The sequence below is a fragment of the Chryseobacterium taklimakanense genome, assembly GCF_900187185.1.
Lineage (GTDB): Bacteria > Bacteroidota > Bacteroidia > Flavobacteriales > Weeksellaceae > Planobacterium > Planobacterium taklimakanense.
This window is the reverse complement of sequence record NZ_LT906465.1, coordinates 747,477-862,819: the sequence shown is the minus strand read 5'-3', so window position 1 is coordinate 862,819 and position 115,343 is coordinate 747,477. Positions and strand designations below refer to the sequence as shown.

Here is a 115,343-nt window from a genome sequence, read left to right as displayed (position 1 = left end):
TCCAGGATTTTGGAAAGTTTGCTGTCCTGGTATTCGGTACTTATTTTTACGTGTGAAACCGAGTTCAGGTTGATCATTCCAGCCAAAACAATATCGCCTTTCTTCTTCGTGTCGGGTTTGCTTTCGCCGGTCAGCGCTGCAGTGTTAAAAGAGGCACTTTCTGAAAGCAGTTCACCGTCCAGAGCCAGCTTTTCGCCGGGTTTGAGCTGGATGATTTCTCCGATTTTTGCCTTTTCGGCTTTTATGGTTTTCGGAATTTGATTTTCAAGAACTGTCACTTCGTCCGGCCTTTGGTCAAGTAAGGTTTTTATATTGCCTTTTGCGCGGTTTACAGCCATTGACTGAAACACTTCGCCCACCGAATAAAACAGCATCACCGCCACAGCTTCCGGATATTCCCCAATTGCAAACGCTCCCACCGTCGCAATCGTCATCAAAAAAAATTCTGAAAAAAAATCGCTGTACCGGATGCTGTGTATTGCCTCTTTAATCACCGGAAGACCTACCGGAAGGTAAGCCAGCAAATAAAGCGCAATCCTGAACCACCCCGCAAACCAATCCGGTTTCAGCCAATAATCCAGCGCCAAGCCTGTCATCAGCAATACAAATGAAATGACCGACGGCAGAAATAGTTGGAACGCCGTTTTGCCATCCGTATCGTGTGAGTGGTCGTGATCGTGCCCGTGGTCCGGGTCGTGGTCATGGTTTTCGTTCCCGTGTTCCGCCACTGGTGAATTCTGTTTTATTTTCGATGGATTATCATCGGTGCTGCAGCATTCTTTCGACATAAAATTCTTTTATTTGGAAACTTAAAATTAATCATTTAAATCCAAATACTCCCCAGAGTTGAGATTTTGAATATCTTGAAAAAAATTATGTAAGGCGCCCGGTCCGCAATACAGATACTTTTGTAGGGTATGATAGAGCTCCCAACACAGTTTGCATATCTCTTCCTTTTAGCGATTCCTGTAGCCTGTGTTGCGTGGACAGTGACGCACGAGGAAATCTTCCGTGAACCGCGGGAATATTGTGTAAAGAAATCCAAAGACAGCAAGGAACTCTGGCAGCGAAAATTCTTTTACCTTTTTACCTGCGAATACTGTTTCAGCCATTACGTTACCCTGTTTTTTCTGATAATTACCAGGTTCAAACTTGGATTTGATGATTGGCGCGGTTACCTTATTTCATTTTTTGCCGTGGTGTGGATCGCCAATGTCTATATGAGCCTTTTCGGCTACCTGAGGCAGTCGCTGAAAGTTGAAAAACTAGAAGGCAACCTGAAAGACAACGAATGGCGCGAAGTGAAAGAAGACATCAACGAAGAATACCAAATCACAAAATAATAATATTATGGATAAGGACAGACTGCAGGAATATGCGTACGACGACTACAAAGTGGTAACCAATTTCGAAACTTATGACGATGCCGAGCAATATGCCCGCGAAACTGGCGGAGAGATGATCGAAGTAGGCTTCACCGACGGTTCCGATAACCCAATGCCGAATGATACTGCAAAACTTATGGAGACCAGAAAACCCTTCAGGGTTGGCCTGGATCCTATGTATGAGGTGATCTACTCCGAAGATGAGCGCTTCCAGGAAATGGCGCAGAACATCGTGGAAGACATGAAAGAGAAAGAAAATGACGTGGCTCCCGAAGACTGGATTGCAGACCAGAACATCGCAACCGGAGACAGGATTATTGTGTTGCGCGACGGCGAGGTAAACACGGTGACTACACGCGAAAGAATTAAGTTTCTGATGCGTGGCAACCTCTATGAAATCGGCGTAAAAGTACCCAACTAAATATTTTCAGAAAAGGGCGGTTTATTTTTAAAACTCCTAATTTTTTTAAAAATAATTGATTGCCGCCCTGTTTTTTTATGAAGGCTGCTCATATTTTATGAACGGCCTTTTTTAATTTTTTTTTCAGGAGCCGGGAACCTGCTTTCCACTGCAATCTTTTGCTTTTTTACAGATTCACAATCTTGAGAAAGGAGCTTCCTTTGGTCGCGCTTTCGCGGCGTTGTTCATTGCTGCAAAAAAGCAAAAGGATTTTCGTTGTAATCAGGGCTACAAGAAACTAAACTATTTATCTCATTCCTTTCTAGTTTCCATTAATCCTTTTGGTTTGTAATGCTCACAGTAAACATCTAAGCCAAATCTAATAACAATTGCTGCTGCTGTAACTATTAATGCTTTAATTCCAATACTAGCATTGTTAAGTGCCAAAGTAATAGCGCCGATTAAATATTTGATATCAAAAACTGCACCTACAATTTTTTCATTCCACATTTTATAAACTTGACTTTTTTGGTCGCATATTGAATTATAAATAGTTCGTTTAAAAGATTTGAAAACTGTTTTTCCTGCTTCTTCATCTTTCATTAATTCATCTGAGGTTTGCAGCAATTTTCTTTCTGTATATGGCAATTGATTTTTTGCAAAACTATCAACTTCATATAATAGGTTTTTCGTATTTAAAGGAACGCTTTTGCCGAGCATTCCGAAAAGTTCGCTTTCTGTTTTCGTGGCTACTAAAAATCCGATGTCTGTTTCAATCTCTTCTACACCAAACTGCTTCGCATTTTTTTCTTTTAGACTAAACAAAGCAATCTCTTCATCAAATCTTTGAATGATTTCTTTATTAAAAATTTTGCGAGTTCTTTCTGTTTTAATTACCTCCGAATTGTTTAAAACTTCCTTTATTAATGGTTTAGCATTTTCTACTTTTAATATTCTTAAGTAACAAATCGCTAATAAGGCAGTTGCTTCTAAATATAATCTGGTATTAAATTTTACATCTTTTCTCACTCCAATTAATCCTCGCTCTGCAAAAGAATACTCTTCAACATCTAGTGCCAATTCATAAATCCAATTTTTATATCTAGCAAGTAAAGTTTTATTATTATTTTGCAGTAGTAATTCTTGAATATCTTTAAAAATTACTAAAGCATTTGTGAAATTTTTTTCTCTAATTGCGTTTTCAAATTGCGGTTTTAACTTTTTTAATCTGTTTTTTTGTGTATCGTTTAATTTCATCTATAAGTGTTATTATTTTTTGTTACCAATCAAATCCAAAAACTGCTGCTCATCCAGAATCGTAATCGTTCCGATGTCCTGGGCTTTTTTTAGTTTACTGCCGGCTTTTTCACCAACCACCAGGTAATTCAGGTTCTTGGAAACTGCTGAGATATTTTTGCCGCCGTGTTTTTCTACCATTTCCTCAGCAGCATCCCGCGTGAAAAGCGACAGTTTCCCGGTGAAGAGGAAAGTTTTGCCTTCCAGGACATGGCTTAGGACTTCGTTGGCAGATTCACCTTTTTCTAATTGTACACCATAAGATTTCAGTCTTTCAACCATGAGGTTGTTTTCCTGATTTTTGAAGAAATCAACAATCGAATAAGCGATTTTTTCTCCAATATCCTCTACCTGACAAAGTTCTTCCAGCGTCGCATTTTTCAAGTCGTCAATTGTAGTAAAATTTTTTACCAATTTTTTGGCAACGGTTTCCCCTACGTGTTTGATGCCGATCCCGAACAGCACTTTTTCAAAAGGAATTTCTTTCGATTTTTCAATGCCGTCAATAATATTTTGTGCGGATTTGTCAGCCATTCGCTCTAATGGCAGAAGTTGTTCCTTCGTCAAAACATAAAAATCAGCAGGATTTTCAATCAGTTTTTCGCGGTAGAGTTGGGCAATGGTTTCCTGGCCCAGACTTTCGATGTTCAGGGCTTTCCGGGAGACGTAATGAATCATTTTGCCCATAACCTGTGGCGGACAGTGCATTTCGTTCGGGCAAAAATGAATGGCCTGGTCTTCGGGTTTTACCAGTTCTGTTCCGCATTCCGGACAGTTTTTGATATATTGTATTTCAGGATTGGCAGGGTTTCTTTTTTCCGTGTTTACCCCAACGATTTTCGGGATGATCTCGCCGCCTTTTTCTACGAATACAAAATCATTTTCGTGCAGATCGAGTTTTTTGATGATGTCTTCATTGTGCAGGGAAGCGCGTTTCACCACGGTTCCGGCTAAAAGTACGGGTTTCAGATTGGCAACCGGAGTAATGGCGCCGGTTCTGCCGACCTGGTAAGTCACCGCCTGCAGTTCGGTTTCCACTTTTTCAGCCTTGAATTTATAGGCCATCGCCCAGCGCGGTGCCTTCGCCGTGTAACCAAGCTGCTGCTGCTGTTTCAGGGAATTCACTTTTAGGACAATCCCGTCAATTTCAAAAGGCAAATTATGCCTTTCAGTATCCCAATATTCAATAAATGCTTTTACGTCATCCATAGTGCGGCAAAGTTTCGATTGGGCCGAAGTGCGGAACCCCCACGATTTTGCATTTTCAAGAAGTTCCCAGTGGGTTTCCGCCGGAAGATTTTCTGCCACAAACTGATAAAGAACCGCGGAAAGTCCCCGTTTTCGAACTTCCGCACTGTCCTGGATTTTCAAACTTCCGGAAGCGGTGTTTCTTGGATTCATAAACGGATCCAGGCCTTCTTCTTCTCGCGCTGCATTGATTTTGTCGAAGTTTTTCCGCGTAAGGTAAATTTCACCACGCATAAAGAACCGTTCGGGAAAATCGCCTTTCAAAGTCAACGGTATATCAGAGATGGTGCGGACATTTGCGGTAATTTCATCCCCTTGAAACCCATCGCCACGCGTTACCGCTTCTTTAAGTTTTCCGTTTTCATACAGAATCGAGATGGAAGCGCCGTCGTACTTTAGTTCAGCAACAAATTCTACGGGTTCAGCAATAGCTTTTTGTATGCGCTTTTCCCAATCCGCCAGATCATTAAAATCATAAGAATTATCAAGGGAATACATCCGGAACTGATGATGAACTGTTGGGAAATTCTTGGTAATGCCTCCGCCAACACGCAAAGTAGGAGAGTTGCTGTCGTAAAATTCAGGGTGATTTTGTTCAAGTTCCTGAAGTTCTTTCAGCTTCGCATCAAATTCAAAATCTGAAATGTCAGGATCATCCAGAACATAGTAACTGTAATTATGCTGATGCAGCTCCTCGCGCAGTTGCTCTATTTTTTGCTGAATGTTTTCGGGCATATTGGTGTAGTCTTTTCACAAAAGTACTTAATCTGGCTTTAATATATAAGAATATTTAAGCTGGTAATAAGTTTTTTTATTAAGAATATTTAACATAATATATGATTTGATTACGAGCGTATTATGGTGGTGTTTAATATTTAATTCATTTACAGTTCATCTATTTGTTAAAATAAGTTAACCCCCGTTTAATAACATCTTGATTCGGTCACGGTAATTTTGCGCGAAAATTATAAAAGAAAAAGTGAAAAGGAAATTACAGACCATTATTACATTGGTATTGACGGGCACTGTTGCGGTGGAAATGGCAGCGCAAAGCAGACTTGATACCATAAAGGAAAGAAAAATCGATGAAGTGGTGGTAACTGCTTTGGGGATTAAGAGGGAGCAAAAAGCGCTGGGCTTCTCCGCCAAAAAAGTAGATGAAGAAACCTTCGAAAAAGCTCAGTACAACAACTGGGCGACGGCTATGGAAGGCAAAGTTGCCGGCTTGAAAGTGCTTACGGCTTCTGCCGGGCCTCTGGAAACTGCAAGGATAAAACTTAGGGGGGAAACCTCAATGAGTGCCAGCGACAATTTTGCCCTAATCGTAATCGACGGTATCCCTGTAGACCAAACGCTTACCAAAGGTACGGGTTCTGCAGCTTATGGTGCGGGCGCAGGCGGAGATTTACCGGTGGATTACGGCAATATTCTGAACGCTATAAATCCAGAAGACATAGAATCTGTAACCGTGCTGAAAGGCGCTTCCGCAGCAGCTTTATATGGTGAAAGAGGTGCAAATGGCGCCATCATGATCACCACGAAATCGGGAAAAGGTAAAAACGGTAAGCTGATCGTTGGTTATAATTCCAATTCAAGTTTTGAAAGTGTTTTAAAATGGCCGGACTGGCAGTACGAATACGGACAGGGAACGCAGACACGCGACAAAAGCGGCAGATATTATTATTCTTACGGTGCCTCTGAAGATGGTGTAAATACCGGAAGTACGAGTAGTGCGTTCGGGCCGAGATTCGAAGGGCAGTATTATTTTCAGTACGATCCGGAAGTGGAAGGACAAAGCCCCGAAAGAAGGCTCTGGAAGCCATATAAAGATAATGTGAAGGGATTCTTCAACGTGGGAACTACTTTCAGCAACTCCATTTCATTGGAAGCTGGCTGGCGGAAATTCAATTTTAGAACCAACCTGAATTATACGGATAATGACTGGATCGTTCCCAATACAGGCTTTGAAAGGTTTACGGCAAATAATTCCTTCGGCTTTAATTTCAATAAACTTAAGGCTACTGCCAAATTCATCTTCTCCAATACCCACAGTGATAATTTACCGGCAACAGGTTACAACAACCAGTCGCTCAATTATTTTATGATTTTCCAGAATCCGAATATTGATCTGGCGTGGTACCGCCCGATCTGGAAAAAAGGAAAATATCAGGAAGATCAGATACACCCTTTCAGTTCATTCATCGATAATCCGTACATGATTGCCTATGAAATGACCAATGCCATCAACAAAAACAACATGTTAGGCGGCATTACCCTGAATTATCAGTTCAATAATAATTTCGAGATTATGCTTCGTTCCGGTGCAGAATATACGGTAGAAGACCGCGCACAGAAAAGACCCTGGAGCAGCGCCAACTACCGGGAAGGTTACTACTCTGAGCAGCACATCAACGACAGGGTTTTTAATAATGATTTACTGCTTTCATACAATAGAGAATTTAAAGATCTGAATTTTAAAATTTCTGCCGGAGGAAGTATGAGAGATACCAGATCTGAAACTGAACGTACAAACGCTGTGGGACTTATAGAGCCAGGAATCTATACTTTCGAAAATGCAAAAGCCCTGCAGGTAAAGCCGACCAAGCCGTATAATTATAAAGTGAACAGTATGTACGGGCTTATCAATTTAGAATATCTTAAAGCCATATTTTTAGATATAACTGCAAGAAACGACTGGACCAGTACTTTGCCGAGAAAAAACTGGTCGTTCTTTTATCCTTCTGTGAGTACAAGCGTCATTCTCTCAGATTTGATGGATCTGAATAAGGGGGATTTGCTGAAGCTGAGGGCGTCTTATGCAAGATCAGGATTCGGAACTTCGCCTTACCGTTTGACAAAATATTATAGTCCGTCAGATTACGAGGATTCCTATACGATGGATGCCTTACTTTTCAATGCTGATCTAAAACCGAAAATCAACACGAATCTCGAAGCAGGTTTAGATGTGGCGGTATTGAAAAACAGGTTGAATTTCAATTTCACGTTCTATAATAATTATACTGAAAACGAAGTTTTTGGAATCCCGGTTTTGGTAGAGTCTGGTTACTCCAGGAAGCTGATCAACAGTGGAAAAGTTAGAAACAGAGGGGTAGAGCTGGAACTGGCAGGCTTCCCCTTCAAATCAAAAGCGTTCACATGGCGTATCGCGGCAAACTGGTCTGCCAACAAAAATAAAGTGATATCAATCCCGGATGAATTTAAAGATGAGCCTCTTGGCTATAACTACAGCAGCGTAGGCGGCGCGGTGTATTTTAATGCCGTAGTTGGCGGTTCACTTGGGGATATGTATGGCTATAATCTGGTGCGTGATCCTCTGGGAAATGTGGTTTGGGGTTCTGACGGGCTTACCGCAAAATCTACTCAGATGGCGAAGATCGGTAATGCCTTTCCGCTTTGGAAAGCCGGTATCGAAAACAGTTTCCAGATCAAAAATGTAAGAATCCAGTTTTCCTTTGACGGGCAGTACAAAGGCATCGTATACTCCCAAACTCACCACAAGATGACCGAACAGGGGAAACTCGCCCATACCCTGAAATACCGTGACAGTGAAGACGGAATGATGGTCGGCGAAGGGGTGGTACAGAATGCAGATGGCTCTTACTCGCCGAATACGACCAGAATTCTGGTAAGTAAATATTACTCAGATTACTACAGGAGAGCCAATGTGGAGACCAATTCCTTCGATGCTTCCTATATCAAACTTAGGGACGCACGAATAGGATATGTATTCCCGAAAACCATCACCGAGTCTATGAAACTGAGGGAGATGAGTATTTCTCTTTACGGAAAAAACCTTTGGATGTGGACCAAGTTCCCAATTTTTGACCCAGAAGCAGCAACTCTTGATGATTCCGACATTACACCGGGTGTGGATATTGGCGCGCTTCCTTCTACCAGAACTGTAGGCTTAAATTTCAATGTAAAATTCTAATAAAAAAATGAAAAAAAATATAGTTAAAATTCTTCTTGCGGCTGCGCTGCTTAATGCCGCCTACTCCTGCACCAGAGATTTCGAGGAGCTGAACCTTGATACATCAAAAGTTCTGGAGGTACAATCAGGGCAGCTTTTGAATCCTGCGCTATTTGAAATGGCAAGTCAGGCGTACTTGCGTGCAAATGATTTTACTTTCGATGTGATGCAGTATTCCCTTGATTTTCCGAATGAGGGAAATACTTACAGCAGATATTACCTTACTGAAAATTCCGGAGTTGGTTACTGGAATCATTCTTACAAATGGCTGAAGCAAATTCGTGAAATGCTGATTCTTGCAGAAAAGGAAGGCGACAACAATAATAAAGCGGTTGCGTTGGTGCTGCAGTCTTGGGGGTATGCCAACCTTACGGACAGTTTTGGCGATATTCCTTTCACTGAGGCCAATGCTCTTGATGAGGAAATTAGAAAGCCAAAATTCGACAAACAGAAGGATGTTTATTTAAAATTATTAAATGATCTGGATGCGGCGAATAAACTTTTCAATACTGCAGAAAAGCTGAAAGGGCACGACCAGCTTTACAGCGCAGAAACAGATGCTGCCGGGATCCTGAAATGGAAGAAATTCTGCAACACTTTATCATTAAGGCTTTTGTTAAGAATTTTGGACAGAGACGGTGAAATTGATGTAAAAAACAGAATAAAAAGAATTGTAAACAATCCTGCCGAATACCCGATTTTCCAAAACAATACAGAGAGCGCTTTTGTGAAGGCAAGCGGTACAGCGCCATTTGACGCACCCATTGCAAGGCCGCAGGATTTCACAACGGGAAGGGCTGCAGCAGATTTTTTTGTGAGATACCTCAATGATACCAAGGATCCGCGTCTTTCAAAATTCTTCTCCAAAGCAAGAGATTTAAATAACAAAGACATAGGTTACAAAGGAATTCCGTCCGGTTACAAAGCTGGAACTGTTTTCGATTATACACCTTCCAACTTAAATCAGAATTTGGCCAAAACTCCTTTAACGATCAAGATTCTTGGTTATTCGGAGCTGCAGTTTATCCTTGCAGAGCTTGCTTTGAAAGGAATTGTTTCCGGCGATCCCAAAACTTTTTATGAAAACGGCGTGAAAGCCTCTGTGGAGCAATGGGAGTCTACAATGCCGGCGACATATTTAGCACAGCCTTTAGTAGCATATGACGGGACATTAGAGCGTATCATGATGCAGAAATATATCGCTTTGTTCTTTGTGGATCAGCAGGCGTGGTATGAGTACCGCAGAACCGGTTTCCCAAAACTGCAGAATAACGGCGGCCTTCTGAATAATGCTCAAATGCCTTCCAGGTTTATGTACACTCCTAACAGCAAACTTCTCAACTCAGAGAACTATAATGCAGCAGTGCAAAGTATGGGTGGTGATGACATTAATACTAAAGTTTGGTGGGATAAATAGAAGCTATGAAAACACTTTTGGTAACACTGATTTTCAGCTCAGTATTTTATAATGCCCAAACCAGGATCATTGCGCACCGCGGATACTGGAAGACTGAAAATTCTGCGCAGAATTCTGTTTCCTCACTCAGGAACGCCCAGCAGCAGCAATTTTACGGGTCAGAATTTGATGTCAGGATGTCTAAAGACGGCAAGTTGGTTGTGAATCATGATGAGCATATCAACGGCTTGGAAATTTCTGAAACCAGTTTTTCAAAACTCAGAACTCAAAAACTGAAAAACGGTGAAAAAATTCCAACTTTTGCTAAATATTTGAAAGCCGGAAGAAAAGTACCGGCTGTGAAGCTGATTGTAGAATTAAAGCCTGCAAAATCTGTAGAACTGGAAAATAAACTGGTTCAAAAAGCTTTGAAAGAAGTCGAAAAATACGGAGTTGGGGCGCAGTGCGAATTCATTTCTTTCAGCTTGAATATTTGCAAAGAACTTAAAAAGCTTCAGCCCAGTGCAACGGTGCAGTATCTTAACGGAGACCTGACGCCGCAACAGCTTAAAGATTTGGGAATTGACGGTTTTGATTATAATTTTAAAATTCTTCAGAAAAATCCAGCCTGGATTTCAGAAGCAAAAAATCTCGGATTGATTACCAATTCCTGGACCGTCAATGATGAGACTGTTTACCTTGAACTGAAAAATGCGGGAATTGATTTTATTACGACAGATATTCCCACTCAATTAAAAAATAAATAAAATGAAATTTAAATTAATCTTTCCGGCTGTCTTAATTTCAGCTTTTGCCATAGCGCAGTCTTCCGTTTCGGGATATGTTTACCACGACCGTAACAACAATTCGATAAAAGACCGAAACGAAAAAGGTATCGCCAATGTGGCGGTATCAAACGGTGTTGAGGTGACAAAAACAGATGAAAACGGGCGTTATTCGCTGCCGCTTTCTGGTGATAATCTCGTATTTGTGATAAAACCAAGCGGTTATCAAACCAAAATTGGAAGCCATAACCTGCCTGAGTTTTATTATAATTTTAAACCTCAGGGTTCACCGGATAATTTCAAGTATAAAGGTGTATCGCCTACCGGCGCATTGCCAAAAGAGGTGAATTTTCCGCTGTATGCAAAACAGGAGCAAAAAGATTTCCAGATTCTGGTTTTTGGCGATCCGCAACCTTACAGTGAAAAGGAAATTGATTATTTCAAAAGAGGAATTGTCAATGAAGTAAAAAACAATAAGAAAAATGCGGTTTTCGGAATCAGTTTGGGTGACCTAGTTGGTGATGACCTTAGCCTCCACCAATCCTATAAAAATGCGGTGAAGGAAATCGGTATTCCTTGGTACAATGTCATGGGCAACCACGACATGAATTACGAAGCGAAGGAAGATAAATATTCGGATGAAACATTCGAGGCTAATTTTGGACCCAACAATTATGCATTCAATTATGGGAACGTGCATTTCCTGATCCTGGATGATATTCTGTATCCGGACCCGCGCGATGGCAAAGGTTATTGGGGCGGTTTCCGCGAAGATCAGCTTAAATTTATAGAAAATGACCTCAAACTGGTTGATAAAAACAAGCTTATTGTACTGTCATTCCACATCCAGATGAAACCGGAGCGTGAAGGCGATGACCATTTCAGAATGGAGGACAGGCAAAAACTGTTCGATATTTTAAAACCGTTTGAAAATGTACTGATGATGTCGGCTCACACCCACAAGCAAACCCAGATTTTCTATGGCAAGGGCGATGGCTGGGAAGGTGTGAAAAACCTGCACGAACTCAATATGGGTACCACTTCCGGCGACTGGTATTCCGGTACGGTGGATGAATTGGGCGTTCCGGTGTCGGTCATGCGGGACGGTACCTACAGGGGTTATTCTTTCGTGAATTTTAAAGACAACAAATACAGCATTGATTACAAAGTAGCCGGTAAGCCTGAAGATTTCATGATTCAGCTTCACGTGCCGCAGGTCATCTCACAGACCAGAAGTTCAGCGCGTATATTTGCAAACTTTTTTACCGGTGCTGAAAATGACGTGGTGGAATACAGAATCGACGGTGGCGACTGGAAAAAAATGGAGTTCATGAAAACCATTGATCCGGCTTATATGCTTTCTGTGTTTAAATGGGATACAGCCACTGAGCTGTACCAGGGCAGAAGGCCTTCAAACCCGGAACCTTCAAATCATATCTGGAGTGCCGGTTTCCCAAAAAATCTGAAAATTGGCAAACATAAGGTGGAAGTAAGAGCCACCGATATGTACGGTAAAACTTTTTATGCAGGCAAGGAATTTGCTGTTCAGAATCTCAATTTTATTCCATAAACTTTTTCACTTACTTAATGATAAACCGGCTTTCGTTCTGAAGGCCGGTTTTCTTTATTATTATGTTTTTAGGCATATGTCGCCTTTCCACAGCGCAGCACCGTATTGCTTTAATCAATTCTAGGGTCAATTTTTTTAGTTGCTAAAAGTGGGATACATCTTGACGGTGAATTTTAACAAAATTCTAAATCTGAAATGAAACCTCCTCTTTCCACAACTCTGTCAAATACAAAAAAGGCTAGAAATTAATATAAGGTATCAAAGAACTCAAAAAAATAGACGACACTTTGGATGTTTTTGCCTGTCATGGCGTAGGAGGGATTATGGGAATGATTCTTACCGCAATTTTTGCGCATGGTGAAAATGCAAGTTTGCTGCATGGCGGCTGGTCGGTTTTTGGGCATCACATGCTGGTTTTGGTTCTGGTGTCGGTTTTTACGTTTTTTGGAGCAATTTTGCTTTACAAAATCACCGATTTCATCATTCCGCTAAGGGTTTCCGAAGAATCAGAGCACCTCGGACTGGACCTTTCTCAGCACGATGAATCCATTGGTTTTTAATTTTAATGAAAAAAAAGCACCGTTTCAATCTCGGTGCTTTTAATTTTTTAATGACTTAGCATTTCCTTTATTTTCTCAGAAACCTTGTCCGCGTTGGGAAGCATTTCCTTTTCTAAAATTAAGTTGATCGGTACTGCCGGTAAATCTAGCGAACCCATAGTTTCAACCGGTAAATCCAGATATTTGAAGCAGTTTTTGGAAATACGGTGTGCAAAAGCTTCTGCAAAGGAATTGTTAAGTTGTTCTTCGGTGAGAACTAAGCATTTCCCGTGAAGTTTTACCCTTTCAAAAACAAGTTTTTCATCAAGTGGAACTAATGTTCTTAGATCAATGATTTCAACTCTGCCTTCAAATGATTTTGCAGCTTCTTTCGCCCAGTAAACGCCCATTCCGTAAGTAACAATGACCAAAGTTCTGCCTTTTTCCGTTTCCGTTTTATCGGCTTCTTTGATGATGTTAGCTTTTCCGAACGGTAAAATATAATCTTCCGCCGGTTCTACTGTTTTAGCGTTTTCGGTGCCGGGTACTTTGCTCCAGTACAGACCTTTATGCTCCAGCATTACTACAGGATTCGGGTCGTAGTACGCAGCTTTCAGCAAACCTTTGAAGTCTGCCGCGTTGCTCGGGTATGCGACTTTTATTCCTTTTATATTTGAAATGATGCTTTCTACACTGCCGCTGTGGTACGGGCCGCCACCTCCGTAAGCTCCCGTTGGAACTCGGATGATGTTGCTTACCGGATATTTTCCGTTGCTTAAATAGCAGGATTTGGATATTTCTGTAATCAGTTGGTTGATTCCGGGATAAATATAGTCCGCAAACTGTACCTCCACAATCGGTTTCAGTCCAACGGCGCTCATACCGACCGTAGACCCAATGATATAAGCTTCCTGAATGGCCGTGTTGAAAACTCTCTTAGCGCCAAATTTGTTTCCCAAAGTAACCGTCTCGCGGAACACACCGCCGATTCTGGCGCCCACATCCTGGCCGTACAAAACGGCTTCCGGATGCTTGTACATCAGTTCCTGTATGGCGTGTATCGCGGCATCCACCATCACGATTTTTTCTTTTGCATTGGCATCTGCAGGAACCCTGCTTCCGGTTTCTTCGGTTACTGGTGTTGGAGCAAAAACGTGTTCAGTTACACTTTCGGGAGACGGATCTGGTGCGCTTTGAGCTTTTTGAAAAGCTTCCTCAGCCTCGATGCGTGCTTTTTTTGTGATCTGTTTCAGGAGTTCTTCGTCAAAACCTTCGTCGAGCAAGATGTTTCTCAGGATATCTCCTGGATCTTTTGCCCTGTGTTTGGCCAAATCCTCTTCATCTCGGTAGAATTCGCGCCTAACGCCGGAAGTGTGATGCCCGATGAGTACGGTTTTTGCACACACCACCATCGGTTTTTGTTCGTTTCTTACAAAATCGAAAGCTTTTTCCATACCTTCAAAGGCTTCGGCGAAATTGGTGCCGTCAATCCTCATTCTTTCCAGACCGGTAAATCCGGCTACAAATTCATAGGCATCTGCGGTTCGTGCTTCCTCTTTGGTTACCGAAATCCCCCATTCGTTATCCTGAACCAGGAAAATAATCGGCAGCTGATGAAGTGCAGCAAACTGGAACGCCTCAGAAACTTCACCTTCTGTCACGGAATTGTCCCCCAGCGAACAAACCACAACGGGATTTTCACTGAATGTTTTAAGATTAAATTCCTGAAGATATTTTAAACCCTGTGCCACACCGGTTGTAGGAATCGCCTGCATTCCGGTCGCTGAACTCTGATGGATTATTTTTGGTAAATTCCCGTCCTTGCTCGAAGGATGAGAATAATACGAACGTCCCCCGGAAAACGGGTCGTCTGCTTTCGCCAGAAGCTGGAGCATCAGCTGGTATGGTTGAAATCCGATGCCAAGCAGCAAGCTTTCGTCGCGGTAGTATGGCGAAACCCAGTCATCTTTTTTTAGATGGTAAGCTGTAGCCAGCTGAATGGCTTCGTGGCCGCGTGAGGTGCTGTGAACATATTTGCACACACTGCGGTTTTCCTCGTAGATGTCTGCCATCGCTTTGGCAAGCATCATATGGTTGTAGGCTTTTAGTAAAATGTCCTGTGATACAGTCTCTTTAATCTTCGTATTCATACCTCCCAAAGATAAACAATTTAAGTAACTTTAAGTTTATAGGATGAATCTTGCAGCAACCAAAACAAACTCCTTACAGAAGGTTTAGCTGAACTTTGAAATATGGCTTGGCTAATGTCCGGTATTGTGCGCTTTGAAGAGAAGTTATGTAAAATGCCCGGCAGCCGCACTTCATGAATTTGGAATAAAAACAACTTTTTTTTGCGGTATTTTTCTGCTACTTTTACAAAAAATTAGGACAGATTTTTCTTCTGTCTTTTTACTGTTAACTTGCTTCTTTTTAAATAATGTACTTAGTTTTTGATACCGAAACCACGGGTTTACCGAATAATTTTAACGCCCCAGTTTCCGACAGCGGCAACTGGCCGAGGATGGTGCAGATTGCGTGGCAACTGCACGATGACGAAGGAAATTTGATTGAAAATCAGGATTATATCATTAAGCCGGAAGGTTATGATATTCCGTTCAACGCGTCGAGGATTCACGGGATTACGACGAAATTGGCGAATGAAGAAGGCCGGGATCTGGCTGAAGTGCTGCAGGAATTTAATGAAGTTTTGAAAAAAGCAAAATTCGGCGTCGGGCAGAATGTTGAATTCGATTATAAAATTATCGGAGCCGAGTTTTTCAGGAAAGAAATTGAAAACTCACTGCAGGATCTTCCTAAAGCCGATACGATGATTTTCGGGACAGAGTACTGCGCGATCCCGTCCGGAAAAGAAGGCAAATTTAAGTCGCCGAAACTGGAAGAGATTTACGAAAAACTTTACGGTCATAAATTCGATGAAGCGCACAACGCTGCCGCAGACGTGAATGCCACGGCACAGGTTTTCTTCGAAATGCTCAGGATCGGTGTCATTAATGCATCATACTTAAAAATTTCTGAAGATCTGATCCGGAATTTCCGGGCCGCGAATCCGAATCCGATTAAACCTTTCGGAATTGTCATCAGAAGGCAGGTTGCGGCTTCCAAAACCAAGAAGAGAACGGTTGATTTTGGCGACACTCCGGAAGTGGAACTGGGAAGCTATTTCAATTTCCACAACCACAGTATTTACTCGTCCCTGCAGGCTTCTACGGATATTTCGGATTTAATAAAAAAAGCTTTGTACAACAATTTTCCGGCGGTTGGAATGGTGGATTTGGGCAATATGATGGGCGCTTTCAAATTTGTTTCCGAAGTGGAAAAAGCCAACGGTGCAATAAAAAATTCAGCCAAAGAATATTTTGCCAAAAAAGATGAAGCTGAACAAAATGGAGAAGAATTTTCCGAGCCTGAACCGCGTAAAGAGCTGATTCCGGTTTTGGGCTGCGAATTTTACATTTCCGACCGTCCTGAGCAGAAAACATTTACCAAGGACGATCCCGACAGAAGGACGAATGTAGTTTTGTTGGCCAAAAATTTCAACGGCTATAAAAATCTCGCAAAACTGTCGAGTCTGGGTTATGTGAACGGATTTTATTTCGGGGTACCAAGGATTTCCCGAAAAATGATTGCGGAATATAAGGAAGATGTTATTGCTTTAACAGCCGGAACTTTCGGGGATATTCCAAATACGATTCTGGAATTTGGTGAACAGAAGGGTGAGGAATTGTTCAGATGGTGGAAGGATACTTTCGGAGAAGATTTTTATGTCCAGATCCAGAACCACGAAGTGGTGGAAGAGGAGCACGTGAACGACGTACTGCTCGGGTTTGCGGATAAATATGATGTGAAAATTCTGGCCCAGAACGAAACGTTTTACACCGAAAAATCTGATGCCAATATTCAGGATATTTTATACTGTATCAAGGACGGTGAAAAACTTTCAACGCCGGTTGGTAAAGGCTTTGGAAAACGCCGCGGCCTTCCTTCCAGTGAATATTATATTAAGGACGAAGCTGAACTGAAACAGACGTTTCGCAATTATCCCGATGCCTTCGAAGCGTACGGAGAATTTCTGCAGAAATTTGAACCCTATACTTTAAAAAGAGATGTTCTCCTTCCGAAATTTGATATTCCTGCTGAATTTTTCAGCGAAGAAGACGAAAAAGACGGTGGAAAACGTGGTGAAAATGCCTATTTACGCCATTTAACTTACGAAGGAGCCAAAGCAAAGTATGGTGAAATTACGCCGGAAATTGCCGACCGTCTCGATTTTGAACTCGAAGTTATTGAAAACACCGGTTATCCCGGTTACTTTTTGATTGTGCAGGATTTCTGCAACGAGGCAAGGAAAATGGGTGTTTCCGTAGGGCCGGGACGAGGTTCTGCAGCCGGTTCTGCGGTAGCATACTGCATCGGGATTACTAATGTGGACCCTATTAAATACGACCTGCTTTTTGAGAGATTTTTGAATCCGGAGAGGATTTCGATGCCGGATATTGACATTGATTTTGATGATGAAGGCCGCGACCGTGTCATCAAATGGGTGGTGGAAAAATACGGTAAAACCAATGTAGCGCAGATCATTACCTATTCCGTACTGGGTGGAAAATCTGCAATTAAAGATGCGGGAAGAGTGCTGGATGTTCCGATTCCCGATACCAACAATATCGCGAAACTCGTTCCCCCAAGTCCGGGGATGAACATTGCCAAGGCTTTTTCAAAATATGAAAAACTGCCGCCGGAAGACAAAATCCTCGTGGATGAAATGAAGAAAATTCTTGAAGATAAAGGGGATTACCGTCACAGTGTGCTCGCTTCTGCCCAAAAAATGGAAGGGGCCATCCGGAACACCGGAATTCACGCCTGTGGGGTAATTATCACGCCGGAAGATATTTCTAATTTGGTTCCAATTACGATTGCTGCGAAAGATGCTGATATTATCGTGTCGCAGTTCGACAACTCGGTGGCGGAAAGCGCGGGGCTTTTAAAAATGGATTTCCTGGGGTTAAGAACTTTAACCATCATTAAAGACGCCATCAAACTCGTAAAAGCCAACCACGGAATTGAGATTGATACTGATGAAATTCCTCTGGATGACGAGAAAACCTATCAGCTGTTTCAGGAAGGAAGAACGGTTGGCATTTTCCAGTACGAATCGCCCGGAATGCAGAAATATATGCGCGAACTGAAACCGACGGTTTTTGCGGACTTGATTGCGATGAACGCGCTGTACCGTCCGGGACCGATTAAATACATTCCTAACTTCATCAACAGGAAACACGGCGTAGAAGAAATTGTATATGACCTTCCGGAAAACGAAGAATATCTTGCTGAAACCTACGGAATTACCGTCTATCAGGAGCAGGTGATGCTGCTTTCGCAGAAACTGGCCAATTTTACCAAAGGTGAAGCCGATACTTTGAGGAAAGCAATGGGTAAAAAACAAAAAGATGTTTTGGACAAGATGTACCCGAAATTTCTGGAGGGAGGCAAATCCAACAATCTCGACGAAGCTAAACTCAATAAAATCTGGAAAGACTGGGAAGCGTTTGCGGAGTATGCCTTCAACAAATCGCACTCTACCTGTTACGCCTTAATTGCTTATCACACAGCGTATTTAAAAGCCAATTATCCGGCGGAATATATGGCGAGTGTGATGACGCACAACCTGAACAATACCAAGCAAATCACCATGTTTATGGAAGATTGCAAAAATATGGGCGTGGATGTTCTGGGACCGGATGTGAACGAATCACAGTACGAATTTGCGGTGAATGACAAAGGGCAGATTCGTTTCGGTTTGGGAGCGATAAAAGGCATCGGTGAAGGGCCGAGTGAAGCGATTGTGGAAAGCCGAAAAGCCGGAAGATACAATACGGTTCTTGAATTTTTTGAGCGGATTCCTTCAAGCCAAATCAATAAAAGGGTGGTAGAATCGCTTGTAATGGCGGGTGCTTTCGATGAAATTGACAAATACCACCGTGCGCAGTATTTTGACATCGACAATGCCGGAAGAACCAATATTGAAAGGCTTCTGCGCTATGGACAGAGTTTTCAGGACAATAAAAACGAGGTGGAAAATTCTCTTTTTGCAGATTTTGCAGATGAGGTGAAAATAGAGCCTCCAAAAATCAGTCCTGCTCCGGAATGGCCCAATATGTACAAACTCAATAAAGAAAAGGAAATTATCGGGTTCTACCTATCGGCCCATCCTTTGGATGAATTTAAATATCAGTACCAGTTTATTACGGGTGCGCTTTCCCGGAAAGAAATTCTGGAAGGGAAAAAGGATGAGGAAATCACAGTGGAGAAAGTCATTGCTCCGGTAGAGAATGATGAGGATGACATACCGGAAGAAGTTATTGATCTGGAACTGGCTGAAGACGGCGAAATCATCGAAGAAGAACCGGTGAAAAATGTAGAAGCCAGAGGAAACTTTAATTTTCTGAATTTAGATGAAATTGATGCCTTCCGGGATAAGAATTTTGGTGCAGAACAGATCAAACTTTTTGAAGAAATAAAAGATTTTAAAGAAAAGCAGAAATTCAACTCGAATGCGAAAGAGTTTATGGTTGCAGGGTTGATCACCGAATACACCGTTCGCGACGGCTACAACAGCGGTGAAAAAGTTGCCTTCATGACTTTGGAAGATTACACCGGCAGTTACAGTTTCCGGTTGGGTGACCGGGATTACCTCAAATTACGCGATAAACTCGATGTACAGCGGTTTGTAATTCTTAAAATTAAATTTTCGCTAACGGCGGGCAAAAAGGACAAACAGGGCAAAGTGCTGAGCGAAGGCCGTGCTTTTGTGAACATAACAGATGTCATAGACCTGAAAGAAGCCTTCGAGAAATATGCTAAAAGTATCTCTGTGGTGATGGATGTGAATGATTTGCGGAAAGATGATCTGGATTTTCTGGTTAAAACGTTTGAAGAACATAGAGGCGAAAAGAAACTACATTTTTTTATAAAAAACCCTGAGGAAAACAGCCATCTTGAGCTGGTGTCTCTCCGCACGAAGATCGATGTGAACGGAGATCTGCTTGAAATCTTCGGCAAGGAAAATAAATATGAATTTTTCCTTAATTAAATGATGTCACTTTCACAAAAATGCATCCTTAGAAAATTTATTCTTTTGAATCGTTTTTATGCATAGCGTAATAATTTCGGATACTTAGTTGAGAAAATGGTGCAACAAAAACAGCAAAAAACCTTCTTATTTGAATTAAATTTTAGGATAATATAAATTTTTCCTTAAATATTTATCACAGATAATCAGGATGTTAGCCTTATCTAGCGCTAAAATCATGATAAAAAATCATAAAAATTTTGTTTAAGTTTTATAAAAAAATATATTAGCAAAACTTAATTTTTAAATTTTTATGAAGAAAACTTTATTAACGTTAATGATTTCATCGTGCTTTGCAAATTTCTATTCTCAAATCACAATTGGGAGTGGAACAACGACGGGCTCTTTACCTGCAGACAATAATTACAATTTTACATTTAGCGAGCAAATTTTTACCAAAACTGAGATAAACGCCGAAGGACCTGGGCAAATAACTGGAGTTAAATTTCAGTTGTCACCCTCTGCTGCGATCGACAAATCAGATCTTTTGGATGTTTGGATAGGACATACTACGAAAAGCTCGTTTGCTGTTTCGAATGATTGGGTGCCAGTCTCCAACTTGACAAATGTATTTAGTGGAAAGGTTGTCAATAATAATGGTTCGGTAGAAATTACTTTTACAGCGCCTTTCGATTATAATAATACAGATAATCTAGTAATCGCAGTAAACGAAAAGCAACCCAGTTATAACTATAGCAGCAGCAAGTATTACAATTTCGCAAGTTCAGTTACCAATTCTGCGATTTATAAAACTGATTTGTTAGGGACGGCTCCTATAAACCCAGCCAGTCCTGGGTCATACTCACGCACGTCGTTCAAATCAATAATTACTCTACTTGGTCTTACGAAAAGCTCGGCGGTTCTTGTACCTGCCTGTCCAACGATATCAACTCCCGCGAGCTACTCCTCAAATATCAGCATAAATCCAGATTTCACGTGGAATCCGTCCCAGGATGCAACTTCATATAAACTAACGGTTTCCACAACAGCGACTGGCAGTGATATACTAAATGCACAGCCTGTGACTGGGACATCGTACAAACTCTCTACTCCTCTGGAATATAACAAAAAATATTACGTAAAAATTACAGCGCTAAATTCCGCCGGTGAATCTACCGGTTGCAGTTATACATCTTTTACCACAAAACCAGCTCCTCCTGCAAATGATAATTGCAGCACGGCTACATTAATCAATACATTTCCATATAAATTCACCCAAAATGATGGCGGTGGTGCAACGCAGACAGATTTCGTGAAAGTTTGTAAACCTGCAGGGGATATGAATGACGGCGTATGGTATACCTTCCAAGGTACCGGAGATGAAATGACGATTGTGGTTACGCCTGTATCCTGGAACGCAAAATTAGGTCTTTATAGCGGTACGTGTGGGCAATTGGTGTGTGAAACTAACGTAGATGCAGCAGGATTAGGCGAGGCGGAAACCCTTAATATAAAATCTGAAGCTAATAAAACTTATTATCTAAATGTTGGACAGTGGTCTACATCGACTGATTCGCCTGAAGGAAATTTCGATATATCTCTTACAGTTTCTGGAACATTAGGGGTTGGTACAGCAAACAAAACTAAAATTATTTTAGTCACAAACTCTGTAAAAGATGAAATTCAATTCTTTAACCCATACGAAATTTCTAATGTTGAAATTTTTGATTTATCGGGTAAAAAGGTGAAATCATTTACTAAAGTTCAGGAAAGACATTCTGTTTCGGATTTAACTAAAGGTATTTATCTTGTTAAAATGATATTGCAGAGTGGCGTTGTGGTTACAGAAAAAATAATTAAAAACTAAATCATGAAAAAAATAAAATTCCAATTATTGGTACTGGCACTTGCTGGTACCGCTCTTCCTCTTGCGGCACAATCAACAAAAGAAATTATTAAAACTTATCTTCAAAAATCAGCAAGAACTGCTAATGAAATCGATTTTGAAGTAATTAATGAAGATTTTTCGAAAAGCTTGGGAGGTAACATTGTTAAAATCCAACAGTCAGTAAACGGAATTCCTGTTTTCAATTCTGTTTCGACTGCAATACTTAAAAATAATGAAGTTAAGACTTACATTGATGCATTCTCAAGGTCCAGAGTTGGTCAGACTTCAAGACTGAATAAAGTCTCAAAGCCTGTAACATTCGATAAAATTGCTACTGATTTCGGAATTAAATCATATGTTTTTGTAGAAAGAATTACGCTTGAGAATCACGCGGCTGAAGCAAGACCGATAATTTATCATAAAATTTACTTTGAAAAAGACGGCAACTTGGTGCTAGCTGATCAGTATGAATTTGAGGACAATGCAGGGATGCTTTGGCTCGTGATTGTAACGGATGACAATGGTGCAGTACTTTTAAAAGAAATGAAAACCAACAGTTGTAGTTTTCATCACGAGGCTTACAGTTATGATGGCAAGCAGATTTTCCCGCAATTGGAGGCTTCAAATCATCAAGAGTCGAGCATTTTGCTTGCACCAGCTGCTTCTGCTTCTTACAATGTGTTTCCGCTTCCATTTGAAAATCCATATTCTGGCAGTAGGCGTACAGTAACAAATCCCTGGATTTTGAATGCGTCACCGGAAGGCTGGCAATATGTTAAAACCACATCTTCGGAACTTTATTCCAACTATACAAGGGGAAATAACGTTTATGCTACCGAAGATCTGGACGGGGACAATTTAACTATAGGCAATCCGGCAATTGCAGGCTCCTCAAACAATTTTGATTTTCCTTTAGACTTTAAAAAACAACCTTTGGAGAACCTTGATGCGGCAATAACAAACCTTTTTTATGTAAATAACATCGTTCACGATATTTTATACGAATTTGGATTTACAGAAACCGCCAGAAATTTCCAGTGGCACAACTTTGAAAAAGGAGGAAAGGAGACTGATTTTGTTATCGCACAAGCTCAAGATGCATCAGGAACCAATAATGCGAATTTCTCAAGTCCTGCTGACGGAAGCTTACCAAGGATGCAAATGTTTTTATGGGAAGCACCGATTATAAACAGACTTTTTTATAACAGTCCGGCAGAAGCCGTAACTGTAAGACCGGAAACAAAAGACGCCAGTTTCGGACCGAAGTTAGATGCGACAGGTATTTCAGCACTTGTTGCTTTAGGGAATCCTGTTGACGGATGTACTGCATATCCGACTGATTTTTTCAAAGATAAGATTGCCCTCATCGAACGTGGTACATGTAATTTTACTGTTAAAGTTATTAACGCGCAGAAGGCGGGAGCTAAGGCTGCAATCGTCTATAATCAGAATGAAACTGTGACTTTTGGAACGATGGGAGGGACTCCTGCAGAAACAGTGAATATTCCATCGATCCTTATCAAAAATCAGGATGGAAATTACATGAAATCTTTGCTAAGCAAAGGCGATGTAAATGTGACTCTTCGATTCAATCCTGACGAAAATATCTCATTGGATGGTAGTTTTGATAACGGAATTATCGTTCATGAATATGGACACGGACTTTCAAACCGTTTAACCGGCACCGGAACAAGCTGCTTATTAAAAACTCAAAGTGCTGAGCAAATGGGTGAGGGTTGGTCAGATTTCCTCGCTTTAATGCTAACCAACAGGCCTGGCGATAATGCAAATGTTGCTAGAGGAGTGGGTAATTATGCTTTGGGTGAAAGCACAAGCGGTGTTGGTTTAAGGCCTGCAAAATATTCGCCTAATTTTAGCATCAACAATTTTACTTATGCTAAAACAAATGGAATGCAGGTTACAGATTCATCAACAGGTGGTATGACACCAGACCAGCACTCTATTGGATTCATCTGGGCTACAATGCTTTGGGATCTTCACTGGAATTTTGTGTCAAAATATGGTTATTCCAGCGACGTGCTTGCTAACCGAAATAGCGGAAGCGGACGTGTATTACAGCTGGTGATCGACGGAATGAAACTGCAGGCCTGCAACCCAACATTTATTGACGGTAGAGAAGCTATTCTAGCGGCGGATAAAGCAGCCACTGATGGCGAAAACAAATGTTTGATATGGAATACTTTCGCGAAAAGAGGCTTGGGTGTAAAAGCCAGTGCAGGAGATAAGAAAAACATTAACGACCAGGTGGAAGATTTTACAGTTCCTGAAGAATGTATTAGTGGTACATTGGCGACAGTTGATATTAAAATTAACCAAATGCAGATATTCCCGAATCCAGCGCAAAACTTCTTTAAAGTTCAATTACCAACTAATGCCAAAGGTAGATTTGTAGTGAGCGTTTATGATATTTCTGGAAAATTACTATTAACCAAAAATATTGGCCTTACGGAAAACGAAATCTCCACAGCTTCTTTACCAAACGGAATGTATGTTGTAAAAGCAGTAGGTCAGGATTCAAGTTATACAACAAAACTATTGATCAAAAAATAAACAGTTAAATAATTTTTAAAGAACCGTCTGATTTTCAGACGGTTTTTTTAATGGTTTAAGGTAAATTTAATTACGAAACATCTTAATTAAAAAAAAATTAACAAAAAATTAGGAAACTTTTTTGGTTTATAAGTTTCCTATACTGTATCTTTGCAGCCAAATTTATTATGGAAGACAAAAAACAATTCTTACAGAAAGCCACGGACCTGTTTATTGAACACGGTTCCAAGACGCTTACTATGGATGATATCGCCAGGGAATTCGGGATGTCAAAAAAAACGCTGTATCAACTTTACAGAAATAAAGAAGCATTAATAGAAGAAGTTCTCGATTTTAAACTGAATGATATCGTCGAAAAAATGCAGAAACTGGATGTTGAAGTAGAAAATGCAGTTGAACGAATGTTTTGCAGGGATGAACAGATGGAAAGGGCCGTAAGGTCCAACAAATCGATGATGATTAAGCAGCTGATTAAATACTATCCCGCGATATTTAACAAGCATATGATTAATTTTTCGGAAAAATTTTCCGAAGTATTGCTTCTTAATATTGCAAAAGGCCGTGAGCAGGGCTATTACCGAGAAGACTTTAACGCGGAAATTTATTCTAAACTGTTCGTTCAGCTGATGATGTCCTACGACAGTTCGCCCATCGTGGAGCACGAGAAAGTGGAACGCGAAGCGTTTAATCATGAAGTGATGATGCTCTACATGAACGCCATTACCACAGAGAAAGGCAAATCAGAATTAAAAAAGTATAATTTAAAATAATGAAGAAATTATTAATCGGTCTTGTTCTTTGCGGAGGCCTCTTTCAGGCTCAGGAAGCAAAGGTGCTCACTTTGCCCGAAGCCATTGAACATGCCTTGCAACACAAAGCAGAAGCAGAAAAAGCAAGGCTCAACATTAAAAAAGGAGATGCCCAGATTGCGGAGGTGAAGGCCAACGCCTATCCCAACATTTCTTTCAACAGTAATACGACTTACAACCCGCTCCTGCAGGAAACAGTTTTGCCGGGCGAAATGTTCGGTGCGCCGGGTCAGCAGGTGAAAGTGTCGTTCGGACAAAGATGGACCTCCAGCAATATGATTCAATTGCAGCAGCAGCTCTTCAACCAGTCGGTTTTTACAGGTTTGAAAGCGGCGAAATCTACCAAAGAATTTTATCTGATTAATGCACAACTTACCGAAGAGCAGATTATCGAAAAAGTGGCAAACGCTTATTTTCAGGTATACCAGGCAGAACAGATGAACGAAAATGCAAAATCGAATCTGAAAATCACCGATCAAACCATTAAAATTATCAAAGGTTTGTATGATGCAGGACTTGCCCGAAAAATCGATTACGACAGGGTAGTGGTTGCTCGAAACAACGTGAATTCGGCGGTTCAGCAAACGTCAAATGCTGTGGATCTTTCAGAAAATGCATTGAAATTCATGATTGGAATGGATATGAATCAAGAAATCCAACTTCCTCAGCAAACATTTGATCCATCGGTTTTGGGCTACGATGCCAATATCGACGACCGCACTGAAATAAAATTGATGAATAAACAGCTTGAACTGTTGGAATGGCAGAAAAAAGCGTCCGAAGCCGAATATTACCCGGTAGTTGCATTAAGCGCGAATTACGGATTCCTTGGCCAGGGAGCAAAATTTCCTTGGTGGCATGGTGAAAAGGATGGCGTGTATTGGTCAGATTTAGCAAGTATTGGGTTGAATATTAACGTGCCGATTTTCAATGGTTTTGCAACAAAATCAAGAATAGAACTCAACAAAATTGAAATCTTAAAAGCAGAAGCTGATTTGCGCGAAACCAAACTCGGACTGGATTTAGCACACAAAAACGCTATAACCCTTCTTGAGAACAATATGACGATGATCCGCACTCAGGAAGAAAACGTGAATCTGGCGGAAGAAGTGCTTAAAAATACAAGAAGCAATTACCAATACGGTTTGGCAACTTTAAATGATATTCTGGATGCCGAGCGCGACCTTACCGAAGCCAAAAACAACCTTACAAAGGCCAAGTTAGATTATAAACTTGCTGAAATAGAACTATTAAAATCTCAGGGAAAACTCAGAACATTAAACGAATTAAACTAAAATGAAAAAGAATACAATCATCAGTATATTAGCTGTTTTAGCGATCGCCGCGATTTTTTTCTTCATCCTTCAAAACAACAAAAAGAAAAACGAAGCACAGGTAGCCGTAGTTGCCGAAACCAATAAAGATGTACAGGTAAGAACCGCAACAGTTGCAGCCGAAGAAATTAGCGGTGAGTTTTCCGTAAACGGAACTTTTCTGCCAAACCGACAGGCGATGATTTCCCCTGAAATGGGCGGTCAGCTAATTGCACTTTACGTAAAAGAAGGCAGTTATGTACGTGCCGGACAAAGCATCGGAAAACTTGCCGGCGACAAAGTAAACGTAAACGTAACCAGCGCAAGAGCGAATTTGGATAATGCCGTGGCAGCGCTTAACCGTTACGAAATGGCATATAAAACCGGTGGAGTTACAGCATTGCAACTCGATCAGGCAAGACTTCAGGTAAAAAACGCAAGAGCACAACTGCAATCTGCAAATTTGGTTTCAGGCGATACCAATATCATTTCTAAAGTGAGCGGAATCGTGAACCAGAAGTTGGTAGAAGTTGGTAGCGTTGTTGGTGCAGGTTCGCCAATTGTGGAAGTGGTAGATATCTCTTCAGTAAAACTGAAAGTGGATGTAGATCAGTCATTAGTGAGTCAACTTTCCCTCGGAAATACCGTAAAAGTAAAGCCTGATGTAATTGATGGTGATCTGGACGGAAGAATCACTTTCATCGCACCTACAGCTTCCGGAGCATTAAAATTCCCGGTAGAAATTACAGTACCGAACAGTTTTAATAAACTGAAAGCAGGAATGTACGGAACCGCAGTGTTCAACAGAAGTGGTGCAACCAACGTACTTACCATTCCACGTGATGCTTTTGTGGGAAGTGTAAGTGATAATCAGGTGTTTGTTGTAAGAAACAATATCGCCTATCTCACAAAGATTAAAGGAGGTGTAAACTACGGCGACCGTGTAGAAGTTATCAGTGGTTTGAAGGCTGGTGACGAAGTTGTAACCAGCGGCCAGATTAACCTGACAGATAAAACTCCTATCCGTAAACTTAAGTAATAATCGGTAAAAATAAATAAATGAAATTAGCAGAAGTATCGATTAAGAGACCCAGTTTGGTCATTGTAATGCTCGCATTACTGATCATCGGTGGGCTCTTCAGTTATACCCAGCTCAATTACGAGCTTATTCCAAAATTCGAAGTAAAGGTAGTAACCGTAGCCACAGTATATCCCGGTGCATCGCCGGCGGAGGTTGAAAATACAGTTTCCCGAAAAATAGAAGACGCGGTTTCGGCGTTGGAAGGTGTAAAGAAAATTCAGTCCAAATCATACGAAAGTCTTTCGGTGGTTATTATTCAGTTTAATAATGATGCCGATGTGGATTTTGCTTTGAATGAAGCCCAGCGAAAAATTAACGCAATCCGTTCCGATCTTCCAGAAGACATCGATGAACCTTCGCTCACCCAGTTCTCGCTTTCGGATATGCCGATCGTAAGAATGGGGGTAACCGGTAATTTGACTGAAAATGAACTCTACGAACTCATTGACCAAAGAATTCAGCCTGAATTTTCTAGGATTCCCGGCGTATCAAAAGTAGACATCATCGGTGGACAGGAACGCGAAATCCGCATCAACCTTAATCAGGAAAAACTTGAAGGTTACGGACTTACCATCCCCGAAGTTCAGCAGATGATCACCATGTCAAACCTCGATTTCCCTACGGGAAGTTTGAAGACCCGTGAAAACAGCACACTCATCCGTCTGGCAGGGAAAATTACATCAGTTGAAGAACTCAGAAATCTTACTATTTCTTCAAAAAATGGTCAGAACATCCGCCTTTCCGACATTGCTGAAGTTCAGGACACGCAGAAGGTAGCAGATAAAATTGCCCGTATCAATCAGGAAAATACCATGATGCTTCAGGTACAGAAGCAGACTGATGCCAATGCGGTAGAGGTAAGTGAACTGGTGCAGATGAAAATCGCTCAGATTCAAGAACAGTACAAAGACCGTAACATCAAAATTGCAATAGCCAGTGATACTTCCATATTTACCCTTGAAGCGGCGAATGCTGTAATCAAAGATTTATTGATTGCTATTGGGCTTGTGGCGTTTGTAATGATGTTCTTCTTACACAGTTTCAGAAACGCGCTTATTGTAATGGTGGCGATTCCAACATCGCTTATTGCGACATTTATTGGGATGTATATTCTGGGTTACAGTTTGAACCTTATGAGTTTGCTTGGGCTTTCCCTTGTGGTAGGTATTCTTGTGGATGACGCGATTGTAGTTATCGAGAATATTCACCGCCACATGGAGATGGGCAAGAATAAAGTGCGTGCATCTTATGACGGAGCAAAAGAAATTGGTTTTACCGTTACTGCCATTACCTTGGTAATTGTAGTGGTATTTCTTCCGATCGCGATGAGTTCCGGTTTGGTTTCTGATATTATTTCCCAGTTCTGTGTTACGGTGATTATCGCAACATTGCTTTCATTGTTAGTGTCTTTTACCGTTGTGCCTTGGCTTTTCTCACGTTATGGAAAGCTGGAAGTTATTGACAATAAATCTTTCTTTGGTAAAATACTTGAAAAATTCGAGAACGGACTTACCTGGTTTACCCACAAAATAGAAGGAATCCTGAAATGGAGTTTAGTAAACAAATTGAAAACTTTCGGGATTACCATTATTTTATTTGTTAGTGCAATTGCATTGGCAGTAATGGGTTACATCGGCTCAGATTTCTTCCCGGGAACTGATAAAGGAGAATTCCTCGTACAGATTGAAATGCCCAAAGACACTTCTCTTGAAGAAACCAATTTTATCACGCAGGATGCAGAAAAATATCTTGCGCAAAAACCTGAAATCGTAAAGATGATTACCTCGGTAGGTCAGGTGAGTGGAGGTATGGGCGCAATGCAGTCTACCAACTATAAATCTGAAATCAGTCTTGAATTGGTGCCGAAATCTGAAAGAGAAGATGATACCAAAGTATATGCTGCCAAGCTGAAACGTGAACTTGAAAAAGTATTGGTGGGTGCCAAAGTAACCACCGTACCGGTTGGATTTATGGGAGCTGAACAGGCTCCGCTCCAAATGACGGTAACCGGAACCACCCTAGAAGACGCAATGTCTTATGCAAAAACTGCCGAAGCGCAACTGCATAAAATTGACGGTGCCTCTGAAATAAAACTGAGTGTAGAAGAAGGAAATCCGGAAATTTCAGTTACGGTAGACCGTGATAAAATGACCTCTCTCGGGTTGAATGTTGCTACAGTAGGACAAACGCTGCGAACGGCTTTCAGTGGAAATACCGACAATAAATTCCGTACCGGAAACAATGAATATGATATCAATATCATTCTGGATGAAGCCAACCGTACAAGTATTGATGACGTGCGGAATATCAACTTTGTTAACAGAGATGGTTTCAGAATTCAGTTATCGCAGTTTGCAGACATCAATTTTACTTCAGGTCCGGCGTTGCTTGAGCGTTATGACCGTTCACCTTCCGTTACCATTCAGGCACAGACTGTAGGAAAAACAACCGGAGCCGTAGCTGCCGAATGGGAAGCAAAAATGGCTGAAGTTAAAAAACCTGCTGGTGTAAACTGGGTTTGGGGCGGTAATATGGAGAACCAAAGCGAAGGTTTCGGAACGTTGGGAGTAGCTTTACTTGCTGCGATTATGCTTGTTTACATGATTATGGTGGTACTTTACGATGACTTCCTGAAGCCGTTTATCGTATTGTTCTCCATCCCACTTTCCTTTATCGGGGCGCTTTGGGCGTTGGCATTAACGAACCAGAGTTTGAACATATTTACGATTTTAGGAATCATCATGCTAATCGGTCTTGTAGCGAAGAACGCGATCTTACTCGTAGACTTTGCCAACCACAGACTCGATAAAGGCGAAACCATTGAGAACGCACTGATTCAGGCGAACCATGCAAGGTTAAGACCGATTTTGATGACAACCATTGCGATGGTTTTCGGTATGCTTCCAATTGCGTTGGCTTCCGGTGCTGCTGCGGAAATGAATAATGGTCTGGCGATTGTTATTATCGGTGGTCTAATTTCATCGCTTTTCCTTACGCTGATCATTGTACCAGTGGTGTACCTAATCGTTGTAAAACTGGAATACCGTTTTTCTAAAAAGGAAAAAACAAACTACGAAGAAGAAATGGTGGCTGATTACGAGCACATGCATCCGGAAAACGAACTGGAATTTTAAATCAATTCAATTAAATACCTTTATGAAAACGCTTCGGGTTACTCGAAGCGTTTTTTTTGATTGACAGAGAATTAATTAAGAATACCGCGAATCTTGAATCTTGAATCTCAGTTCGTATAACTCTGGAACGCCTCCTCCAAACTTCCAAACTTACCTTTGAACTCCTCAACAGGCGAATCTTGGATGATATTTCCTTGGTGAATCAGGATTACTCGGCTGCAGAGCGCTTCCACTTCCTGCATGATGTGCGTGGAGAGAATCACAGTTTTTTCCCTGCCGATTTCCTTGATGACGTTTCTGATTTCGATGATTTGGTTCGGGTCGAGCCCGTTGGTGGGTTCATCGAGGATCAGGAGATCAGGCTGATGAAGGATCGCCTGCGCAAGTCCGACACGTTGTTTATAACCCTTCGACAGTTGCCCGATTTTCTTTGATTTTTCAGGGGAAATTCCCACGAGTTCTGTCACTTCTTCCACCCGTGATTTTGGAAGTTTATGGATCTCCGCCACGAAACTCAGATATTCCTTGACATACATTTCGTTGTATAGCGGATTGTTTTCCGGCAGAAAGCCGATATTTTTTTTGCTTTCAGTTTTGGCTTTAGTGATGTCTTTTCCGTGGAAAATGATCTGGCCTTCGTCGATTTTCAGGGCACCGACAATAGATTTCATCAGGGTGGATTTTCCGGCACCGTTAGGACCGAGAAGTCCGATGATTTCATTTTTATCAATGTTTAAATTAATATCGTTCAGGGCAGTTTGCTCCCCGAATCTTTTAGTAAGATTTGTGATCTGCAGTGACATTCCACCTTAAAATTTATGTAAAAGTAAAAATAAAAAAGGGAAACTTCATTTTGAAATTTCCCTTTTGTGAGCGCGGAAGGAGTCGAACCCTCAACCTTCAGAGCCGTAATCTGACGCTCTATCCAATTGAGCTACGCACCCGGCTTTCCGTTTTTTACGGTTTGCAAATATAGCACTTTTTTGTTTTCTTTGAAAGATGAAAGCTAAAATATTCTCTTTACTCCTCATTTTTCTTTTATTTTCCTGTAAAAAAGAAACTTACACTTTTAATACCGACTGGCAAAAAATCTCTGAAAGGGTGCAGTTCAGGGAAAGCGGAGAGTCTCTGGAGCTGAAATCAGGAAAATTCAGTTACAAAATCCCCCACAGTAAACTTCCGATGAAGAAAATCGTCCTGCTGAATGCAAGTTTGGTTGGCTATTTTACGGAACTTGGCCGTGAAGACAGGATTGCAGGAGTTTCCAGCCCCGAATATATTTATTCAGATAAAGTTTTAGATCTTATTAAAGAAGGAAAGATCGCTGATGTAGGCAGTGAGCAGAAATATAATGTCGAAAAAATTGTGGCTTTGAAGCCTGATGCGGTCATTACCAATCACATTGCCAGTTTTGAAAACACTTATGATTTGTTGAAAAAAAACGGCATCGAGGTGTTTTTCCTGGATGAATATCTGGAACAGAATCCGCTGGTAAAATCTAAATATTTGTTGCTGTTTGGGAAACTTTTCGGGATGGATAAGGCTTCTGTTGTAAGGTTTAACGAGATTAAGAGCAGCTATGATTCCTTAAAGGCTTTAACCTCGAAGATAAATGAAAAACCGCTTGTTTTGGCTAATGAAATCTATGGCAGCCAATGGTATATGCCTGGCGGAAAAACCCAGTTGGCCAGGCTTTTAAAAGATGCCGGCGGTGAATATATTTTAAAGGATAATACCGAAGACAAAGCCGTTCCGATGAGTTTTGAGGAGGTTTATGTAAAAGCGAAAAATGCTCGGTTTTGGGTAAATGCCGGCAACCATTCCACTAAAAAAAGCCTGCTGATGATGAATCCCGGATACCAGAAGCTTGATGTCTTTAATGGGGGAAAAATCTATTCAATCAGCGGCCGCGAAAAAGGAAGTGCCAACGATTTTTTTGAGAGCGGCGTGGTGCGTTCTGATCTTGTGCTGAAAGATTATATCAGGATTTTTCATCCGCAATTACTTCCAGATTACCAGCTTAGATATTTAAAGGAACTTAAATAAAGGTTTTAATCTGTAATTCTTATTTTTGTGCCCAGGCAATTTTGCTTACGGTATGTGGAAATTTATTAAGAAACTTGTTTTTACGCTCATCATCCTCAGCATTCTCGGTGTTGTTGCGGGGCGTTTCATCAATCCACCCATTACACTCACCCAAATTGGCGGAATTGTGGAGTACGGCAAGCTTCAGCGCGATTATATTTCTTACGGTGAGATGGGAAACAATGTGAAAAAAGCTGTTATCGCTGCTGAAGACCAGAAATTTTTCGTTCACAACGGCTTCGATTATGACGCGATTCAGAAAGCTTATGAGAAAAATAATCAGGGGAAAAAGCTGCGCGGAGGAAGCACCATTTCACAGCAAACAGCCAAAAATGTCTTTCTTTGGCAAGGCAGAAGCTGGATACGGAAGGGTCTGGAAGCAGTTTTTACTTTTATGATAGAAAAAACCTGGGGCAAAGAGGTCATCTTGGAGCGCTATCTGAATTCCATCGAGATGGGGCAGGGTGTCTTCGGGATTGAGGCTGCTGCTGAATATTATTTTGGTAAAAGCTCTAAGAACCTCACTAAAAGTGAAGCCGCTTGGATTGCAGCAATATTGCCAAATCCCAAAAAATACGATCCCAAAAATCCGTCTTCATACTTGAAAAGAAAACATAACTGGATTATGAGGCAGATGAATAATGTGGTACTAAAATAACTGAAATGATTTTTAACTCAAATAAAGAAAAATTCGAAGATGTTCTGACGAAATATTTCAGTTTCGAGAACAAGACCAAATCTTTGGACCCTTTGTTTGATGTATTCCACAGTATAAAAAGGCAGGACCTGAAAACCGTCAACCAGTTTTTTAAAGAAAATGATGAGGTTAGGAAGAATTTCAGTCTTTATTTGAAAGACCTTTTTGCAGATAAGCCCTTCAATCTGTCTTTGACTGAAGCCAATATTTTATCTGAAAATGCTTTTTTTCCTGAGCTTAAAAAAAGAACGCTTGATAAAATTCTGCCGCCGGTTGGTAACGAAGATTCGGTTTGGTACCTTGTAGATTATATTTCGGTAAGGCCTGAAAGAGATTTAAAGTATTTTCAGAATAACAGTGCGGAGGATATTGATGAGCTCTTCCGGTTGCTTGAGATTTCCGATTTCATTGCCCGCGAATCTGTTAAAAAGGAGCTTCTTTTTGCTGCAAATATTTTGGCCTGGCGCGCGATTGGGGTTGCTCTGGATGCGGAAGTTCTTAATATGGTTCCGGAGTACAAGAATTATCACAATCCTTTTTTGGCCCTTCAGGACGAAATGGATTTGCTTATCGCAGAATATCGGGAAGATTCTGCTTATCAGCTCACTTCAAAGAACCAGCATTTCAAGCAGATCAGGATTTACCTCACCCAGTGTCTTGAGTTTGTGGACAAGGCATTCCGAAACTCTGGTAAATACGGTATTACGGGCAAGATTAACCAGTCTCTCCTTAAAATCCGTCAGCAGATCAACAGGATTTCTGATATCATTGACCTTTTGGTTATTGATAATGATTCTGACTATCTGCAGAAATCTAAAAAATTGGTTTTCAATATTTTATACTATAAATCGCACAAGAATAATATTTCCGAACTGTTTAATGACAGTACGCGCCAGATGTCGCACCTGATTACCAACCACACTGCGGAAACGGGGACCCATTACATCACTTCCACAATAAAGGAATATATGAAAATGTTCTGGAAAGCCAGTGGCGGCGGGGTGATTGTTGGTGCGCTTTGTATCCTGAAAATGCTTTACGGGTATGCGGACGGCAGTGAATTTTCACATGCGTTTATGTATGCCTTCAATTATGCCATGGGCTTCATCATGATTTACCTGATGGGATTTACGCTGGCAACCAAACAGCCTGCGATGACGGCTTCAACGATGGCGAAAGTACTTTCAGACGAAAAAAATACAAGCAAAAATTACCGTGAATTTGCGCATTTGATTTCTAAACTTTTCCGGTCACAATTTGTGGCGTTCGTAGGAAATGTCCTGTTAGCCTTTCCGGTGGCGTTGGCGGTTATCTATGGCCTGGATGTTCTTTTTAACCAAAATTTTGCAGCCGATAAATCTACAGTCTTACTTCGGGATTTGGATCCGTTCAATTCCAAAGCGCTGTTGCATGCGAGCATTGCCGGATTTTTCCTCTTCATTTCAGGAATTATTTCGGGGAATGTGGGTAACAATTCCGTGTATTACCAGATTCCTGCGAGAATTGAAAAAAATCCATTAATTAAAGGTATTTTAGGGCAAAAAGCAGCCCGCGGAATTTCAAGGTATTATTCGAAAAACTGGGCTGGGATCGTGTCTAATTTTTGGTTTGGTGTCTTCCTGGGAGTTACGGGTCCCATTGGTAAATTTTTAGGCCTCGATTTGGATATCAGGCACATTACTTTTGCGGCAGGCAATTTTGCGATTGGGTTGTACGGTAAAGAATTTAATGTGGATTCCTATACATTCTGGATTTCACTGATAACGGTTTTTCTGATTGGTTTTTTCAATTTCCTGGTAAGTTTTGGCCTTTCCATGGCATTGGCTTTCCGTTCAAGGAAAATTACTTTTGGTGGCGTAAGAGAGATTCTGAAGGAAATTCGGCGCTATTTTTTCCAGAACCCGCTTCGGTTCTTTTTCCCGATCCGTTCCAGCGAGCTCGATTTGCGGGCTAAGGAAATGGTGGAAAAAGTTTCTACAAAATCTGAAGGTCACTGATTTTCTCCTCCCCGAATTTCTCCTGGAATTTTTTCAGGAAAAAACTTTTTTTCAGGCGGAAATCATTTTTCAGAAGTGGTGAAAATATCCTGATTTTCAAAACTTTATTCTCAAGATTCACCGATTCTATTTCTTCAAACATCGTGGCATCCAGATAATCTTCCAAAAAATCTTTCACTTCCAATGCCAGTAATTTGTGTTCAAAACCATAAATCTTCGCAAAAGCTTTAACAAGTTCTGATGACCGATATTCTCTTTTTTTCTTTTTCATAGATACGAGTTTCGAGATACGAGTTACGTGATACGACTTGTTGGTTAAAAATTTTACTTTTAGTTTTCGTCTTTTCCTTTATTCCAGTTTTCACGAACCCATTTTAAATAATTATTTATTTTTCCACCCAGTAAATTGTAATCGTTATGTAATTCTTCAAACTCAGGTTTTAAATTTGGATATAATATCATGATTTTTTCTAGATGACCAATGGTTTCATCACAGCTGGAATGACAAAAAACTAAAAAACGTTCATATTCCTTTTTGTAAACACTTCTTCCATACCCTTCAATAATATTAGAAACTACAGAATCAGATGACCTTCTTAATTGGCTGCCCAATTCATACAATTCATATTTAGGTAATTTTAAAGAGGCAGGATGAGTTTTAATAAACAGATTAAGACTGATTTTATAAATATCCAAATTTCTATAACTCATAACAATATGATTTTCTTTAACTCAAACCTCGTACCCCAAACCTCGTATCTCGTATCAAATTTCAAAAACTCTCGACTCCTCATTAATCCTCTTCACCACCGCCTCAGTACGGTCCTTATGTGTATCCGTAATGAACATCTGTCCGAAGTTTTCCTGATTGATCAGCGAAATCAATTGCGAAACCCGGTGATCATCCAACTTATCAAAAATATCATCCAGCAAAAGAATTGGATTTTTTCCGGTGAGTTCTTTTATTTTTTTGATCTGAGCGAGTTTCAGCGAAATCAAAAAAGACTTTTGCTGACCTTGCGAACCTGTTTTTTTAATGAGGTTTCCGTTCATTTCAAACAACAGATCATCCTTGTGAATTCCTGAGGAAGTGTAAGTCAGTAAACGGTCTTTTTCCAGATTTTCCTTCAGAAGAATCTCCATCGAGATCTCTGCTAAATCTGATGAATAAGCCAGTGCGACGGTTTCCTTTCCACCTGAAATAATTTTATAAAATTGTTGCACAACAGGATTTAATTCAGAAACAAACTGATTTCTTTTTTCAAAAATTTTACTTCCGAATTTAATGAGCGGTTCGTTATAAATCTCCAGTGAATCGGGATCAAAAGTCCGGTTTTTCTGAAAATATTTTAAAAGGGCATTCCTTTGTTTCAGTGTTTTTTGGTACTGAATAATGTTGAAAAGATATTCAGAATCGGTTTGCGAAATCATGCCGTCCAGAAATTTCCGGCGGCTCTCTCCTGAATCGGAAATGAGGTTAGAATCGTATGGAGAAATCATCACGCTTGGCAAAAAACCGATATGATCGGCCATTCTTTCGTAGGTTTTATCATTTTTTTTGATGATTTTCTTACTGTCTTTCGGTTGTTGAATTTTAATGATAGTGTCTTTTTCGCCATCAAAAATTTCAGCTTCTATCGCAAAGAAATCTTCGTTGAACAGAATATTACTCAAATCTGTATTTCCCAAAAAACTTTTGCCGACAGAAATATAATGCAGCGCATCCAGCACGTTCGTTTTCCCCACGCCGTTATTTCCCACAAAACAGTTGATTTGTGGTGAAAAATCAAATGATTTCGAGGGGTGATTTTTAAAATTGATTAGTAAAAGTTTGCGGATAATCATACTCCTAAAATTTGTTGAAGTTTTTCAGGATTTTGTCTGTTGTCCCAAAATGAAACGATTTGTATCTGTGTTTCAGTAAATTTATAAACCAGACTATAATTTCCAAATATTAAAATTCGGCATGAGCTTTCACCGATTTCTTTTCCTGAAAATGGCTGTATTTTAAGCTGTTCTGTTTTCGATTTGATTTTTAATCTCAGTTTTTTTAAAAATAATTGCTCTTGTTTCTATGCTTCCAGTACTTAAAGATCTCATCTCGCTGCGATTTTGCAAAGTGTGACCAAACTACTTCTAATTCAGCCATTCTTCATCCATTTTGTCAATTTCTTCTTCGGTATAAACCCGTCCTTGTTGTATATCTTCCAAACCACGCGTGATCATTTTCATATAAACCGGGTGCAGCTCAACTTTTTCCTCCTTAAAATACTCATCCACTTCCGCATCCGTCATTGGTTTTTCAGTTTCGTAAAAGGATGGCAGTTCGTTTACAGCTGGAATTTCATTGTTCATCAAATCCCAGATTTTAAACAGGAGATTTCTGTCCGCACTTGTCTGTATTGCGAGTATGAGCTTGTTTTTAATGCTTTCCAGATTTTCCATCGGCAGATAATTTTAAGTAAAGATAAAGTTTAAAAACTTTGTATCAAAACCAGAAAAATAAACGGCAGCCCCGAACAAAGTTCCACCCCAAAAGAAAAATACGAATCACGGTGCGTAGGTTCCGCAAAATAAATCAGAGTGAAAGTTGCGGCGCATGTTAGAAAAAAAGCAATTTTGAAATCTGTTTTTAAGACATGAATGGCTAAAAATGCTGCAAGAAAACAAAGTATATGAGCCACAAATTTTGTGTTTTGCACCCCGATTAATTTTGGAAAAGTTACTACGTCATCATCGTGCATATCGCGGATGTCGAAAGGTAAAACCAAAGCGGTGATGAACAGAAAACTGATCAGAAAAATTTCAATATTAAATTCCGGCAGGAAGAGCCACGCATTCACGAGACCCCAAACCAATCCTACATAAAAAATCTTTAGCAAAGGAATTTTCCTCACAAAATTTTCCAGAAAAAAAGAGTTATAGAACAATCCCAAAATCACAATCACGAGCCATTTCAATAGCCGGATTTCATGATGATGAACAAAAATTAACATCACCGAAATGATTCCGCATAAAAAATTGATTATTAGAATTTTATAGAACAATCTGTGATTCTGATATTTGGTGTAAATGTATCCGCTAAAATAGGTGATGAAGATGAGAAAGACCGTTGGCCAGCGGAATGCGCGCTCCTCAAACATAAAAAATACCCCAAACAGCGTTCCCATTAAAGACACAAAAAACTGGCTGTCGATTAAGTATTTTTTTACTAATTTTAGTGATGGCATTGCGCAAATTTAACCATTAAATCGTTTTGCCATCTATAAAAGACCATACTTCGATCATATGAGGAATATTAGCAAAATCTTTACGTTTCTGTTTTTCCTGCTGCTGATGATGACGCCACTTTTTGGGCAGAATTATTATGATTCGCAATGGAAAAAAATTCAAAACAACTCTAATCAGGGGCTTTACAAATCGAATCTGCCCATCATTCTCGAAATCCAAAATCAGGCTATGAAAGACAACAATGCGGTCCAGCTCATCCGCTCACTGAAAGCTGAATTCAGTATTGTGAACCGAACCCGGGATGATGCTAAAAACGATGCGGCGTCCCAGTTTTTCAAAAAACTTGAAGGTTTGGAGCAGAATCTGAATGGCGAGGAGAAACTGGTTTATCAGGTGCTCTTGGGCGAATTTTTTAATGATTACTACCGCAGCAATCAGTGGAAAATTAACCAAAGAACTAATATCAGTTCGCAGGATTTTTCGCAGATTGAAACATGGTCGAAACTTGATTTTAAGAATTACCTGAACTTACATTTTTTAAAGCTCGAAAAGGAATCTCAGGCATTGAAGAACATTCCGATGTCCAAATACAAATCCATCTTTGAAGAAACTCAGGATCTGGAATATTTTCCGTCTTTATTCGAGTGGAATTCAGTTCAGTATATCAATTTTCTGAAGCATACCGGATTGTTTACACCTAATGAAATTAAAATCAACCATTCTAAAATTATTTCCGTTTATGATGAACTGATTGCCAAAAACAGCGGCAATTCCAAACTGTATTTCCAGCATCAAAAATTGCTTTACGATTGCGATTTTAACAACTGCAAGGATAAGTTGAAGCAGCTTCAGGCATTGGAAAGTTCATCACACGAAGGCGATTACAAATTGATGATTGTCGAGGATATCATCGATGAACTTACTCGCGAAGGGAAGCAGAAAGAAGCGATGATTTGGGTAGAAAATGCCAAAAAACAATACCCCAAATCACCGTTTTTAGCAAATATTAAAAACAAGGAGAGTCAGATTACGGTTCCCACTTTGGTCATTAAATACGAAACCCACACTCAGCCGGAGAAACCAATTCATCTCGCGGCGGAACACAAAAACGTGGATGAATTTTCGCTGAATATTTATGAGGTTAAAAATAATGAAGAGGGCTTTTTAAAATATGTCCAAAACCAATATCAGAAAAATAATTTCACGGAACTGAAGAAAACCTTGGTCCGGAGAGAAAATTTTACTTTACAGAATTTAAAAGATTTTAAATCATACAAAACTGCACTGGAAATAAAACCTTTACCTTCCGGAATTTATGTTGCAGAATATATTGTGGAGAATGCTGTGCAGGAAAACTTCTGGTTCATCGTCACCAATTCAAGAATTGTTTTTGAAAATAAAGACGTGCGAAACAGCGCGAAAAACTTGCTGAAACTCGTCGACCGTGAAAATGGAAAAGCCATCGCGGACGAAAGCTTGGTCTTCAATGAATATGTGAACGGGAAAAAACTGACAGCGACCACTGCGAAAACTGATGGAAAGGGTGTTTTCAACTATCCGAGTTCTGCAAATCAGAATTATTACAGATACTATTTGGTGAAATCCGGAAGTAACGGTTATAACCTCACCAACAGCTACGGGCGGGAATATTATTACGCAAACCAGCCTAAAATCGCCACTTACCAAGCGCAGATTTTCCTGGACCGGGCGATCTACAGACCGGGCCAAACTGTTTATTTCAAGGTGATTACGACGAAACTTTTAAACGAGAAAGAAGCCGTGGTTCCCAACCAAAAACAGGAAATCACCCTCATTGATGCCAATGGCGAAGAAGTTTCAAAACAAACATTTACAACGAATGAATTTGGCTCTTACTTTGGCAGTTTCACCCTTCCGAAGGGAAAACTGAACGGTGCGTTTGAGCTTGAAGTAAACAGCAGCGGTTTTGAGGACAGCTTTTCAAAACAGTTTCAGGTGGAAGAGTACAAACGTCCAAAATTCGAAGTAACTTTTGAGCCGGTAAAAGGCGAATATAAATACGGACAAACGCTCGAAATTAAAGGAAAAGCAATGACTTTTTCCGGCATTCCGCTGAGCAATGCCACCGTAAATTATGAGATTAAAAAACGAAATATCCGATGGATGTATTTCTGGTGGTATCCGCGCGGAAACGATAATGAAAACTCGGTTTTAGGTTCTGCGAAAACCAATGAAAAAGGGGAGTTCACCATAAAAGCTGACCTGAAGAAAGATGAAACTTTGGACGGAATTCAGGTGGACAACTACCAGTTCAGCGCTTCAGTGACCGACATCAATGGTGAAACGCAGTCTGCTGAAACCAATGTCAAGGTGGCCTCGGTTTCCCATTATATCAAAACGGATGAGGTGAAAGACCGCTTCACGGATGAAAATGTAAAAATAAAGGTTGAAACTAAAAATTATAATGATCAGAATCTGGCAAAATCTTACAGCGTAAAACTTTCAAAACTGGAAGCACCGAAAAGGATTTTCAGGGATAATTTTAAAGATGAAATTCAGAATCTGCCGCAGTTTTCTGAAAGTGAATTCGTTCAAAAATTTCCGCAAGACCGTTTTGATAAAAATGATTTGCAGGAAAACCGGAAAGTAGAAAAAGTGGTGGTGAACCGGGTTGAAAATCAAACAGCTTCAAACAACATCGAACAAGGTCAAACTTTAGATCTCGGAAAACTCACCGCCGGGACTTATCGCCTCGAGCTTTACAACATCGAGGGCAGAGACACCATCAAGACCGAAAGAGATTTTGAAGTTTTTGATAAAAGATTCCTCACCGACTCCCAAAAACCTTTCCTGAAAGTTCTGCAGGACAAAACGGAAATCAACCGCGGTGAAAAAGCGTCTGTTTATGCATATTCCGCAGTTCCCGATGCGGTGGCGAATATTTTTGTGCAGAATGGCAACGGCGAAACTTTAACCCTTCAAAAGCCTTTTAAAAATGGTGTTTTGGAATATGAAGTTACCGCACCGAAAGACGAGGGCATCAATGTTGTGAATGTTCAGGTGCAGGTGGTGGCTTTCAACGATGTACAAACGCAAAGTGTTAATTTCCGGATCAATTCCGCTAACAAACCTTTGAGGATTGAAACGGTGACATTCCGCGATAAAATTCAGCCAAATTCTGAAGAAAAATGGACGGTAAAAATCCTCGGTGATGATAAGGAGAGAATTCAGGCAGAAGTTTTGGCGAATATGTATGATATGTCGCTGGATCAGTTTGCCGCGAACAGTTATTCCTGGGGAAAACTTTTCAACAGGCCTTTTATTCAGAATGAATATGGCATAAATGAAAATTTGGCGCAGGAGCATTACAGCAGGCGTTACAGATATTTGAACGGAAAATACGTTCAGGTGCCGCAGTTTAACTGGTTTGATGGTAGTATTTATGGAGCTCCAAGAATCATGAAACAATCGGCAGTTTACGCTGAATCAGTTGCAATGCCGAGTGCGCCTGTTGCAAATCAAGCACGTGATGCTGATGGAGCTGTGGTTACTGCCATGGGAGCAAAACGCGAAAATGCATCATTATCTTATGCTGCAGATTCAATGAAAACAACTGAAATTGAGAAAACAGCGTTGGAAAATGTTCCAGTCCGTCAAAATCTTAACGAAACCGCGTTTTTCTATCCTAATCTGATGACCGATAAAGACGGCAATGTGAATTTTGAATTTACTTCGCCGGAGGCCCTCACCAAATGGAAAATGATGTTTCTGGCTCACACCAAAGACGCGAGAGCTGCCACTTTGGAAAAAGAAGTGATGACGCAGAAAGACTTCTCCGTAACTCCTAATTATCCAAGATTTTTACGGGAAGGCGACGAACTGAATTTGCAGTCGAAGTTGAGCAATTTAACTTCTGCAAAATTAAATGGAACCGCCGCTTTACAGATTTTGGATGCCTTCACTAATGAAGATATTTCGGATAAATTCGGAATCAATCGGTTGACAGCGGTTTCAGGATATAATAAAGAACAATCTTTTTCTTTGGATGCAAATGGAAATTCGTCTGCAACCTGGAAATTGAAAGTGCCGAATAATGTTTCTTCAATCATTATTAAAATTGTTGCTCAGGCAGGTAATTTTTCTGATGGAGAACAAAAAGCAATCGCAGTTCTTCCGAACAGAATGCTGGTGACTGATGCCGTTCCGATTTTCGTGAAAGAAGGTCAAACGAAGACTTTCATTTTAGAAAATTTGGCTAAAAATACTTCCACTACAGCGACCAGCGTTTCAAATTCTCTGGAACTCACCACAAATCCAATTTGGGAAATCCTATTCGCATTGCCAAGCCTGAAGGACGACCAAAATCTTTCTGCGGATGTGGTGTTTAATAAATGGTTTGCGGATGTGCTTGCTTCGGAAATTTTCAAAGCCAACCCAAGGATGAAAACCGTTTTTGATGAATATCAGGACAAAGGTTTGCTCACTTCAAATCTTGAGAAAAATCAGGAACTGAAACAGTTGCTCCTCGAGGAAACACCGTGGGTTCTGGAAAGTAAAAATGAGACCGAACAAATGCAGAAATTAGCGCGCCTTTTCGATGCGAACACGATGCGGAATTCAATCAACAGCGACTGGGAAGAGCTGAAAAAAATGCAGAATCCGGACGGTGGTTTCAGTTGGTATCCCGGTTATCCGAGTTCGTACTACACGTCGCTTTACATCCTGAAAAATTTAGGCAGAATTAATGAGTGGCTGAAAGGAAACCTGGACGGTTATCAAAGTGGTGAACAGAAGGCAATGGTAGAGAAACTCGTGAGTTTTGTAGATTCGGAAGTACATAAATATTGGGACGTGAAAAAAGAGTATGTTTGGAACAATTATGTTCTGGATTTCCTCGACACGCGCCATTACTGGGAAAATGATTATCCGTTGAAAGGGAAAGGTGCGCAACTGAAAGCTTTGGTCATTAAAAAAGCTCCGACCGCGAAAATCACGGATTTCACATTCTTTGGTCTGCACAGGGCAGCGTTGTTATTCGACGCTTATAAACTGACGGCGCTTTCAAAAAAATTGATGACGTACTTAAAGGAGACTTCTACAAATACCGAAACACAGGGCGTTTACTGGAAACAAAACCTGAACGAGTGGGGTTGGTATTCGTCAAAAACAGTGAACCACGCCGGAGCATTGGAAGCCTTTAACAAGCTTACTCCTGGCGATTTTAATTACATTGAAGAAATGAAAATCTGGCTCATTACGCAGAAGGAAGTTTCAAATTGGGACACGTCGAGAAGCACGGCCGAAGTCATTTATACAATTCTGAATTCCGGAAAATCATGGACTGGAACAGAAAGTGATAAGGCAACGATTGTTTGGGGCGGCAAAACTTTGGAAAATCCTGATACGAAAGCCACAGGTTATGTGAAGAAAACCCTGAAGCCTGAAAACACTGATAAAAATTTAGGAACAGTGACCATCACAAAACCGGGAGCAGGAATTGTGCAGGGAGGCTTGTTCTGGCAGTATTATGAGGATTTGGATAAAATTAAATCTTCTGAAACCTACATTTCCATCACGAAAGAACTGTACCGTAAAATAAAAACGGAAAACGGCGAAGAACTTCAGAAAATCACAGCAACAACTCCGCTGAAAGTCGGCGATAAAGTGACGGTAAGAATGATCCTGAACACCGACAGAAATATGGAATTCATCCATCTGAAAGATATGCGTGCTGCCGGTTTTGAACCTTTGGACGTGATTTCCGGTTATCAGTGGAAAAACAGTCTGGGTTATTACCAGTCTACCAAAGATGCGTCAACCAATTTCTACATCGAATACATGCCGAAAGGAAAATATGTCTTTGAATACGATTTGGTGTGCAACGCTTCAGGAACCTTCAGCAACGGTATTTCCACTTTGCAGAATTATTACGCACCGCAGATGAATGCGCATACGAAAGGATCGAAGGTTTCCATAAGCCAATAAAATCAAATAATCACAAGAATCCCGTTTGAAATTTTTAGAGCGGGATTTTTTTTAACAACCCGAGGATTCAATTTCAATAACTGCGAATGTATTTCATGGAAAATAATTTATTTCAGTTTGTAGGTTGAAAATCTCAGGATTTTTTATGGGCCATTCCGGGAAAGCCGGCCCACATGCCACTACCATTTCCCGGAACCGCGCTTTCCGCTGTATCTTTTTCGGCGGCTTCGGAAGTTTCCTCAGCCACCAAAAAAGGATGCCGCTGCAATCGCTTGTCCGGTGATAAAGTAACCGTAAGAATGATTTTGAATTCCGCCAGAAATATGGAATTCATCCACCTGAAAGATGTGCGTGGATTCTCAAAAAGAGAGGTTAATTTTTAAAACACAACCGGACTATTGCTTATGAAAATGCTCTGGAAATGCTTCCTCCGGCTTCATCCTGAAAATATTAAGCAAAAACCAGGATTTCAGAAATCCGTAACCGTAAGAAAACATCTGTATATAAGTCGCAATCACCGCCATTCCCGCAATGCTGATATTCCTGGTTTTCCAAAGCGCGTGGAAAAACACCAAAAACGTGTACACACCGTACATCGCAAGGATAAACCCGTTGCCTAAAAAGAAATACTCAATAAATCCAAGCACATAGCCAATCAGAAAAAGGGACGGAAAGGCAAATGTAATCTTCACATAATTGGGGTGACGCTGATTCAGGATTGGCCTTGCAATACCAAACTGGCTCACCTGTTTCGAAAATTTCCCAAAATCGGTTCTACGCTTGTGGTAAGCACCAATATCGTCGAAAAAAGCAGTTTTATAGCCTTTTTCCCAAAGTGTCATCGATAAATCAGGATCTTCGCCAATCCGCATTTCCGAGAATCCGCCAACATCTTCAAAAGCCGATTTTCTCACCCCCATATTGAAACTTCGAGGTTGAAATTTCGTCACCGCACTTTTATTTCCGCGAATTCCGCCGGTCGTAAAAACGGAAGTCATAGAGTAGGAAATCGCTTTCTGCATCAGGTTGAAACCTTTATGAGCTTTGTCTGCACCGCCAAATGCATCACACGGAATTTCGACGATATTTTTCCTGATGTTTTTGATATAATCTTTTTCCACGATAACGTCGCTGTCCACAAAGACCAGCCATTCGCCTTTAGCGCGCCTTGCACCGTAGTTTCTGGAAAGTCCCGGCCCGGAATTGTCCTTTCTGAAAAACTGGATATTCAGCCGATTCTCAAAAAGCTCAACCGTGGGCAAAAGTGCAATCAGCGAACCGTCATCCACCACGATCACCTCAAAATCCTTGTCCGTCTGAAAGGCAAGGGAATTCAGCAGCTCGAAAAGCTCATCTTTCCGGTTGAAAATAGCGATGATGATGGAAATGCTTGGGTTCAAATTCAATTTTAAAATATATTAGTTCATCAGTGCAGCAATAGCAGCTGGTAGATTGCTGCATCTTTAGCTTGGTTCGTTGTTTTTAGACTTTTTGCTTCCTTCGTACATCTCATACTGCAGAAATCTGGTTTCCAGTTTCCCGTTGTAGAGTTTTACTTTCCTCGAAGGGCGCAAACCTATTTTTTTTACAGCTTGAAGATCAGAGGAAATCAGCCAAGCCAAAGTGTTCGGATAACCGGTTTTAAAAGTATCGCCGATTTTCTTGTAGAATTCATCAAATTTAATCGAAATTCTTTCGTCATACGGCGGATTGAAGACCATCAGCAAAGGGAAAAGTTCTTTTGTGGATTCGAAGAAATTCTTTTTTTGCACTTCGATGACGTCTTCCATTTCTGCGGCTTGTATGTTGATTCGTGCCGCGTTCAGCATTCGTGCGTCGATGTCGTAGCCAACGATTTTTCCTTCAAATTCCTTTATCCTGTTGATCCGGAATTCCTTTATTTTTTGGAACAGTTCCTCATCATAATTTTTCCAGTTCTGGAACGCAAATTTTTTCCTGAAAATCTGAGCCGGAAGATCCATAGCAATCATGGCTGCTTCTATCAGGATGGTGCCGCTGCCGCACATCGGATCCAGGAAATTTCCTTTGCCGTCCCAACCCCCAATCTGCAGCATTCCGGAGGCTAAAACTTCATTGATGGGAGCTTCGCCCTGTTCCTTACGGTAGCCGCGCTTAAACAGCGGCTCGCCCGATGAATCCAAAGAAACCGTCACAAAATCTCGGTCAATATGCAGGTTGAATTTTATGTCCGGGTTTTTGGGATCCACATTCGGGCGCTGTTTGTATTTTGTCCTGAAAAAATCTACGATGGCGTCCTTCATTTTCAAGGTCATAAACTGGGAGTGCGTAAATCTTTCGGAATGAACCGTCGCGTCAATCGCAAAACTCTGATTGACATACATAAACTCGTCCCAGTTGAACTTCAGCAGTTTATCATAGAATTTATGCTCATTAAAGGCTTTAAATTCATAAATGGGAACTAAAATTTTTACCGCTGTGCGAGCCGAATAGTTGATTTTATAAAGAAAGCCAAGGTCACCTTCGCAGTTGACGGCGCGGGTTTTTATCTCGACGTTTTTGCCGCCGAGTTTTTTAATTTCTTCTGCTAAAATTGGCTCCAGCCCGTAGAATGTTTTTATCTGGATATGTAAATTATCGGTGTTCATGGATTTGCTGCTGAAATCGGATATCCCGCAAATTTAACTATTTTTGCACTATGGCGTGGTTCAAAACCTGGTTTAATACACCTTACTATCATATTCTTTACAAAAACCGTGATCTTACAGAGGCTGAAGCCTTTATTTCTTTATTGGTAATGGATTTGGAGCTTCCGGAGTATGCGGAAATTATTGATCTGGCGTGCGGCAAAGGCCGGCATTCAGTTTACCTGAATAATCTCGGATACAGGGTTTTGGGACTTGATTTGTCTGATGAAAGCATTGCCCACAACAGACAGTTTGAAAATGAAGACCTGAAATTTGAAGTTCATGATATGCGCGATAAGATCGACGGTGGAAAAGCGGATGCTGTTTTCAATCTTTTTACAAGTTTTGGCTATTTCGATGATCCTCAGGATGATAAAAAGGTTTTTTCTTCTGTTTTTGATATTCTGAAACAGGACGGTTACTTTGTCCTGGATTTTTTAAATGAAAAATATGTGAAAAACACCCTTGTTGAGGAAACTGTGGTTGAAAGGAATGGTATCGATTTTAAAATTAAAAAGAAAATCGAAGGTCAGCACGTGATCAAGGATATTTACTTTAATGATAAAGGCGAAGATTTTCATTTCTTTGAAAAAGTGAAACTCCATACTTTGGAGGAAATTGATGCCCTGGCGACGGAATGCGGTTTCCAGCGCGAAAAGCTGTATGGGAACTACAGTCTGGGAGTTTTTGAGCTCGAGACTTCGCCACGCTGTATCAATATTTTTAAAAAGGTTGGTGTATGATTTTAACCTTACTCATATTAAGTGTCCTGGTGGGTGTTGTATTGGGCAAATTCTTTGGTTCAAAGCAAAAACTTGCAAAATATCTGCTTATTCTCAGTGCCGGATTTTTGATTACGATCTGCCTGAATGAAGTTTTTCCACAGGTTTATCATTCTGAAAATCATAATATTGGCGCCTGGGTTATCGGTGGTGTCATTCTTCAGATGCTGCTCGAAAATTTTACCAAAGGGTTTGAGCACGGTCACTTTCATCACCACAATAATGATGCGGTGCTGCCGGCTGGCCTGATCGTGGGGTTGTTTATTCATGCATTTATCGAAGGCATTCCTTTAGCCGGCGAAACGGAAGTTTTTTCCCCGTACTTGCAGGGTATCATTTTTCACAACCTCCCGATTTCTTTTGTGCTGGGTGCTTTTTTGTTCAGAAATAAAAAACTTTCAGCTTATTCCTGGTTGATTATCATCTTATTTGCAGGCGCCTCACCGCTGGGGCTTTTGCTCGGAAAATATTTTAATCCTGATTGGCAGCCTTATTTTCTGGCGATCGTTGGAGGTATCTTCCTGCATATTTCTTCTGTTATTATTTTTGAAAGCAACAAAAACCATAATACGGACTGGACTAAAATCGCTTTGGTGATTCTCGGTGTACTGCTGGCGATGACAGGGCATTTATTTCATCACCATCATTAATAAAAAAAACTCCGAACTGAAACAGTCCGGAGCCTTCATTAAATTTTCACACTATTTAAAACTTCCAACCCAATGTTAAAGTGACATTGTTTTGGCTGTTTTTTGTTTCTGAAACCACTGCAGCTTCGTTTGCAAAAAAAGCAGAGTTTGAGTAATATTCAGTTCCGGCTGTAGAAAAACCTTGTAAAAACGGCATATGGTAATTTGTCCATATATTGTTGTAGGCAGCATCTACATAGAAGGTCTTGAAATCATAACCAAGGCCAAGACCAAACATTTCTTTTTTACCAGAATACAAGTTACCGTATGAGGAATTAGTATTCACCTGACCTAAATTATCAATAGAGGCCATAGCGATCATGTCACTGTATGGGCCGGTTGTAAGACCGTACCCGCCTCTTAACCTGAACTGCTGGATACGGTATTCTGCACCAACTTTCACTTCAGAAACGTTTTTATAGTTGGCATCTAGGAAATTATCCATTTCCGTCTGTGCTGCAGAACCCATTTTACCGAATTTAGGTTTCGTAATTCCTAATGAATAATCTACGTTCACTGCTAAATTCTTGCTTGGAACGAAAGCCGCACTCAAAGTAGCTTTCATTGGCGAAGCAAAACTTATGTTCTCGGAATACTCGCCATCGTCCGCAGAATCGTAACCGTAGAAAGTGTAAGTTCTGTCGATGTTCCACCATGTGGGCGTTTCTACCGCTGCACCCAATCTGAACTGGTTGTTTACTTTGCCGATAACGCCAACTGTTGCAGAAAAACCGGTGGCATCTTCAAGATATGGCGTGTACTGCTTATAAAAAGTTTCAGAGCCGCCATCGCTTGCAAATTTCATTGATGCATAATCATACTGCTGAAAATTGGAACCGTGTAAGTTCAAACCTGCACCAACATAAAACCTGTTGTTATAATTTCCGCCCAGGCCGAGGCTCATTTTAGTTAAATCTCCAATTCTGTCATATGCGTGGGCATTGAGCGAGATTCTGTCGCCGTCATCTAAAGTAAAGGCAACATTACTATTGCCTGCTGTTTCCGCATATTCATCCAGCGATTTTGTGGAAAAATTAACACCAAGGTTTACGAATTTCCACGGCGAGGTAGAACGCGTCTCGAAAACCACAATTCCGCCAACCTGTCCTACATCTGCTTTATTGGCCGTGTTCTCGACAGCATTGCCAAACAGACCTGTTGAAATTTTAGAATTATTGATGCTCAGCGTTCCGGAAAGGTCGCTTGCAATAGCAACGCCAATTCCCGCCGGGTTTGAATTTAAAACCGAAGCATCCGCTCCCAAAGCTCCCATAGCACCTGCCATGGCATTGTATTTTGATGAGCCGTTCAACCCTGAGTTTGAATATACATCAACTGAATTTTTTAGGACAGATGCGTCCTGTGCCTGCGCATAAAAAGCAGCTGAGATTGATAAAATCGCTAAAGACTTTTTAATCATTTATTTTATATATTTTTAATTTTTTAAATTAGAATCTGCCACCGCCGGTTCTCATGCCGCCACCTCGTGATGAGCTTCCGCTTGAAGATGAACCGGAGCTGAATCCACCTGATCTGGAACCGCTGTCATAGCTTCTGTTCTCAAAACTTCTGTTTTCAAAAGTCCTGTTTTCAAAGGTTCTGTTTTCAAACCTTGGCGCAGATCTTTGCTGTGGTATCTGTCTCTGTGTAGGCGCAGTTCTTTGCGTATTGCCGGTTCTCATTGTTTCACCGGTTCTCATTCTTGGCTGTGCGGTACCGTCCTGAATGATTACTGGCCTTTGCATGGTGTTGCCGTTTCGGATTGTAGCGCCGCTGGGCTGTGTCATTCTTCCGGTATTGCCGTTGTAGAAGCCATCTGCACCTCTTTTTCTTTGTGGTGCTCTGTAATAACTTCCATAATACGGGCTTCCGTAGAAATAGGGATCATAGCCATAATAGCCGTAAGGATTGTAATATCCATAGTAAGGGCTGTATCCATAGAATCTTGAATAACCCCACGGATAATAGCCAAAGTAAGAATTATAACCCCAAGGACCGAAATCGAAGAACGGATCATAATAACCATATCCCCATGGGCTTCCCCAACCGAAGCTCATTCCGTAGTAGCCGCCCCATCCGTATCTTGGATAGAATCCGTAACCGTAGCCGAACGGATAACCCCAGCTGTTATAATGGGTTTCAGAACCTGAATAAGTTCCCCAGTCTGAAGATTTTACGTTATCACTGGCCCAGTTGTCGTTCTGGTAACGGTTTCTTTTATTCAGCTGGTTTTGTCTGCTTTTTTCGATCGTACTTGTTGAATCTTTGTAATCATAAGTTTCACCTACCCGGTTACCGCTTTCGTATTCGGTTGCCACAGGCAAAGTGTCAGTATTCGGATCGTAGTAAACACCGTCTGTTTCGGAGTAGCCGCCGGTATATGCCCCACAGGAGACCATCAGCATCCCTGCAGAAACGCCTAAAACTGCTTTAGATTTTAGCAGTCCCCATAGATTTGGATGTATATTTTTTTTCATAATAAATGTGAAAAATTTTAATTTAAATTATATTTGCACTTTATACTGTACGTGTACCTTTCATGAGGTTTCGTTACCGTAAAAATACACTTTTTAAATTAGATATAGAGTTCAGGAAAAAGTTAAATCAAGACTTAAAAAAGTTAAAACAAATTAAAAAATATAATGGCAAAGCTAACTTCAAGAAGCGAGGATTACAGCAAATGGTATAATGAGCTGGTGGTAAAGGCAGATCTTGCTGAAAATTCAGGAGTAAGAGGATGTATGGTGATCAAACCGTACGGTTACGCGATCTGGGAAAAAATGCGGGACGAGCTGGACAGGATGTTTAAGGAAACGGGTCACCAAAATGCGTATTTCCCCATCTTTATCCCGAAGAGTTACTTTGAAGCGGAAGAAAAAAATGCAGAAGGTTTTGCCAAAGAATGTGCTGTAGTCACGCATTACAGATTAAAAAATGATCCGGAAAATCCCGGAAAACTCATCGTGGATCCGGAAGCAAAGCTTGAAGAGGAACTCATCGTGCGCCCAACTTCTGAAGCAATTATCTGGAGTACTTATAAAAACTGGATTCAGTCATACAGGGATTTACCGATTTTGATTAACCAGTGGGCGAATGTCGTGCGTTGGGAAATGAGGACCAGGCTCTTCCTGAGGACCGCTGAATTTCTGTGGCAAGAAGGACATACCGCTCATGCCACAAAACAGGAAGCGGTTGAAGAAACCGAAAAAATGCTTGAAGTGTATGCGGATTTCGCAGAAAGATTTATGGCTGTTCCTGTAATTAAGGGTATTAAAACACCTTCTGAAAGATTCGCCGGCGCAGAAGAAACGTACTGTATCGAAGCGATGATGCAGGACGGAAAGGCGCTGCAGGCGGGAACTTCCCACTTCCTGGGCCAGAATTTTGCGGAAGCTTTCGATGTGAAATTTACCAATAAAGAAGGGAAAATGGAGCACGCGTGGGCCACTTCGTGGGGGGTTTCAACAAGGCTTATGGGAGCGCTGATTATGGCCCATTCCGATGATCATGGTTTGGTATTGCCGCCGACCTTAGCACCGATTCAGGTGGTCATTGTTCCGATCTTCAAAGGGGAAGAGCAGCTTAACCAAATTAACGAAGTGGCTTTTGAGCTTCAGGGCAAATTAAAGGCTAAAGGAATTTCTGTAAAATACGATAATGACGACCAGAACAAACCAGGCTGGAAATTTGCCGAGTACGAACTGAAGGGTGTTCCGGTGCGTATCGCAATGGGAGCCAGAGACCTGGAAAACAAGACGGTTGAAATCGCCAGAAGAGATAATTTAACCAAAGAAGTTCGCCCTCTGGAAAACATCGAAAATTACATTGAAGAATTATTAAAAACCATTCAGAACGATATTTATAACAAAGCACTCAGTTTCAGAGCTGAAAATATCACTGAGGTCAATTCATACGAAGAATTCAAAAAGGTGCTTGAAGAAAAAGGCGGATTCATTTCTGCCCACTGGGACGGCACAGCGGAGGAGGAAGAACAGATCAAGAACGAAACCAAAGCGACGATCCGCTGCATACCGTTAGATGCAAAAGCAGAAGAAGGAGTGTCGCTCATTTCAGGCAGGCCTTCGAACCGCAGAGCCATCTTCGCAAAAGCGTACTGATGCATTATAAACGCACGTTTAAGCTTTAGATAAAATATTGTTAAAATTGGACAAACGATAGTTTATTGGATTGAAATTTGCTATATTTGGTTAGTTAACATTTAAAATAAACTATTATGTCATTAAACGTTATTGATCTTATCAAAGGTCAGTTAGGTCCTGCATTAGTTTCGCAGGCAGCTTCCCAGTACGGTGAAAGCGAATCAGGAATTTCAAAAGCTATCAGCGGTCTGCTTCCTGCTGTAGTTGGTGGTTTGGCAAACAATTCCAGCAACTCTACAGTTTTGGATGCGATCACCGGAGCATCATCAAGCGGATTATTAGGAAACCTTCTGGGTGGATCTTCTAACAATTCATTGATTTCATCAGTTTTATCAGCAATTTTCGGTGATAAAGTTGGAGGGCTTGTAAACGCGGTTTCCAACTTTGCAGGGATTGGCAGCTCATCTACAAACTCTTTGTTAAACCTTGTTACAGGTGCAGCTTTAGGTTCTGTAGGTAAATATGCAGCAGATAACAACCTTGACAGATCAGGTTTGACATCTTTGTTGAATGATCAGAAAGGTATTGTATCTTCACTTCTTCCAGCAGGTCTTTCTTTAGCTTCTCTGGGATTAGGTAACTGGTTCGGCGGTGATAAAACAGTAAATGTGGATACCGATAAAGTAAGAGTGTCTTCTTATGACGAACCAAAAGTTGAGGTGAACAGAGGCGGTGCTACGCACGTAAACGTTGACCGTAATGACAACAATGATGGTGGTTCGATCTGGAGATGGTTATTGCCGTTATTGCTTCTTTTATTAGCGGGTTGGTTCCTGTGGAAACAGTGTGGCAACAAGGAAACAACTGCGGTAACTGATACGACTGATTCTACAGCTGTAGTTTCTGATACCGATACAGCAACTGTGGTAACAGGCGATTCTGCAGCGGTTACCAGAACGACTACTGATATCGACCTTAACGGTACCAAGCTTAAAGGTTATGCAAACGGTATGGAACAGCAGATGATCAACTTCCTGAAAGGTGACGGTTACAAAAATGCTGCGGATGATGCTGCCTTGAAAGATACTTGGTATAACTTCGATAATGTAAACTTCGTTTTCGGAAAATCTGACCAGATTACGCCTGAATCGGTAGGCCAGCTTGAAAACCTTGCTGCAATTTTGAAAGCTTACCCAGATTCAAAAATCAAAATCGGCGGTTATACTGATAAAAAAGGTGACGACAAGGCAAACCTTGATCTATCTCAGAAGAGAGCAGATTACATCAAGAAAAGATTGACTGATCTCGGTGTAGGTGCACAGGTAATCGGAGCGGAAGGTTACGGTGAAAAGTTCGCAACTGTTGCTGAAACTGCTTCAGATAAAGAAAGAGAAGCTGACAGAAAAATGTCTGTAAGATTCGCAAAATAATTAAAGATTCTATATAAAACTGAATCCCGTCTTTCAAAGGCGGGATTTTTGTTATCATATTAAAAATAAATTTAAAGCTTATTTTTTTTCGTTATGCTCAAAACCGATCTGCCTTCTCGGAGCTTCCACGACTTTAAAGGTGTTGAGTTCCGTTTTCAGGTCTTCGATACGTTTTGAGAAGACATCATAATCATTGGCAGAAACTTCATAAATAAACTGCTGCACAGAGTCCAGGTAATCATCCGTCAGTTTGCTGGCTGCTTCACGGTAACTGCCTTCCAAAAGCACTTTTTCCATTTTAAACTGATGGGTTTTCACTTTAAGGTAATGGTTGCGCAGCCGTTTCTTCACACTTTGGGTAAAATCAATGACCATCGTATTGCTGAAGAGTTTCATTTTTGCTGAAATGTCTTTCCAGTATGGCTTTTTATCCGCACCATTGAACTTTAAAATTTTCATTAAAACCGAATCGCTTTCCAGATTTTGCGTGAGATAACGGAGAATCATTTCTGAGCGCTCATCCTGGTTTGGCGGAAAAACAGGGATTTTTACGTCAAATCTTCCCGGTGCAAAAACATCACTGTCCATTCCGTGCATGTTATCGGCTGCAACTACCATCAGCAAATCTTCATTCACGAATCGGTGGATGCTGTGCAGAATAATGTCTTTAGTTTCCTCAAAATCTGAATATTGATTTTCGTCCGCTGCGCGGTCGCGCGCGATAACATCGAAATCCTCTAAAAATACAACCACTTTATCTTCCTTCATCATCGCGGTGAGATAATCATTGAAATCAGTCTTCTCACCGTTGATGAACGACGTTCCTAAGTACGAATTTTTCACTTCCCTAAAGTCATAACCAATGATCTCTGCAATTTTTCTTGCCCAAAAAATCTTTCCGCTGCCTTTCGGTCCGTATAGGATAATTCCGGCGGGTTTGTAAATGCCCCAGTCTTTGGCTTGCTGCTCGTCGATAAATGGATTCAGCATTTCGGTGATATAAAAAAATAAATCGCGGTAACCGATAAAATCACGCTGCGCCAAAGGTGTTTTTTTGCCAAAATAATCGTAAACAAAATTATAATTGCCACCCAATTCGTTGTCAATCCCATAGCTTGAAACCGAAGATTTGTATATTCCGCTTTCGAAGAGATTGGGTTTTTGTTTCTTGATGACGGCCTCCACTTTTTCCACCGGCTGATTGATTTCTGTAGCAATCTGTTCCGTGGTTTTAGCTTCTACAAGGTCTTTTTCGTAATTCAGGAGAAATTTTTTGTTTTCGCGGGCAAACTTCAGAAAATCGTCTTTCACCTCCATATTTGGGTAAAGGCATTCTGAAAGTTCTAGGTCAAAATCATCGATAAACTGCTTGATGCTGTATGTGGAAACGCCCAGTTCGAGCGCTAGGTCTGTGATTTTCATTGTTAAAAAATGATTTGAAGATTAAAGATAACTCTTTTTAATTTAACGTAAATGGTACAAACCGTAAGCCAGCTTCTGAAACATAGAGACTGTATGAAATCTGTATGTTTTCGCGGTTAAATTTTCAGCTAAAATTCATTAAATTTGCATCTTATCAAAACGCTGAAAGCCAAGTGTAGACGGCAAACCAAAAACCAACAAATAGAATGACCTCACAACAGATACGCCAGCAATTTTTAGATTTTTTTAAAAGCAAACAGCATTTGATCGTACCGTCCGCGCCGATCGTGCTGAAAGACGACCCAACTTTGATGTTTTCCAACTCGGGGATGACCCAGTTTAAGGATTATTTCCTCGGATACAAGGCGCCGAAAGCGCCGCGGATTGCCGATACACAGAAATGTCTTCGTGTTTCGGGGAAGCATAACGATCTGGATGATGTGGGCCGCGACACCTACCACCACACGATGTTTGAGATGCTCGGGAACTGGTCTTTCGGCGATTACTTCAAGAAAGAAGCGATTGAATGGGCGTGGCAACTGCTGACAGAAGTGTATAAAATTCCAAAGGAAAATCTGTATGTGACGGTGTTTGAAGGGGATGCTTCTGAAAATTTGGAACGCGATACCGATGCCTATAATTTTTGGAAAGAATATATCGCGGAAGACCGAATTCTGAACGGAAATAAAAAAGATAATTTCTGGGAAATGGGCGAAAGCGGGCCGTGCGGTCCGTGCTCAGAAATCCATGTGGATTTGCGTTCTGAGGAGGAAAAGGCGAAAATTCCGGGGAAAGATTTGGTGAACAACGACCATCCGCAGGTGGTGGAAATCTGGAACCTGGTTTTTATGCAGTACAACCGCAAAGCCGACGGTTCGTTGGAAAATCTTCCGGCAAAACATATCGACACCGGAATGGGCTTCGAGCGTCTTTGTATGGCGCTTCAGGGGAAATCTTCCAACTACGATACCGATGTTTTCACGCCGCTGATTTCAAAAGTTGAGGAACTTTCCGGCAAAAATTATGAGGGAATTTTGGAGAATGAAAAGGATATCGCGATTCGTGTCGTGGTGGATCATATCCGTGCGGTTTCCTTTACGATTGCCGATGGGCAGCTGCCTTCCAACGGTGGAGCCGGTTATGTGATCCGCAGGATTTTACGACGTGCGATCTCGTATTCTTACCGGTTTTTATGGATGAAGGAGCCTTTCCTTTATCAACTGGTTGAAGTTTTAAAAAACCAGATGGGCGAATTTTTCCCGGAAATGGTGAAGCAAAGTCACTTGGTTTCTGAGGTCATTAAAGAAGAAGAGCAGTCGTTCCTCAGAACGATCGAAAACGGTTTGGTGAGACTCGACAACATTATTAATGACACGATTAAAAAAGGTGAAAAAACGCTTCCTGGCGAACAGGTGTTTGAACTTTACGATACTTTTGGTTTCCCGGCGGACTTGTCGAGGATTATTGCTGAAGAGAAGCAGTTGACGGTTGATGAACAGGGCTTTGAAGCCGAAATGGAAAAGCAGAAACAGCGTTCCAAGAAAGATTCTGCCGCAAAAGTTTATGACTGGGTGGTTTTGGAGGAAAAACCTGAAACTTTCGTGGGTTACGATCAGACGAAAAGTGAAACCTACATCACGAGATACCGCAAAATTGAAAATAAAGACGGCGAGTTTTATCAAATTGTACTGAATAAAACGCCTTTTTATCCGGAAGGGGGCGGACAGGTCGGTGACAAGGGAATTTTGATTCCGAGTTATGCGCCGCATTTCGATATTTCTCAACCGGATTTGTATAATGTGAAAGACAATCCTGAGGTGATTGAAGTTCTGGATACGAAGAAAGAAAATAATTTGATTATTTCCTTGATCAAAGAACTGCCGAAAGATGCGGGTGCTGTTTTTTATGCAAAAGTTGACGCCAGGAACCGTAGAAATACTCAGGCCAATCACTCGGTAACGCATTTGCTGCACGAAGCGCTTCGCGAAGTTTTGGGAACTCATGTGGAACAGAAAGGTTCCTACGTTGGTCCGGAATATCTGCGTTTCGACTTCTCGCATTTCTCCAAAATGAATGAAGAGGAACTGGCTGCGGTGGAAGAAAAAGTGAATGCTAAGATTAAAGAAAATGTAGCGTTACAGGAGTTCCGCGACCTTCCGATTGCAGAAGCAACGGAGAAAGGCGCGATGATGCTTTTTGGTGAAAAATATGGCGATAAAGTCCGCATGATACAGTTTGGAACCTCCAAGGAACTGTGTGGCGGAACGCACGTGAAATCCACTGGAGAAATCGGGCATTTCAAAATCACCTCTGAAAGTTCTACAGCAGCTGGAATTCGTAGGATTGAAGCAATTTCCGGGGATAAATCTGCAGAATATTTCCAAAATTTGGAGAGACAGCTTGCAGAACTTTCTCAATTGTTAAAATCAAAAGATTTAAGCAAAACCGTTGAGAAGTTACTTGCTGAAAATACGTCCATGAAATCCGAAATCGAGACTTTGAAAAAAGAAAAAGCCCAGGGCGAAACTGCAAGCTGGAAAAATGATTTTGTGCAAAGCGGCGACAAAAATCTCCTTGTGAAAAAAGTTTCCATGGATGCCGGAAGCGTGAAGGACATCGTGTTCCAACTGAAGAAAGAAATTCCGAAATCTGTAATCGTCATCATTTCCTATGCGGGTGATAAACCGATGATTACCGTTGGTGTTTCCGCAGATTTGGAAGCAAAATACCACGCCGGAAATATCGTGAAGGAACTCGCCAAAGAAATCCAGGGCGGCGGCGGCGGAAATCCCGGCTTTGCAACTGCCGGCGGTAAAAACCTTGCGGGGATTGATGCAGCGGTGGAGAAAGCGAAAGCTTTATAATTATTACGAACTGGAAATTTATAGATTACTGACCTCTCATTATGGGAGGTTTTTTTGTTTTAATGAATGTTTTATATTTGAAAAGAAAGAAATAAAATGGCAGATAAAAAGCAAGCAGAATTTACAAAATGGTTTGGTCCTTTACTAAATGCTCTTAGAGAACTTGGAGGTTCAGCAAGACCAAAAGAAGTAGTGGAAGCGATTGCAAAATCAGAGAATGTACCGGATATTCAACGTGAAGAAATAATGAAATCAGGAATTTTGAGATTTGATAATCAAGTTGCATGGGCGCGTCAGTATTTGGTCTGGGAAGGGTTACTGGATAATGTTAAAAAAGGTGTCTGGACGTTAAGTTCAAAAGGTCAAGACACCCATTTAAGTTTAGAAGATTCCAGAAAACTATTTTTAAAATGGGTAGAAATTCATCAAAAGGCACGAAAGGATAAAAATTCTAAAAAGAACATTGAAAAATTACAGGATGAACAAGGCCCGGAGGAGGTTGAGCATGAAATAGCTCCATCTTTATTGGAGGTACTTCAGACTGTCTCACCTATAGGGTTTGAGCATATCTGCAAACGTTTGCTAAGGGAACATGGTTTTGAAAATGTATTTGTAACTCAAGCATCAAGAGATGGTGGGATTGATGGTTATGGAACATTAGAACTAAATCCATTTGTTAGTATGAAAGTGCTCTTTCAATGCAAACGGTATCAAGGAACAGTATCACGGTCTCAAGTTGGTGATTTTAGAAATGCAATGATCGGGCGTGCGGACAAAGGTATTATCTTAACAACCGGTACTTTTTCGGAAGATGCAAAACGAGAAGCCTCCAGAGAAGGGGCACCACCTATTGAATTAATTGATGGTAAAAAATTAGTTGAATTATTTGAAAAAGTTGAATTAGGAGTAAAGCCAAAGATTGTTTATGAAGTTGATTACAATTTTTTCGAAAAATTTATAAAAAAGTAAGTTGTTTTTTTAGCCAAGGTAAGTTATCAAAACCTTAACATACCTGCCAATTTCTTAATCCATATTTAAAAGATTCATCTCATTTCGGTAAACTTCAGTTCACAAACGAACAATAGTTTTGCCAGAAATAAATCTTTTAAAAATTATGAAAATCACGAAAACTCTTGGGATGATGGCGGTGGCAGTTCTTTCACTGTACAGCTGTAATGATGACAATGGGACGGCGAACCAGCCAGTCAACGAAAACATTAAATTTGCGGACCATTCAAAAGAACCTGCATTTGTGTATGCAATGCCAGGTTTCGAGAATCTTTCAATCAATACTTTGATTTCCAGTTCCGATGTACTTTCAGGAACTCCAAATTTCGTTTTTGCCGGCCAGCCCGACGGTATGGGGATTATGAAAGACCCAAATTCTGACGGTTATCTGATGATTACCAACCACGAAATTACACAGTCGGTTTCCAGAGTTTATTTGGATAAAACTTTCAAGCCCTTCAAAGGGGAATATATCCTGAACGGAATCGGCGGTATGACAAGGCTTTGTTCTGCCACTTTGGCGACACCGGAAAAACACGGCTTCAGCGCTTTCCTGACTGCCGGTGAATCTGGTGAAGAATCTATGGTGCACGCAATCAATCCATTGGCGCCAACTTCACAGGCTTCTGATAAATCCAGAGTGAAGCCGGCTTTGGGTAAAGCTTCTATGGAAAATGCAGTTCCGCTTCCTAAAGATGTTTCCAACGGAAAAACTTATATCCTGATTGGTGAAGACCAGTCTTACTCCACATCGCACCAGTCGGCAGGTCAGTTGGTGATGTATGTTTCCAACACTCCGGGTGATTTGGATAACGGTAAACTTTATGCCTTGAAAGCTAAGAGCGGAAAGATCTGGGAAACTGAAATGACTAAAGGTAACTCTTACGACGTGGAGTTTGTTGAAATTCCAAATGCGAAAAACCTTACAGGTAAAGAAATCAACCAGAAAAACATCGACAACGGTGTAATCAGATTCTCAAGAGTGGAGGACGTAGATTACAGAAAAGGTGCCGGGAACGGAAGAGAAATCTATTTCGTGGCAACTGGTGAATCTTCAGACGGTGTAAATCCTAAACAGGGACTTACCATGTGGGGAAGGCTTTACAAGCTTGTTCTGGACAAAAACAATATGCTTACCGGTAAACTTGAAGTGGTTGCAGAGGGCGATTCAGATCCAGGTAAAAACTTGATCAACCCGGATAACGTTTGTGTAACTGAAAACTATGTCTACATTCAGGAAGACGGGGATTCCTACTACAAGGCAGCCAGCCACGATTCTTACATCTGGCAGTTTAACATCGGTACAAAACAGTACAAACCGTGGTTGAACATGAAGCATAACAGAGACAATGCCGCTTGGCAAACAGCTTATAATCAGTCTGGTGCTTTAAATAAATTCGGGTCTTGGGAATTTGGTGCGATGGAAGATATTTCAGATATCATAGGCGTTCCGGGGACTTTTATGGTAAACATCCACTCGCATACCTGGAGAAATGATAAGTTTATGAACGCTGACGGTGCCGGGGTTAATACCAATAAAGAAGGCGGTCAGGTCGTGATCATCAGAAATGTACAGAGATAACACTTTCTAATTATTTAAAATTTATATCAAAAGTATCAGCGGGCAACTGCTGATGCTTTTTTGTCATTATGGAGAAAATTTTCAAGTTTAAAATTCTATGGATTTTAGGGTTCGCAATGGTATTTTTTGCCTTTCAGCAATGTTCAGGAACGAGTGAGCAGGTGGTGAGCGAAGATCTGGTCAATGTGAAACAGGAAGTCCTGAAAACCAATACCGATTTTAGGTCCAGAATCCAGAATTTAATTTCTTTAACTCAGAAAAAGGCAGATGCGCAGACGCTTCAGCACAGTTTTGATGATTTAAGGAAAACATACAAAAAAATGGAGTGGGCTGTGGAATATTTCCTGCCGCATTCCGCAAGGTTTATCAATGGCCCCGCACTTCCCGAGATTGAATTTGCTGAAAGTATTGTGCTGGAACCGGAAGGTTTGCAGGTCTTGGAAGAACTGATTTATGAATACGATCAAGCCAACACCCCGGAAATCATCCGAAACCTGAAACTTTTGTTGAGCAAATCGGGCACTATTGATTCGCAGTTCAGCAATATTACCGTCAACCGGGCACAGGTTTTTGATGCTTTAAGAAATGAAATATTCAGAATTTCGAGTTTGAGCGTTGCTGGCTTCGACACACCGGTTTCCGGAAAACATCTGACCGAAATCCCGTATGCGTTTGAAGGTGTGAAAGCTGCCCTTAAATTCCTGCCAAAATCAGAAAGTAATAAATTAAAGGAAATCGATGCGGAGATCGAAAAAGCCAACGCCATTTTAAAAGCCAACCATGATAAAAATACATTCGATTTTGCAGCTTTCATTTCCAAAAATTTGAATAAAATTTCCGCTCTGATGCTTGATTTCCGGAAAGAACAGAATATCAATAACGTTGAAGTGACAACTGCACTGAAGAGCGATGCGCCGTCTTTTTATGTTAAAAATGCTTTCGATGCCAACGCTTTTGTTCCCGGAGAAAATTTTAAAATCTCCAGCGGCAAAATCGCATTGGGGAAACAGCTCTTCAATGATCCGGTGCTTTCAAAAGATAATTCACGGAGCTGCGCCAGTTGCCACATTTCGGAAAAAGCCTTCACCGACGGTAAGGAAAAGTCCCTTTCACTGGAGCACAATCCGTTGGCGAGAAATACGCCTTCGCTGAACTATTCCGCTTTTCAGCATGGCCAGTTTTGGGACATGAGAAATTCTGATCTGGAAGGCCAGTCTTCTGAAGTTATAACCAACAGGGACGAAATGCACGGCGATCTGGACGAGATCATTCTTAAAATTAATAATAATGAAGCCTACCGAAACGTTTTCAAAAAGATTTACAAAACCGAAAAAATAGAAAAATGGCAGCTTCAGAATGTGCTGGCAAGTTATGTGAGATCTTTGGCGACTTTCAGTTCAAATTTTGATGAATTTATGCGCGGCAATCCAAATGCTTTGACGCAAAATCAAAAAGAAGGTTTCAATCTTTTTGTCGGAAAAGCCAACTGTGCAAGCTGCCATTTTATCCCACTTTTCAACGGAACGGTGCCTCCCACATTTACCAAAACCGAACAGGAAGTACTGGGAACTGCTGAGAATGCTCAGAATAAAAAACTGTCACCGGATCTTGGCAGAGGTAAATTTCATGAAACAGTAGCCTCGCTCCAGCATTCATTCAAAACCCCGACTTTGAGGAATATCAGCAAGACAGCGCCTTACATGCACAACGGCGGTTACCGCACACTGCAGGACGTGATGAATTTCTACAACAAAGGCGGCGGCAAAGGCTTGGGTTTAAAAGTGGACAACCAAACGCTCTCGGACGCACCTTTAAATCTCACTAAAACAGAAATTGAGAAAATTATCGACTTTATTAAATCACTGGACGACAGATAAATCATTAAAGATTCCCGTTTTTGCGGGAATTTTTTTTGCTGTTTAAACGCATTTTATGTCCGCACCGTTACATGATAGCAGCTTTGGATTTTTTCTTTGATGAAATAAATTTTCCCGGCATTTTCAAATTCCTTTAATACTTTTTCCAGGATTTTTTCCAGCCGTTCATTGCGTTCCAGCCGGTCATTAAACCGGACATAAGACACATCGAAAGCATTTCCATAGTTGTGCGAACTCAGTCCGGATGAGGCATTGCGGTTCACTTTACGCAGTCTGCACTGGTCTTCCAGCGTTCTCGTGAGCGAAGTGTAGGTGAGCGTACTGCCTTTCGTTTTGCTGCTGAAAGTTTTGGCAATTTCTCGGAGCGCGGTCTTGGCCTTTGGAGTGAGTACGGCTTTGCTGTATTCTAGTTTTTGAATCCGATAGCCTTTTCCGAGTTCGTTCACGGCGTTTAACTTGCCGGCTTCACGGTATTTTTTTACGGTTTTAGCGTCTTTTAAAATTTTGATATTGAATTTCTTGGAGGCGTTCAGGTGTTTCTCATACAAAGGTGTAGGCTCAACTTTCAGTACCTTGTCCAGGTCGTAGCAGTGACCCTTTTGTGCATTAAATAACAGACTTGTAAAAAATATTGTAACCGCAAAATATTTTTTCATACTTTTAATTTACGCTTTTAACGTGAGCTAGGGCGTTTTCTTGTTCAAAAACTGATTTTTTTAAACTTTTCAAAAGAGAAATGAATAAACTTTTACTGCTGCTTTTTGCCTTTTTTGCCACTTCATTGTATTCACAGTCTGAACTGAAAGTGCAGAGTGCAGGCGATCTTAACCCTATATCTAATGCAGAAGTGTATTGCAACGGCAAATTGCTGGGCACAACCAATAGCTCCGGTATTTTAAAATTTAAAAGTAAGTGTAAAAAGGTCGATGTGCAGGCCAGAGGCTACTACGAAGACGACGTGGTGGTAGATAAAGTAATGGAAATAACGCTGGAGAAAGCAGATCCCAAAACGGCAAGTATTGAAAAAATAGTTCTGAGCGACAAAAGTGATCCGCGGGCGCTGGCGATTCTGCAAAAAGTGACTGAAAATTACAAACACAATTCGCCAAATTCACTGGATTCCTATGCATTTAAATCTTATGAAAAAATTTCTTTTGATTTTGACAGCGACACGGTTTCCCAGTACTCAGATTACCTCGAGAAACGGTTGGATTCCCTAAAAGCCCTGCCAATTAAACAGCAAACTGAAAAAAAGAAAAAAGATTCCCTGGAGGAGCTGAACGTAATGAAAATGATGACTCAGAGCAAAATGTTTCTTTGGGAAAGGGCGCAGCAGTTTATGTTCTCTAAAAAATATGGAGAAAAAGTGACCGTGTTGGATAACAGAATGGCCGGGCTGAACGAACCGGTTTATGAACTGATTACGCTGCGCTCCAACAGAACAAAAATGCCCAGGGAAGTGCAGGAGGAAAACCGGAAACTCTACCGCTACTTTCTTTCAGACACGATCGAGATCGACGGGCGTAAAAACTTTGTTATCCGGTTTCGTGAAGTTTCGTATAAAAAGCCGGTCAACAGGCGCAAATTCAACGGGTATCTGTACATCGATCAGGAAACGTATGGCATAAAAAAGATTGAAAGTAACAGCCGCAAAAAGGAAGAAGGCAGCATTACCAGCATCTGGATCCCAATTGAAAACAAGTGGTTTCTGCAGAAAGAAAATATGAAACTGCGGGCCGGCAGTACAGCTTTTACTGAAGAAAAAAATCAAGGCGGGGAGAAGACGAAAAAGAAAAAATTCGGTTTTTACGTTTACCGTACCGCTGATTATTTTGAGTATAAAACCAATTTTGAGGAAAAAGCAAAAGACTTCAAAGGCTATACAATGGATGTGCAAAGTGCGGACGGAAGCCTTTTAGACAAGTACCGCACCGACTCGCTAAGTGCACGGGAAAAACTGACTTATACCAAGATTGACAGCGTGGGCGCAAAGTATAAACTGGACCAGAAAGCAAAACTCTTTTCTGGGATGACAAAGGGTTATCTTCGGGTCGGAAATGTAAATATTGCTGCCGCAGATTTGATTCAGTATAATAAATACGAAGGTTTCCGGCCGCAACTCACCGTTAAAATGAATGAGAAATTCAACAGATATATTTCTCCCGATGCATATTTTGCATATGGTTTTCGCGATAAAGCAGTTAAATACGGTTTGGGCATTGACGTAAAAATGACGCTCAAAAAACATTCTTTTTTCCGTGCTGAATATTATAATGATGTGATGGCAGGCGGGCGTTTCAATGAAAACTTATGGAACTTCCGTATGAAGTTTATGAACTCCGGTATTGACCTTCATAATGAAAACTTCTACGCCTTTGAAGGTTTTAAATTATCCTTTGAAAATGATTTGCTCAATACCCTGACATTAAGGGTTTCCGCTGCAAGAGACCATGAAGAAGCTAAATTCAATTATGATTTTAATAATCTTGGCAACGCGTTTAAAAATTTCAGTACCTTCATCACTCTAAAATATGCACCACGGTCGAAAAATATCATGACGCCTGCCGGGAAATACACTTACGAACACCATTTTCCTGAATTTTTCTTCAATTATGAAAAAGGTTTTAAGGCTTTAGGCGGCAATTTTAGTTTCGATAAATTTGATTTTCTTGCTGCGCACACGTTCAAAACCAAGCTCGGCAGTACCGGGATCCGCGCCTACTCAGGAATTTTATTTGGCGATGCACCAATCTGGCGAAATTTCCAGATGAACGGCCTGGGCAATGGTAAACCTGAGGTAAAACTTAATCTGACTTCATATCTGGGTTTTGCTACCATGGAAGCCGGAAAATACTACGGGGATAAATTTGCGGGCTTTTATTTTACCCACCGGATTCCATGGTATTTTAAAGGTTTCGGACAGAGCACTTCCAGCTTCGATTGGGTGTACCGCGGGATCATTGGCGATATGAAAAAGCCTGAACTGCATAATTTTGATTTTCAAAAATTAAATCATCTGTATCAGGAGACAGGCTTGGAATGGAATAATTTCCTCAGTACAGGCTTCAATCTTGGATTCTTTTATAGAGTTGGGCACTATAGAACCGCAAACTTCAAAGAGAATTTTGCGGTACAGTTAAAGTTAAATATCCTTGGCTTTTAGTTTTCCGAGAACGCAGGTGTGGACCTTACAAACGTGAAAAGCTCTGCTGCAGTGCTTTTTTCCTCATCTTTATAAAGGTATTTTTCAGACCAGTCGATGGCTGCCTTTATAATTGGGATCAGGTCCATGCCTTTCTCCGTGATGTTATAATGAAAAACCAGTTTGTTTCTTTTACTTCTGGTTTTCGTAAGCAAGCCTTCTGCAGTAAGCTTCTCAAGGCGGTCTGCAAGGGTGTTGGTTGCGATGCCTTCCTGCATTTGTGTCAGTTCCTTGAAGGTGGTTTTTCCGTAGAGGCCTACATCACGCAGGATGAGCAGCGTCCACTTGTCTCCAAAAGTATCAAGACTTCGGGAGAGCGGACAGATTGATCGGTAGTTTTTCATGGTTATTTGTCGTTGTGTGTATTTGATGTTAACAAATTTAAAATTATTTATGAACTGCCAAAGTATTGTTTTAAAATATCAAAAATTCACTTTTAATCGGCTGTTCATTGTAACATGTAATTCTTATCGGAAATAAGACGTTTAAATTTTTTACTTTTGACAGTATTTAATTTTCTAAAAAATGATCAGCTGGGATGACTTCACAAAAATTGATATCCGCACAGGTACAGTGATTGCTGCAGAAGAGTTTGCAGGCTTAAAAAATCCTGCTATAAAACTGGAAATCGACTTTGGGGTTCTCGGGATCCTGAAATCTTCAGCACAACTTACAAAACTTTATCAACCTGCAGATTTGGTGGGGAAGCAGATCGCAGCTGTCGTTAATTTTCCGCCGAAACAGATCAAAAATTTCTTCAGCGAATGCCTTGTCTTGGGCGTTTACGGTGAAGATGGTGCGGTAACCCTTTTGTCAGTCGATAAACCCGTTGAAAATGGGGCAAAAATAGGTTAGTGTTGTTTTATTTGATTTTGTATTTACTTCCAACTTCATCAAGCTTTTTCCAAAATCACCGCATAACCCTGTCCAACGCCAACACACATGGTGCAGAGCGCATATTTTTTACCGCTTTTCTGCAGTTCCAAAGCCGCGGAATAGGTAATTCTCGTCCCGCTCATCCCCAGCGGATGCCCAAGCGCAATCGCGCCGCCGTTCACATTCACCCGGGGATCGTCGTTTGCCAATCCGAGTTCTTTTAAAACTGCAATACTTTGAGCGGCGAAAGCTTCATTCAGTTCAATGATGTCAATTTGGTCTAAAGTGAGGTTCGCCCTTTTCAAAGCAAGTTTTGTTGCTTCAACAGGGCCTATTCCCATAATTCTTGGCTCCGTTCCGGTAACGGCAGAAGTTACGATTTTGGCTAGCGGCTTCAATCCGTATTTTTCAACGGCTTCGCCGGAGGCGATAATTACCGCAGCGGCACCGTCGTTCAGTCCGGATGCATTTCCGGCGGTTACTGTTCCGTTTTCTTTTACGAAAGCCGGTTTCAGTTTTCCCAGAATTTCCATTGAAGAATTCGGTTTGATGAATTCATCTTGGCTAACGACGATGGGTTCACCCTTTCTTTGCGGAATCATGATGTCTGAAATTTCCTCAGCCAAACGTCCGCTTTCCTGCGCTTTTTTGGCTTTCAGTTGAGAACTCAGGGCAAATTCGTCCTGTTCTTCGCGGGAAATCTGATACATTTCGGCCAAGTTTTCAGCGGTTTTTCCCATCGCTTCAGTGCCGTACATTTTCTCCATTTCCGGATTGATGAAACGCCACCCGAAAGAGGAATCGTACATTTTTTGCGCCGTATCAAAACCGTTTTCCGCTTTTGAAATCACGTACGGTCCGCGCGACATTCCTTCCACGCCGCCGGCAATAAACAAATCGCCTTCGCCGGATTTTATGGCTCTCGAAGCCTGTACAATTGCGCTCATTCCCGAAGCACAAAGCCTGTTTACGGTTTCTCCGGGAACGGTAACGGGAAGTCCTGCCAAAAGGAGCGCCATTCTTGCCACGTTGCGGTTGTCTTCTCCGGCCTGGTTGGCGCAACCAATAATTACGTCTTCAATTTGATCCAGAGGCAAGTCCGGATTTTTCGCCACTAAACTTTTTATCACCGAAGCCATTAAATCATCGGTTCTTACGGCGGCTAAACTTCCTTTAAAATTTCCGATGGCAGAGCGTGTTCCGTCGGTGATATAGGCGTTTTTCATTTTATTTTTTAGAATTTTTCAAAAATACAAATTAAAAAAGAGTTTCGAAACTGAAACTCTTTGCTGTTATTCCTTCACAAAATCAGTTAGGGGTTTGATGAAACGGTCAAAAACTTCGATGTGCGGGGTGTGCCCTACATGATCCAGTTCCACGAGTTTGGAGTTTTTAATTTTCTTTTGGGTTTCTTTTCCCAGATTTTGGTAAAGTCCCATCAGCGGCTGCAGTTCCTTCGGTGCAAAGGCTTTCCCAATCGCAGTTCTGTCGCGGGTGCCGATGATGAGAAGTGTGGGAGTAGTTATTTTTTCTAAATCATAAACGACGGGTTGCGTGTACACCATATCGGTGGTGAGCGCCGCATTCCAGGCGGTGATTGGAAAATCTTTGTGAACGGTCCAGCCGGCAAGAAGGTTCAGCCATTTATCGTATTCCGGTTTCCATTTTCCGTCATAGTAAAATTTTAACTGATAGTCTTTATAGGATCCGTAGGTGTTTTTGAGTTCCGACGCGTAAAGTTTTTCAATATTTTGATAGGGTGAAAAACGTTTGTAATCTTCAAGCCCGATGGGGTTTTCAAGAATCAGTTTCTCTACATTTTCGGGATACATCACCGCCATTCGGGATGCGAGCATTCCCCCCATGGAATGACCGAGAACCATAAATTTTTCAATTCCCAGATCATCCATAATGGCTTTGGTATTTTCCGCCAACTGATGAAAACTGAACTGGTACTGTTTCGGTTTTGAAGATTTTCCGAAACCAATCTGATCGGGCATCACCACACGGAAACCTTCCTTATTAAGGGCTTTAGCCGTCGATTCAAAATAATAGCCGTTGAAATTTTTGCCGTGAAGCAAAAGAATGGTTTTACCGTTCCAGTGCGTTGGCTTTGCATCCATATATGCCATTTTCAAATCCTGTCCCTGGTTTTTCAGTTTTTTAATGGTCACGGGAAAAGGATATTTTACGGTGGAAAGCTCGGCATCCAAAGGCTGGAGTTTGGATAAATCGGCTGAACTTTGCGCCGAACATGAAAAAATCAGCATTAGAGCGAAGAGAAGGGAAAGTGGTTTCTGGAATTGCATTTTTTGCTTTTCTCAAAAATACGAAAATAAAAAAGGTACAAAAGCTGCAGCCATTGCAAAAGGCTGCACTGCTTCAGCGGATGCGCATGATTTTAAAAAATCTAAATAACCAAACCACTTAACCACCAAACCACTAACCCACTAAACCACTAACCCACTAAACCACCAAACCACTAAACCACTTTATCAATCATACTTCTCCCACCATTTCTCATAAATCCTCACATCATCCATCCAATCCAGATTTTCACCAATTTTTGGGGTGATGATTCTTAGGTTTTCGGTGTTCATCTCGGTGATTTTTCTTAAAGGTTCGTCCCAAGGATGAACGGCGAGAGAAAATTTGCTGCTGTGCACGGGAATCATTCTTTTGGCATTCAGTTCCTTCATCGCCTTGATATTTTCGCCCGGAAGGAAATGGATGTAGCGCCAGTCTTTGTTGTACTGCCCGTTTTCGAGAATGGCCAGATCAAAACTACCGTATTTTTCACCTGTTTTTTTGAAATGCGTATCGTAGCCACTGTCGCCTCCGATATAGATTCTTTGGTTGGGCGTTTCAAACACAAAACTTGCCCAAATGGCCTGGTCACGCTTAAACCCACGTCCCGAAAAATGCCGCGCCGGTTCGGCAGTTACTTTAAAACCGTTGCCCAGGTCAGAACTTTCGGACCAGTCGAGTTCAATCAGGTTTTCCGGATTGCAGCCCCAATATTCAAGATGTTCGCCGGTACCGAGTCCGGTAATAATTTTCTTGGTTTTCGGAAATAATTTCAGAACGGTTTCATAATCCAGATGGTCCCAATGGTCGTGGGTGATGATGAGGTAATCGAGTTCGGGAATATCTTCCGGTTTATAAAGATCGCTTCCTGGGAACGCGTTTGTCGTAAAGGAAAAAGGTGAAGCATAACCGCTTAAAACCGGGTCAACCAGCAATTTTTTACCGTCAATCTGCATAAAATAAGACGAATGCCCCATCCACACAAAGACATTCTGGTTTGGTAACAGATTTTTCAGGTCGGTTTTCTCAAAATGAAAAGCCTTTTTTGGGGTCTTACGATCGGCTTTCCCAAACAGAAAACGGAACATCACTTCCGGCATCGACGTGTCTTCCGCCAGTTGCGGCGTGGGATTCAGGTTGTCGAAGCGTCCGTTTTTATAATGCGGGGATTTCAGGATGCGTTCCAGCCGTGCACCGGAGGGAGCTTTTCCGAATTTTTTCTGGTTAAGAATGAAATAAGTTGCAGCTGCCAAAGCCGCGATTGTTATAAGCAGGTAAATCATTGTTTTCTTAAGGATTTTCATAGTTTTTTGAAAGCAGGTTGCAAATTTAAACCAAATATTTGTCAGGTTATTTGCTTTTTAAACTAAATTTTGCTTAATTTTAAAGTAGGATAAATGTCTAACTAAAACTATAAAGTTATGCACGATAATGTAGTCGTTAAACAGAGAGTTAACGCACCTGTAGAGAAGGTTTGGAGCGCGATTACGGACACAGCGCAAATGAAAGAGTGGTATTTTGACATTCCAGATTTTAAGGCGGAACCTCACACCGAATTTGCCTTTTGGGGCGGCTCCGAAGATCAGCAGTACCACCACCACGGCGAAGTTCTGGAGGTAATCCCACACCAAAAACTGAAACATACCTGGACGTATCCGGAGATTTCAAAAGAAAAAACTTTGGTAAGGTGGGAGCTCGAATCTGATGGCGACGGTACAGTGGTTACCTTAACCCATAAAGGCATCGAAAATTTCAACCATCTGGGTCAGGACTTTCAGCACAGCAGTTTCGAGGAAGGCTGGAAGGACATTGTTGGCAGATCTCTGAAAGAGTACGTGGAGAAGTAATTTTTACGGAATATTTTAATTGAGAGAACGTGCTTTGCGGCGCGTTCTTTTTTTAATTAATTTTAAACAAACTCTAAGTAATATAACATGACAAAGTTTAATCACCTCCGTCCAATATTGTGGACACAGGATTTGGAGGAAACCATAAAATTCTATACTGAAGTTTTAGGCTTTAATCTTGATGAAAAATCTGCCGACTACGGCTGGGTTTCACTTTCTAAAGACGACGTCGCAATTATGGCCGCAAAGCCGGACGGGCACGCTCTGCACTCAAAAATATTCTTTTCAGGCTCATTTTATTTTAATGTCGATAATGTAGATGAACTTTGGGAAAAAGTAAAAGAGCAGGCCAAAATTTGCTACGAGCCCGAAAATTTTGAGTGGGAGATGCGGGAATTTGCAGTTTATGACAACAACGGCTACATCCTGCAGTTCGGAGAAAATTTATGATAAACAGCTGCTAGACTTTAAAATCCGAAAAAACCTTAAATTTGGAAAAATTTAAAATTAAATGAAAAGAAATTTCATCATAGGAATATTTGCGCTTTCACTTTTTGTGGCTTGTAACAAGGACAAGGAAATCCTTAACACGCTGAACGACTACAACCTGGAAATGGAAAGCAAAGGCTACCATTTTGGCGATGCGATCGCGCTCCCAAAAGAAGTTACAGAAAATGCGGAAAGCATCACCATCAGTTTTGGCGAAAAAGAAACCAATAACCTTGTTGTTGACCCGAAATTTTTTACTTTGGGTGATAATGCGGTTACCTTCAATATAAAAAAGAAGGGCGGAGAGGTACTGCAGCAGGACGCAACCATCAATGTTTTTGCAAAAAATCCTGAAGCAAAACTGAATTATACCGTGGTAAAGGAATATCCACACGCCACGCCGAATTTTGTTCAGGGATTTCAGCTTGACGGAAATACGGTCTATGAAAGCGAAGGCCAGTATGGTGCTTCTAAACTTTGGAAATATACGCTGGGCGGAACTGCGCCAATAGCCTCTACGCCGCAGCCTGAAAAATATTTTGCGGAAGGGATGACGATTGCCGGCGACAAAATCTATCAGCTGACCTGGAAAGAAAAGACGATGTTCGTGTACAATAAATCGGATCTGAAGCTGATCAGGGAATATCCTTATCCAAACGTGATGGGCGAGGGTTGGGGACTTACTTACGACGGTAAACATCTTATCGCTTCCGACGGTACAAAGAATCTGTACTTCCTGGATCTGAATGATCCGTCAAAAATGGTGAAATATATTTCTGTAGCGGGAAATACCCAGGCTTACGATCAGCTTAACGAGCTGGAATTTCACAACGGATTTGTTTACGCCAACGTGTGGCAGAAACCTGTTATACTAAAAATAAATCCGGCAAACGGCGAAGTGGTGGGAACGTTTGATTTTACGGAAATTGCCAAAAAACACACCACGAACAACGATGATGTTTTGAACGGAATTGCTTTTAAAGGGGAGAATATGCTGGTTACGGGCAAGAACTGGCCTGTGATATATGAGGTGGCAGTGAAGTAATTTGAAAATCTTCAGATTGGTATTGAAAGTTTTCAGATTAATAGGTCTCTTTCTGCTCTGCACGCTTTCCGCGCAGAAAAAACTTCCTTTTGACTCCTTGAATCTTAGAGAAGTTAAAGATTTTTTTGCCGACGATTACGGAAATTTTTACCTCTACAAAAACAGGGATTTCAGCTTTACCAAATACGATTCACTTGGCCGACAGCACGGCCAGATGATGCTCGCAGTGCCTTTTAAAATACAGAATGTGCAGAATCCGCTGAACATCGTCCTCTTTTCCGAGAATACTCAGGAAATGAAATTCATCGACCAAAACCTCAATGAAGTCCAGAAAATTGATTTGCGGAAATTCGGTTTCATCAAGATGGCATTTGCGGAAGATCTGCAGCAGATCTGGGTTTTGGATGAAAGCGCGAAACGCTTGGTGCAGTACAACTTTCGCGAGGATAAAATCATTAAATCTCTTTCAATGAATTTCAGTTTTGATGAAGTGCGGGATATGCTGGTTTATGAAGATAAAGTGTATCTGATTTTTAAAAATGAAATTCAGGTCTATAACTTTAATTCCGAAAAAAAACTTTCACTGCCGATAGAAAACCCGCTGAAACTTCGCCGGGAAAATGACCGCATCGTCATCATATCAAAAAATAAAATTTCCCTTTTGACCGAAACTTCCCTCACGGCGCTTTTCCTGGCGCCTTCTGCAGAAATTGTGGATAAAAACTCCGACGCATATTTTGAACTCACTGCAGGGAAACTTTATCTTTACCGGCTTCAAGAAGACTTGAAACTTTAAACCTTGAACCTGAAACAAATTTATTAAATGCACATTGCGATTACCGGAAATATAGGCGCCGGAAAAACCACTTTAACCACGATGCTGGCCAAACACTACGGCTGGGAAGCCCAGTTTGAGGATGTAGACCACAACCCTTACCTCGAAGATTTTTATGCGGACATGAGCAAATGGAGTTTTGCGCTGCAGATTTACTTTTTGGGAAGCCGTTTCCGCCAGGTGAAAGAGATTCGCGAAAGTGGAAAAAATATCGTTCAGGACCGCACAATCTACGAGGATGCCCATATTTTTGCTGAGAATTTGTATGATATGAACCTTCTGACGGAGCGCGATTTCAACAATTATTCATCGTTATTTAATCTGATGAAATCTTTCGTGTCTGCGCCGGATCTTTTAATTTACCTGAAATCTGACGTTCCGAATCTTGTGAAGAAAATTTACAAGCGCGGCAGGGAATATGAGGCCTCAATTTCCATTGAATACCTCTCGAAACTTAATCAGAAATATGAAAAATGGATAGAGGGTTACAGGGAAGGAAAACTTTTAGTAATCGAGGTTGACGACCTGGATTTTGTGGAAAGGCCAGAGGATTTTGGGTATATTTTAGAAAGAATCGAGGCGGAACTGCACGGTTTATTCTAATTTAAAAAATTCACATGGTTTAAAACCCGGTTGGGGCACCCGTTTCGAAATAAACTTTAAAATGATAAAACTTTTACACAATAATACCTGCTCAAAATCAAGAGATGTATTCAATTATTTAAATGAAAATAATATCGAATATGAGTTGATTGATATGGTCAATGAGCCGCTTTCTGCTGTTGAAATCAAGACTGTTTTACATAAACTCGGAATTGGTATTCGGGACCTGGTACGCACCAATGAAAAAGTTTTTGTTGAAAACTATGAAGGCAAGGATTTGTCGGATGATGAATTATTGCATCTTCTGGAAAAACACCCTGAATTAATCCAGCGCCCGATAGTGGTAAAAGGTTCGAAGGCCGTTATTGGCAGGCCACTTGAAAAAGTGAAAGAATTTGTAGAAATATAAAAAAAATCAGGACAAAATCCTGATTTTTTTATTCTTAAAGCATGATAACGCCTTCGATTTCCGCAACTTTCTTATAAAGGTCTATAACCTGGTCGGCATCCATCACAAAGGCCAAAATACTCGCCGAAATATAATTGCCGTTCTTGCTTTCCCGGGTTGAAATTGTGTATTTGATCTTGTCAAAAATCTGGTAAAGTTCTGTAAGCTTCAGATTATCATTCGGGAAAATAAATTTATAGAGATAATCTTCCGGAAAGTTGTGGTTTTCCTCAAGTTTGGCTTTCAGTGAAATGTAAAATTCTTCAGGATTACTGTTGTCGGCGTCTTCTAGCAGGTGCTCGTTCATAATATGTATTTTTTAAAATTGAAAAAAGTTTCCGGCATTTGCGGAAACTCTTCAAAGATAACGCTTTTCTGATTTATTTCTTTTGCAGCGCGTCCAACAGCTGCATTTGGTTTTGTTTTTCGTAATCTTCAATGAAGTGAAAAGACCGTTCACCATCTGTTCGGAGGCGAGTTTACTGAGGTTTGTACTTCCGGTATTGGTTTGGTTGCCAAAAATTCCACCGAGAATACTGTTGCCGTCCAGCGCCATATTAATGCTTCTCACGATTCCGAATTCGTTCAGTTTTTCATCAACTTTCGGCTGGATCGCGAGCATGATCTGGTGCGCCGTTTTTTCTTTGAGTAATTGAGTCGCCGCACCGGAGCCGCCGTTCGCAACGCGGTTGACGTCTTCAGCAGTCAGGCTGTTAACGGCATTTTTAAGGATGGGTTCCGAAATATTCACAGTATAGGCCGCAGCTTGTGCGATATAGTCTTTTCCTTTTGTAGTAAGACTGGGAGCGATTTTATCCAGTACGTTGTACACGCCTCTCAAATTCTCTGGCAATGCTTTCAGCACAAGGTCGTTCTGTAAAAAAGCATTTTTATTTCCGAAAATTCCAAGTCCTTTGGAAATACCGCCCAATAAAATCTGTTTTAGAATCGAAAGACCAATGCTTGATGTAGCCAGTGCCAAACAAGACTGTGTTGTTGTTCCTAAAGCAGCTACTGCCAATGTTGAAACCAAGACTGTTTTTATTTTCATTTTTACTGATTGTAAATTGAAATTAATGATGGGTTTTCAAATATTAAGCCAAGTTTAGGTTTAGGGTTTAAATACAGTATAGAAGTGCAAAAATCATAAAAAAGTTTAAAAAATATCAAAATATGTTAAATTTAATTTCTAATTTTGAGATAATATACAACAGTTCAATTTACATTTGATATCTGAAAATTCAAAAATTAACTATATGAAAAATAGTACTTTAAGATTTTCCTGTATGATTGCCGCATTTTACTTTGGCGGCAGTGCGCAGGCTCAGCAAACTGTTTCCGACAGTGTGCGCGAGAAAAAAATAGAGGAGGTGGTAGTAATCGGTTACGGTACTGCCAAAAAGCGCGACCTTGCAGGGTCCATTGTAAAGGTTGACGGTAGTGTTGTGGCGGATAAGCCAGCTTCGAACCCGGTAAACTCCCTTCAGGGTAAGGTTGCGGGTGTTTCTGTTGTAAACTCCGGACAGCCGGGTTCTCAGGCTGACGTGAGGATCAGAGGCACCGTAACCATTAATCAGACTCAACCGCAATATGTTGTCGACGGTGTTTTTGTAAATAATATCGATTTCGTGAATCCAAATGATATTGAGTCGATGGAAATCCTTAAGGATCCTTCTTCGTTGGCAATTTTTGGTAGCAGGGGAGCTAACGGAGCTATTATCATCACTACTAAAAGAGGAAAAGCAGGTAGAACAAATGTTAATTTCTATTCATCTATCGGTGTAAAATCTTTGGATAACAAACCGGAGATCACGAACGGTGACCAGTTCCGAATTCTTTACAATGAGGATCTGGCCAACCGCGGCTTCCCTGCTTATAATCGCTTTGACCTTTTCAATGCGAATACCAACTGGATGGATTTGATTGAGAAAAAAAATGCAATCGTTACAAATCATGGTATCGCTGTATCAAACGGAAACGATAAAAACAGGGTAAGTTTTTCCTTTGGTTATCAGCAAGAGCAGGGATCGATTAAGTATGAAGATTATTCAAGGATGACGCTTAAATTTAATGATGACCTAAAAATTACGGACAAAATAAGGGCTGGTGTTGGCTTCACTGGGTCATTCTCCAAGCTTCCGCAATTGCATGGTTTTGGAAATGCATTAAATGCAACTCCGGTAGTGGATCCAGTGAATCTAACTCATGTGATGAGTCCGGATGGAAAAATGGATTATTATGGGCTTTATAACCTTCTTCCGCAGGAATTGGGTGCTGCTCAAATTTCAAATCCATTGGCGCTGCTGGAGATGGAGAAAAATACTTTAAAGTCTAAGGAATTCCAGTTTAACCCGAATGTTTATTTTGAGTTTGATTTTCTAAAAGATTTTACCTTTAAATCTAGCTTCTACGGACAGTTTAGGCAGTCAAACGGAAGAAGCTATTCACCAATAGGTTTAATGTTTGTGCCTGAAACGCAGACTGTAACGCCATTCAGAAACAGAACGCTTTCAGATATAAGCCAGTGGGAAAACCGCACGCAATCTTTCCAGCAGGATCATTTGCTGACCTACAGGAAAAAGTTTGGACAACATGACTTAACTGCAATGGCTGGTTTCACCAGTATATATGATGATTATTATGGTTTGAGTGCCTACGGAAGATCAAGTTTGTCCAATCCACTAGGGCAGATTCCTAACAATCCGAGGTTCTGGTATATAAGTTCAGATTTTGTTGACAAAGCATCCACGACGGTTTCCAGTGGCCAGACTAAAGCAACACAAACAGCCTATCTGGGTAGAGTATTATATAACTTTGCGAACAAATACATCTTGAATGCTTCAATTCGTGAGGATTCTTCATCACGTTTAGCGCCTAATAACCGGAGCCAGATGTTCTGGTCACTTGGTGCTGCTTGGGATATTACCCGTGAAGCATTTATGCAGGATGTTAAAAATTTAGATTTATTTAAACTTAAGGCTTCAATCGGTACACTCGGAAATCAGTTTGTTCCGGGGAACTACTTATTTTACCCTACATATCAGGAAGGTGGCACAGGAGTTTTCAACAACAACCTCTACCCGGCATTCGTAAAAGCATTTGAAGAAAACGAAAACCTGAAATGGGAAGAAATAAAATCCTACGAAATCGCATTGGAATCCATGTGGTTCAACCGCAGGTTATCTTTTGATGCAGCGTATTACGACAAGCAGACGAGCGATCTACTTACTTATGTCCAGGGCACCACAAATTTCTTTACAAATGCAGGATCTATCGAGTCAAACGGTTTTGAGTTTTCTGCAGGCTGGAAAGATAATATTTCGGATAATTTCGGTTATTTCATTAATGCCAATCTTACAACTACCAAAACAAAAGTTCTCTCTGTTTACGAAGATGGTTACACCATTTATTCAGGGCCGGCAATTTTCAGGGCTGGGCTTCCTGTAGGTTCATTCTACGGTTATGTTGTTGATGGCATTTATCAAACCAATGCTGATATTATAATGTCGCCTTCATCTGGAATTGGAACTGTTGCGCCCGGTGATTTTAAATATAGAGATATGAATGGAGACGGACAGATTACCGCTGATGACCGTACTGTAATCGGTAATCCAACACCGGATTTCACTTATGGATTTACACTAGGTGCTGATTATAAAAGGATTTCTTTTTCCGCAGATTTCTACGGAGTTTACGGTAATGAAGTTTTCAGGTCTTGGGGCAATGGTAATGGCTTTGCACCATATAACTACCGCGTAGAAAGAATGGACAGATGGACTGGTGAAGGAACTTCCAATTGGGAACCACGAAGTTATTCAGCTTCCGGCTATAACCGCGAACCTTCTACCTACATGATTGAAGACGGCAGCTTCTTCCGTGTTAGAAACGTTCAGGTAGGATATAATTTTGATAAAGATCTGATTTCAAATATCAGTCTTCAAGCTTTAAAACTATATCTTAATGTGCAGAATCTTAAAACCTGGGACCACGTAAATGGTTTTACACCGGAAGCCGGTGGATCTGCATTACAGTTTGGTGTAAACGGCAGCGGTTATCCAAACCCTAGAATCGTAACATTTGGTATTAATGCAACTTTCTAAACTAAACAAAATGAAAAAGAATATATTTAAAAAAATCTTATATACAGGATTAATTTCAGCGGGTGTCCTGGCATTTCACGCTTGTAGTGAAGATTACCTCGACTTGAAACCGGAAGGAAGGCCTACGACCGGCGAAGTTGCAATAGGTGGCTTCGAAGCGCAGGCATTTGGACTTTATAGCAGTTTGCGATCTACTGGCGGTGTGAGTGATTTCGATTATGTTTGGACACATATTATCCGTGCTGATGATAGCGAGAAAGGTAGTTTGCCTACCGATGCTGCTACTAACGGAAATGTTTTTGATAAATTCCAGTATTCCGCTACCAACGGAACTATCGGTTCAGCATGGAATTCTCATTATAAAATAATTTTCGACTGCAACGAGCTTATCAATGATGCGGAAGCTTCGGGCGATAAGACTTCAGGAACTTTAACCAATATTGCTGAGGCCAAGGCGATCCGTGCGTTTTGCTACTTTGAATTAAGAAGAGATTTTGGTGAAGTGCCGGTTATTTTAAAGTCAATTGATGATCCAAAAGATGAAATAGCGCCTAAAAATACAGTAGCCGAAGTAGATGCTCAAATCGAGAAAGACCTTACTGATGCCGCGGCACAGCTGCCAAATCAATGGCCTTCAGTATATTTAGGAAGGGCTACAAAAGGTCTGGCAAACACGCTGTTGGGTAAATTATATCTTTATCAAAAACAATGGGCAAAAGCACAAACTAAGCTGACCGAAGTGATTTCCTCAGGCAACTACCAGCTGAGCTCCTCTTACGATTTTGAGTTTACTCAGGCAGGAAATAATTCCAAAGAATCTATTTTGGAGGTACAGGTGACTTATGATTATGCTACCAAGTATTACAACAACTTCTGGGAAAGCCAGGGAGTGCGTGGTTCCGGAATTTGGGACTTAGGCTGGGGTTTTAACGTTCCGTCTGTTGAACTGGTAAATGCTTATGAGCCTAACGATTTAAGGAAAAAGACAACCATTTTAGTTTCCGGAAAACCCGATATTTATAATACGCCAAACTTGGTACTTCCCGACGGGCCAAACGATCCGAAACCTGTACTCGCGCAGCAATATTGGAACGGAAAGGCTTACACAAAACCCGAAGAACGTGCTAAATATAACACGACCAAAAACTGGTGGGAAAGTATTAAACTCATTCGTTATGCTGATGTAATTCTCATGGCTGCAGAAGCTGCAAACGAATTAGGAAACACTGCGACAGCAGCTACTTACGTTAATATGATTAGAAACCGTGCTGGTTTGCCAAATACAACAGCGCTTAATCAGATTGATATGAGGAATGCCATAAAACATGAGCGCCGTATCGAATTCGCGCTTGAGTTTGAAAGATTTTACGATTTGGTCAGATGGGGTGATGCAGTTACAGTTCTTGCCAATAAAGGTTATCAGGACAGAAACAAATATTTCCCTATTCCTCAGAGCGCGATTGATAAATCCCAAGGTGTATTAAAACAGAATCCAGACTATTAAAATTTAAAAAAATGATAAAGAAGTTTTCAACTATAATTGGGGTATTGGCAATTGCTTTTTCTTTGCAAAACTGTCAAAACCTCGACAGGCCGGAATTGGGCGATTACCCAAAAGATAATGCCAATCTGCCGGAAGGAAATCTCCGGTTCTTCATTCCATTCGACAAGCAGCATGAGCAACTTCGTTTTCAGTTTGCTGAGGAGCTTTCAGGTTATCCTTCTTATATGCCGGACAAAACGATAAGCTCAACCGAAGGAATTAGCAGTAAAGGTTATAAAGGAAGCATTTCCGCACATCTCAATTATCTTAATCCTAATGATTTTGTGAAGAAAGCCCAGAGTTTCTCCGTTTCTTACTGGATGAAACATGCTCCGACCACTACGAATGCGGAATTTATTTTCAGCATACCGTCGAACAACGGGCACTGGACTAAAGGAACATTGATGTTAATGAAGGAAAGTACTGCAAACGGAATCGCTGTGAAATTTATTATTGTAGATAAAGATAACAAAGACACGTGGCTTACGTGGGAAGGTGCTAATTCCGTAGCTCCTGTTGGTTTTTTCGATAATCAGTGGCACCACTGTGTTTTTGTTTATGACGCTGCAACTTCGGCGCTAACCTTTTATAAGGATGGGGTGAAAGTTGGAACAGAGAAAAAATGGGGAACACATGGCGCAGTGAATATGGATCCAACCAAAGTAACCGGATTTAAATTGGGTGGTCCTTCGGGTGCAGATTCATGGATGAAATCTTGGAACGGAAGTCTGGATCAGTTTAGGCTGTACGCTTCTGCACTCTCTAGTGCTGAAATACAGGACTTATACAATGGTAAAAAATAATTGCTAAGTTTTATTATGGGGAGTTTAACCGGCTTCCCATACTTTTTAATATGAAAATACAGAAAGTTTTTTATGTTTTGATTTTAGCCATTGTCCTTTCGTGTGGGGGGTCAGATACTCCCGTGCCTGCGCCACCTACACCTAATCCGCCAACCGCTCCTAAAACGTATACTGATTCTGAAATTCTTGAAATGGTGCAAAAAGATGCGCTGAAGTATTTCTGGGATTTTGCAGAATCTAACTCCAAACTGGCTCGGGAAAGATATCACACCGATGAACCAGGCGCTGATGCATCGACCATTAGCACCGGTGCTTCAGGCTTTGGAATGATGACTTTGCTTGTCGGAATTAAGAATGGCTACATCCCCCGTGCAGAAGCTGTCTCAAGGCTTACAGCTGCCCTTAATTTCCTGTACAAAGCAGAACGTTTTCATGGAGCGTGGCCGCATTGGATTGATGGCAATTCCGGAAAAGCGAAACCATTCAGCACTTTCGATAATGGTGGCGATTTGGTTGAAACCGCTTTTCTAGCACAGGGATTGATTTGTGTGAGGGAGTATTTTAAAAATTCAACGGATTCAGGTGAAAAAACTCTTTCCAAAAAAGCAGACGACCTCTGGAAAGACATAGAATGGAGCTGGTACACACAAGGGCAAAATGTTCTGTATTGGCACTGGTCACCGGATTACAACTTCCAAATGAATCATAAACTTCAGGGTTACGATGAGACTTTGATTACTTATGTTCTGGCGGCAGCTTCGCCAAATTATTCTATTAATAAATCCGTTTACACTGAAGGTTGGCTACGTAATGGTACGATAAAAAGCTTTTCATCACAATATGGAATTCCGGTAGTGGTTAATCATAACGGAGCTTCCGGAACGGTGGGACCTTTGTTCTTTTCTCATTATTCATTTTTAGGTTTGGATCCTCGTGGGCTTTCAGATGAATATGTTAATTATGGGGATGTGACCGTTAACCATACTAAAATTCAATATCACTATGCTGTTGCAAATCCGAAAAACTGGCTAGGTTACAATTCAAAAAACTGGGGCTTAACCGCGAGTTACAGCAGAAACGTTGATGGTTCAACAGGTTATTCTGCGCATCAGCCTCTAAATGACCTGGGTGTGATTTCACCTACTGCAGCGATTTCTAGTTTGCCTTATACGCCGGCAGAATCGATGAATTACCTGCGCTTCCTTTACAATGAAAACTATTCCAGATACATTGGAGTTGCGGGTCCTTATGATGCCTACTCAATTCATTATAATTGGGTTACGCCTAGGTATTTGGGCATAGATCAGGGTACTATTTCACCAATGATTGAGAACTATAAATCAGCATTTCTCTGGAATTTATTTATGAACGCTCCCGATGTGAAAGATGGACTTTTGAAATTAGGTTTCCATTCTTCGCGTTATGGGTTTTAAAATCTACGGAATGAAAAAAATAAAAGCAGCAATTCTCCTTTCAGCAATACTGTTGACTTCGTGTAAAAGCGCATCTTCCACGCAGAAGAATGCATCTACAGTCTCAAAAAATATTACAGATGTTCAGTTAATGGACCGTGTTCAGCGAGACGCACTGAAATATTTCTGGGATTTTGCAGAACCAAATTCACTCATGGGGCGTGAGCGGTATCATGAAGACTTTTATCCAAAAAATGATGCAAATGTCGTAACCACTGGTGGTTCAGGATTTGGCTTGATGACTATTTTAGTCGGTATAGAAAGGGGATTTATCCCAAGAAAAGAAGCAGTAAAAAGACTCTCGCACATCGCAGATTTCTTGGCAAAAGCCGATCGACATCACGGTGCGTGGCCGCATTGGCTTAATGGTGAAACGGGAAAAACTGTAAACTTCGGAAACAAAGACAGCGGCGGCGATATTGTGGAAACCGCGTTTCTCACGCAGGGACTGATGGTGGTCCGGGAATATTTTAAAAACGGAAATGCAGAAGAAAAAGCTCTCGCCGAAAAAATGGACAAGCTCTGGAAAGGCGTGGAGTGGAACTGGTACACAAAAGGCGGCGAAAAAGTTCTATATTGGCACTGGTCGCCCATCGATGGCTGGCTTATGAACCACAAAATTCAGGGTTACGATGAGACGTTAATCACATATATCTTGGCCGCATCTTCTCCAACTTATCCCATCGACGCGGAGACTTACTATCAGGGGTTTACCAGAAACGGCGGATATCTCACCAGCAACACCAAATATGGACTTCCGCTGATTGTAAAACATAATGGCGCCGAGGAATATGGCGGTCCGATGTTTTGGGAGCATTATTCTTACCTGGCGCTCGATCCCAACGGACTTTCCGACCGGTACATCAAGAATTATTTTGACCTCACCCGCAATCATGCGCTCATTCAGTACAGGTACAGTGTTGAAAATCCTAAAAAATTCAAAGGTTATGGTGAAAATTACTGGGGACTTACGGCGAGCTATACCCGCAATCCTGACGGAAGTGTAGGTTACCGTGCCCACAATCCGAAGGAGGACAACGGGGTTATTGCCCCCACCGCGGCGATCAGCTCTATGCCGTATACCCCGAAAGAATCTCTGAATGTACTGAGGTTTTTATACACTCAAAAGCCCCAGTTCATAGGTTCCGCAGGGCCTTATGATGCGACTTCCGTGCATTTTGACAATTGGTTTACGCCACGCTATTTGGCCATTGACCAGGGAACAATTGCTCCGATGATCGAGAATTACCGCACCGGACTGCTATGGAAGCTCTTCATGAACGCCCCCGAGATAAAGGCCGGCTTAAAAAAACTGGATTTTAAATCCACAAAATATAATTTAAAATAATTTTTAGAGCTGCTTCCCGCTGTATCTGCTGCTCCGCAAAAGGATGCTGCTGCAATGGGGGCTAATGATCACGAACATCCTAAGTTTAAACCCTTTAAATAAATGAAAATATTCAAAATGGTGCTGCTTTCCTGTACAATTGCTGCTGGACATGTAGTGTTTGCTCAGGAAATCAAAGCTGAATTCAAAAAAGAGATTAAGGAAGTTCAGCAGATTTCATATATCCTTGATTTTCCACAAGGTGCAAAAGGAAATGTGCCGCTCATCGTATTTCTCCACGGTTCCGGCGAGCGCGGAAATGATCTGGAAAAAGTAAAAGCCCATAGCCCTTTCACTTATAAGAAGTTAATAAAAGAACCGGTAGCAATTCTGGCTCCTCAATGCCCTGAGAACGTTTGGTGGGACACGGAAGCGGTTTATAGTTTGATCAAAGAAATTCAGTCAAAATATAAAATTGATGCATCCAGAATTTATCTTACCGGGCTTTCCATGGGCGGCTGGGGCACGTGGAAACTCGCCAACGAGCATCCCGAAATGTTTGCAGCTGTAGCTCCAATCTGCGCACCTTCCGACCGATGGATGCGAGCGACCATTAACCGTTATAAAGGGCTTCCAATAAAGATTTTCCATGGTGGAAATGATGATATTGTAAATCCATTGAATTCCATCGAGATATATCAGGCATTAAAAAAAGTAAATCCGGATGTTTCGCTTACCATTTTCCCAGATGATAACCATAACTCTTGGGACTCCACTTATTCAGATCCATTATTTTATGAATGGATGCTGAAACAGAAAAAAAACAATCAAAACATAACAAAATAGAATTATGAAGAAGATCGCAATTATCGCGCTTGCAGCGCTCTCCACTAATGGTTTTGCACAAAAAAAGAAAGCAGTTGTCTCACCGGCAATTCATTCTGAAATCGTTAACCAGCCGGTTCAGAGTTATCAGAATAACGAATATAATACTAAAAGAAAATCCTTCGTTGATGCGCTTCTTGCCAAAATGACTTTGGATGAAAAGATTGGTCAGCTCAACCTTCCAAGTGCCGGAGACTTCACTACCGGACAGGCACAAAGTTCAGATATCGGCAAAAAGATTGAACAGGGACTTGTTGGCGGGCTTTTCAATATCAAAGGTGCTGAAAAAATCCGCGCCGTACAGAAAGTCGCAGTAGAAAAATCACGTCTGAAAATTCCTCTGATCTTCGGTATGGACGTCATCCATGGTTATGAAACAACATTCCCAATCCCGTTGGGACTTGCAGCTTCATGGGATATGAATTTGGTACAGCAATCCGCCCGAATTGCTGCTCGTGAGGCCGCTTCAGATGGTATTAACTGGACTTTTTCGCCAATGGTTGATATTTCGCGCGAACCGCGTTGGGGACGTGTTTCTGAAGGCGCTGGTGAAGATCCCTATCTCGGAAGTCAAATTGCTAGAGCCATGGTTTATGGGTATCAGGGAAAAAATTTGGCGGACAAGAACACGATTTTGGCCTGTGTAAAACACTTTGCGCTTTATGGCGCTCCTGAAGGCGGCCTCGATTACAACACAGTGGATATGAGCCATACCAGGATGTTCAATGAATATTTTGCGCCCTACAAAGCAGCTGTGGATGCCGGAGTAGCATCGGTGATGGCGTCATTCAATGAAGTGGACGGAATTCCAGCCACCGGTAACAAATGGCTAATGGACGATGTACTTCGCAAGAAATGGGGCTTTAACGGATTTATTGTGACCGATTATACAGGTATCAATGAAATGATTGATCACGGAATGGGTGATCTTCAGCACGTCTCAGCGCTTGCGATGAATGCAGGTATCGATATGGATATGGTGGGCGAAGGTTTCCTGAAAACTTTAAAGCAGTCCGTAAGCGAAGGAAAAGTTTCAGAAGCGCAGATTACTCAGGCGGCCAGAAGAATTCTTGAAGCCAAATATGATCTGGGATTGTTCGAAGACCCTTACCGCTACGGCAGCGCCAATGATGCTCAAAAAGAAGTTTTCAATGCGTCAAATCGTGCAGTAGCTAGAAATGTAGCTGCACAGTCTATGGTTTTACTTAAAAATGACAAAAATATTCTTCCATTAAAGCAAAAAGGAACCATTGCATTGATTGGTCCGCTGGTAGATAACTCCGTAAACATGGCAGGAACCTGGTCTGTTGCAACCAAACACGGTTCTGCTGTAACACTCTTAAAAGGACTTCAGGAAAGCGTCGGCAAAAATGTTAAAATTCTGACTGCCAAAGGTGCAAACGTTGAGGATAACAAGGTATTGGAAGATGTGTATGCAGCCCATGGAAAGGTTGTTGACCGCGATTCACGTGAACCTTCATTGATGATAAAAGAAGCTTTAAATGTCGCTGAACAGGCTGATGTTGTGGTTTTGGCAATCGGTGAAAGTGCTGAAATGAGCGGTGAATCTTCTTCCCGTGCTAATATTGATATTCCGGCATCGCAGGTTCGTTTGCTGAACGAACTGAAGAAAACCGGCAAACCAATCGTTGTCGTGCTCCTGACTGGGCGTCCGCTTACCTTAACAAATATCAAAGATACCTCCGAAGCCATTATAAATGCGTGGTTTCCGGGAACTGAAGCTGGATATGCCGTAGCAGATATTCTTTTTGGAAAAGTAAATCCTTCGGGTAAACTTCCTATGACTTTCCCGAGAAGTGTTGGACAGATTCCTATATATTATAACCGTAAAAATACAGGCCGCCCGCTTGATGCAGCTCTAACTGATAAATGTGAATATCAGCGTTTCCGATCAAATTATATGGATGAGTGTAACACGCCGCTTTATCCTTTCGGCTACGGGTTGAGCTATACTAAATTTGAATATTCCGAATTGACGGTTTCAAAAACCAATCCAACCGGTAACCAAAGCATTCAGGCTTCTGTAAACGTAAAAAATACCGGCAATTATGACGGTGCAGAAGTAGTGCAGCTGTATATCCGCGATCTGGTGGGTAGCAACACGAGGCCGATAAAGGAACTGAAAGGCTTCCAAAAAATATTCCTGAAAAAAGGAGAAAGCAAACAAGTTTCTTTCAATATCACTCCGGACGACTTGAAGTTTTACGATAATAATTTAAAATACGATTGGGAAGCCGGTGATTTCGATATTATGATAGGAACAAGTTCCGCCGATGTGAAAACTGCACGGATTAACTGGAGCAAATAAATTATTAAATTCTATTGCTGAAAGCCACTTTTTAAGAGTGGCTTTTTGTGTTTATATAAGCATGTGTTTAATAAAAGATAAAACCTATAGCTACCCAGGTTGTAGTATAGTTGTATTATAGTTTATACCGACTAGATTCACCAACGGACCTCCTTTCATTAAAGGTTTCAGTAATCACGGAGAACTGACTTTCAAAGTCTTTCTTTTTTTCGTATTTTTGTGCATCGCAAAAGTAAAATCGAAAGAATGAATTCATATAAAAACCCATTGGAAGAACGCTATTCCAGTGAGGAAATGCTCTTCAATTTCTCACCCAACAATAAATTCCGTACCTGGAGGAAACTTTGGATTACCCTTGCCGAAATCGAAAAGGATTTAGGTTTGGAGATTTCTGATGAGCAGATTCAGGAGCTTAAAGCCAATGCTGAAAACATTGATTATGATAAGGCCGCGGAATATGAGAAGAAGTTCCGGCACGATGTGATGGCTCACGTTCATACTTATGGCGATGTGGCACCTTCCGCAAAAGGAATCATTCATTTGGGCGCAACTTCGGCTTTCGTAGGTGATAATACAGATCTGATTCAGATTCGCGACGGGCTTTTAATTCTCCGCAAACAGTTGGTGAACGTCATTAAAGGTCTTTCCGATTTTGCTCTGAAATATAAAGATTTGCCCACCTTAGGATTCACTCATTATCAGCCTGCGCAACTGACGACCGTTGGAAAAAGAGCAACTTTGTGGCTGCAGTCCTTGATTTTAGACTTTGAAGAACTTGAATTTTTTCTTGAAACCTTGAGATTCAGAGGAGTAAAAGGAACCACGGGAACTGCCGCGAGCTTTTTGGAGTTGTTCAATGGCGATTATTCCAAAGTGAAACATTTGGACAAAGAACTTTCCGCCAGATTTGGTTTTGAGAAAGTGTTCGGTGTTTCCGGACAAACTTACGACCGTAAAATCGATGCGAAAGTAGTTTCCCTCCTTTCAAATATCGCACAGTCAGCACACAAGTTCACCAACGATTTACGGCTTTTGCAGAATTTAAAGGAAATTGAGGAACCTTTCGAAAAAAATCAAATCGGTTCATCCGCAATGGCTTACAAAAGAAATCCGATGCGTTCTGAAAGAATCGGTGCGTTGGCAAAATATGTGATGTCGCTGTCCTCCAGTTCCGCAATGGTAGCTGCAACACAGTGGTTTGAAAGGACCCTGGACGATTCTGCGAACAAACGCCTTACGATTCCTCAGGCATTTTTGGCGGTTGATGCTGTTTTGCTGATCTGGAACAATATCATGAACGGCATCGTGGTGTACGAAAACCGCATCCATAAACACATTATGGAGGAACTTCCGTTTATGGCGACCGAATACATCATTATGGAAGAAGTGAAAGCCGGTGGCGACCGCCAGGAAATCCATGAAACCATTCGCGTTCACTCTATGGAAGCCAGCAAAAAAGTGAAAATAGAAGGAAAGGAAAACGATCTGATTGAAAGAATTATGAACGATCCTTCCCTGAAAATGGACAAATCCAAAATCGCAGAAGTGCTAGATCCAAAAAACTTCATCGGTTTCGCGCCCATCCAAACTGAAGAATTCATTAAAAACGAAGTTCAGCCCATCCTGGATAAATATTCCCACGAAATCGGCCTGGAAGCGGATCTGAAAGTGTAAAATCTTTAGATGCAGGCTACTTCGTCTGCATTTTTTAATAATGTGAAGTTAGAAATTAGAAGTTAGAAATTGCTTACGCATTGAAAACTCTAACTTCTAAAATCTAACCTCTAACTTCTAAAAATTGAAAATGAACAAAAGAATTTTCGTAGAAAAAAGAGGAGTTTTCGATGTTGAAAGTCCAAAAGTTTTTAATGAAATCAAAAATATCGTTCCGGGAATTCAGAACGTTAAAGTTTACAACGTTTATGATATTTTCGGGCTGAGTGATGATGAGTATTCAAAAGTCGTACACAACACTTTTGTAGATCCTGTCACTGATATTCTGCACGAAAACAATCCTGCTGAAAACCTTCATTTTGCGACAGAATTTCTTCCTGGGCAATACGACCAAAGAGCTGATTCAGCACAGCAGTGTATTGTTTTGCTGACGGAGAATAATAATTCCCAGGTTAGAAGCGGCAAACTTATTGAGCTTTTTGGCGTTACAGAAAATGATTTGGTTAAAATCAAAGATTTGCTCATCAACAAGGTGGAATCCCAGGAAAAAAATCTCACCAAACTGCAAATTCCGGCCGAAGAAACCCCGGATCCGGTAAAAACACACGATGGTTTCATCCATTTTACGACTCCACAGCTTCAGGATTTTTACAGTCAGCACGGCTTTGCCTTCGGTTTTGACGACCTGGAATTTATTCAGAATTATTTTAAATCTGAAAACCGCAATCCAACCGAAACAGAACTCAAAGTTCTGGATACGTATTGGAGCGACCATTGTCGTCACACCACATTTGAGACGGAACTCACAGATATTCAGTTTGAAGGAAAGTTTAAGGACACTTTAGACCAAATTTTCAGTGATTATCTGGAAAAAAGAAAATTCCTCGGACGCGAAGCCAAACCGATTTCTTTAATGGATTTGGCGACGGTTTGCGCAAGGTATTTCCATAAAACCGGAAAACTGGAGAACCTCGTTGTTTCTGATGAAATCAATGCCTGCACGATTGAAATCGAGGCAGAATTTGACGGGAAAAAAGAGCCTTGGTATTTGCTTTTCAAGAACGAAACACACAATCACCCTACGGAAATTGAGCCTTTTGGCGGTGCTTCCACATGCCTGGGCGGTGCGATACGCGATCCTTTGTCGGGAAGAGCGTTTGTGTTCCAGGCGATGCGTTTAACTGGCGCTGCTGATGTCCTGGAACCGGTTTCCGAAACTTTGCCGGGGAAACTTCCGCAAAGAACGATTACCAAACAGGCCGCAAACGGCTATTCTTCCTACGGAAACCAGATTGGACTGGCCACGACCCACGTCTCAGAAATTTACGATGAAGGGTATAAGGCCAAAAGAATGGAGGTTGGTTTTGTCGCCGGTGCGGTCCCGAAAAATTGGGTTCGTCGCGAGAAACCGGCAGTGGGCGATGTCGTGATTGTGCTGGGTGGAGCAACAGGACGTGACGGTGTGGGTGGCGCCACCGGAAGTTCGAAAGAGCAGGATGAAACGTCGATTCATACGCTTTCGACCGAGGTTCAGAAAGGAAATGCGGTGGAAGAACGCAAAATTCAAAGGCTTTTCCGAAATCCGGAAGTGACCACTTTAATTAAAAAATCCAACGATTTTGGCGCGGGAGGAGTTTCCGTGGCGATTGGTGAAATTGCTGATTCGCTGGAAATTAACCTCGATGTTTTGCCTTTGAAATATGATGGCTTGAACGGAACTGAACTCGCTATTTCCGAATCCCAGGAAAGAATGGCGGTCGTGATTGAGGAAAAAGATAAAGAAAAATTCATCCGCTTCTGCGAACAGGAAAACATCCAAGCTGTTGAAATTGCGAAAGTTACAGACAGCGGAAGGATGCAGATGTTCTGGAACGGACAGAAAATAGTGGATCTGAGCCGTAATTTCCTCGATACGAGCGGTTGTAGTAAGAAACAGCATGCAAAGGTGAACCATTTACAGGAAATTGCGTCAGAAAACATCAATTTCAACGAGGAAAATTTCCTTAAAATTTTAGCCGGTAAAAATGTTGCTTCGCAAAAAGGCTTAGTGGAAATGTTTGATTCCACGGTGGGCGGAACGACGGTTGCAATGCCTTTTGGCGGAAAATATCAGTTGACCGGAACTGAGGGAAGCGTGCAGACTTTGCCCGTTTTGAACGCTGAAAATGTTGAGACCGTTTCGTTTGCAAGTTGGGGGTTTGATGCTGAAATTTCCCAGCAGAATTCTCTGGTGGGCGCAAGTTTGGCCGTTGTGGAAAGCGTGGCGAAAATTGTGGCCTTGGGCGGAAATTTCAGAAATATCCGTTTGAGTTTCCAGGAATATTTTGAAAAACTGGGCTCGAATCCTGAGAAATGGGGCAAACCTCTGGCCTCGTTGCTCGGCGCATATGATGCACAGATGAATTTTGGCCTTGCCGCGATTGGTGGTAAAGATTCTATGTCGGGGACGTATCAGGACATTAATGTGCCACCAACTTTGATTTCCTTCGCGTGTGCCAACGGTGAAAAATCAACGGTAATTTCTCCGGAATTTAAAGAAGCGGGGAATTTCATCTATCATTTCAGAAATGAATTTAACGAAAGTGGTTTACCGAATTATGAAAGGCTGATTTCTGTTTTTGATTTAATTCACGAAAATATAAAGTCGAAGAAAGTAGTTTCTGTAAAGACGGTTAAAGACGGTGGAGTTGCGGTTGCGGTTGCCAAAATGACTTTCGGAAATAAACTGGGTGCTGAAATTTCTGTTGATGAAAAACTGCTCTTAGATAAAAATATCGGCGGCCTCATTATTGAATCCACAGAAAAAATTGACGACAGTTTACTTCAATATATCGGTGAAGTTAAAAATCAAAACATATTGGTAATCAACAATTTTGAATTTGAAATCGAAAAATTAATTCAGGTAAATTACCATACGTTTGAAGAACTTTTTCCAACCAAAGAAAAAGAAAAAATTGTGGTTGAAATTGATGAAAAACTGAACTCAACCGAACCTAGAAATATCTTCCTCAAAAAGCATAACATCGCAAAACCCCGCGTTTTTGTGCCTGCTTTTCCGGGAACGAACTGCGAGTACGAAACCCAAAATGCATTCCGGAAAGAAGGTGCGGATGTTCACAGTTTGCCACTTTTGAATCTGAATAATGACCTGCTCAACAAAAGTATCGACAATTGGGTGAAAGAAATTCAGCAGTCCCAGATTCTGGTTTTTTCCGGTGGATTTTCAGCGGGCGACGAACCGGACGGTTCTGCGAAATTCATTGTCAATGTTCTGAAAAACCAAAAAATGAAAGACGCCGTTCACGAACTTTTGGCGCGCGACGGGATGATCCTCGGGATCTGCAACGGTTTCCAGGCTTTGGTTAAATCAGGACTATTGCCATACGGTGAAATCCGTGATTTGGATGAAAATTCGCCAACTTTGGCTCACAATGCCATAGGAAGACATATTTCTCAAATGGTGAATGTAAAAGTGGCCAATGACGATTCTCCTTGGTTGAAAGGAACAAAAGGCCAGCTTTTTACCATTCCCATTTCACATGGGGAAGGCCGTTTTATGGCGTCGGAAGAAGTGTTGACCAAACTTTACAAAAACGGACAGATTGCAACGCAGTATGTAGATTTTGACGGAAATATCGCTCACGGAATGCCTTTCAATCCAAATAATTCCCTTTTCGGAATTGAAGGAATTACTTCACTTGACGGAAAAATTTATGGCAGAATGGGGCACCCGGAAAGATTTACAGAAGGTTTGCTGAAAAATATCCCGACCGCGAATTATCATAATATTTTCCGGAACGGAGTGGAGTATTTTAAATAGATTCTTGCCGCGAGTGCAATAGGCTTATTATATTCGCGGCAAATTTTAATTCAGTCTAGAAAAGATATTTAGGATAAACCAAAAAGCCGACAATAACGGCCAAAATTGCCATCAGCGTTACTGCTCCCGCCGATATATCTTTGATGAATTTTATCCGCTCATCGAATTCCGGATGAACAAAATCGCAAATTTTCTCGATGGCAGTGTTCAGAATTTCGGTGCTCATTACGCCAAAGCAAACGATGAAGATGAGGGCGGTATCGGTGGAATTTAATTCGAGAAAAACAATTAGAAAAAGATTAATGATCAGGGCCAGAATGTGAAACTGAAAATTCCGTTCAGAACTTATCATACCGGTAATTCCCCTAATGGCATTACCAAAACTTTTATGAAGCGGCGGTTTTCTCATCAGTACAAAGATAAAAGAAAAAACATTTTTTCTGCTTCAGGCAAAAGCGCAGTTTTTCGTTTTCCATTTTCAATGATTTTTGTTAATAACTCTCGGTTTATATTTTCTCTTTTCTGCTTCTATTTCATATATTTGTAAAAATTATAAAGTTTTATGAAATTTATTGTTTCGAGTGGTGAATTGTGGAAGGCGCTGCAAACGGTCAGCGGAGTAATTTCAAGTTCACAGTCCAGGCCAATTCTTGAAAACTATCTTTTCGAATTAAATGAAAACAATCTTAAAATTACGGCTTCCGACGGTGAAACCACTCTGGTGACAACTGTGGAAGTGAAATCTGATGATACGGGAAAAATTGCAGTTCCTGCAAAAACCATCCAGGATTTAATAAAGACTTTTGGCGATCATCCGCTCACACTTTCTGTGAAAGAAAACGCAGAAGGAAGCGGCAGTGTTCTTGAAATTTTAGATGAAAAAGATAACTTCGTTTGCGCACTCGACAATGCGGAAGATTATCCTGAACTTCCCGAATTTGATGCGGCCCAAAGCGTGAAAATTCCCGCTGGCATTCTTTCAGAAGCTCTAAACAATACGCTTTTCGCAACTTCAAACGACTCACTTCGGCCGGTGATGACGGGCGTTTTGTTCCAGTTTGGCGAGGAAGAAACCAATTTCGTTTCTACAGACTCCCACAGACTGGTGGTTTACAAGAGAAAAGACCTGATTTCCGAACCGATGGAATTCATCATGCCGAAGAAACCTTTAAGTATTTTCAAAAATATCCTTGCAAATTCGGGTGACGAAGTAACCATCGAGTTTAACGAGAATATGGCGAAATTCACTTTCGGAAACAACATCTGGATTTGCCGTTTAATCGATGGCAAGTACCCAAATTATTCCGCAGTTATACCAAAGGAAAATCCTAACGTCCTGACGATTAACAGAAATCTTCTTCTTAACGCGATCAGAAGGGCTTCCATCATGTCTAATAAATCCACCAATCAGGTCCGTTTCAAGCTTTCGGGCAACATTCTGCACTTACACGCCGAAGACACTGAATATGCAAACAAGGCCGATATGCAGATTCCTTGCGACTATAATGGTGACGACATCAACATCGGATTCAGCTCAAAATTCCTTACGGAGATGCTTTCCGTCATTGGCGCCGACGATATCACCATGAAAATGTCCCAGCCAAACCGCCCGGGAATTGTGGAACCGGTTGACGGACTCGAGGAAAACGAACACCTGCTGATGCTTTCTATGCCGGTTATCGGAATGTAGAAAACAATTGTAAAACAGAACAGAGGTTTGAGATTTCAAGCCTCTTTTTATTTTTAGGAGCAGAAGGTTTTCACTTTCGTTTCACGGAACAGCCGGCTTTCCGTTCCAATCTTTTTCTTGCTGCGCAACAAAAAGGATTTCCACTGCAATCCGGACTAGAAGAACTTTCCAACATTTTTAAACTAAAAAAACTATAACACTTGTGTCATAAAAATAGTTACACATTGTGTCCTTCGTGTAATCTTCGTGTCTCTGTGGTTAAAAAATATTCAAGAAATCAGTGCAATCCGCCCAATCTGCGAGAGAAAATAAATCACACAGATTACACAGATTTACACAGATTATTTATCGTCAATTTTTTATTATGTAGAAGCTGTGCAAGAAAGAATCAGCGCAATCCGTATTATTCGCGGGAGAAAAAACGCACACTTCCGAAGCTATTATATTCCAAGTTTTAAATTTGTGTAAATCTGTGAAATCCGTGTGTAAAAAAATCAGCGCAATTCCCATAATCTGCCGGAGAAAAACACACATTCAAAAAATTCCGCATTTATTCAAAAATCCCGATATTTGCACCTTATCCGGAAGCGCGGGAAATTCACATCTCAAACTTCAAATAGAAATTAATTTTAGAATGAAAATCTCAAATAACTGGCTGAAAGATTTTATCTCAACCGACCTTAAAACCGAAAAAATTGGCGAGTACCTTACCGACATTGGTCTGGAGGTGGAAGGCATCGAGAAATTTGAAAATATTCGCGGCGGCTTGGAAGGCGTAGTTGTAGGAAAAGTTTTAACGTGCGAAAAACATCCAAATGCTGACAAACTGAAAAAAACAACCGTGGATGTCGGCAGCGGTACCATCCTCGAAATCGTTTGCGGCGCACCAAATGTGGAGGCGGGACAGACGGTTCCAGTGGCAACAGTCGGAACAAAAATTTATGCCAAAGACGGCAGTTTTTTCGAGATCAAAGAAGCTAAAATCCGCGGCGAGAAGTCCCAGGGAATGATCTGTGCTGAAGATGAGTTGGGACTGAGCGACGACCACGGCGGAATTATGATCCTGGATGAGGAAAAATATAAAATCGGGACTGATTTTGCAGAATATTTTGATATCGTAAGTGATGATGTTTACGAAATCGGCCTTACACCCAACCGTACCGATGCGATGTCGCACTACGGTGTAGCACGGGATCTGCACGCTTTCCTTTCATCAAACGGTTTGAAATCCGATTTTGAAAAAGCTGTTTCGCAACCTTTGAAAACTGAAGGTAATACAGATTTCCAACTGGAAGTTGAGGACAGCGAACTTTGCCCAAGATATATCGGCGCAGTGATTGAAAACGTGACAGTGGAAGACTCTCCCGGATGGCTGCAGAACCGTCTGCAGGCAATAGGTTTGAGTCCGGTTAATAATGTGGTTGATATTACCAACTACATCCTTCACGGTTTCGGCCAGCCTATGCACGCCTTCGATGCTGATAAAATTGCAGGCAGAAAATTAAAAGTCGGCTTAAATGCTCCGGGAACAAGATTTAAAACGCTTGATGGTGCTGAGCGTACACTGAACGGTTCCGAAATTATGATCAAAGACGGCGATGACAATCCGATGTGCATTGCGGGGGTTTTTGGTGGTGAAAATTCAGGAGTCTCTGCCGAAACGACAACTGTGTTTTTAGAAAGTGCCTACTTCAATCCGGTATCCGTAAGAAAAGGTGCGAAGTTCCATGGGTTGAATACGGATGCATCGTTCCGTTTTGAGAGAGGTGTTGATCCGAACAATACAAGAACGGCAATTACTTACGCTATCAAAATGATTGAGGACATTACTGGAGGCCAAATGGTGGGTTCGCTTTTAGAACATTACCCAAATAAGATTGATGGCCATTATGTGGTGCTGAGATATTCGATGCTGGACCAGATTTTAGGTATAAAGATTCATCGGGAGAAAGTAAAAGAAATTTTAAGATCGCTTGATATTCAAATTCTAAATGAAATTCCAAACGGTCTGGAGCTGTCCGTGCCAACATTCAAAGCGGATGTCACACGGGAAATCGACGTTATTGAGGAAATTTTGCGGATTTATGGCTACAATAAAGTTGATGCGCCGCAAAAAATCTCGTTTACACCGGTAAAATTAAATTTGGATGATCAGGATGAACTTGAAAACTTGTGGGCGAGGACTTTGCAGGCCAATGGCTTCAATGAGGTGATGAATAACTCTCTGACGTCCGTGAAAGATGATACAAATGCGGTAAAATTGCTGAATCCGTTGAGTGGCGATCTGGCTTTTATGCGGAAATCTTTAATGGAAGGGCTGCTGGAAAATGCCATCTACAACATCAATCGGAAAACTCCGGACATCAAATTTTTTGAACTTGGAAAAATATACCATAAAAAAGACAAGTACGAAGAAAGAAAACAGCTAGCAATTTTAGTAACAGGAAGAGATAAAGCTGAAAACTGGCTTCAGCCAAAATCTGCCACGGATTTTTATTATTTAAAAGGTTATGTTCAGCTACTTTTAAGCAGATTGAACCTTGAAATTGAGGAAAAAGCATCTGCTGATGAAAGATTTTCTGATGCCGTCGAACTGGTTGCAGAAGGAAAAACTTTAGCGAGACTTGGAAAAGTTTCTGCACAAATGCTGAAAGATTTCGATACAGACCAGGAATGTTTCTATGCAGAAATCGAGCTGGAAGCCGCACAGCAGCTTCGTAAAAAAGACAATTTCAAGTTTGTGGATATTCCGAAATTCAACAAAATCAGAAGAGATTTGGCAATGCTTTTGGATAAAAGTGTTTCTTACAGCGACTTATATAAAGTAGCCCGAAAAAATCCTTCAAAATACTTGAAAAATATCAATCTTTTCGATGTTTACGAAGGCAAAAACCTTCCGGAAGGAAAAAAATCCTATGCGATGAGTTTCGAACTTTTAAATGAAGAAAAAACTTTGGAAGAAAAAGAAATTGCTGAAGTGATGAATTCACTGATCAAATCTTTCACCAAAGAATTCAACGCTGAATTACGTGGTTAAGAAGCATTCTAAAATTTAAATAATGTTAAAAGTGTTCCGCTTGGAGCACTTTTTTTGTCTCTGCCGGCGATAATCTGGGAAGTTTTCTTAAATTTGGTTTCATATACAAATCCAATGAAAAATTTATTCTTATCAATAGTCGCGGTTTTTACAGTTTCTTCGTGCACAACACTTTCCAACGTTTCAAAAATTGGTTCCAAGCAGGTTTCAATCGCCAATACACAATGGACTTTGGCAGAAACAGTGAAAGGCAAAACACCAACTTTGATTATCGAAAATAATAAACTTTCCGGAAACGCCGGCTGCAACAATTATTTTGGAACGCTGATGCTGGATACTACTGCAGGAAATTTCTCTGCAAGCGGTATTGGCGCAACAAAAATGGCTTGTGAAAATATGGAGACTGAAAACAATTTCCTCAGCATGCTGCAGGAAGCCAATAAATATGTGGTGAGCGGAAACACCCTGGAGCTCTACAAGAATAATCTGCTCCTGATGAAACTAAATAAGCTTTAAAACAATTAAACATAAAAAAGGAACCCAGTTTTTGAGTTCCTTTTTTGCTTTATTCGTCTTCGTCGTCCTCTTCTTCGTCGTATTTCGCGAGCTCCTCGTCGCACCATTTGAAGGCTTGCTCCACTACTTTTGTAGCCTCGTCAGCCATAGTTTCTTCATCGTCACCTTCCAAATCATCCAACCATTCCACTTCTTCTTCCTCCACATTCAGGATGAATCTCGGGTATTCGGTGTGCACTACGAATAGATCTTCCGGCATATCGGAATTATCGGCCAATAAAAATTTAGGTAATTTCATTTTTTTAATGTTTTAAGCTTTCTCAAAGATAGATAAAAAATTTATAGAATTAAGTCGTTCAATTCTAAATTATGTTAAAATTACTTCACAAACATTTTTGCCACTTTCTCTGCCTTCTTGCTTTCAGAATAATCGTAAAAACCTTCACCGGATTTCACACCGAGTTTTCCGGCCATTACCATGTTCACCAATAAAGGATTCGGAGCGTATTTCGGATTTTTGAAACCGTCGTACATCACGTTCAGAATCGCCAGACAAACATCCAGTCCAATAAAATCTGCGAGTTGCAAAGGTCCCATCGGATGCGCCATTCCGAGTTTCATTACGGTATCGATTTCTTCAACGCCGGCAACATTATTGTACAAAGTTTCGATGGCTTCGTTAATCATCGGCATCAGAATTCTGTTTGCAACAAAACCAGGATAATCATTTACTTCTACCGGAACTTTGCCCAAAGTTTTGCTCATTTGGTAAACCGCGTCAAAAGTTTCTTTTGAAGTAGAGTAGCCTTTGATGATTTCCACCAGTTTCATAATCGGAACCGGATTCATAAAGTGCATTCCGATTACTTTTTCCGGTCTTTTCGTTGCTGCCGCAATTTTTGTGATGGAAATAGAGGAAGTGTTCGTCGCCAAAATGCAGTTTTCCGGCGCACTTTCATCCATTTGCTTAAAGATTTTCAGTTTCAAATCCTGATTTTCCGTTGCAGCTTCTACAATAAGGTCTGCGTTTTTTGCCGCTTCCGAAACATCGGTGAAAGTGGTAATATTCCCTAAAGTTTCGGCTTTCTGTTCTTCGGTCAGGTTGCCTTTTGCGATAATTCTGTCAAGATTTGTGCTGATGGTTTTCAAACCTCGGTCAAGTGCTTCGGGTGAAACATCAACTAAATTTACTTTAAATCCTGTTTGTGCAAAAGTATGAGCAATACCGTTGCCCATAGTTCCGGCGCCGATAACTACAATATTTTTCATTATATTTTAAAAATTTATGTTCAAGATAGATTTGTAATAATATTTCCGGTTGTTATTTTACTTTCCTTCAACTTCATGAGAATTTTGTGTTGAATTTCCTTGGATCAGATATTAAAATTCACTAAAAAAATTAACCTAAGAACTCCACGTTTTTCAGCTTGTAAGGTTAAGAAATTAATTTCATAATTTCCAGCGCCACTTTCAGTGCTTCGGTTCCGTCTTCTAGAGAAACTTCGACATTTTTGTTCTGTTCGATGGCATCCGCAAAGGAATTCAGTTCATCCAAAATCGCATTATTCGGTTGGATGTTCGGATATTCAAACAAAATTTGGTTTTTTTCACCATCGGCATTTTCAATAATCATATCAAATGGTGTAGGATGTTCCGGTGCTTCTTTCATTCGGATCACCTCGGCTTTTTTCTCTAAAAAATCTACCGAAATATAGGCGTCCTGCTGGAAAAAACGGGATTTCCGCATCGCTTTCATAGAAATTCTTGAAGTGGTTAAGTTTGCAACACAGCCGTTTTCAAATTCTATTCTCGCATTGCAGATATCCGGTGTTTTTGAAACCACACAAACGCCGGAAGCATGGATGTTTTTCACTTTTGATTTTACCAAACTCAACAAGATATCCAAATCGTGAATCATAAGATCCAAAACCACCGAAACATCAGTTCCGCGCGGATTGAATTCCGCCAGACGGTGAATTTCAATGAACATCGGGTTCTTGATGTATTCTTTGGTTGCGATAAAGGCCGGATTGTAGCGTTCAACGTGTCCAACCTGCGCTTTGATGCCGAACTCCCGACATTTGTAAAGAATTTCTTCAGCCTGCTGTAAAGTTTGGGTAACCGGTTTCTCGATGAAGAAATGCTTGCGGTTTTCGATGGCTTTCATCGCGTAATCGTAGTGGTAAAGCGTTGGCGTAACGATATCAATCATGTCGGTTTGCGAAAGCAGGTCCTCAAAATTTTCAAAATATTGATAACCGAATTCTGCTTCCAGTTTCCTTCCGTTTTCGGCATCGGCATCGTAAAACCCAACCAAATCGTATTTTTCGCTTTGCTGAAGTAGTTTCAGGTGAATTTTTCCGAGGTGACCTGCACCGACCAAACCCGCTTTGAGCATAGAAATTTTGTTTTTTCAAAGATAAGAAATTGGCACAAGATGCAACTAAACGGTGCTATTGCTTTATTTATGCCTTTTTTACAACGCTGCAGCATTGCAACCTGCAACAAAAAATCCTATTTTTGTGACATGCAGGATTCATTTGTTCATAAGGGAAAGCGCAAAATTTTGGTGGATTATCTCCGGGAAAAAATCGGAATTTCGGATGAAAATGTGTTAAGTGCGATGAACGCCGTACCGCGCCATCTCTTTATTGAAAGTATTTTTGAGGATTTTGCTTACGAAGACCGCGCCTTTCCGATCGCGGCACACCAAACGATTTCGCATCCTTCAACGGTGGCGGAGCAAACTGAACTTTTGCAGGTAAAACCCGGTGAAAAAATCCTTGAAATCGGTACCGGTTGCGGCTATCAAACGGCGGTTTTGGTGGCGATGAAAACTTTGGTTTACACTGTAGAGCGCCAGAAAGATCTTTTTGATTTTTCGCAAAAAAAATTAAAGGAAATGCATCTTCGCCCGAAATTTCAGAGTTTCGGTGACGGTTTCGCAGGGCTTCCGACTTTTGCACCTTTTGATAAAATTATCGTGACCTGCGGCGCAGAAAATTTGCCGACTGAACTTTTAAAACAGTTAAAAGTAGGAGGGAAGATGGTTATTCCGCTTGGCCCGGCCGATGAACAGGTGCTGTTCCGTTTTACAAAAATTTCCCCAACAGAATTTGAAAAGGAGGAATTTGGAGCATATAAATTTGTGCCGATGCTGGGGAGTACGAATAAATGATTTGGATTAAAAATTTTTATTTAAATAATTTTTAAGGCTAAAGTCAGTGAGCTGTCAATAAAAAAAAGCGGGCTGGGCCCGCCGCTACTGATAAATAATTGTCTACAAAATCTACACTATTTTTTCGAAGAAAACTTAGATTTCAAAAACATATATCCAAATCCCAATCCGATTCCGGTCAATAAAGCGTTTTTAACATTTTTTGAGGGCGCCGGAAGCATCGGTTTTCCATAAATACGGTGCGGATTATCTGAAGGTTCCAGGACATTTCCGGGATTTGCCGGAGCGTCTACATATTTCATAATCATTCTCAAGCCTGCGGAAGCTGTATTGATCACGGTTTTAGGGAACATTCCGTAGGTTTTGGTGAGGATGTAAGACATCGCATCGGGGAACTTGTGCTGTTTTGGGTTTTTTGCCAGTTCCACCACTTTTTTCGCGGTGTCTCGCGGATCTGCAGCTATTGGCAGAATTTTTAAATCAAGCCCTGAATATTTTGCTGAATGTAAATTTCCTGTAGATTTTTGAAGCTGCGGATAAATATTGCAGATGTGGACATCCGGATAATTGGAAATTTCCCCGGCTAAAGTCTCCATCAGCCCGCGAATCCCAAATTTTGACGCGGAATATGCTGCGCTGTACGGAGCCGGCATAAATCCGCCAATCGAAATATTATTGATGAGAACGCCCTCGTGCTGTTTTTTGAAAACCGGCAAACTGCTGTAGGCACCGTTCATATATCCAAAAAGGTTGGTTTTAATCACCTGTTCGTTGGTTTCCATGGGGATTTCCTCGAATTTTCCGCTGGCCATCACTCCGGCATTGTTTACCCAAATATCAATTCTCCCGTTAAATTCGAGGGCTTTATCGGCAAGTTTCTGAACTTCCTCTGCATTGGAAACGTCGGTGGGAACAGCAACAGCGCTTACTTCAAGATCATGGCAAAGTTGAACCACTTCATCCAAACCTTCTTTACCACGAGCTGCCAAAACAAGGTTACAGCCTTCCAGTGCAAATGCTTCCGCAACCGCACGTCCTACTCCGCTGGATGCGCCGGTTACGACAACGGTTTTGCCCTTTATGCTTCTTTCTTTTTTTGCAATTTCTTCCATTTTTAATAAGTATTTTGGTGCTTAAATTTATGAAGAAAAAAGGAAGAACAGTACATGAGAATTTGATTTTATAAACAATAAAAATAATTGTATAAACCGTTTCTTGAAGTTTTGAAAAACTGTAAAGTTTTAAAAATATCGTGTAATGAGAACAATATTTAATATGATAATTTTACATTTCACAAAATAAAAAATATGAACCCGAACAATAAAAAAGAACAGGACGAAAATCTTGAAAGAATGAATTATCCTGAAAATGAAGATATCTTCAATCAGGAGGCGCATGTGTCCCTGGACGGTGACGGAATTCCGGAAACTGACAGTGTTTCAAACGATGAAATTACCGACGGACTGGATATTCCAGGTTCAGAAATGGACGACCAGCAGCAGATCATCGGTTCTGAGGACGAAGAAAACAATTACTGGAGTTTAGGCGGCGATAATCACGAAAACCTTGAAACTCCGGAAGACATTAATTAATAAACCAAATCACAAAATTTTAATATTATGGATAATAACAGATTCAAAGAGTCACAAAATTTTGACAATTTAGAAAGCAATAAAGCCAACAATCCTAATCTGGACACCAACCCAAATCAACTGGCGAAAGACTATGCCGCAGATATGCGCAGCAAAAATCAGGAAGCCACACACGAAGGTTTCATGAACCACGCCAAAAATACGTGCCCGCCGGACGACTGGAGCAATAAGCAAAAGGAGTATGATGATGCCTGGAAACGCAATGCTGAACAGGTTTCTGGAGATGACGAATAATTTAAGGCTAAATCAATTTACAGAAAATTCAGGTAAATCGCCTGAATTTTTTGTTTCTAAGGTCAATTTGCTTCGTATTTTGGTTTTTGAATATCTTTAATGCCATAAAGTTTGAGTGAGAATCTCAAATTCAAAATTTCGAATTTCAAATAAAAGTAACAATGACCTTTCGGGAACAAATCCAACAGGGAATTCCAACAGAACTTCCTCAAATAAAACCGTACGAACCGCAGATCAACCACGCACCAAAACGCAAGGAAATCCTCAATGAAGAAGAAAAAAAACTTGCGCTTATAAATGCTTTACGCTATTTCGAGCCGAAATTTCATGCCGAGCTTTTACCGGAATTTAAAAAAGAACTGGAAGAATATGGCAGAATTTATATGTACCGCTTCCGTCCGGATTATGAGATGAAAGCACGCCCAATTTCCGAATATCCCGGGAAATCAGAGCAGGCAAAAGCCATCATGCAGATGATACAGAATAATTTGGATTATGCAGTGGCACAACATCCGCATGAACTGATTACTTATGGGGGAAATGGTGCGGTTTTCAGCAACTGGGCGCAATATCTTCTGACGATGAAATATCTTTCGGAAATGGCAGATGAACAGACTTTGGTGATGTATTCCGGTCATCCGATGGGACTTTTTCCTTCACATAAAGACGCACCTAGAGTGGTGGTAACCAACGGAATGATGATCCCGAACTATTCTAAACCCGACGATTGGGAAAAATTCAATGCTTTGGGCGTGACGCAGTACGGACAAATGACGGCCGGATCTTATATGTACATCGGTCCGCAGGGCATTGTGCACGGTACCACGATCACGGTTCTGAACGCTTTCCGGAAAATAAAAAAATCACCGAAAGGCGGTTTGTTTGTAACTTCCGGTTTGGGCGGCATGTCCGGCGCACAGCCAAAAGCCGGAAATATTGCCGGTTGTATCACGGTATGTGCGGAAGTGAATCCAAAAATTACCAAAATCCGTCACGATCAAAAATGGGTGGACGAAATTCACGAAGATCTCGATGAACTGGTTGAACGGGTAAGAAAAGCGCAGGAAAATCAGGAAACTGTTTCGCTGGCCTTTCTTGGAAATGTAGTGGAAGTGTGGGAAAAATTTGAGGAAGCCGGTTTGAAAATCGATATTGGCTCCGACCAGACTTCGCTTCACAATCCGTGGGCGGGTGGTTATTATCCGGCCGGAATTTCTTTCGGGGAGTCCAATAAAATGATGGCCGAAAATCCGGAACTGTTCAAAGAAAAAGTTCAGGAAAGTTTGAGAAGACACGCCGCCGCCATTAATAAACATACAGCAAAAGGTACTTATTTCTTCGATTACGGAAATGCATTTTTGCTGGAAGCAAGCCGTGCAGGAGCCGATGTGCTGGCGGAACATTCAACTTTGGGCCGCGAGTTCAAATATCCAAGTTATGTGCAGGATATTATGGGGCCGATGTGTTTCGATTATGGTTTCGGGCCGTTCCGTTGGGTTTGCACGAGCGGAAAATCTGAAGATTTGCAGAAAACCGACGAAATAGCAACCTCTGTTTTAAATGAAATCATGCAGAATTCACCGGAGGAAATTCAGCAGCAAATGGCAGACAATATCCAGTGGATCAAAGGTGCGCAAGAAAATAATCTGGTGGTCGGTTCGCAGGCCAGAATCCTTTACGCCGATGCGGAAGGCCGTATGAAAATCGCCGAAGCCTTTAACAAAGCTATTAAAAACGGTGAAATTGGGCCGGTTGTGCTGGGTCGCGATCACCACGATGTTTCGGGAACAGATTCTCCGTACCGTGAAACTTCGAATATTTATGACGGTTCCAGATTTACCGCAGATATGGCGATTCATAATGTGATTGGCGACAGTTTCCGCGGCGCAACATGGGTTTCAATTCATAACGGAGGCGGCGTTGGATGGGGCGAAGTGATCAACGGCGGTTTCGGGATGCTCCTCGACGGAAGCGATGATGCCGACCGAAGGCTGAAATCTATGCTGTTCTGGGATGTGAACAACGGAATTTCCCGGAGAAGCTGGGCCAGAAATGAAGGTGCCATATTCGCAATCAAACGGGCTATGGAAGTAGAGCCGAATTTGAAAGTGACGCTGCCGAATTTTGTGGATGAAAATTTATTATAACAGTAAAAACCCTTAAGTATCCGTAAGGTTTTTTGTTTTATTTTTAAGCTATGATTCACCGAAACTTTACTTTTACGGAATTCTTTTACATTTCAGTGTTTTTACTGTTCTTAATTTTTCTTTTCAGGATTATTAAAAAACAAAGACAGTGGAGCAGCCGCAGTCTTTTAATTTCACTGATGGGCGGAATTATTTTGACCGTTCTTTCCTTGCTATATTCTGAAGGCGGATATTCAGGAATGTTTGAAGTAAAGAGTTACGGCTTTCCGAGGCAGTTCATAGAGCAGATGAGAAGCATTGAAAAACCCAATTTAACAGGGTGGGACAGGACTGTTTTTCTGAAATTTAATTTTATTCAGAATTTAATCCTTTATTTTCTCTTGGTTTTGAATGTTACTAATCTGCTTACAGGCAGGAAGATATGAAGCCAATATTTGGACTTTTTTCAATTTTATTATCTGTAGTATCGCTGCACGGAATATTTTAGCAAACCCAGGTGAAACAATCATTACCACAGCGAAATGGTATTGATGGCTTACGGTATTATTTAAAAATAACAAAAAAACCGTCTCAAAATTTTGTCTTGAGACGGCTTCTTTATCTTTGAGGGGCAAAATTATTTCACTTCTTTACCTTTAATCAGGTCTTTTTCACCTTTGCCGAAAGTAAATTCGCCCTGGTGCGTCCAAAAGAAATTCCCGTCTTTATCTTCAAACTTGGCACCGCTCCCGCTTACCGCATTTTTCATATCATAAGTTTTTCCGGTAGTTTCATTTTTTACAGCTGCGGTACCTTTTTCGGCATCGTAAATTACACTGAAATTGGTTTTGCTGTCGTCGCTAGTATACTTATAAACTTCCCCGGTAGTGGTTTTGGTGGTTTTGGTTTGGTCGGCTGTGGTAGCCGTAGTGGTTTCCGTAACTGCAGTTGCAGAGTCAACCGGTGTTACCACAGTAGTTGTGGTCGTGTCCGGATTTGTCATAGTAGTCTCCTCGGTAGTAATGGCTCCTGTTTTTTCCTGTTTTTTAGAGCAGGAGGCTAACATAATCACCGCAGCTGAAGCCAGCAATAATTTTTTCATAATCGTTTTTTTAATGGTTTGTAAACGCCGGTTTCATTGCAAATTGCATTCCGAATTTTTTAAATTAACTGAAGTTGGTTTTAGAAGTGAATTTTGCAATTTAAATTTCTGAAACTTTTCGAAAAAAAAGATATTTTCTGTAACAATTTCTTATTTTAACTACCAACAGAACAGAAAACTTCCCGATGTCCTTAGAAAAAGAATTTTTAGAAAAAATAGAAAAACACAAAGGTGTGGTTTTCAAGATTTCTAAAATGTACATGGACGATTATGACGACCAGAAAGACCTTTTTCAGGAAATTACTTTTCAGGCATGGAAAGCTTTTCCGAATTTTCGTGGGGAAAGCGAGTTTTCGACCTGGCTCTACCGTATTGCGCTGAACACCGCAATTATTTTTTTAAAATATGAAAAGAAAAGAAGTTTTCTACAAAATACTGAAACTGAAAATTTAAAAGTTGAAACTGAAGAATATTCCGGTGAGAAAGATATCAAAATCGAGAAACTTTATAACGCAATTCATCAACTGAATGCTATTGACAAAGCTTTGATTTTTTATTATTTGGAAAATTATAGCGGAAAGGAAATGGCGGAGCAGCTGGGAATTTCTGAGGTAAACTGCCGGGTGAAACTAAACCGCGCTAAAGAAAAATTAAAACAAATGGTTCAAAAATAATTTTAAAATCTGAAAAAAATGGACTTAGAAAATTTAAAAAATATATGGGCTGAAGAACAAGTTTCTGAAACTCCCGAGATTTCTTTAGAAAAACAAAAAGAAATAAGAATGCCGCTGGAGAAAATTCGCAAAAATATGAGGTTGGAATTTTGGTCAAATGTAATAGCTATGATTGCATTAATTCCGTTATCGCATGTATTTTCTGCCAATCCATTTATACGGTGGTCATTCTATTTGGTTCTCGTTTTTATATTTGTGTATTACTATATCAAATTTTATAAATTATATGTAAAACTTTTCACTTCCGATTTTTCAACTTTTCACCAATTAATGGAGATTAAATATGAATTAAAACTGAATATTGAACTCTACAAATCTTTCTATATCGCAGCAGTGCCGTTTTTCTTCGCCATGCTTTTGCTACTCTTGGAAAAGCATAATTTTTTTAAATACGATGATTTAATCATGCATTACGCACCATTTATCATTTTTTTTGCCGTTGTGGCGTTTACATTAGGTTTTGGTAAATGGTGGTGGGATCATTTTTATGATAAATATATCCGGCAAATAGAAAAAATTATGTCTCAACTTAAATAAAAAACTTCCCGAAAAATTTCAGGAAGTTTAAAAAGTCTTGTTTCTCGACTCTTGACTCTTGAATCTCGGTTCTATATAGAATCCACAATTCTGTTCAGCGTCGCACTCGGTCGCATGGCTGCATCAGTCTTTGCGAAGTCCGGATGGTAGTAGCCGCCGATGTCCTGCGGTTTACCCTGTGCACCGATGAGCTCTTCGTTGATCTTTGTTTCATTTTCATTCATAGCCGCCGCAACCGGTTTAAATTTTTCCGCAAGATCTGCGTCTTTGGTTTGGTTTGCCAAAGCATTTGCCCAATACATCGCCAGATAGAAATGCGACCCGCGGTTATCAATTCCGCCAACTTTTCTCGCAGGTGATTTATCATTTTGAAGGAAAAGCGCATTCGCTTCATCCAAAGCATCAGCCAGAACCTGAGCTTTTTCATTATTCTGGGTTTGTGCCAGATGCTCCAGAGACGCCTGCAGTGCAAGGAATTCACCCAAAGAATCCCAACGCAGATAACCTTCATGAATAAACTGTTCGATGTGTTTCGGTGCAGATCCACCTGCTCCGGTTTCAAAAAGTCCGCCGCCGTTCATCAATGGAACGATAGAAAGCATTTTTGCTGAAGTTCCAAGCTCCAGAATCGGGAACATATCGGTCAGGTAGTCTCTCAAAACGTTTCCGGAAACTGAAATCGTGTCTTTACCTTCGCGCCCTCTTTTCAGAGTTTCAAGCATAGCGTCTTTTACATCCATAATGCGGATGTCAAGACCGGTCAAATCATAATCCTGAAGGTATTTTTCAACTTTTTTGATGATCTGTGCATCATGCGCCCTGCCTTTATCCAGCCAGAAAATCGCCGGCGTATTTGAAAGTTTCGCCCTGTTTACGGCAAGTTTCACCCAATCCTGGATTGGCGCATCTTTGGTCTGGCACATTCTGAAAATATCGTCTTTTTCCACTTTTTGCTGAAGAAGGATATTTCCGTTTTCGTCTTCAACTTTCACCGTTCCCTCAGCAGAAATTTGGAAAGTTTTGTCGTGGGAACCGTATTCTTCAGCTTTTTGCGCCATCAGACCAACATTCGGTACGGAGCCAAAAGTCTTCGGATTTATTGCACCGTTTTTCTTCATATCTTCAATAATCGCTTCGTAGAAACCGGCATAAGTTCTGTCCGGGATGATGCAAACGGTATCTTCTTCTGCGCCGTCTTTATTCCACATTTTTCCGCCGCCGCGAACAAGGGCAGCCATGGAAGCATCCACAATAACATCAGAAGAAACGTGGAAATTTGTGATTCCCTGGTCAGAATTTACCATTGCGATTCTCGGGCCGTTGGTAATTGCAGCATCAATATCGGCTTTAATTTCAGCTTCTTTCGGATGTCCGGCAATTTTCTCGTAAAGAGTCGCCAATCCGAAGTTTGGATTGATGTCGAGCTCAACAAAAGTGTCTTTATATTTTGTGAAAACATCTTTGAAGTAAGTTTCCACTATCGCCCCGAAAATGATTGGATCCGAAACTTTCATCATCGTTGCTTTGAGATGAGCGGAAAGAAGTACATCTTGAGATTTTGCTCTTTCTATTGCTTCAGCAACTGTTGATTTTAATTCATTTAAATTTAAAACTGATGAATCGATGATCTCGCCGGCTTTCAATGGTGCAAGGTCTTTTAAAACCTTTGTAGAACCGTCGTTTCCGTAGAATACAATCTTGAACTGGCCGGCATTTTCAAGGGTAACGGAGTTTTCTGTCGCATAGAAATCGCCTTTTTCCATATGCGCGACTTCGGTTTTGCTGTCAGATTTCCATTCGCCCATTTTGTGTGGGTTAGCTTTTGCATAATCTTTAACCGACTTCGGCGCGCGGCGGTCAGAATTTCCTTCTCTTAACACCGGATTTACAGCCGATCCAAGCACTTTTGCATATTGTGCGTTGATGGCTTTTTCCTCCTCATTTTTAGGTTCTGCCGGGTAATTTGGTAAATTATAACCTTGCTTTTGAAGTTCAGCAATCGCTTCTTCCAGTTGCGGAACAGATGCTGATATATTTGGTAATTTAATGATGTTCGCTTCCGGTTGCGTTGCCAGTTGTCCCAGTTCTGCCAGGTAATCCGGGATTTTTTGCTCTTCGGTCAACACTTCGGGGAAGTTTGCTAAAATTCTTCCCGCCAAAGAAATATCCGGAACTGCAATCTCGATTCCTGCAGGTTTTGTGAAGGCTTTCACGATTGGTAAAAACGAATGTGTGGCAAGCATTGGCGCTTCATCCGTCAAGGTGTAATAGATTTTTGCCTGTGACATTTATATAGTATTTTTTTTGATGAAAAATTCAGAATTACAAATTTAATCAAAATTGAATAATCTAAGGCGCTGAAAGCAGAGTTTAATAAAGTGAGATTTTCTAACAAATTGGGTGAATTGTGTAAGACACCCAAATACTGACGGATGTAGATTTGTAATGGCACATTCTCTGGCGATGGCGAATACTGAGACAAATAAACAATAAAAATAAAGTATTATGGAAAACAAAAAAAATACACCGTCAAAAGGTGTCGTAATTGCAATTGGAGTTATCATCTCACTGATAATATTCTACTTTATCCTGATGGCGATTTTCCCGGATCTGTTTGAAAGCCTTAATACGGGCGAAGCTCAGCCGGTAACCAACTAATTGTATAATTTTTGAAGGCTTTCCACCACGAAGGTCTTTCTCTTTATAGCCTGAGAAACGTACATTTCGACGGTTTCATTTTTATATTTTTCCTTTCTGTATACAGCTGAAGACGATTTCCAGATTTTCTTTTCAATGAGTTCTACGGAATTGATGCTGAATTCTTTGATATGGAAAATCAAATCATCCATTTTTTTAGAAGGAATTTTTTCAACTATGCTTTCGGGATGAATTTTTGCCAGGAATAAAACCTCATTCCGGATGACATTTCCCACGCCCGGAAAAATATCCTGGTTCATCAGAGCGTCACCGATTTTCTTTTTCGGAAGTTTTTCAAGCAGCAGTTTTTTTACTTCATCAGAGTTGAATTCTTTAGAGAAAACGTCTAATTTCCGGTTGAAATAATCATCGGCTTTTCCTTCAAATTTCTTAAGATTAACCACATAGAAGTTGACAAAAGCATTACCGAAATGTAAAGTAAAGCTGGGATTTACTTTCTTGGTGTCATTAATTAAATACCTTCCGTAAAGTCCAAAATGTACCGTGATAAAGATTTTTTTAAACTGAAGAATTAAATATTTCCCAAAGGTATCGACCTTCATCAGTTTTTCTCCCGAAATGTCGTCAGCAAAGGGATTTCGGTATCCGCCACTTTCGCTTACGGTTTTGCCTTCAAATTTTTTGATCTGTTTTTGGTGCGCGACGATGGTTGGGCCTTCAGGCATAACTAAAGCTTTTCGTTTTCCAGAATTTTCATTACAATTTGCTCTTCTTTTGTCAATCCCGATTTGCCGTCATCTACTTCAATTTTATCGAGTTCATCCAGATATTTTTCAATGGAAGAGTTTTCGTAAAGATTGATGACTAAAGGATGCACGTAGTATTTTCTGCAAACCGTAGCCGTATTTCCGAGGTTTTCGGCCACTTTTTCAAGCGCTTCCTTTACTTTTGATTTGTACTCCTTATTGTTTTCTGCGAGGCCGATTTCTTTGAAAGCAATCAAAGCATTCACAGTTCCGCTCCACGTCCGGAAATCCTTTGCCGTAAAGTCGTCACCGCTGATTTCCTTAATGTAGGAATTCACCATTCCGCTGTCCACGGCGTGGCGTTTACCGTCTTCGTCGTAGTACTGGAAAAGTTCTTTGCCGGGAATGTCTTTGCAGTTCTGGACGGCTTTTGCGAGTCTTCGGTTTTTCAAATCGATATCGTGGTAAATTCCTTTTTTACCTTTGAATGAAAACTTAATCTTATCGCCCTTTACATCGATATGTTTGTCTTTCAGTGTGGTAAGTCCAAATGAGCCGTAAAGTTTTTCGTAAACGTTGTTTCCGATTCTGATGTTGGTGCGCTCCATCAAACTTACAATAACGGCCAGTACTTTTCTTTGCTCCAGTTTCCCGAGCGACAGATCCTGTTCAATCTGAAGGCGTATTTTCGGCAAAGTATAGCCAAATTGCAGCATCCTGTAAAATTTGGTATGGTTGCGCAAAGCGTTCCAAACTGGATGGTAGCGGTACTGTTTGCGCTGTCTCGCATCGATTCCGGTCGCCTGAAGATGTCCGTTATTCAAAGCGCAGATCCATACCTGTTCCCAAGCCGGCGGAATGGCGAGTTTGTTAATTCTGGCGATTTCTTGCTGATCATTAATCCGCACACCATCAAGGTAATAGTGGAATTTCTTACCATATTTTTTCCTGGTAATGCCTTCCGCACTCTGGTCATTGGTATAAACCAGTTCGACGGCGTTTGCAGATTTCACCGGATCCTTCATTATTTTAAGGATTTTCGAAGGTTTCAGCGCGTTTACGATGTCTAAGGGCGTGTCTTGCATTTACGGGTTCGGCTGGTTAAGATAGGAGTGGTTTTCAGAAAAATATTCTGTGAGGCTCGCATCTACAGTTTCCTTGTTCATCGCGTAGAAATTATCAAAATCCCCATAATCTGCGCCGGTTCCGTTAGGCGTCAGAAGTATTTCGCGGTCAAACTGCCGGCCGTTCATTTCAAACGTTACAGTTCTGGTATATACGCCGTTATTTTCTTTGGAATCGCCAAGTTTCACGATGGAAACCTCGTTTTCCTGCAATTTAATTTTCATAATAATTTGATTTAAAGTTTTAAAATTTTACCCGTTCACGATTTCACCACCGTTGGGATGAAGCACCTGTCCTGTGATATATGAAGAGTCTTCTAAAGCCAGGAACAGAAAGCAGGTTGCCACTTCATTGGGTTGTCCGGCACGTTTCATTGGCGTATCGCTGCCAAATTCTGAAACTTTCTTTTTCGAAAACGTCGAAGCGATGAGCGGGGTCCAGATCGGTCCGGGAGCAACAGCATTGACGCGAATTCCCTTCTCGGCAAGATTTGCCGAAAGACTTCGGGTAAAGGCCAGAACAGCTCCTTTTGTGGACGCATAATCAATGAGATGCCCGCTGCCACGATACGCCGTAACCGATACCGTGTTAATGATACTGCCGCCTTTTTTCAAGTGTTTCAAAGCAAATTTAGTCAGCCAAAAAACAGAGAAAACGTTGGAATGGAAAGTCTTCATCATCTGTTCTGTCGTGATGTCTTCCAGACTTTTGCTTTCCCAATGATTCGCAGCGTTGTTCACTAAAATATCCAGTTTCCCAAATTCGGAAATGGTCTTATCAATGACTTTTTTACAGTGGGGTTCTTTGCCTAAATCACCTTTTATCAGGACACATTTTTGCCCTAGTTGTTCAACTTCGGTCTGCGTGTCTTTGGCGTCTGTGGTTTCACTTAAATAAGGAATGACGACATCGCAGCCCTCCTGTGCAAAGAGAATTGCGGTCGCCTTACCAATTCCGCTGTCGCCGCCGGTGATGATGGCTACTTTACCCTGAAGTTTCCCGCCGGATTGGTTCACAGGTTCGCTTTCAGGAACCGGATTCATTTTTTTCTCGGTTCCCGGTTTGTTCTGGCTCTGCGGCGGCCTCACTGCACGGGCTGTTTTCTTTTGCATCTGGAATTATTTTTTACCCCTTCCGAAAAGGAAAAACAATACCCCCACGATGATTACGGCAAGGATGATTCCGTACCATTTGCCGGCTTCGAATACAGTACCAACGGCTTCACACGATGTTAGGGAAAATAACAGGATTGCCAATACTGAGTAAATGCTGAATCGTTTCATAATATTTTATTTTTTTAATGTGAAAGAGTTTCAGCAAAGATTCAACCAACAAAAGAAATTGTTGTAATTTTAAAAAAGCCGGCAGAAATCGTGTAAGAAAAGCCCTATTTCTGAAGGTTTTCAATGGCCTTCAGCATGTCTATTCCTTTATTTAAGGTCGGAAGAAACAGGTCGCCTTTTTTCTCGATTCTCGCCAAAGCATTTTCGATGTTCCAATCGGTGGGTTTAAGTCCGGATTTCACTTCTTTCCATTCCAAAGCCATTGAAACGGGCGCACCGTTCTTCGGCCTTAAACTGTAAACACTCGCCAATGTTTGTCCGCGGCGGTTTTGCAGATAATCAAGGTAGATCTTATTCTTGTCCCTTTTCTGAAGGCTTCTTTCCAGGGTTGTGATATCAGGAAGGTTTTGCTGAACCTGCTGCATCAGGACGTGGCCAAAATTTTTAACCTGTTCAAAAGAATATTCGCTGCCCATTGGAATATAAACATGGATGCCCGAACTTCCGGAAGTTTTCGGGTACCCTTCTATTTTTGCTTTATCTAAAATCTTTTTTACTTCGTTTGCGGTCACGATGACGTCGTCAAAAGTATTATTGTCAGAGGGATCGAGGTCTAGAACGAGGTAATCCGGATTTTCGATATCATCAATTCTGCTCGTCCAGACATTCATTTCAATGCAGCCCAAATTGTTGAGGTAGGCGAGGGTGGCAGCATCGTTACAGATGATATAATTGATGTATTTATCATTGCTGTCGGAATATATTTTGTGGGTTTCAATCCAGTCGGGAGTTTCATCGGCGGCGTCTTTCTGGTAGAAACTCATTCCGTCAATACCGTTCGGGAAACGATTTAAAGACTGTGCTCGGTTTTTAAGGTGAGGTAAAATGAATTCTGCCACGCTTTGGTAATATGCCACCACATCACCTTTGGTAACACCGTCTTTCGGGAAATAAATTTTGTTTTGGTTGGTCAGTTTTACTTCCTGTTTGCCAATTTTTGTTTTAGATTCGTTCTCTCTTGCTGCAGGTTCTTTTTTTACGGCTTTTGGTGTCTCCTTTTCCATGGTCTCCTCGGGGATTTGTTCGTCACTTTTCACATCTTCAACCACTTTGTCTTCCCTTAAATGCAGGAAAACAGGATGTCTGAAAATGCCGTCTTTAGTCTTTTCAGAATATTTGATTTCGGCGATAAGTTCAGGTTTAAGCCAGGTTGGTTTTTCGTTGGTTTTCGGGATTTTTTTGAAAGGTGATTGATCTGTTACCAAAGGCTTCATCAGTTCAAAAAGTTCCTTTAAGGTTTTATCTGAAAATCCGGTTCCGATGTGGCCGGAAAAGGTAAGTTCACCATCCTGAAACTGTCCGAGAATCAGGGAGCCAAAGTTTTTTCTGGCGCCTTTCGGTTCAGTGTATCCACAAATGATGACTTCATCGGTTTGCTGCGTTTTCACCTTAATCCATTCCGAACTTCGGATGCCGTCGGTGTATGTGCTTTCCGTTTTTTTGGCTATGATGCCTTCCAAACCCATATCTTCGGCAAGCCGGAAAAACTCTTTTCCTTTTTCGAGGATGTGGTCGCAGTATTTGATATTCTCCGTTTCTTTCAGTGCGCCTTTAAGAAGTTCTTTCCGTTCGAGGAAGCTTAAACTTCTGGTGGAGTGGCCATTTAAAAATAAAATATCAAAGACCTGGTAAATCAGGTTCACATTTGGCCGCTCACCAATATTCTGCAGCCACTGGAAATTCGGTTTTCCTTTGTCATCATACGCTACAACTTCGCCGTCTAAGACCATTTCGTGCTCCTGCAAACCCAACTGGTTAACAATTTTTTTGAATTTTCCAGAAAAATCCAGTCCGTTCCTCGAGTACAACTGTATTCCGTCGCGCAGATCTGCAACCGCGCGGTAACCGTCCCATTTTATTTCAAAAGCCCAGTCCTTGCCGTCAAAAGGTTTATTGTCCGAATTTTTTGCCAGCATAGGCTCGATGAATTGCTTCAGCTTCTTTTCTTTAGAAAGAGCAGGGGCGTAGTTCCGGTAAGTTTTTCCAGTGCTTTCAGAAACCTTTTCTCCGTCTTTTTTATGGAGTGCTGCAGTAACTTTTGAGTTTTTGGCGGTGTGTTCTTCAGCATCGTAAAACTCGGTCGCAAATTCGTCTTTATGTTTGATGAGCAGCCAGGATTTACCGTCGGCAGAGTTTTTAATTTTTACCAGAGCAAATTCGCCCTGCAGTT

At 41.0% G+C, this 115,343-nt stretch carries 90 protein-coding genes, 1 tRNA gene and 1 pseudogene (2 of these 92 cut by a window edge); 54 read left to right on the top strand and 38 right to left on the bottom strand.

Annotated elements, in window-relative coordinates:
• A protein-coding gene (locus CKV81_RS04095) for a heavy metal translocating P-type ATPase (protein WP_095070656.1) crosses the window boundary here: on the bottom strand, positions 1–788 show its start. It extends 1,222 nt beyond the left edge of the window; 788 of the gene's 2,010 nt are visible here — the first part of the coding sequence; it begins with the start codon at positions 786–788; its stop codon lies off the left edge, out of view.
• 129 nt (positions 789–917) lie between these two features.
• Between CKV81_RS04095 and CKV81_RS04090 the strand changes: the two genes are divergently transcribed.
• Together CKV81_RS04090 and CKV81_RS04085 are read left to right on the top strand one after the other, a co-directional pair.
• On the top strand, positions 918–1,343 hold the full coding sequence (locus tag CKV81_RS04090; RefSeq protein ID WP_095070654.1) for a hypothetical protein: 426 nt from the start codon (positions 918–920) through the stop codon (positions 1,341–1,343).
• A gap of 7 nt (positions 1,344–1,350) precedes the next feature.
• Positions 1,351–1,806, top strand: coding sequence for a hypothetical protein (locus tag CKV81_RS04085; RefSeq protein ID WP_095070652.1), 456 nt, complete (start codon positions 1,351–1,353; stop codon positions 1,804–1,806).
• 291 nt (positions 1,807–2,097) lie between these two features.
• Here CKV81_RS04085 and CKV81_RS04080 read toward each other — a convergent pair whose 3' ends face one another.
• The gene (locus tag CKV81_RS04080; RefSeq protein ID WP_095070650.1) at positions 2,098–3,042 is read right to left on the bottom strand and encodes a hypothetical protein; all 945 of its coding nucleotides are present in this window, start codon (positions 3,040–3,042) and stop codon (positions 2,098–2,100) included.
• Between the two features lie 12 nt (positions 3,043–3,054).
• Complete coding sequence (gene ligA / locus CKV81_RS04075; RefSeq protein ID WP_095070647.1) at positions 3,055–5,064, bottom strand: NAD-dependent DNA ligase LigA; 2,010 nt, start codon at positions 5,062–5,064, stop codon at positions 3,055–3,057.
• 244 nt (positions 5,065–5,308) lie between these two features.
• Between ligA and CKV81_RS04070 the strand changes: the two genes are divergently transcribed.
• From CKV81_RS04070 to CKV81_RS04050, 5 genes and pseudogenes are all read left to right on the top strand, one after another.
• A complete protein-coding gene (locus CKV81_RS04070; protein ID WP_095070645.1) occupies positions 5,309–8,281 on the top strand; it encodes a SusC/RagA family TonB-linked outer membrane protein in 2,973 nt (990 codons plus the stop codon).
• 7 nt (positions 8,282–8,288) lie between these two features.
• Positions 8,289–9,737 (top strand): SusD/RagB family nutrient-binding outer membrane lipoprotein, encoded by a 1,449-nt coding sequence (locus CKV81_RS04065; RefSeq protein ID WP_095070643.1) that lies wholly within the window; start codon positions 8,289–8,291, stop codon positions 9,735–9,737.
• A 5-nt stretch (positions 9,738–9,742) separates the two neighbouring features.
• Positions 9,743–10,483, top strand: a complete 741-nt coding sequence (locus CKV81_RS04060; RefSeq protein ID WP_095070641.1) for a glycerophosphodiester phosphodiesterase — start codon at positions 9,743–9,745, stop codon at positions 10,481–10,483.
• A gap of 1 nt (position 10,484) precedes the next feature.
• The gene (locus CKV81_RS04055) at positions 10,485–12,071 is read left to right on the top strand and encodes a calcineurin-like phosphoesterase C-terminal domain-containing protein (RefSeq protein ID WP_095070639.1); all 1,587 of its coding nucleotides are present in this window, start codon (positions 10,485–10,487) and stop codon (positions 12,069–12,071) included.
• A 260-nt stretch (positions 12,072–12,331) separates the two neighbouring features.
• Positions 12,332–12,631, top strand: a pseudogene (locus tag CKV81_RS04050) (ammonia channel protein); the annotation flags it as partial.
• Between the two features lie 47 nt (positions 12,632–12,678).
• Here the strand turns inward: CKV81_RS04050 and CKV81_RS04045 are convergent.
• A complete protein-coding gene (locus CKV81_RS04045; protein ID WP_095070637.1) occupies positions 12,679–14,760 on the bottom strand; it encodes an alpha-ketoacid dehydrogenase subunit alpha/beta in 2,082 nt (693 codons plus the stop codon).
• A gap of 287 nt (positions 14,761–15,047) precedes the next feature.
• Here CKV81_RS04045 and dnaE point away from each other — a divergent pair, with 287 nt between their 5' ends.
• The 7 genes from dnaE (at position 15,048) to CKV81_RS04010 (ending at position 30,496) form a co-directional block, all read left to right on the top strand.
• Complete coding sequence (dnaE, locus tag CKV81_RS04040) at positions 15,048–19,721, top strand: DNA polymerase III subunit alpha (protein ID WP_095070635.1); 4,674 nt, start codon at positions 15,048–15,050, stop codon at positions 19,719–19,721.
• A 292-nt stretch (positions 19,722–20,013) separates the two neighbouring features.
• Positions 20,014–21,567 (top strand): T9SS type A sorting domain-containing protein, encoded by a 1,554-nt coding sequence (locus CKV81_RS04035; RefSeq protein ID WP_095070633.1) that lies wholly within the window; start codon positions 20,014–20,016, stop codon positions 21,565–21,567.
• A 3-nt stretch (positions 21,568–21,570) separates the two neighbouring features.
• On the top strand, positions 21,571–24,159 hold the full coding sequence (locus CKV81_RS04030; protein WP_095070631.1) for a T9SS-dependent M36 family metallopeptidase: 2,589 nt from the start codon (positions 21,571–21,573) through the stop codon (positions 24,157–24,159).
• Between the two features lie 167 nt (positions 24,160–24,326).
• Positions 24,327–24,929 (top strand): TetR/AcrR family transcriptional regulator, encoded by a 603-nt coding sequence (locus CKV81_RS04025; protein WP_095070629.1) that lies wholly within the window; start codon positions 24,327–24,329, stop codon positions 24,927–24,929.
• Positions 24,929–26,263, top strand: coding sequence for a TolC family protein (locus CKV81_RS04020; RefSeq protein ID WP_095070627.1), 1,335 nt, complete (start codon positions 24,929–24,931; stop codon positions 26,261–26,263). Before CKV81_RS04025 ends, CKV81_RS04020 begins: the two co-directional genes overlap by 1 nt.
• 1 nt (position 26,264) lies before the next feature.
• A complete protein-coding gene (locus CKV81_RS04015; RefSeq protein ID WP_095070625.1) occupies positions 26,265–27,320 on the top strand; it encodes an efflux RND transporter periplasmic adaptor subunit in 1,056 nt (351 codons plus the stop codon).
• Between the two features lie 20 nt (positions 27,321–27,340).
• Entirely contained in the window at positions 27,341–30,496 is a 3,156-nt protein-coding gene (locus tag CKV81_RS04010; RefSeq protein ID WP_095070623.1) for an efflux RND transporter permease subunit, read from the top strand.
• 107 nt (positions 30,497–30,603) lie between these two features.
• Here the strand turns inward: CKV81_RS04010 and CKV81_RS04005 are convergent, their stop codons facing one another.
• Positions 30,604–31,299, bottom strand: a complete 696-nt coding sequence (locus CKV81_RS04005) for an ABC transporter ATP-binding protein (RefSeq protein ID WP_095070621.1) — start codon at positions 31,297–31,299, stop codon at positions 30,604–30,606.
• A 67-nt stretch (positions 31,300–31,366) separates the two neighbouring features.
• Positions 31,367–31,440, bottom strand: a tRNA-Arg gene (locus CKV81_RS04000).
• 55 nt (positions 31,441–31,495) lie between these two features.
• On the opposite strand from CKV81_RS04000, the gene CKV81_RS03995 reads away from it, so the two are divergent.
• The 3 genes from CKV81_RS03995 to CKV81_RS03985 are packed head-to-tail and all read left to right on the top strand — an operon-like array spanning position 31,496 to position 35,275.
• Positions 31,496–32,542 (top strand): ABC transporter substrate-binding protein, encoded by a 1,047-nt coding sequence (locus CKV81_RS03995; RefSeq protein WP_095070619.1) that lies wholly within the window; start codon positions 31,496–31,498, stop codon positions 32,540–32,542.
• Positions 32,543–32,594: 52 nt separating this feature from the next.
• Positions 32,595–33,239 carry a monofunctional biosynthetic peptidoglycan transglycosylase gene (mtgA, locus tag CKV81_RS03990; RefSeq protein ID WP_095070617.1) on the top strand — a complete coding sequence of 215 codons (645 nt, stop codon included), beginning with the start codon at positions 32,595–32,597 and terminating at the stop codon, positions 33,237–33,239.
• A 5-nt stretch (positions 33,240–33,244) separates the two neighbouring features.
• Positions 33,245–35,275 carry a recombinase gene (locus CKV81_RS03985; protein WP_095070615.1) on the top strand — a complete coding sequence of 677 codons (2,031 nt, stop codon included), beginning with the start codon at positions 33,245–33,247 and terminating at the stop codon, positions 35,273–35,275.
• Here the strand turns inward: CKV81_RS03985 and CKV81_RS03980 are convergent.
• The 6 genes from CKV81_RS03980 to CKV81_RS03960 form a co-directional block, all read right to left on the bottom strand.
• Complete coding sequence (locus CKV81_RS03980; protein ID WP_095070613.1) at positions 35,253–35,546, bottom strand: hypothetical protein; 294 nt, start codon at positions 35,544–35,546, stop codon at positions 35,253–35,255. The genes CKV81_RS03985 and CKV81_RS03980 overlap by 23 nt on opposite strands.
• Before the next feature lie 59 nt (positions 35,547–35,605).
• Positions 35,606–35,986, bottom strand: a complete 381-nt coding sequence (locus CKV81_RS03975) for a four helix bundle protein (protein ID WP_095070611.1) — start codon at positions 35,984–35,986, stop codon at positions 35,606–35,608.
• Between the two features lie 54 nt (positions 35,987–36,040).
• Positions 36,041–37,120 carry a DNA replication/repair protein RecF gene (recF, locus tag CKV81_RS03970; RefSeq protein ID WP_095070609.1) on the bottom strand — a complete coding sequence of 360 codons (1,080 nt, stop codon included), beginning with the start codon at positions 37,118–37,120 and terminating at the stop codon, positions 36,041–36,043.
• The gene (locus CKV81_RS13685) at positions 37,117–37,281 is read right to left on the bottom strand and encodes a type II toxin-antitoxin system RelE/ParE family toxin (protein ID WP_407641682.1); all 165 of its coding nucleotides are present in this window, start codon (positions 37,279–37,281) and stop codon (positions 37,117–37,119) included. The genes recF and CKV81_RS13685 overlap by 4 nt, the downstream gene beginning before the upstream one ends.
• A gap of 130 nt (positions 37,282–37,411) precedes the next feature.
• Positions 37,412–37,720, bottom strand: coding sequence for a hypothetical protein (locus CKV81_RS03965; protein ID WP_095070607.1), 309 nt, complete (start codon positions 37,718–37,720; stop codon positions 37,412–37,414).
• A 29-nt stretch (positions 37,721–37,749) separates the two neighbouring features.
• Positions 37,750–38,505: a UbiA prenyltransferase family protein gene (locus tag CKV81_RS03960; protein WP_095070605.1), complete on the bottom strand. Its 756-nt coding sequence runs from the start codon at positions 38,503–38,505 to the stop codon at positions 37,750–37,752.
• Between the two features lie 58 nt (positions 38,506–38,563).
• Here CKV81_RS03960 and CKV81_RS03955 point away from each other — a divergent pair, with 58 nt between their 5' ends.
• On the top strand, positions 38,564–44,470 hold the full coding sequence (locus tag CKV81_RS03955; RefSeq protein ID WP_095070603.1) for an alpha-2-macroglobulin family protein: 5,907 nt from the start codon (positions 38,564–38,566) through the stop codon (positions 44,468–44,470).
• 133 nt (positions 44,471–44,603) lie between these two features.
• Here the strand turns inward: CKV81_RS03955 and CKV81_RS03950 are convergent, their stop codons facing one another.
• The 3 genes from CKV81_RS03950 to CKV81_RS03940 form a co-directional block, all read right to left on the bottom strand.
• A complete protein-coding gene (locus tag CKV81_RS03950) occupies positions 44,604–44,804 on the bottom strand; it encodes a hypothetical protein (RefSeq protein ID WP_095070601.1) in 201 nt (66 codons plus the stop codon).
• Between the two features lie 61 nt (positions 44,805–44,865).
• Positions 44,866–45,870 (bottom strand): glycosyltransferase, encoded by a 1,005-nt coding sequence (locus tag CKV81_RS03945; protein ID WP_095074217.1) that lies wholly within the window; start codon positions 45,868–45,870, stop codon positions 44,866–44,868.
• Between the two features lie 63 nt (positions 45,871–45,933).
• Positions 45,934–47,097, bottom strand: coding sequence for a THUMP domain-containing class I SAM-dependent RNA methyltransferase (locus CKV81_RS03940; RefSeq protein ID WP_095070598.1), 1,164 nt, complete (start codon positions 47,095–47,097; stop codon positions 45,934–45,936).
• Between the two features lie 50 nt (positions 47,098–47,147).
• Between CKV81_RS03940 and CKV81_RS03935 the strand changes: the two genes are divergently transcribed.
• Together CKV81_RS03935 and CKV81_RS03930 are read left to right on the top strand one after the other, a co-directional pair.
• Positions 47,148–47,879 (top strand): class I SAM-dependent methyltransferase, encoded by a 732-nt coding sequence (locus CKV81_RS03935; RefSeq protein ID WP_095070596.1) that lies wholly within the window; start codon positions 47,148–47,150, stop codon positions 47,877–47,879.
• Complete coding sequence (locus CKV81_RS03930; protein WP_095070594.1) at positions 47,876–48,568, top strand: ZIP family metal transporter; 693 nt, start codon at positions 47,876–47,878, stop codon at positions 48,566–48,568. Before CKV81_RS03935 ends, CKV81_RS03930 begins: the two co-directional genes overlap by 4 nt.
• Before the next feature lie 55 nt (positions 48,569–48,623).
• Here CKV81_RS03930 and CKV81_RS03925 read toward each other — a convergent pair whose 3' ends face one another.
• Together CKV81_RS03925 and CKV81_RS03920 are read right to left on the bottom strand one after the other, a co-directional pair.
• Positions 48,624–50,027, bottom strand: a complete 1,404-nt coding sequence (locus CKV81_RS03925; protein WP_095070592.1) for an OmpP1/FadL family transporter — start codon at positions 50,025–50,027, stop codon at positions 48,624–48,626.
• A 28-nt stretch (positions 50,028–50,055) separates the two neighbouring features.
• On the bottom strand, positions 50,056–51,084 hold the full coding sequence (locus tag CKV81_RS03920) for a DUF5320 domain-containing protein (RefSeq protein ID WP_095070590.1): 1,029 nt from the start codon (positions 51,082–51,084) through the stop codon (positions 50,056–50,058).
• 165 nt (positions 51,085–51,249) lie between these two features.
• On the opposite strand from CKV81_RS03920, the gene proS reads away from it, so the two are divergent.
• Both proS and CKV81_RS03910 read left to right on the top strand, forming a co-directional pair.
• Entirely contained in the window at positions 51,250–52,725 is a 1,476-nt protein-coding gene (gene proS, locus CKV81_RS03915; protein WP_095070588.1) for a proline--tRNA ligase, read from the top strand.
• A gap of 116 nt (positions 52,726–52,841) precedes the next feature.
• Positions 52,842–54,137: an OmpA family protein gene (locus tag CKV81_RS03910; RefSeq protein ID WP_095070586.1), complete on the top strand. Its 1,296-nt coding sequence runs from the start codon at positions 52,842–52,844 to the stop codon at positions 54,135–54,137.
• Positions 54,138–54,215: 78 nt separating this feature from the next.
• Here the strand turns inward: CKV81_RS03910 and CKV81_RS03905 are convergent, their stop codons facing one another.
• Entirely contained in the window at positions 54,216–55,559 is a 1,344-nt protein-coding gene (locus CKV81_RS03905; protein ID WP_095070584.1) for an AAA family ATPase, read from the bottom strand.
• Between the two features lie 206 nt (positions 55,560–55,765).
• On the opposite strand from CKV81_RS03905, the gene alaS reads away from it, so the two are divergent.
• The 4 genes from alaS to CKV81_RS03885 all read left to right on the top strand — a co-directional run bounded on the left by alaS (position 55,766) and on the right by CKV81_RS03885 (position 62,890).
• Positions 55,766–58,423, top strand: coding sequence for an alanine--tRNA ligase (gene alaS, locus CKV81_RS03900; protein ID WP_095070582.1), 2,658 nt, complete (start codon positions 55,766–55,768; stop codon positions 58,421–58,423).
• A 96-nt stretch (positions 58,424–58,519) separates the two neighbouring features.
• On the top strand, positions 58,520–59,392 hold the full coding sequence (locus CKV81_RS03895; RefSeq protein WP_095070580.1) for a restriction endonuclease: 873 nt from the start codon (positions 58,520–58,522) through the stop codon (positions 59,390–59,392).
• Positions 59,393–59,537: 145 nt separating this feature from the next.
• Positions 59,538–61,013: a hypothetical protein gene (locus tag CKV81_RS03890; RefSeq protein ID WP_095070578.1), complete on the top strand. Its 1,476-nt coding sequence runs from the start codon at positions 59,538–59,540 to the stop codon at positions 61,011–61,013.
• A 68-nt stretch (positions 61,014–61,081) separates the two neighbouring features.
• Complete coding sequence (locus tag CKV81_RS03885) at positions 61,082–62,890, top strand: cytochrome-c peroxidase (RefSeq protein ID WP_095070576.1); 1,809 nt, start codon at positions 61,082–61,084, stop codon at positions 62,888–62,890.
• 53 nt (positions 62,891–62,943) lie between these two features.
• Here the strand turns inward: CKV81_RS03885 and CKV81_RS03880 are convergent, their stop codons facing one another.
• Positions 62,944–63,546, bottom strand: a complete 603-nt coding sequence (locus CKV81_RS03880; RefSeq protein ID WP_095070574.1) for a DUF5715 family protein — start codon at positions 63,544–63,546, stop codon at positions 62,944–62,946.
• Positions 63,547–63,626: 80 nt separating this feature from the next.
• Between CKV81_RS03880 and CKV81_RS03875 the strand changes: the two genes are divergently transcribed.
• The gene (locus CKV81_RS03875) at positions 63,627–66,053 is read left to right on the top strand and encodes a DUF5686 family protein (RefSeq protein WP_095070572.1); all 2,427 of its coding nucleotides are present in this window, start codon (positions 63,627–63,629) and stop codon (positions 66,051–66,053) included.
• Here the strand turns inward: CKV81_RS03875 and CKV81_RS03870 are convergent.
• On the bottom strand, positions 66,050–66,436 hold the full coding sequence (locus CKV81_RS03870; RefSeq protein ID WP_095070570.1) for a winged helix-turn-helix transcriptional regulator: 387 nt from the start codon (positions 66,434–66,436) through the stop codon (positions 66,050–66,052). The genes CKV81_RS03875 and CKV81_RS03870 overlap by 4 nt on opposite strands.
• A 181-nt stretch (positions 66,437–66,617) precedes the next feature.
• Here CKV81_RS03870 and CKV81_RS03865 point away from each other — a divergent pair, with 181 nt between their 5' ends.
• Positions 66,618–66,947: a tRNA-binding protein gene (locus CKV81_RS03865; protein WP_095070568.1), complete on the top strand. Its 330-nt coding sequence runs from the start codon at positions 66,618–66,620 to the stop codon at positions 66,945–66,947.
• Between the two features lie 38 nt (positions 66,948–66,985).
• On the opposite strand, the gene CKV81_RS03860 is transcribed toward CKV81_RS03865, so the two are convergent.
• From CKV81_RS03860 to CKV81_RS03850, 3 genes are all read right to left on the bottom strand, one after another.
• A complete protein-coding gene (locus CKV81_RS03860; protein WP_095070566.1) occupies positions 66,986–68,194 on the bottom strand; it encodes a 3-oxoadipyl-CoA thiolase in 1,209 nt (402 codons plus the stop codon).
• Between the two features lie 66 nt (positions 68,195–68,260).
• Positions 68,261–69,277: an alpha/beta fold hydrolase gene (locus tag CKV81_RS03855; RefSeq protein ID WP_095070564.1), complete on the bottom strand. Its 1,017-nt coding sequence runs from the start codon at positions 69,275–69,277 to the stop codon at positions 68,261–68,263.
• Positions 69,278–69,463: 186 nt separating this feature from the next.
• On the bottom strand, positions 69,464–70,579 hold the full coding sequence (locus CKV81_RS03850) for an MBL fold metallo-hydrolase (RefSeq protein ID WP_095070562.1): 1,116 nt from the start codon (positions 70,577–70,579) through the stop codon (positions 69,464–69,466).
• A 117-nt stretch (positions 70,580–70,696) separates the two neighbouring features.
• Here CKV81_RS03850 and CKV81_RS03845 point away from each other — a divergent pair, with 117 nt between their 5' ends.
• From CKV81_RS03845 to CKV81_RS03820, 6 genes are all read left to right on the top strand, one after another.
• A complete protein-coding gene (locus CKV81_RS03845) occupies positions 70,697–71,122 on the top strand; it encodes an SRPBCC family protein (RefSeq protein WP_095070559.1) in 426 nt (141 codons plus the stop codon).
• 87 nt (positions 71,123–71,209) lie between these two features.
• Positions 71,210–71,572 carry a VOC family protein gene (locus CKV81_RS03840; protein ID WP_095070557.1) on the top strand — a complete coding sequence of 121 codons (363 nt, stop codon included), beginning with the start codon at positions 71,210–71,212 and terminating at the stop codon, positions 71,570–71,572.
• 61 nt (positions 71,573–71,633) lie between these two features.
• Entirely contained in the window at positions 71,634–72,656 is a 1,023-nt protein-coding gene (locus CKV81_RS03835) for a glutaminyl-peptide cyclotransferase (protein WP_095070554.1), read from the top strand.
• 22 nt (positions 72,657–72,678) lie between these two features.
• Entirely contained in the window at positions 72,679–73,452 is a 774-nt protein-coding gene (locus tag CKV81_RS03830) for a hypothetical protein (RefSeq protein WP_095070552.1), read from the top strand.
• Between the two features lie 27 nt (positions 73,453–73,479).
• Positions 73,480–74,094, top strand: a complete 615-nt coding sequence (locus CKV81_RS03825) for a deoxynucleoside kinase (protein ID WP_095070550.1) — start codon at positions 73,480–73,482, stop codon at positions 74,092–74,094.
• A 61-nt stretch (positions 74,095–74,155) separates the two neighbouring features.
• Positions 74,156–74,503, top strand: coding sequence for an arsenate reductase family protein (locus CKV81_RS03820; protein WP_095070548.1), 348 nt, complete (start codon positions 74,156–74,158; stop codon positions 74,501–74,503).
• Positions 74,504–74,537: 34 nt separating this feature from the next.
• On the opposite strand, the gene CKV81_RS03815 is transcribed toward CKV81_RS03820, so the two are convergent.
• Together CKV81_RS03815 and CKV81_RS03810 are read right to left on the bottom strand one after the other, a co-directional pair.
• Positions 74,538–74,849 carry a DUF493 family protein gene (locus CKV81_RS03815; protein ID WP_095070546.1) on the bottom strand — a complete coding sequence of 104 codons (312 nt, stop codon included), beginning with the start codon at positions 74,847–74,849 and terminating at the stop codon, positions 74,538–74,540.
• Between the two features lie 51 nt (positions 74,850–74,900).
• Positions 74,901–75,593: a DUF4197 domain-containing protein gene (locus CKV81_RS03810; RefSeq protein ID WP_258454517.1), complete on the bottom strand. Its 693-nt coding sequence runs from the start codon at positions 75,591–75,593 to the stop codon at positions 74,901–74,903.
• Between the two features lie 205 nt (positions 75,594–75,798).
• On the opposite strand from CKV81_RS03810, the gene CKV81_RS03805 reads away from it, so the two are divergent.
• From CKV81_RS03805 to CKV81_RS03765, 9 genes are all read left to right on the top strand, one after another.
• The gene (locus CKV81_RS03805; protein ID WP_095070544.1) at positions 75,799–78,642 is read left to right on the top strand and encodes a SusC/RagA family TonB-linked outer membrane protein; all 2,844 of its coding nucleotides are present in this window, start codon (positions 75,799–75,801) and stop codon (positions 78,640–78,642) included.
• 10 nt (positions 78,643–78,652) lie between these two features.
• Entirely contained in the window at positions 78,653–80,146 is a 1,494-nt protein-coding gene (locus CKV81_RS03800) for a RagB/SusD family nutrient uptake outer membrane protein (RefSeq protein WP_095074215.1), read from the top strand.
• Between the two features lie 11 nt (positions 80,147–80,157).
• Positions 80,158–80,988, top strand: coding sequence for a LamG domain-containing protein (locus tag CKV81_RS03795; protein WP_095070542.1), 831 nt, complete (start codon positions 80,158–80,160; stop codon positions 80,986–80,988).
• 50 nt (positions 80,989–81,038) lie between these two features.
• Positions 81,039–82,421 carry a glucoamylase family protein gene (locus tag CKV81_RS03790; RefSeq protein ID WP_095070540.1) on the top strand — a complete coding sequence of 461 codons (1,383 nt, stop codon included), beginning with the start codon at positions 81,039–81,041 and terminating at the stop codon, positions 82,419–82,421.
• 10 nt (positions 82,422–82,431) lie between these two features.
• The gene (locus CKV81_RS03785; protein WP_095074212.1) at positions 82,432–83,808 is read left to right on the top strand and encodes a glucoamylase family protein; all 1,377 of its coding nucleotides are present in this window, start codon (positions 82,432–82,434) and stop codon (positions 83,806–83,808) included.
• Between the two features lie 102 nt (positions 83,809–83,910).
• Positions 83,911–84,633, top strand: coding sequence for a carboxylesterase family protein (locus CKV81_RS03780; RefSeq protein WP_095070538.1), 723 nt, complete (start codon positions 83,911–83,913; stop codon positions 84,631–84,633).
• A 4-nt stretch (positions 84,634–84,637) separates the two neighbouring features.
• The gene (bglX, locus tag CKV81_RS03775) at positions 84,638–87,001 is read left to right on the top strand and encodes a beta-glucosidase BglX (protein WP_095070536.1); all 2,364 of its coding nucleotides are present in this window, start codon (positions 84,638–84,640) and stop codon (positions 86,999–87,001) included.
• Between the two features lie 246 nt (positions 87,002–87,247).
• Positions 87,248–88,675, top strand: coding sequence for an adenylosuccinate lyase (gene purB, locus CKV81_RS03770; RefSeq protein WP_095070535.1), 1,428 nt, complete (start codon positions 87,248–87,250; stop codon positions 88,673–88,675).
• Positions 88,676–88,805: 130 nt separating this feature from the next.
• The gene (locus CKV81_RS03765) at positions 88,806–92,495 is read left to right on the top strand and encodes a phosphoribosylformylglycinamidine synthase (RefSeq protein WP_095070534.1); all 3,690 of its coding nucleotides are present in this window, start codon (positions 88,806–88,808) and stop codon (positions 92,493–92,495) included.
• Between the two features lie 55 nt (positions 92,496–92,550).
• On the opposite strand, the gene CKV81_RS03760 is transcribed toward CKV81_RS03765, so the two are convergent.
• Entirely contained in the window at positions 92,551–92,904 is a 354-nt protein-coding gene (locus CKV81_RS03760; RefSeq protein WP_095070533.1) for a diacylglycerol kinase family protein, read from the bottom strand.
• A gap of 153 nt (positions 92,905–93,057) precedes the next feature.
• On the opposite strand from CKV81_RS03760, the gene dnaN reads away from it, so the two are divergent.
• From dnaN to CKV81_RS03745, 3 genes are all read left to right on the top strand, one after another.
• A complete protein-coding gene (gene dnaN / locus CKV81_RS03755) occupies positions 93,058–94,185 on the top strand; it encodes a DNA polymerase III subunit beta (protein ID WP_095070532.1) in 1,128 nt (375 codons plus the stop codon).
• Positions 94,186–94,819: 634 nt separating this feature from the next.
• Positions 94,820–97,222 (top strand): phenylalanine--tRNA ligase subunit beta, encoded by a 2,403-nt coding sequence (gene pheT / locus CKV81_RS03750; protein ID WP_095074209.1) that lies wholly within the window; start codon positions 94,820–94,822, stop codon positions 97,220–97,222.
• Positions 97,223–97,336: 114 nt separating this feature from the next.
• On the top strand, positions 97,337–97,738 hold the full coding sequence (locus CKV81_RS03745) for an META domain-containing protein (RefSeq protein WP_095070531.1): 402 nt from the start codon (positions 97,337–97,339) through the stop codon (positions 97,736–97,738).
• Between the two features lie 49 nt (positions 97,739–97,787).
• Here the strand turns inward: CKV81_RS03745 and CKV81_RS03740 are convergent, their stop codons facing one another.
• The 3 genes from CKV81_RS03740 to CKV81_RS03730 all read right to left on the bottom strand — a co-directional run bounded on the left by CKV81_RS03740 (position 97,788) and on the right by CKV81_RS03730 (position 100,136).
• Complete coding sequence (locus CKV81_RS03740) at positions 97,788–98,036, bottom strand: hypothetical protein (RefSeq protein ID WP_095070530.1); 249 nt, start codon at positions 98,034–98,036, stop codon at positions 97,788–97,790.
• A gap of 80 nt (positions 98,037–98,116) precedes the next feature.
• A complete protein-coding gene (locus CKV81_RS03735) occupies positions 98,117–99,007 on the bottom strand; it encodes a 3-hydroxybutyryl-CoA dehydrogenase (RefSeq protein ID WP_095070529.1) in 891 nt (296 codons plus the stop codon).
• A 166-nt stretch (positions 99,008–99,173) separates the two neighbouring features.
• Entirely contained in the window at positions 99,174–100,136 is a 963-nt protein-coding gene (locus CKV81_RS03730; protein ID WP_095070528.1) for a Gfo/Idh/MocA family protein, read from the bottom strand.
• 129 nt (positions 100,137–100,265) lie between these two features.
• On the opposite strand from CKV81_RS03730, the gene CKV81_RS03725 reads away from it, so the two are divergent.
• On the top strand, positions 100,266–100,916 hold the full coding sequence (locus CKV81_RS03725) for a protein-L-isoaspartate(D-aspartate) O-methyltransferase (RefSeq protein ID WP_095074207.1): 651 nt from the start codon (positions 100,266–100,268) through the stop codon (positions 100,914–100,916).
• Positions 100,917–101,032: 116 nt separating this feature from the next.
• Here CKV81_RS03725 and CKV81_RS03720 read toward each other — a convergent pair whose 3' ends face one another.
• The gene (locus CKV81_RS03720; protein ID WP_095070527.1) at positions 101,033–102,028 is read right to left on the bottom strand and encodes an SDR family oxidoreductase; all 996 of its coding nucleotides are present in this window, start codon (positions 102,026–102,028) and stop codon (positions 101,033–101,035) included.
• A 195-nt stretch (positions 102,029–102,223) separates the two neighbouring features.
• Here CKV81_RS03720 and CKV81_RS03715 point away from each other — a divergent pair, with 195 nt between their 5' ends.
• The 4 genes from CKV81_RS03715 to CKV81_RS03700 all read left to right on the top strand — a co-directional run bounded on the left by CKV81_RS03715 (position 102,224) and on the right by CKV81_RS03700 (position 105,374).
• The gene (locus tag CKV81_RS03715; RefSeq protein ID WP_095070526.1) at positions 102,224–102,508 is read left to right on the top strand and encodes a hypothetical protein; all 285 of its coding nucleotides are present in this window, start codon (positions 102,224–102,226) and stop codon (positions 102,506–102,508) included.
• Positions 102,509–102,535: 27 nt separating this feature from the next.
• On the top strand, positions 102,536–102,802 hold the full coding sequence (locus tag CKV81_RS03710) for a prevent-host-death protein (RefSeq protein WP_095070525.1): 267 nt from the start codon (positions 102,536–102,538) through the stop codon (positions 102,800–102,802).
• 161 nt (positions 102,803–102,963) lie between these two features.
• On the top strand, positions 102,964–104,949 hold the full coding sequence (locus CKV81_RS03705) for a urocanate hydratase (protein ID WP_095070524.1): 1,986 nt from the start codon (positions 102,964–102,966) through the stop codon (positions 104,947–104,949).
• 179 nt (positions 104,950–105,128) lie between these two features.
• Positions 105,129–105,374 carry a hypothetical protein gene (locus tag CKV81_RS03700; protein ID WP_157727361.1) on the top strand — a complete coding sequence of 82 codons (246 nt, stop codon included), beginning with the start codon at positions 105,129–105,131 and terminating at the stop codon, positions 105,372–105,374.
• Positions 105,375–105,565: 191 nt separating this feature from the next.
• On the opposite strand, the gene CKV81_RS03695 is transcribed toward CKV81_RS03700, so the two are convergent.
• A complete protein-coding gene (locus CKV81_RS03695) occupies positions 105,566–106,030 on the bottom strand; it encodes an MliC family protein (protein WP_095070522.1) in 465 nt (154 codons plus the stop codon).
• Positions 106,031–106,215: 185 nt separating this feature from the next.
• On the opposite strand from CKV81_RS03695, the gene CKV81_RS03690 reads away from it, so the two are divergent.
• Together CKV81_RS03690 and CKV81_RS03685 are read left to right on the top strand one after the other, a co-directional pair.
• Entirely contained in the window at positions 106,216–106,704 is a 489-nt protein-coding gene (locus tag CKV81_RS03690; protein WP_095070521.1) for an RNA polymerase sigma factor, read from the top strand.
• Positions 106,705–106,722: 18 nt separating this feature from the next.
• Positions 106,723–107,301, top strand: a complete 579-nt coding sequence (locus tag CKV81_RS03685) for a hypothetical protein (protein WP_095070520.1) — start codon at positions 106,723–106,725, stop codon at positions 107,299–107,301.
• A gap of 71 nt (positions 107,302–107,372) precedes the next feature.
• Here the strand turns inward: CKV81_RS03685 and CKV81_RS03680 are convergent, their stop codons facing one another.
• A complete protein-coding gene (locus CKV81_RS03680; protein ID WP_095070519.1) occupies positions 107,373–109,589 on the bottom strand; it encodes an NADP-dependent isocitrate dehydrogenase in 2,217 nt (738 codons plus the stop codon).
• Between the two features lie 217 nt (positions 109,590–109,806).
• On the opposite strand from CKV81_RS03680, the gene CKV81_RS13305 reads away from it, so the two are divergent.
• A complete protein-coding gene (locus tag CKV81_RS13305; protein WP_157727360.1) occupies positions 109,807–109,959 on the top strand; it encodes a hypothetical protein in 153 nt (50 codons plus the stop codon).
• On the opposite strand, the gene CKV81_RS03675 is transcribed toward CKV81_RS13305, so the two are convergent.
• The 6 genes from CKV81_RS03675 to ligD all read right to left on the bottom strand — a co-directional run.
• Entirely contained in the window at positions 109,956–110,684 is a 729-nt protein-coding gene (locus tag CKV81_RS03675; protein ID WP_095070518.1) for a DNA-formamidopyrimidine glycosylase family protein, read from the bottom strand. The genes CKV81_RS13305 and CKV81_RS03675 overlap by 4 nt on opposite strands.
• A gap of 2 nt (positions 110,685–110,686) precedes the next feature.
• Entirely contained in the window at positions 110,687–111,790 is a 1,104-nt protein-coding gene (locus CKV81_RS03670) for a DNA topoisomerase IB (protein ID WP_095070517.1), read from the bottom strand.
• Entirely contained in the window at positions 111,791–112,054 is a 264-nt protein-coding gene (locus CKV81_RS03665) for a hypothetical protein (RefSeq protein ID WP_095070516.1), read from the bottom strand.
• Between the two features lie 27 nt (positions 112,055–112,081).
• Positions 112,082–112,942: an SDR family oxidoreductase gene (locus CKV81_RS03660; protein WP_095070515.1), complete on the bottom strand. Its 861-nt coding sequence runs from the start codon at positions 112,940–112,942 to the stop codon at positions 112,082–112,084.
• Positions 112,943–112,948: 6 nt separating this feature from the next.
• On the bottom strand, positions 112,949–113,113 hold the full coding sequence (locus CKV81_RS03655) for a phosphatidate cytidylyltransferase (protein ID WP_095070514.1): 165 nt from the start codon (positions 113,111–113,113) through the stop codon (positions 112,949–112,951).
• Between the two features lie 104 nt (positions 113,114–113,217).
• Positions 113,218–115,343, bottom strand: partial view of a DNA ligase D gene (gene ligD / locus CKV81_RS03650; RefSeq protein ID WP_095070513.1) — the 3' portion only. The gene runs 415 nt beyond the window's last position; only the last 2,126 of its 2,541 coding nucleotides appear in the window; the start codon falls outside the window, past its right edge; the stop codon is at positions 113,218–113,220.

Excerpts from the sequence above, each read along its gene's own strand:
- CKV81_RS03740 (WP_095070530.1), bottom strand. The coding sequence starts at position 98,036 with ATGAAATTACCTAAATTTTTATTGGCCGATAATTCCGATATGCCGGAA.
- dnaN (WP_095070532.1), top strand. The coding sequence starts at position 93,058 with ATGAAATTTATTGTTTCGAGTGGTGAATTGTGGAAGGCGCTGCAAACG.
- CKV81_RS03950 (WP_095070601.1), bottom strand. The coding sequence starts at position 44,804 with ATGAATTCCATATTTCTGGCGGAATTCAAAATCATTCTTACGGTTACT.
- CKV81_RS03735 (WP_095070529.1), bottom strand. The coding sequence starts at position 99,007 with ATGAAAAATATTGTAGTTATCGGCGCCGGAACTATGGGCAACGGTATT.
- dnaE (WP_095070635.1), top strand. The coding sequence starts at position 15,048 with ATGTACTTAGTTTTTGATACCGAAACCACGGGTTTACCGAATAATTTT.
- CKV81_RS03965 (WP_095070607.1), bottom strand. The coding sequence starts at position 37,720 with ATGGAAAATCTGGAAAGCATTAAAAACAAGCTCATACTCGCAATACAG.
- CKV81_RS03680 (WP_095070519.1), bottom strand. The coding sequence starts at position 109,589 with ATGTCACAGGCAAAAATCTATTACACCTTGACGGATGAAGCGCCAATG.
- CKV81_RS03890 (WP_095070578.1), top strand. The coding sequence starts at position 59,538 with ATGAAAATCACGAAAACTCTTGGGATGATGGCGGTGGCAGTTCTTTCA.
- ligA (WP_095070647.1), bottom strand. The coding sequence starts at position 5,064 with ATGCCCGAAAACATTCAGCAAAAAATAGAGCAACTGCGCGAGGAGCTG.
- CKV81_RS03860 (WP_095070566.1), bottom strand. The coding sequence starts at position 68,194 with ATGAAAAACGCCTATATCACCGACGGAACACGCTCTGCCATCGGAAAT.
- CKV81_RS03995 (WP_095070619.1), top strand. The coding sequence starts at position 31,496 with ATGAAAGCTAAAATATTCTCTTTACTCCTCATTTTTCTTTTATTTTCC.
- CKV81_RS03655 (WP_095070514.1), bottom strand. The coding sequence starts at position 113,113 with ATGAAACGATTCAGCATTTACTCAGTATTGGCAATCCTGTTATTTTCC.
- CKV81_RS03855 (WP_095070564.1), bottom strand. The coding sequence starts at position 69,277 with ATGCAATTCCAGAAACCACTTTCCCTTCTCTTCGCTCTAATGCTGATT.
- CKV81_RS03940 (WP_095070598.1), bottom strand. The coding sequence starts at position 47,097 with ATGAACACCGATAATTTACATATCCAGATAAAAACATTCTACGGGCTG.
- CKV81_RS04035 (WP_095070633.1), top strand. The coding sequence starts at position 20,014 with ATGAAGAAAACTTTATTAACGTTAATGATTTCATCGTGCTTTGCAAAT.
- CKV81_RS03720 (WP_095070527.1), bottom strand. The coding sequence starts at position 102,028 with ATGGAAGAAATTGCAAAAAAAGAAAGAAGCATAAAGGGCAAAACCGTT.
- CKV81_RS03700 (WP_157727361.1), top strand. The coding sequence starts at position 105,129 with ATGGGCGGAATTATTTTGACCGTTCTTTCCTTGCTATATTCTGAAGGC.
- CKV81_RS03840 (WP_095070557.1), top strand. The coding sequence starts at position 71,210 with ATGACAAAGTTTAATCACCTCCGTCCAATATTGTGGACACAGGATTTG.
- CKV81_RS04025 (WP_095070629.1), top strand. The coding sequence starts at position 24,327 with ATGGAAGACAAAAAACAATTCTTACAGAAAGCCACGGACCTGTTTATT.
- CKV81_RS03745 (WP_095070531.1), top strand. The coding sequence starts at position 97,337 with ATGAAAAATTTATTCTTATCAATAGTCGCGGTTTTTACAGTTTCTTCG.
- CKV81_RS03925 (WP_095070592.1), bottom strand. The coding sequence starts at position 50,027 with ATGATTAAAAAGTCTTTAGCGATTTTATCAATCTCAGCTGCTTTTTAT.
- CKV81_RS04060 (WP_095070641.1), top strand. The coding sequence starts at position 9,743 with ATGAAAACACTTTTGGTAACACTGATTTTCAGCTCAGTATTTTATAAT.
- CKV81_RS03815 (WP_095070546.1), bottom strand. The coding sequence starts at position 74,849 with ATGAACGAGCACCTGCTAGAAGACGCCGACAACAGTAATCCTGAAGAA.
- CKV81_RS03920 (WP_095070590.1), bottom strand. The coding sequence starts at position 51,084 with ATGAAAAAAAATATACATCCAAATCTATGGGGACTGCTAAAATCTAAA.
- CKV81_RS04080 (WP_095070650.1), bottom strand. The coding sequence starts at position 3,042 with ATGAAATTAAACGATACACAAAAAAACAGATTAAAAAAGTTAAAACCG.
- CKV81_RS03875 (WP_095070572.1), top strand. The coding sequence starts at position 63,627 with ATGAATAAACTTTTACTGCTGCTTTTTGCCTTTTTTGCCACTTCATTG.
- CKV81_RS03845 (WP_095070559.1), top strand. The coding sequence starts at position 70,697 with ATGCACGATAATGTAGTCGTTAAACAGAGAGTTAACGCACCTGTAGAG.
- CKV81_RS03765 (WP_095070534.1), top strand. The coding sequence starts at position 88,806 with ATGAACAAAAGAATTTTCGTAGAAAAAAGAGGAGTTTTCGATGTTGAA.
- CKV81_RS03675 (WP_095070518.1), bottom strand. The coding sequence starts at position 110,684 with ATGCCTGAAGGCCCAACCATCGTCGCGCACCAAAAACAGATCAAAAAA.
- CKV81_RS03715 (WP_095070526.1), top strand. The coding sequence starts at position 102,224 with ATGAACCCGAACAATAAAAAAGAACAGGACGAAAATCTTGAAAGAATG.
- CKV81_RS04015 (WP_095070625.1), top strand. The coding sequence starts at position 26,265 with ATGAAAAAGAATACAATCATCAGTATATTAGCTGTTTTAGCGATCGCC.
- CKV81_RS03695 (WP_095070522.1), bottom strand. The coding sequence starts at position 106,030 with ATGAAAAAATTATTGCTGGCTTCAGCTGCGGTGATTATGTTAGCCTCC.
- CKV81_RS03835 (WP_095070554.1), top strand. The coding sequence starts at position 71,634 with ATGAAAAGAAATTTCATCATAGGAATATTTGCGCTTTCACTTTTTGTG.
- CKV81_RS03960 (WP_095070605.1), bottom strand. The coding sequence starts at position 38,505 with ATGCCATCACTAAAATTAGTAAAAAAATACTTAATCGACAGCCAGTTT.
- CKV81_RS03760 (WP_095070533.1), bottom strand. The coding sequence starts at position 92,904 with ATGAGAAAACCGCCGCTTCATAAAAGTTTTGGTAATGCCATTAGGGGA.
- recF (WP_095070609.1), bottom strand. The coding sequence starts at position 37,120 with ATGATTATCCGCAAACTTTTACTAATCAATTTTAAAAATCACCCCTCG.
- CKV81_RS03780 (WP_095070538.1), top strand. The coding sequence starts at position 83,911 with ATGAAAATATTCAAAATGGTGCTGCTTTCCTGTACAATTGCTGCTGGA.
- CKV81_RS03975 (WP_095070611.1), bottom strand. The coding sequence starts at position 35,986 with ATGAGTTATAGAAATTTGGATATTTATAAAATCAGTCTTAATCTGTTT.
- CKV81_RS03670 (WP_095070517.1), bottom strand. The coding sequence starts at position 111,790 with ATGCAAGACACGCCCTTAGACATCGTAAACGCGCTGAAACCTTCGAAA.
- proS (WP_095070588.1), top strand. The coding sequence starts at position 51,250 with ATGGCAAAGCTAACTTCAAGAAGCGAGGATTACAGCAAATGGTATAAT.
- CKV81_RS03800 (WP_095074215.1), top strand. The coding sequence starts at position 78,653 with ATGAAAAAGAATATATTTAAAAAAATCTTATATACAGGATTAATTTCA.
- CKV81_RS03785 (WP_095074212.1), top strand. The coding sequence starts at position 82,432 with ATGAAAAAAATAAAAGCAGCAATTCTCCTTTCAGCAATACTGTTGACT.
- CKV81_RS03825 (WP_095070550.1), top strand. The coding sequence starts at position 73,480 with ATGCACATTGCGATTACCGGAAATATAGGCGCCGGAAAAACCACTTTA.
- CKV81_RS03895 (WP_095070580.1), top strand. The coding sequence starts at position 58,520 with ATGGCAGATAAAAAGCAAGCAGAATTTACAAAATGGTTTGGTCCTTTA.
- CKV81_RS04085 (WP_095070652.1), top strand. The coding sequence starts at position 1,351 with ATGGATAAGGACAGACTGCAGGAATATGCGTACGACGACTACAAAGTG.
- CKV81_RS04065 (WP_095070643.1), top strand. The coding sequence starts at position 8,289 with ATGAAAAAAAATATAGTTAAAATTCTTCTTGCGGCTGCGCTGCTTAAT.
- CKV81_RS03665 (WP_095070516.1), bottom strand. The coding sequence starts at position 112,054 with ATGAAAATTAAATTGCAGGAAAACGAGGTTTCCATCGTGAAACTTGGC.
- alaS (WP_095070582.1), top strand. The coding sequence starts at position 55,766 with ATGACCTCACAACAGATACGCCAGCAATTTTTAGATTTTTTTAAAAGC.
- CKV81_RS03820 (WP_095070548.1), top strand. The coding sequence starts at position 74,156 with ATGATAAAACTTTTACACAATAATACCTGCTCAAAATCAAGAGATGTA.
- CKV81_RS04045 (WP_095070637.1), bottom strand. The coding sequence starts at position 14,760 with ATGAATACGAAGATTAAAGAGACTGTATCACAGGACATTTTACTAAAA.
- CKV81_RS03870 (WP_095070570.1), bottom strand. The coding sequence starts at position 66,436 with ATGAAAAACTACCGATCAATCTGTCCGCTCTCCCGAAGTCTTGATACT.
- CKV81_RS04055 (WP_095070639.1), top strand. The coding sequence starts at position 10,485 with ATGAAATTTAAATTAATCTTTCCGGCTGTCTTAATTTCAGCTTTTGCC.
- CKV81_RS03810 (WP_258454517.1), bottom strand. The coding sequence starts at position 75,593 with ATGAAAATAAAAACAGTCTTGGTTTCAACATTGGCAGTAGCTGCTTTA.
- CKV81_RS04005 (WP_095070621.1), bottom strand. The coding sequence starts at position 31,299 with ATGTCACTGCAGATCACAAATCTTACTAAAAGATTCGGGGAGCAAACT.
- CKV81_RS03690 (WP_095070521.1), top strand. The coding sequence starts at position 106,216 with ATGTCCTTAGAAAAAGAATTTTTAGAAAAAATAGAAAAACACAAAGGT.
- CKV81_RS03865 (WP_095070568.1), top strand. The coding sequence starts at position 66,618 with ATGATCAGCTGGGATGACTTCACAAAAATTGATATCCGCACAGGTACA.
- CKV81_RS03730 (WP_095070528.1), bottom strand. The coding sequence starts at position 100,136 with ATGCTCAAAGCGGGTTTGGTCGGTGCAGGTCACCTCGGAAAAATTCAC.
- CKV81_RS03930 (WP_095070594.1), top strand. The coding sequence starts at position 47,876 with ATGATTTTAACCTTACTCATATTAAGTGTCCTGGTGGGTGTTGTATTG.
- CKV81_RS03885 (WP_095070576.1), top strand. The coding sequence starts at position 61,082 with ATGGAGAAAATTTTCAAGTTTAAAATTCTATGGATTTTAGGGTTCGCA.
- CKV81_RS03705 (WP_095070524.1), top strand. The coding sequence starts at position 102,964 with ATGACCTTTCGGGAACAAATCCAACAGGGAATTCCAACAGAACTTCCT.
- CKV81_RS04030 (WP_095070631.1), top strand. The coding sequence starts at position 21,571 with ATGAAAAAAATAAAATTCCAATTATTGGTACTGGCACTTGCTGGTACC.
- CKV81_RS03725 (WP_095074207.1), top strand. The coding sequence starts at position 100,266 with ATGCAGGATTCATTTGTTCATAAGGGAAAGCGCAAAATTTTGGTGGAT.
- CKV81_RS03880 (WP_095070574.1), bottom strand. The coding sequence starts at position 63,546 with ATGAAAAAATATTTTGCGGTTACAATATTTTTTACAAGTCTGTTATTT.
- CKV81_RS04010 (WP_095070623.1), top strand. The coding sequence starts at position 27,341 with ATGAAATTAGCAGAAGTATCGATTAAGAGACCCAGTTTGGTCATTGTA.
- CKV81_RS03905 (WP_095070584.1), bottom strand. The coding sequence starts at position 55,559 with ATGAAAATCACAGACCTAGCGCTCGAACTGGGCGTTTCCACATACAGC.
- CKV81_RS04020 (WP_095070627.1), top strand. The coding sequence starts at position 24,929 with ATGAAGAAATTATTAATCGGTCTTGTTCTTTGCGGAGGCCTCTTTCAG.
- CKV81_RS03805 (WP_095070544.1), top strand. The coding sequence starts at position 75,799 with ATGAAAAATAGTACTTTAAGATTTTCCTGTATGATTGCCGCATTTTAC.
- CKV81_RS03710 (WP_095070525.1), top strand. The coding sequence starts at position 102,536 with ATGGATAATAACAGATTCAAAGAGTCACAAAATTTTGACAATTTAGAA.
- CKV81_RS03985 (WP_095070615.1), top strand. The coding sequence starts at position 33,245 with ATGATTTTTAACTCAAATAAAGAAAAATTCGAAGATGTTCTGACGAAA.
- CKV81_RS03980 (WP_095070613.1), bottom strand. The coding sequence starts at position 35,546 with ATGAAAAAGAAAAAAAGAGAATATCGGTCATCAGAACTTGTTAAAGCT.
- CKV81_RS03935 (WP_095070596.1), top strand. The coding sequence starts at position 47,148 with ATGGCGTGGTTCAAAACCTGGTTTAATACACCTTACTATCATATTCTT.
- CKV81_RS13305 (WP_157727360.1), top strand. The coding sequence starts at position 109,807 with ATGGAAAACAAAAAAAATACACCGTCAAAAGGTGTCGTAATTGCAATT.
- CKV81_RS03850 (WP_095070562.1), bottom strand. The coding sequence starts at position 70,579 with ATGAAAATCCTTAAGAAAACAATGATTTACCTGCTTATAACAATCGCG.
- CKV81_RS04090 (WP_095070654.1), top strand. The coding sequence starts at position 918 with ATGATAGAGCTCCCAACACAGTTTGCATATCTCTTCCTTTTAGCGATT.
- CKV81_RS03910 (WP_095070586.1), top strand. The coding sequence starts at position 52,842 with ATGTCATTAAACGTTATTGATCTTATCAAAGGTCAGTTAGGTCCTGCA.
- CKV81_RS03660 (WP_095070515.1), bottom strand. The coding sequence starts at position 112,942 with ATGCAAAAGAAAACAGCCCGTGCAGTGAGGCCGCCGCAGAGCCAGAAC.
- pheT (WP_095074209.1), top strand. The coding sequence starts at position 94,820 with ATGAAAATCTCAAATAACTGGCTGAAAGATTTTATCTCAACCGACCTT.
- mtgA (WP_095070617.1), top strand. The coding sequence starts at position 32,595 with ATGTGGAAATTTATTAAGAAACTTGTTTTTACGCTCATCATCCTCAGC.
- CKV81_RS03685 (WP_095070520.1), top strand. The coding sequence starts at position 106,723 with ATGGACTTAGAAAATTTAAAAAATATATGGGCTGAAGAACAAGTTTCT.
- bglX (WP_095070536.1), top strand. The coding sequence starts at position 84,638 with ATGAAGAAGATCGCAATTATCGCGCTTGCAGCGCTCTCCACTAATGGT.
- CKV81_RS03790 (WP_095070540.1), top strand. The coding sequence starts at position 81,039 with ATGAAAATACAGAAAGTTTTTTATGTTTTGATTTTAGCCATTGTCCTT.
- CKV81_RS03955 (WP_095070603.1), top strand. The coding sequence starts at position 38,564 with ATGAGGAATATTAGCAAAATCTTTACGTTTCTGTTTTTCCTGCTGCTG.
- purB (WP_095070535.1), top strand. The coding sequence starts at position 87,248 with ATGAATTCATATAAAAACCCATTGGAAGAACGCTATTCCAGTGAGGAA.
- CKV81_RS03795 (WP_095070542.1), top strand. The coding sequence starts at position 80,158 with ATGATAAAGAAGTTTTCAACTATAATTGGGGTATTGGCAATTGCTTTT.